79 protein-coding genes (1 of these 79 running past the window's edge) are annotated in these 115,343 nt (G+C 33.7%); 35 read left to right on the plus strand and 44 right to left on the minus strand.

The features are described from left to right. Positions 1–5 precede the first annotated feature (5 nt). The 9 genes from ABD077_RS06010 to ABD077_RS06050 form a co-directional block, all read right to left on the minus strand. Entirely contained in the window at positions 6–611 is a 606-nt protein-coding gene (locus ABD077_RS06010) for a hypothetical protein (protein WP_343911451.1), read from the minus strand. A 10-nt stretch (positions 612–621) separates the two neighbouring features. Further along, on the minus strand, positions 622–1,137 hold the full coding sequence (locus tag ABD077_RS06015) for a hypothetical protein (RefSeq protein WP_343911453.1): 516 nt from the start codon (positions 1,135–1,137) through the stop codon (positions 622–624). A 2-nt stretch (positions 1,138–1,139) separates the two neighbouring features. Next, entirely contained in the window at positions 1,140–1,985 is an 846-nt protein-coding gene (locus tag ABD077_RS06020) for a DUF4138 domain-containing protein (protein WP_343911455.1), read from the minus strand. A gap of 11 nt (positions 1,986–1,996) precedes the next feature. Then, a complete protein-coding gene (locus ABD077_RS06025) occupies positions 1,997–4,345 on the minus strand; it encodes a TraG family conjugative transposon ATPase (RefSeq protein ID WP_343911457.1) in 2,349 nt (782 codons plus the stop codon). 1 nt (position 4,346) lies between these two features. Beyond that, on the minus strand, positions 4,347–5,558 hold the full coding sequence (traM, locus tag ABD077_RS06030) for a conjugative transposon protein TraM (RefSeq protein ID WP_343911459.1): 1,212 nt from the start codon (positions 5,556–5,558) through the stop codon (positions 4,347–4,349). 36 nt (positions 5,559–5,594) lie between these two features. Next, positions 5,595–6,128 (minus strand): M23 family metallopeptidase, encoded by a 534-nt coding sequence (locus ABD077_RS06035; protein WP_343911460.1) that lies wholly within the window; start codon positions 6,126–6,128, stop codon positions 5,595–5,597. 34 nt (positions 6,129–6,162) lie between these two features. After that, the gene (locus ABD077_RS06040) at positions 6,163–8,139 is read right to left on the minus strand and encodes a TraM recognition domain-containing protein (RefSeq protein ID WP_343911461.1); all 1,977 of its coding nucleotides are present in this window, start codon (positions 8,137–8,139) and stop codon (positions 6,163–6,165) included. Between the two features lie 542 nt (positions 8,140–8,681). Further along, positions 8,682–9,836, minus strand: coding sequence for a hypothetical protein (locus tag ABD077_RS06045; protein WP_343911462.1), 1,155 nt, complete (start codon positions 9,834–9,836; stop codon positions 8,682–8,684). A 53-nt stretch (positions 9,837–9,889) separates the two neighbouring features. Next, positions 9,890–10,540, minus strand: coding sequence for a hypothetical protein (locus ABD077_RS06050; RefSeq protein ID WP_343911463.1), 651 nt, complete (start codon positions 10,538–10,540; stop codon positions 9,890–9,892). Positions 10,541–11,234: 694 nt separating this feature from the next. Between ABD077_RS06050 and ABD077_RS06055 the strand changes: the two genes are divergently transcribed. Both ABD077_RS06055 and ABD077_RS06060 read left to right on the plus strand, forming a co-directional pair. Next, a complete protein-coding gene (locus ABD077_RS06055) occupies positions 11,235–11,807 on the plus strand; it encodes a hypothetical protein (protein WP_343911464.1) in 573 nt (190 codons plus the stop codon). A 145-nt stretch (positions 11,808–11,952) separates the two neighbouring features. Then, a complete protein-coding gene (locus ABD077_RS06060; RefSeq protein ID WP_343911465.1) occupies positions 11,953–12,240 on the plus strand; it encodes a SemiSWEET family sugar transporter in 288 nt (95 codons plus the stop codon). 97 nt (positions 12,241–12,337) lie between these two features. Here ABD077_RS06060 and ABD077_RS06065 read toward each other — a convergent pair whose 3' ends face one another. Continuing rightward, the gene (locus tag ABD077_RS06065) at positions 12,338–13,153 is read right to left on the minus strand and encodes a mechanosensitive ion channel family protein (protein WP_343911466.1); all 816 of its coding nucleotides are present in this window, start codon (positions 13,151–13,153) and stop codon (positions 12,338–12,340) included. Between the two features lie 218 nt (positions 13,154–13,371). On the opposite strand from ABD077_RS06065, the gene ABD077_RS06070 reads away from it, so the two are divergent. From ABD077_RS06070 to ABD077_RS06085, 4 genes are all read left to right on the plus strand, one after another. Continuing rightward, positions 13,372–13,956 carry a HupE/UreJ family protein gene (locus tag ABD077_RS06070; RefSeq protein ID WP_343911467.1) on the plus strand — a complete coding sequence of 195 codons (585 nt, stop codon included), beginning with the start codon at positions 13,372–13,374 and terminating at the stop codon, positions 13,954–13,956. A gap of 85 nt (positions 13,957–14,041) precedes the next feature. After that, a complete protein-coding gene (locus ABD077_RS06075) occupies positions 14,042–14,473 on the plus strand; it encodes a deoxycytidylate deaminase (protein WP_299603922.1) in 432 nt (143 codons plus the stop codon). Then, a complete protein-coding gene (locus ABD077_RS06080; RefSeq protein WP_343911468.1) occupies positions 14,473–16,053 on the plus strand; it encodes a S41 family peptidase in 1,581 nt (526 codons plus the stop codon). The genes ABD077_RS06075 and ABD077_RS06080 overlap by 1 nt, the downstream gene beginning before the upstream one ends. Before the next feature lie 185 nt (positions 16,054–16,238). Beyond that, a complete protein-coding gene (locus tag ABD077_RS06085; RefSeq protein ID WP_299603916.1) occupies positions 16,239–16,553 on the plus strand; it encodes a hypothetical protein in 315 nt (104 codons plus the stop codon). A 7-nt stretch (positions 16,554–16,560) separates the two neighbouring features. On the opposite strand, the gene ABD077_RS06090 is transcribed toward ABD077_RS06085, so the two are convergent. Together ABD077_RS06090 and ABD077_RS06095 are read right to left on the minus strand one after the other, a co-directional pair. Continuing rightward, positions 16,561–16,761, minus strand: coding sequence for a hypothetical protein (locus ABD077_RS06090; protein WP_343911469.1), 201 nt, complete (start codon positions 16,759–16,761; stop codon positions 16,561–16,563). Then, positions 16,761–17,333 (minus strand): MarC family protein, encoded by a 573-nt coding sequence (locus tag ABD077_RS06095; RefSeq protein ID WP_343911470.1) that lies wholly within the window; start codon positions 17,331–17,333, stop codon positions 16,761–16,763. Before ABD077_RS06095 ends, ABD077_RS06090 begins: the two co-directional genes overlap by 1 nt. A 112-nt stretch (positions 17,334–17,445) precedes the next feature. Between ABD077_RS06095 and ABD077_RS06100 the strand changes: the two genes are divergently transcribed. The 3 genes from ABD077_RS06100 (at position 17,446) to ABD077_RS06110 (ending at position 21,641) form a co-directional block, all read left to right on the plus strand. Then, entirely contained in the window at positions 17,446–18,015 is a 570-nt protein-coding gene (locus tag ABD077_RS06100; RefSeq protein WP_343911471.1) for a DUF3109 family protein, read from the plus strand. Positions 18,016–18,096: 81 nt separating this feature from the next. Beyond that, complete coding sequence (locus tag ABD077_RS06105; protein WP_343911472.1) at positions 18,097–18,723, plus strand: hypothetical protein; 627 nt, start codon at positions 18,097–18,099, stop codon at positions 18,721–18,723. A gap of 179 nt (positions 18,724–18,902) precedes the next feature. Next, positions 18,903–21,641, plus strand: a complete 2,739-nt coding sequence (locus tag ABD077_RS06110; RefSeq protein ID WP_343911473.1) for a CHAT domain-containing protein — start codon at positions 18,903–18,905, stop codon at positions 21,639–21,641. A 2-nt stretch (positions 21,642–21,643) separates the two neighbouring features. On the opposite strand, the gene ABD077_RS06115 is transcribed toward ABD077_RS06110, so the two are convergent. Together ABD077_RS06115 and ABD077_RS06120 are read right to left on the minus strand one after the other, a co-directional pair. Next, on the minus strand, positions 21,644–22,378 hold the full coding sequence (locus tag ABD077_RS06115; RefSeq protein ID WP_343911474.1) for a hypothetical protein: 735 nt from the start codon (positions 22,376–22,378) through the stop codon (positions 21,644–21,646). Next, a complete protein-coding gene (locus ABD077_RS06120; RefSeq protein WP_343911475.1) occupies positions 22,379–22,921 on the minus strand; it encodes an RNA polymerase sigma factor in 543 nt (180 codons plus the stop codon). 242 nt (positions 22,922–23,163) lie between these two features. Between ABD077_RS06120 and ABD077_RS06125 the strand changes: the two genes are divergently transcribed. The 8 genes from ABD077_RS06125 to ABD077_RS06160 all read left to right on the plus strand — a co-directional run bounded on the left by ABD077_RS06125 (position 23,164) and on the right by ABD077_RS06160 (position 35,263). Next, on the plus strand, positions 23,164–24,516 hold the full coding sequence (locus ABD077_RS06125; protein WP_343911476.1) for an OmpA family protein: 1,353 nt from the start codon (positions 23,164–23,166) through the stop codon (positions 24,514–24,516). A 70-nt stretch (positions 24,517–24,586) separates the two neighbouring features. Continuing rightward, positions 24,587–25,321, plus strand: a complete 735-nt coding sequence (locus ABD077_RS06130; protein ID WP_343911477.1) for a hypothetical protein — start codon at positions 24,587–24,589, stop codon at positions 25,319–25,321. Between the two features lie 434 nt (positions 25,322–25,755). Next, a complete protein-coding gene (locus tag ABD077_RS06135; protein WP_299894680.1) occupies positions 25,756–26,733 on the plus strand; it encodes a ribonucleotide-diphosphate reductase subunit beta in 978 nt (325 codons plus the stop codon). 313 nt (positions 26,734–27,046) lie between these two features. Next, positions 27,047–29,518, plus strand: a complete 2,472-nt coding sequence (locus tag ABD077_RS06140; protein WP_343911478.1) for a ribonucleoside-diphosphate reductase subunit alpha — start codon at positions 27,047–27,049, stop codon at positions 29,516–29,518. A gap of 204 nt (positions 29,519–29,722) precedes the next feature. Continuing rightward, positions 29,723–30,223: a zinc-ribbon domain-containing protein gene (locus ABD077_RS06145; protein WP_343911479.1), complete on the plus strand. Its 501-nt coding sequence runs from the start codon at positions 29,723–29,725 to the stop codon at positions 30,221–30,223. Between the two features lies 1 nt (position 30,224). Further along, entirely contained in the window at positions 30,225–30,980 is a 756-nt protein-coding gene (locus ABD077_RS06150; protein ID WP_343911480.1) for a CPBP family intramembrane glutamic endopeptidase, read from the plus strand. 7 nt (positions 30,981–30,987) lie between these two features. Beyond that, the gene (dgt, locus tag ABD077_RS06155) at positions 30,988–32,331 is read left to right on the plus strand and encodes a dGTP triphosphohydrolase (RefSeq protein WP_343911970.1); all 1,344 of its coding nucleotides are present in this window, start codon (positions 30,988–30,990) and stop codon (positions 32,329–32,331) included. 271 nt (positions 32,332–32,602) lie between these two features. Further along, a complete protein-coding gene (locus tag ABD077_RS06160) occupies positions 32,603–35,263 on the plus strand; it encodes a T9SS-dependent M36 family metallopeptidase (RefSeq protein WP_343911481.1) in 2,661 nt (886 codons plus the stop codon). A gap of 11 nt (positions 35,264–35,274) precedes the next feature. Here the strand turns inward: ABD077_RS06160 and ABD077_RS06165 are convergent, their stop codons facing one another. Further along, a complete protein-coding gene (locus tag ABD077_RS06165; protein WP_343911482.1) occupies positions 35,275–37,044 on the minus strand; it encodes a 1-deoxy-D-xylulose-5-phosphate synthase in 1,770 nt (589 codons plus the stop codon). A 131-nt stretch (positions 37,045–37,175) separates the two neighbouring features. On the opposite strand from ABD077_RS06165, the gene ABD077_RS06170 reads away from it, so the two are divergent. From ABD077_RS06170 to ABD077_RS06190, 5 genes are all read left to right on the plus strand, one after another. Then, on the plus strand, positions 37,176–37,625 hold the full coding sequence (locus ABD077_RS06170; protein WP_343911483.1) for a nucleoside deaminase: 450 nt from the start codon (positions 37,176–37,178) through the stop codon (positions 37,623–37,625). A gap of 105 nt (positions 37,626–37,730) precedes the next feature. Continuing rightward, complete coding sequence (locus tag ABD077_RS06175; RefSeq protein WP_343911484.1) at positions 37,731–39,650, plus strand: DUF294 nucleotidyltransferase-like domain-containing protein; 1,920 nt, start codon at positions 37,731–37,733, stop codon at positions 39,648–39,650. Beyond that, entirely contained in the window at positions 39,651–40,316 is a 666-nt protein-coding gene (locus ABD077_RS06180; RefSeq protein WP_343911485.1) for a 3'-5' exonuclease, read from the plus strand. 70 nt (positions 40,317–40,386) lie between these two features. Further along, positions 40,387–41,166: a peptidase associated/transthyretin-like domain-containing protein gene (locus tag ABD077_RS06185; protein WP_343911486.1), complete on the plus strand. Its 780-nt coding sequence runs from the start codon at positions 40,387–40,389 to the stop codon at positions 41,164–41,166. Further along, positions 41,144–41,974, plus strand: a complete 831-nt coding sequence (locus ABD077_RS06190; protein ID WP_343911487.1) for a peptidase associated/transthyretin-like domain-containing protein — start codon at positions 41,144–41,146, stop codon at positions 41,972–41,974. Before ABD077_RS06185 ends, ABD077_RS06190 begins: the two co-directional genes overlap by 23 nt. Positions 41,975–42,021: 47 nt before the next feature. Here ABD077_RS06190 and ABD077_RS06195 read toward each other — a convergent pair whose 3' ends face one another. Continuing rightward, on the minus strand, positions 42,022–42,219 hold the full coding sequence (locus ABD077_RS06195) for a cold-shock protein (protein WP_299603854.1): 198 nt from the start codon (positions 42,217–42,219) through the stop codon (positions 42,022–42,024). Positions 42,220–42,302: 83 nt separating this feature from the next. After that, positions 42,303–42,560 carry a hypothetical protein gene (locus ABD077_RS06200; RefSeq protein WP_343911488.1) on the minus strand — a complete coding sequence of 86 codons (258 nt, stop codon included), beginning with the start codon at positions 42,558–42,560 and terminating at the stop codon, positions 42,303–42,305. A 194-nt stretch (positions 42,561–42,754) separates the two neighbouring features. On the opposite strand from ABD077_RS06200, the gene ABD077_RS06205 reads away from it, so the two are divergent. Beyond that, positions 42,755–44,704 (plus strand): alpha-amylase family glycosyl hydrolase, encoded by a 1,950-nt coding sequence (locus ABD077_RS06205; RefSeq protein ID WP_343911489.1) that lies wholly within the window; start codon positions 42,755–42,757, stop codon positions 44,702–44,704. 52 nt (positions 44,705–44,756) lie between these two features. On the opposite strand, the gene ABD077_RS06210 is transcribed toward ABD077_RS06205, so the two are convergent. The 3 genes from ABD077_RS06210 to aspS all read right to left on the minus strand — a co-directional run bounded on the left by ABD077_RS06210 (position 44,757) and on the right by aspS (position 51,253). Continuing rightward, positions 44,757–46,544: a chloride channel protein gene (locus ABD077_RS06210; protein ID WP_343911490.1), complete on the minus strand. Its 1,788-nt coding sequence runs from the start codon at positions 46,542–46,544 to the stop codon at positions 44,757–44,759. Between the two features lie 175 nt (positions 46,545–46,719). After that, entirely contained in the window at positions 46,720–49,338 is a 2,619-nt protein-coding gene (locus ABD077_RS06215; RefSeq protein ID WP_343911491.1) for a T9SS-dependent M36 family metallopeptidase, read from the minus strand. 166 nt (positions 49,339–49,504) lie between these two features. Beyond that, a complete protein-coding gene (gene aspS / locus ABD077_RS06220; RefSeq protein ID WP_343911492.1) occupies positions 49,505–51,253 on the minus strand; it encodes an aspartate--tRNA ligase in 1,749 nt (582 codons plus the stop codon). Positions 51,254–51,498: 245 nt separating this feature from the next. Between aspS and ABD077_RS06225 the strand changes: the two genes are divergently transcribed. Both ABD077_RS06225 and ABD077_RS06230 read left to right on the plus strand, forming a co-directional pair. Beyond that, on the plus strand, positions 51,499–54,501 hold the full coding sequence (locus tag ABD077_RS06225) for a SusC/RagA family TonB-linked outer membrane protein (RefSeq protein WP_343911493.1): 3,003 nt from the start codon (positions 51,499–51,501) through the stop codon (positions 54,499–54,501). An 11-nt stretch (positions 54,502–54,512) separates the two neighbouring features. After that, entirely contained in the window at positions 54,513–55,901 is a 1,389-nt protein-coding gene (locus ABD077_RS06230; protein ID WP_343911494.1) for a RagB/SusD family nutrient uptake outer membrane protein, read from the plus strand. Positions 55,902–55,977: 76 nt separating this feature from the next. On the opposite strand, the gene ABD077_RS06235 is transcribed toward ABD077_RS06230, so the two are convergent. The 14 genes from ABD077_RS06235 to ABD077_RS06300 form a co-directional block, all read right to left on the minus strand. Next, positions 55,978–63,744 carry a T9SS type A sorting domain-containing protein gene (locus ABD077_RS06235; RefSeq protein WP_343911495.1) on the minus strand — a complete coding sequence of 2,589 codons (7,767 nt, stop codon included), beginning with the start codon at positions 63,742–63,744 and terminating at the stop codon, positions 55,978–55,980. Between the two features lie 5 nt (positions 63,745–63,749). Next, positions 63,750–65,813: a fibronectin type III domain-containing protein gene (locus ABD077_RS06240; RefSeq protein WP_343911496.1), complete on the minus strand. Its 2,064-nt coding sequence runs from the start codon at positions 65,811–65,813 to the stop codon at positions 63,750–63,752. Between the two features lie 106 nt (positions 65,814–65,919). Next, the gene (locus ABD077_RS06245; protein WP_343911497.1) at positions 65,920–70,701 is read right to left on the minus strand and encodes a hypothetical protein; all 4,782 of its coding nucleotides are present in this window, start codon (positions 70,699–70,701) and stop codon (positions 65,920–65,922) included. 546 nt (positions 70,702–71,247) lie between these two features. Next, positions 71,248–71,691 carry a hypothetical protein gene (locus tag ABD077_RS06250; RefSeq protein WP_343911498.1) on the minus strand — a complete coding sequence of 148 codons (444 nt, stop codon included), beginning with the start codon at positions 71,689–71,691 and terminating at the stop codon, positions 71,248–71,250. A 122-nt stretch (positions 71,692–71,813) separates the two neighbouring features. Further along, positions 71,814–72,290, minus strand: a complete 477-nt coding sequence (locus ABD077_RS06255) for a pentapeptide repeat-containing protein (RefSeq protein ID WP_343911499.1) — start codon at positions 72,288–72,290, stop codon at positions 71,814–71,816. Between the two features lie 11 nt (positions 72,291–72,301). Beyond that, entirely contained in the window at positions 72,302–73,192 is an 891-nt protein-coding gene (locus ABD077_RS06260) for a hypothetical protein (RefSeq protein ID WP_343911500.1), read from the minus strand. Then, positions 73,189–73,740: a hypothetical protein gene (locus ABD077_RS06265; protein ID WP_343911501.1), complete on the minus strand. Its 552-nt coding sequence runs from the start codon at positions 73,738–73,740 to the stop codon at positions 73,189–73,191. The genes ABD077_RS06260 and ABD077_RS06265 overlap by 4 nt, the downstream gene beginning before the upstream one ends. Further along, positions 73,737–79,283 carry a fibronectin type III domain-containing protein gene (locus ABD077_RS06270; RefSeq protein ID WP_343911502.1) on the minus strand — a complete coding sequence of 1,849 codons (5,547 nt, stop codon included), beginning with the start codon at positions 79,281–79,283 and terminating at the stop codon, positions 73,737–73,739. Before ABD077_RS06270 ends, ABD077_RS06265 begins: the two co-directional genes overlap by 4 nt. 23 nt (positions 79,284–79,306) lie before the next feature. After that, entirely contained in the window at positions 79,307–81,784 is a 2,478-nt protein-coding gene (locus ABD077_RS06275; protein ID WP_343911503.1) for a hypothetical protein, read from the minus strand. 293 nt (positions 81,785–82,077) lie between these two features. Then, the gene (locus tag ABD077_RS06280) at positions 82,078–85,626 is read right to left on the minus strand and encodes an efflux RND transporter permease subunit (protein WP_343911504.1); all 3,549 of its coding nucleotides are present in this window, start codon (positions 85,624–85,626) and stop codon (positions 82,078–82,080) included. Between the two features lie 6 nt (positions 85,627–85,632). Further along, positions 85,633–86,799 carry an efflux RND transporter periplasmic adaptor subunit gene (locus ABD077_RS06285; protein ID WP_343911505.1) on the minus strand — a complete coding sequence of 389 codons (1,167 nt, stop codon included), beginning with the start codon at positions 86,797–86,799 and terminating at the stop codon, positions 85,633–85,635. An 8-nt stretch (positions 86,800–86,807) separates the two neighbouring features. Continuing rightward, positions 86,808–88,229: a TolC family protein gene (locus tag ABD077_RS06290; RefSeq protein WP_343911506.1), complete on the minus strand. Its 1,422-nt coding sequence runs from the start codon at positions 88,227–88,229 to the stop codon at positions 86,808–86,810. A gap of 3 nt (positions 88,230–88,232) precedes the next feature. Then, a complete protein-coding gene (locus ABD077_RS06295) occupies positions 88,233–88,832 on the minus strand; it encodes a TetR/AcrR family transcriptional regulator (RefSeq protein ID WP_343911507.1) in 600 nt (199 codons plus the stop codon). Positions 88,833–89,039: 207 nt separating this feature from the next. Further along, positions 89,040–89,927: a hypothetical protein gene (locus ABD077_RS06300; RefSeq protein WP_343911508.1), complete on the minus strand. Its 888-nt coding sequence runs from the start codon at positions 89,925–89,927 to the stop codon at positions 89,040–89,042. 167 nt (positions 89,928–90,094) lie between these two features. Here ABD077_RS06300 and ABD077_RS06305 point away from each other — a divergent pair, with 167 nt between their 5' ends. After that, positions 90,095–91,069: a polyprenyl synthetase family protein gene (locus ABD077_RS06305; RefSeq protein ID WP_343911509.1), complete on the plus strand. Its 975-nt coding sequence runs from the start codon at positions 90,095–90,097 to the stop codon at positions 91,067–91,069. 98 nt (positions 91,070–91,167) lie between these two features. Here ABD077_RS06305 and ABD077_RS06310 read toward each other — a convergent pair whose 3' ends face one another. Next, the gene (locus ABD077_RS06310) at positions 91,168–91,512 is read right to left on the minus strand and encodes a hypothetical protein (RefSeq protein WP_343911510.1); all 345 of its coding nucleotides are present in this window, start codon (positions 91,510–91,512) and stop codon (positions 91,168–91,170) included. 156 nt (positions 91,513–91,668) lie between these two features. Here ABD077_RS06310 and ABD077_RS06315 point away from each other — a divergent pair, with 156 nt between their 5' ends. Further along, on the plus strand, positions 91,669–92,295 hold the full coding sequence (locus ABD077_RS06315) for a hypothetical protein (RefSeq protein ID WP_343911511.1): 627 nt from the start codon (positions 91,669–91,671) through the stop codon (positions 92,293–92,295). 9 nt (positions 92,296–92,304) lie between these two features. Here ABD077_RS06315 and ABD077_RS06320 read toward each other — a convergent pair whose 3' ends face one another. Continuing rightward, the gene (locus tag ABD077_RS06320) at positions 92,305–92,679 is read right to left on the minus strand and encodes a hypothetical protein (protein WP_343911512.1); all 375 of its coding nucleotides are present in this window, start codon (positions 92,677–92,679) and stop codon (positions 92,305–92,307) included. 141 nt (positions 92,680–92,820) lie between these two features. Then, on the minus strand, positions 92,821–93,342 hold the full coding sequence (locus tag ABD077_RS06325; RefSeq protein WP_343911513.1) for a hypothetical protein: 522 nt from the start codon (positions 93,340–93,342) through the stop codon (positions 92,821–92,823). A gap of 114 nt (positions 93,343–93,456) precedes the next feature. Between ABD077_RS06325 and ABD077_RS06330 the strand changes: the two genes are divergently transcribed. Beyond that, the gene (locus ABD077_RS06330; protein WP_343911514.1) at positions 93,457–96,243 is read left to right on the plus strand and encodes a 2-oxoglutarate dehydrogenase E1 component; all 2,787 of its coding nucleotides are present in this window, start codon (positions 93,457–93,459) and stop codon (positions 96,241–96,243) included. 61 nt (positions 96,244–96,304) lie between these two features. Then, positions 96,305–97,534, plus strand: coding sequence for a 2-oxoglutarate dehydrogenase complex dihydrolipoyllysine-residue succinyltransferase (odhB, locus tag ABD077_RS06335; RefSeq protein ID WP_343911515.1), 1,230 nt, complete (start codon positions 96,305–96,307; stop codon positions 97,532–97,534). A 91-nt stretch (positions 97,535–97,625) separates the two neighbouring features. On the opposite strand, the gene ABD077_RS06340 is transcribed toward odhB, so the two are convergent. The 4 genes from ABD077_RS06340 to ABD077_RS06355 form a co-directional block, all read right to left on the minus strand. Continuing rightward, positions 97,626–100,160 (minus strand): glycoside hydrolase family 9 protein, encoded by a 2,535-nt coding sequence (locus ABD077_RS06340; RefSeq protein ID WP_343911516.1) that lies wholly within the window; start codon positions 100,158–100,160, stop codon positions 97,626–97,628. A gap of 485 nt (positions 100,161–100,645) precedes the next feature. Further along, positions 100,646–101,593 carry a GYDIA family GHMP kinase gene (locus ABD077_RS06345; RefSeq protein ID WP_343911517.1) on the minus strand — a complete coding sequence of 316 codons (948 nt, stop codon included), beginning with the start codon at positions 101,591–101,593 and terminating at the stop codon, positions 100,646–100,648. A 109-nt stretch (positions 101,594–101,702) separates the two neighbouring features. Continuing rightward, a complete protein-coding gene (locus ABD077_RS06350) occupies positions 101,703–102,362 on the minus strand; it encodes an ATP-binding cassette domain-containing protein (RefSeq protein WP_343911518.1) in 660 nt (219 codons plus the stop codon). Positions 102,363–103,041: 679 nt separating this feature from the next. After that, positions 103,042–104,358: a hydroxymethylglutaryl-CoA reductase, degradative gene (locus ABD077_RS06355; RefSeq protein ID WP_343911519.1), complete on the minus strand. Its 1,317-nt coding sequence runs from the start codon at positions 104,356–104,358 to the stop codon at positions 103,042–103,044. 245 nt (positions 104,359–104,603) lie between these two features. Between ABD077_RS06355 and ABD077_RS06360 the strand changes: the two genes are divergently transcribed. From ABD077_RS06360 to ABD077_RS06385, 6 genes are all read left to right on the plus strand, one after another. Beyond that, complete coding sequence (locus ABD077_RS06360) at positions 104,604–106,775, plus strand: S9 family peptidase (RefSeq protein ID WP_343911520.1); 2,172 nt, start codon at positions 104,604–104,606, stop codon at positions 106,773–106,775. 46 nt (positions 106,776–106,821) lie between these two features. After that, positions 106,822–108,393, plus strand: a complete 1,572-nt coding sequence (locus tag ABD077_RS06365) for a peptide MFS transporter (protein WP_343911521.1) — start codon at positions 106,822–106,824, stop codon at positions 108,391–108,393. Between the two features lie 99 nt (positions 108,394–108,492). Continuing rightward, on the plus strand, positions 108,493–109,032 hold the full coding sequence (locus ABD077_RS06370; RefSeq protein WP_343911522.1) for a thioredoxin family protein: 540 nt from the start codon (positions 108,493–108,495) through the stop codon (positions 109,030–109,032). 175 nt (positions 109,033–109,207) lie between these two features. Next, the gene (locus ABD077_RS06375; protein WP_343911523.1) at positions 109,208–109,864 is read left to right on the plus strand and encodes a hypothetical protein; all 657 of its coding nucleotides are present in this window, start codon (positions 109,208–109,210) and stop codon (positions 109,862–109,864) included. Positions 109,865–110,150: 286 nt separating this feature from the next. After that, entirely contained in the window at positions 110,151–110,489 is a 339-nt protein-coding gene (locus tag ABD077_RS06380; RefSeq protein ID WP_299603778.1) for a hypothetical protein, read from the plus strand. Positions 110,490–110,732: 243 nt separating this feature from the next. Then, positions 110,733–112,028 (plus strand): serine hydrolase domain-containing protein, encoded by a 1,296-nt coding sequence (locus ABD077_RS06385; protein WP_343911524.1) that lies wholly within the window; start codon positions 110,733–110,735, stop codon positions 112,026–112,028. Between the two features lie 5 nt (positions 112,029–112,033). Here the strand turns inward: ABD077_RS06385 and ABD077_RS06390 are convergent, their stop codons facing one another. From ABD077_RS06390 to ABD077_RS06400, 3 genes are all read right to left on the minus strand, one after another. Beyond that, on the minus strand, positions 112,034–114,076 hold the full coding sequence (locus ABD077_RS06390) for a ComEC/Rec2 family competence protein (RefSeq protein ID WP_343911525.1): 2,043 nt from the start codon (positions 114,074–114,076) through the stop codon (positions 112,034–112,036). 128 nt (positions 114,077–114,204) lie between these two features. After that, complete coding sequence (locus ABD077_RS06395) at positions 114,205–114,762, minus strand: hypothetical protein (protein ID WP_343911526.1); 558 nt, start codon at positions 114,760–114,762, stop codon at positions 114,205–114,207. 91 nt (positions 114,763–114,853) lie between these two features. Then, positions 114,854–115,343, minus strand: the 3' portion of a protein-coding gene (locus ABD077_RS06400) for a C40 family peptidase (protein ID WP_343911527.1). Its footprint extends 26 nt past the window's final position; 490 of the gene's 516 nt are visible here — the last part of the coding sequence; its start codon lies off the right edge, out of view — the gene reads right to left on this strand; its stop codon occupies positions 114,854–114,856.

A 115,343-nucleotide genomic window follows, 5' to 3' on the forward strand; every position in this document is an offset into this window, starting at 1 on the left:
TTACCTTACATGGTAATTTGAATAAGTTTTAAGTATTTATATAATTCTAAAAACTCTTCATAGTTAAGAACTGAGATTCCTGCTGCAGATAGGAAAAGCGATTGTCTGGCATCTCTTCCATTTTTAGAAAATTCTCTGAGAAGTTTACTACGTAGGCGATAAATTTCTTGTCTTTTGGAGGATTTGATTTTTGAAGTACTTACATATTGTAGAGCAAGTAAAAGAGCAAGATCCATATTTGCTTCCTTCATATATTCTCTTTTTTCTTTGGTCATATATGGTAGAGAACTATTCGCTATCTCCGAAGTTCCTAGATTTAGTAATGATGTTCCCAAAGAACTAGCAATAAATTCATTCCGTTTGTCGAAAAGGGGGTTTCGTCGGTATTGTAAATTAAGTTGAGTTTGATGGCTTACTAAAGCTCTTGATAATTGGCTGTTAACAGCAGTTAATGTGGTATTTCTAATCCCTAGAATAGTAATCAAGCGTGATAATTTTGCTCTGGTTTGTGCATCGTTATTATTAATATGGGTATGAAGGTGAATAAATTGACCATACCCAACCTGAATACTAAAAAGTACGAGGATACATAATTGATAAATTATTTTCATGATTAGAATTTTAAGGATTATCGAACAAAAGCCGTGTATAAAAATTATCTTTTTCTACTTGTATTTTTAGAGTTTCTAGTTCTTTTAAAATGGTGTTCGTTATATGAATGTATTTTTCTGTGATCTGCTCCTGTACACCACGATTAACCTGATTTAAAGTGGGTGTGGTGGCTAGTAATAAGACCTTTTGATGTGCATTTCTTAAATAGTTATACTTGTTCTGACATTTACTTTTTTTAAAAGGATTTATATAACTGTTGCACATGGTGTTGTATTCAAAGTAATTGATATAGACCAGACTTGTGATCCCAGAATTAAATCGTACTCTCGAAGGTTTCTCTAGACCTGCTGTAGCTGCCGCTGCCGCAAAACCTAGATTGGTTGTTAAAGATTGTCGCTGTAAGTTTTGAACATTATTAGCCTCAAAGTGTCGGGAAATAAGACCGGGAATATCGAAATATGGTATCTGTGCAGAACTAAGATTGTAAGTGCATATAACCATTATAGATATGATTAGCTTTTTCATTATTAAATTACTTTAGGTTTTAATAGTTCTTCTCTGGAAATGTTCAGCGTTGCTGATCTTCCTCCATTCTCTTCAAAAATGTCAACAGATAGTTTTTCCTTTTCGTTGAGCATGAATTTGTCAAATAATAAGGTTACTTTTTTTTGACCTTCGCCAATGATTTCAAAATCATCTGTACAGATATTAATTGGCTGTATGACACGTTCCTGGTATAAATAGTCTTTGGTAAATCGTTTACGTAACTTGGTTCGAAACAAAAAATGGTCGATATCAAAGTCTATAGGAGATTCATTTTTTAGTTCAAGACGTAATCCGATTTTTTCTTTGATATAAAAAATTCCTGTAACACGAATCCTGATATCACCAGACTTTCCGTTTTTAATGCGTAGTTTGTTGTTGCTATGGCGATCCAGTTGTTTGCATATAGATTCGAAAATAGCAGATTCTTCTTTATCCTTGTTGGCTTCTTTTTTTACTACATCTACATAGGCTTTAGTTCTTTTTACTTTATAAGTTAGATTATTAGAAAACCTATTAAATCCTAGTACTATAGAATAGTAGCCCCCATCTTTAGTAATTACCGTTAGGTTGGATATTTGACTTCTTACATCTACTAATTCTTCTCCTATATGTTTTAGCCTAATCATTTGTTGTGTGGTATCTGCCACGAAATAAGGAGATCCAACATCTAGGTATTTAATTTTTTGGTCAAACAAAAGATGGGTAGTCTTTATATCCGATACTTCTAGCGTATCTTGTTCATATAATGGGACTAAATTTTTTTGACAGTATATAGTGTTGCAAGTCAGTAAGGTCAAGCCGACTATGAAAGTGATTTGTTTTTTCATTGATGTTTGTTTTAAAGTGTCTCTACAAATTCAGTTAATGCTAGTTCCATGTTTTTTTGATTATGATAGGTATCAAAAATGATCTTGTTTTCATCTGCATTCGAAGAATAACAGGCGTATCGCTCTGGTGATACACTCACTTTATATACATTAGAAACACTTCCAACTTTTATGAAAACTTCTCGTTTATCTGTGGAAAACAGTTTCTCTAAATCTGATTCACTAAATGAAAGATATTGAGCAAACTTATCTTTAGTAGCCATTTTCTTTTTATGTGATAAAAGAATCATCGTATCTGTATTGTTGATCATTGCTGGTCCTGCAGGTGTATCCAGAATATCCTCTACATCCTGAGTCGCAATAGCTACTTCCCCATAAAATTTCCGTACAGTTTTGTACAAATATTTGATAAACTGAGCCATTTCTCCTTTAGAAATGGGTTTCCAACATTCATCAATGAAAATGGATTTTTTTGCTTCAGGAATTTTTCTAATTTTACTCATAACTACATCAATACATAGCATAGTTACTAATGGGAATAATACAGGATGATCTTTGATATTGTCCATTTCAAAAACAATAAATCGTTCTTGTACCAGATCGATAGGAGTTTCGGAGTTGAGTATTCTATGATATTTCCCATCGTAGAAATCTCGTAAGGAGAGTTGAAAACTTATTTTATCAAAATACTTTTCCTCATTATCCATTACTTCATTTTTATCCACAAACTCATAGAATGAAGCCATGCAAGGATAAGTATCGTCTTCATGCTTAAATGTCTCATAATACGCGTCGAGATATAAACCGATTACTTGTTTTTCTTCTCTTCTAAAAGGATCTTCACCCTTCCATAAAAAGATGATAAGTGAGGTTAAGAATATCTTTTTGTCGTTATTAACTTCATCAATATGATTAAAATGAAATGGGTTGAATTCCAAAGGTACATCTGGATCGTAAGCGTAATATTGTCCTTTTACCAAATTGCACAGTTTTTTATAAGAATTACCAATATCAATCATTACAATATGATGTCCTTGCTCATAATACTGACTAGCAATATGATTGATCAAAAATGATTTACCCGTACCAGATGGACCAAAGATTAAACGATTTCTATTTACAATTAATCCTCTTTTTACAGGTTCTATCCATAGATCTAATCGCACAGGAGCTCCATTTTTGCGATCAGTGAGTAGTATTCCGTCCTTATTACCCTGATAATAACTTTCAAAATTGAGGAAGACTGGTGTTTGTTCGGAGATACCAATAAACTTGTATATCTCGGGAATTGTAGCACAGGCTCCAGGAACATTAGCCATAAAAAGATCTTTTAAAGAATGCTTTATTTGATAAGGGGTAATGGATAGTTCTTTAAATGCATTCTCTAGTTGATTTTTATGGTTTTCTAACTTATCCTCTTCGGTATCCCATAAAATGATATTAAAGTGCTGGTACACAAAACGCAATTCCTTTTCAATTACATTATTCACCAATTGATCAATCTGATCATAGGTAACCTCATTTTCTTTGGATAAAATGGCTAAACTTTTAAACTGATTTAGTTTTGTTTTAAGTTTTGAAAATACCTTTTCGGAATTATCAATAAAGATTACCTGATTATAAATATGATTGCATTCCAGACCGAGACAAACAGGTTGTATAAATGGAATCTGAAAATCGGTTCTCTGTGTAGAGAAATCTATATTTTTTTTGGTGGTTTCTATAGATAAGGGTAATTGATTGTAGGAAGTAATAGCGTACATTTCAGCGATTTTTTCGCCAACTTGTAAGCGTTTGTCAAAAAACAAATCTTTTAATGATTGCTGTCCTTCGGCAGATAATGAAATATACTTTCCAAGTATGTTTATGATTGTTTCAGAATCCAGAGAATTCACTTCAAAAAACTCTTCTTTTGCCAAAAATGAAATGCTTGTATTTACAACTTTTAGAAAGTCGTTAACCTCATCCATATATTTTTGATACAATTTTGTATTACTTGTTAGGCTAATTTTATTCTTAGAATCCTTGGTAATAAATAAATAGCATTCATGACTAAGAGTAGGTTTCTCATAAAAGAATTTGTTATCACTTCTAGAAAGCATTTGATCTCCTTGGGTTACTGCTTCTTTTATTTTATCAACGAAAAAATAATCTTGTTTTTGAATAATGGTATTCTCTGGAAGAGAACGAATGATTTTGTCAAATAACTGATTGATTCGGTTAATACTCTCTTTATCTAATGAATAAATTTGTGGTAGTTGTAGTTTGTAACCTACTGTGATATCCCCATTTTTTGAAATGATCAAGTCATTTTCTACTGCGTAAATAGGGAAAACCTTATGTAAAGATTCATTATTCATCTTATTTGGTGTTTATATTAAACCATAAATGATATTTCTTCGGCATAAAAACTCTTCGTTTGTCAAAGACTTCTTTACCAGCTTCTTTAGTAGCAGAGAGTATGGCAATATCTTTGGCTTCATCTAGATTTACTCCAGAATCATTATTGCCGAAAGTAGCTGCTTGAGTTCCTTTTTGATAGGCATAATTATAGACATCTTTAGCAACTTGTCCAGGCATTTTAGGCCATGTACGATTCCCAAGATGAATTCCTTCAACCCCATCGAAGTCAAAAAGACTAAAATCTAGGATATAAAGCTGATCTCTGTCCTTATAGCTATTGATATCAATTAATAAGCGATTTGTACCAAAGGATATTCTACCATATACGATCGCACCTTTAGGAATTAAAACTGCTGGATTCGTAAGACGGACTTCTTTTTTTGTTCTGATTGCGATTGTACTTCCTTGAACAAGAATTCCTTGATCGACAGTCTCAGCAGGGATAAGTCCTAAAACTTCATCCTTGTTGGAACCTGATCCAGCGCCATGGAAATAATTTTGTTGTTTGAATTTAGATTGAATTTGCCCAGCGATTTTTTCAGTAACATTTGTACTTATTTCTGTTATTTTTTCGGGTGTTAGTTGATTAACAGCAAGCCCTCCTATACCGGTTTGACGTTGTTGCGAAGCCTGAGTAATTTCGCTATAGGTTTCCATTAATTTTTGAATGTCTTCTATATCTGTATAATTTCCATTAGGTGAAGCCTGCTCCATGGACTGTGCCATTAACTGCTCTTGTAGCTCCATGAGTTGTTGTATTTCATCATTAACAGGTTCTGGACGAAATGAAGGGATAGACTTATTTCCGTTTCTAGATTGTTTTCTTCTTGTATTCTTTAAAATTTCGGGTAAATTTTCACCAGTTTCAGCTTCGTCTCCAATGATCAAAGATTCATCGATAATATGCTCTTCATGTTCTTTGGCAACATCCCCTAATCCTTTAACCACATCACTTCTTTCTATGTTGTCAAAAGACTCTCTTTCGTACTCTTCTATTTTTGATTTAGGTTTTATTTTTTGCTCATCTACTTTGGGAGTACTAATCGATAATTGATTTTTTCTTTTTTGTACTTGATCAGAGGGGAAGATGATTATTTTCAATAACACTGTTAAGAGTACTATGCAACCTACTCCAACAATAGCAACAATAGTTTTCTTTTTTTTGTCCATGGTTTATAAAATGTTTTGTGTGAAAGTTGATAGGTTTTATACTTTGTCTTTAGTTTGATTTTTTAGGATATATTTCCATATGGATACCGGATCAATTTTTTGATTGTTGATATGTATCTCATAGTGTAGATGAGGTCCAGTCGTCATTCCGGTATCTCCTACAAATCCAATAACTTGTCCTTGGGATACGATATCTCCTTTTTTGGCCAGATTTATCCATAAATGAGCGTACACAGTTTTTACAGATGATAAATGATGTATCGTAATACAGTTTCCGTATCCTTTTTTAAAGCAAGAGTTTTCTACAATCCCTGCAGCAGTGGCTAATACTGCAGTTCCTTTTGGTGCAACTAAATCAATTCCAGAATGCATTTTGGTTTCTAAGTGAATTGGATGTTTTCTGTAACCAAAAGGAGAAGATACTCTTCTGAAATCTTTCTTTTTTAAAGGAAAATAGGTTGGGATATTTTTGACAGATATTTTGGTTGTTTTTTTCTGGATTTCTTGAGCCTTGCATAAAAATCCAAAAGCAAATACCGCGAGTAGTGTATAGGTGAGTTTGATGTTCATGAGAGATGATTGAAGGTGTGATGTTTAAATGGTTTTAGGAATTCATTTCTTCCTTAATAAGATCATTTAGGTTGCTATTATCAGACTGTTCCGTTTGTGTTTCACTAAATTTTGATAATTCTTCATCAATTAGATTGTCTATCTCGGCTACAATTCGATTAAAATTGCCATCAAGTAATTTTTCAATATCATTGTCTTCTCCAATGGTTCTTGGAATTGTTTTTTTAACTTGGTCTTGGCGATTATCAACTTTTATTTTTCCTCTAAATATTTTTCGGGTAATTTCTTCACCAAAATTATCCGCTACAACACCTACGAATTCTCCTTGTGATAGTTGCGAAATAGTAGCGACTGGGATTGCGTATTCTAGATTTTCATTAATGGTATATGAAGTACTGCTCGTATCTACATTTACATTCTTCAGTTTTTGTTTCTTTTTACCAAAAATCTCCTGTAGTTTAGAGGCAGTTTCACTTCTTACAGATCCACTGAAAATGTTACCGACAATGTTGAATATCGTTGCGGCTACTTCATTCCCATAATCTCTTTTTAATTGCTCTAGATCCTGCATACCAATGGTAGTAGAAATTTTATTAGATCTCGCGGTAGCGATTAGATTATCTAATCCCATAAAATACATGGTAGGTAACTCATCAATAATGACAGAACAAGGTTGACGTTTCTGAGTATTAATCTCTTTCAGTAATTGTGTTGCAATAAGACCTAAAGCAGGTGAATTAGTAGTTTGAGTGGAAGGTGAATTTGCCAGTACCAAAATCGAAGGTTTTTCGGGGTCATTTATACTTAGAGATACATTAATTTCTGGATATATATTGTTTCCCATTACCCAAAAAAGTTCTTTTGTTGCAAGCTGTGATAGGGGAATTCTGGCAGAAGCAGTTTGGCCAGACAATTGTTCATAAGCTTGTTTTTCTAAAGCATCCGCAAAAGGGGTCATAAAAAACTTTAGTTCTGGATAAGAACCAAGAATTCTAAATACTTTTTCGTCTGAACAAGATGCCAAAGTTATTGCATGTGGTAGTGTGCAGTATTTTCCATTTTCATAAATCTTTAGGAAATAGATGCAGGAAGCGAAATAAGAGATTGCAGATTGAGCAAAAAAATCCTTTTTAGTTATCCATTCCTTATTTAAGTTATAAAGTACCGTTTGGGAAGCTTCTATTGCATCTGCAGCTTTACGTATGAGATCCGGACTGATAGGATTTACAAAACAAGATTTCTCAATGTCATCAAGTGAGATTACGTTAAACGTGGGTTCAATGTTAAATTGATTTTTGTAGTATTCATAGAAGGCATAGGTCTCTTTGGCTAGTGATGGGAATTTAAAATCATAAACCAACATAGAGAACTGCTTCTTAATATGTTGTCTTATATACTCTTCTATTACCGAATAAGACTTACCAGAACCTGGTGTACCAAGTACCATTGTAGCTCTAAAAGGATTAACTACATTAATATATCCGTTATCGGTTTTAAAATTCACCGAATATTTATTATTCATTACTCCTTTTTCCTGTTTAAAAACGAGGTTTTCATCATTAAACTCGTCTTTACTTCCGAAATAATTAAAATGTCTTCGGATCATAAATAAGGCCCAGATAAATCCGACTAGAGATACAGTCGTTACAATCAGGTGTGGAATTAAAGAAATAGGAAATTCAGCACTTAGAATAAATAGGAGAGCACCTATGATTAGTGTTATGTAATAATGCATATGCTGTGCATCTCCTTCTGGTTTTTTTTTCACATGAAACCCAAAAGAAGCAAAAGAAAAAATAGAAAGAACAATGCTTCGATTAAAAAAAGAGTGTTCGAAAATAGGAGCTTCTTTATATAGCTTATAAATAAGATTATTCAGATATTTAGATGATATTCCGTGTTTGGTAAAATCATCTAGATAATACGTATATATATCAACACCCAGAATACAAATACATAGCAGCATGGTAACTAATATGATCATATCTATAGAAAGTTTACTGTCCTTCATGTGTTATAGTTTTTTTCAAATTGAACTTTTATGAATCAATGTGTTATTGCTAATCATAACTGGGACAAACCTAGATAAAATCGCATGTGCATCTGGGATTTTGGGTGAGACAAAAGCGGGACACTTTTATTAAAAAATATGCTCTTAATATTCACTTTACACTTAGTTAATATGCCTTTTTTCGTTTTTAGAAAGGATATTATTGCTATGTATCTGTAATATCAGTTAATTACAAAACAGCAAGACGTACATCGAGATTAGAAATTTTAATTTTCTATAAAATCAAGGGGTTTTATTTTTTGGAATTACCATAAATATTATTTTAAAGTTTGAACGAAACAATATTTATAGTAGTATGGCTTGTGTATTATGTGCTTTGTTTTAGGTTTTGGCTTTCATTTGATTGTTTACTTTCCTATGCGAATTCAAACATTTTGAAACTTGGTATATAGCTTATAAAAGTTTTGAAGAATACTTTCAGGCACTATTATTTGTGTCTATTAGAATGCTAATTTAATCATGATCATTCAAGCAATGTAAAGTTATCCAAACTTGATTGGTTTGTGGCGTCTTCCAGGTTTGTAACCTTCTGGTTTCTTTTGTTTTTTATTGGTTGTTTTTTCACCACGATTAACATTAATAAACGACCTAATTTGTTCTTTAGTTAATAATAATGTTTCATTAATATTATTTTGCCTCGTTCCCATTCCTTGTTCTAATTCAAGCGGTGGCGGTGGCGGTAGTACACCATATTCTTTCATCTGCTGAATTGCTAGATGATTTTCGTGGTCGTTTCGTAAAGCTCCTATTTCATGGTCTAATTCTCTTTGCCTACTTTCTCGTTTAGTTCTTTCTTTAATCAATTCTTTTACTGATTTGGCTTGTCTTCTTGCTTTGCTTCTTGGTATGTAATCTCTTACTAGCCAATAGGATAAAGGGATTGCCACCACTAGCATACCGAAGATGCCCCCAAACGCGGCACCAATAGAAGCTGCAGTAATAACAGCCGCCGCAGTTGCTGACTCACCAGCGGTAAGAGCTCCGATTATGGTACCTACGCCCATACCGGTATTAAGCCCCAACCTACCAATATTAGAAGAGTGTTTTTTATCGCGATCTTTTCTTTTTTTATCAGCGTTATTAATAGCAGTTCTATCATCCCAGGGTTTTGGATTGTTTCTAAGCCGTTCTTGTAATAGCACTTTTAATTGATCATCACTTAAATTATGCTCTGCTATCAATTGAGCTTTTTTACTTTCCTTATCTTTAATGTCATTTTCATGTTTAGTAAGAGCCTCATTATCTTGAGGAATTACTCTTTCCTTTTGTTTTATTTCCTGGTCTAATGATCTTATGGATTCACTCAAATGTTCTCGATGTCTATCAACATTGATAGCATCTATTGTTTCCTCATCTGTGAGTGTTCTTTTTCGTAACGAACGAAAAACTTTTCCTGCTTTTGTAGTTTCCTGTTTATAAAATAACTGTCGTAATTCCTCTTTTGTTATAGTTTGCAACACCCGATCAACCCTATTTAATAAATTCCGATTATTAGCTATTCCAACCACATCATCGCCTTGCATTTCTGCAAGTTTAAAGTCATATTTATGAAGTTGGTTTAGATCTTCTCGAGTTATACTTCCTTCTGATTTTTCTATTAAAAGGTTATCAATTCCTAAGTTTTTTGGTAGCCACATGTATATGTTTTTTTAGGTATGAGTAATTTTTTAAAGTTTTGATTCTTGTTGTTTTAAATTCTGGGATTCTTTCCGGTTTTTAGACTGTTTTGCTTCAGTTTATTTTCGTTTAATGGTTTAGGCGTTTCATTCCTTTTTCCTTGTGGTAATTGTGTAAGCTGAGACAACATATCAGGGGCGAAGGTTTCTCCAATTTGTTGAAATTCATTAGACGATTTGTATACATTTTCTATAGCATTATCTGTAGCAGCTGTAAGAAATTTTGATGCTTCTTTCGATAGCGGTTGCGCCAAGAGGTTTTCCTTGATTAGTTTTTGTATCTCTTCTTTACTGAAACCTTGTTGGTGCTCTTCTATAAATTCTTTAGTGGCTTTATATGCATTTTCTAGTTTTTGGGACATCGATAGCTGATCTCTAGATGCTACAACTATTTCATTTATAAGATTTGCTTGATATGTATTTAGGTGTTCACTTTTTGTATGATCGGTGATTATTTTTTGGAGTGCTAACGGTGTAAGATCCTGATGTAATTGAGTGATTACATTGTCCTGAACAGATACTATAGTGTTAAGTAGCATAGTTGTGTATTGTTCTTGGTTATGTTGCAGGGCACGTTCAATTTCTTTTTGGTATCTGTTAGCAATAGATTCCAAGATCATATCACGAACTAATTCTAATTGTGCTAATGACTCTTTTCTTTCCATTGTAGTATCATTTTCTTTTTTCCATTCCTTATTTTTTGCCAGCCTCAGAAAGATTTAAATCACGAAGATTTTTTTATATTTTACAAGACTAAGGTAATTAGGTAGTTGTCCTTTCTAAGATGACAAATCAATAAGCGGTACGTTTTATGTAATATCTGGCAAGACCTTCTGTATTTTTAATAAACTCATAAGCACTAGGGTGTTTTTAGGCTGATCATCTTATAATCAAACCCATCTACTTTTGCACCTTCTTTCTCTTTTAATAGTAACATTGCCATAGGATCTCCTTTCTTTACAGATTTGTTAAACGCTCGAACTGATTTTGAATCATAAAATTTTAATGCATATTTTACTCAACATTTATACAATAATTTAGCTTTTTGAAGTAGTCTTACTGCTTTTATTAGGTCTTGTCTATTTTTAATGTCAATTCCGTATTTATGTTTTTTTAGGTTGTATTATAATTTATAACAAAGATGAATGCTTTGTTATAGTTAAAATAAGACAGTGTAATAAATGGTTGGATCGATGTGATTTTTGGATAATAGATAATCTGGAGAAAGTTTTATACCGACATAACCAACCACTTATTACTTAGATCTGCCGTTTATTACTTCTCATTAGTTTTTATGCCCGGTTACTTGCGAGATTAGCATGCTATAAATAAGAACTATGTAATTTAATACAATACAATATGGCATCAGATAACAATAGTTTAATAGATAATATCATAGATTTTAATCATAGATTACAAAACTCACTATTACAGTTACGAGCGAGAAATCCGTTCATAAATCAAAAAAAGTTTATGATGAATCAAATGGATAGATTCTTGAGAAGTACTGCGAATATAGAGATAAGGAATCAAGAAGATTTAAAAAGGGTTAAGCGCTACTTACAAAAAGCTTTGAACATGCGTCACAGTGCGGAAAGAATTATGGATATAGAGAATAAAAAACTGTTAAGAAGCAACACGGATTTAGAAAGAGGAAATGTTAGAAGAAAAGGCAAACCTTTTTTTGACAAAGAAGCTGAATTATCGATAAGAACAACACAATTACTAAATAAGATTAAGGAATATGAAAGTTCTCAGTCTATAGCTATAAATAATCCTAAATATCGTGGTGGGAAAAATATACCGCCAAACAACGCAGTAATTGGAGCTTTGATTAAATCTCCACAATATATGGCACGACAGAAGAAAAATGGGGCTCATAATAAAAATGGGAATAGTGGAGGAAAAGCATTAAAATCATTAAGATATTAAACAATTAGATAAAGATTTTAGAAAGAAAAAATAAGCATAAACATAAAAATAATAGAAGTAAAATTTTAAGCATCCTTTATTCAGTTAGCACTATGAATAAGCAGAATCATTAATAATACCAACCAACTCATAAAACCAATATTACATGAACCTACCTATTGTAGAATTACTTGGATTTATAGCAGCAGGCCTAAGTTCTTGCTCTTTTATACCACAGGTATACCGTGTATATAAAACAAAGTCTATGCAAAATATTTCTTGGTGTATGTTAGGCATAAGTATATTAGCTGGAACATTATGGTTAATATATGGCTTTTATCTAGAAAATTCTATTCTTATTGTATCCAGTGCTATTACATGTTCATTACACATCAGTCTTACATATTTTAAATTTAAGTTTAAGATGCGCCTACAGGAGTACCCAAAATATTAATATCATTATTTTTGTGATATCTCATGTTGGTTTCTAAAAAACAAGAAAGACTTCAGTAATGAAGTCTTTTTTAAGTTATACAAAGTTCTAATATACGCTAGTTTACGTTATGGATATGAACGTCTCGCTGTGGATAAGGTATTGAGATACCAGCAGCATCTAATGCATTTTTAGAATCTTCTAGAGCGCTAAAATATACATCCCAATAATCATCAACATTTGCAAAAGGTCTCACAACTAAATTAACTGCATTGTCTCCTAACTCGCTTACCGCTACCGTTGGAGCAGGATCTTTTAATACTTTAGGATTATCAGTTAGCGCTTTCATTACAACATCTTTTGCTTTTTTCATATCATCTCCATAACCGATTCCAATATTCAGATCAACTCTCAACTTACCTTGAGAGGTATAATTGATAATATTTCCATTAGATAAAGTTCCATTTGGAACAATAGCTTCTTTATTCTCTGGAGTAGATAATTTTGTAGTAAAAATTTCTATTTCCTTCACTACACCTAATACACCTTGTGCCTCTATTAAATCCCCAATCTTAAAAGGTTTGAAAATCATAATAAGTACACCACCTGCAAAATTTGCTAAAGAACCTTGTAAAGCTAATCCAACTGCTAAACCTGCCGCAGCGATAATAGCAGCAAAAGAGGTAGTTTCTACACCAACAGTTCCAAGAACAGCAAGGATTAATACAATTTTTAATATCCAACCTAGTAGATTGGCAAGGAATTTTTGCAAACTTTCGTCATAATTTCGGACGGACATTAGTTTAGTAATTCCTTTTATTAATTTTTTAATAATCCAGGAACCAATGATCCAAATAAGAATTGCACCAATAACTTTTGGTCCAAAATCTACAATAAAATCTAATCCTTTATCTATCCATTTTTGAATGTCCATGAGCCAATTTTTAAATTAATTATCTGTTATGTATTAAAATTAATAATTTAAAGTTTTTGTAGTGGTTATTTTCTACTAAGAATCCCAAATATTCGATAAAGGACAAATCAGTGCTTTAAAAGGCAAATAATCCTAATTTTTTTATAAGAGTTCCTACAATACTTCTAGATTATTCTTTTTAATCGTACATTACGCAACCTCAAAAAATAGTGAAATTTATGTCTGAGTTTATGTATTTTTTTAAAGCTGGTTTTTTCCATGTGTTGGATTGGGAAGCTTATGATCATATTCTGTTTTTCATTGTGCTTACAGTCGCATATAATTTCAATGATTGGAAACGAGTATTAACACTAGTTACTTTATTTACTTTAGGTCATACAGCTTCACTGTTTCTAGCCGCTTATGATATAGTTTCAGTAAATTCAAAACTAATAGAGTTTCTGATACCAATTACCATTTTTATTACTGCATTATTTAATGTGATTACAGCGAAAAATTCCACCAAACAAGATAAAATAGGTATCCTGTATGCAGTTACAGTTTTCTTTGGATTAATACATGGTTTAGGTTTTTCGAGGTATTTTGATTTGATCAGTACTATGGGCGAATACAAAGCACTTTCTATATTAGAATTCGCACTGGGTATCGAAATATCTCAAATAATAGTTGTAGTAATTGTTTTAGTACTTGGCTTTATTGTGCAAACCTTTTTTAGATTTTCTAAAAGAGATTGGATCTTAGTGATTTCGTCTATAGTAATCGGAATGGTAATTCCCATGATTATATCCAATAGAATATGGTAATTATTTATTAATTGGGGTTGTATTTGACACATAGTCATAATATATTCGTAGTTTATTAGATAGTAATACAATCCAATTTTTCTATATGCCCAAATCGAAACAATTAAAGTATGATAAAGCTTACCTAAGAATTGCCAGAGAATGGGGTAAACTGTCACATTGTGAAAGAAAAAAAGTTGGTGCGGTTATTGTAAAAGATAGAATGATCATTTCTGATGGGTTCAATGGAACACCCACCGGTTTTGAGAATCCATGTGAGGATGAAGAAGGATATACGAAGTGGTATGTGCTTCATGCAGAAGCAAATGCAATTTTAAAAGTTGCATCGTCAACACAATCTTGTAAAGGAGCAACTTTATATATTACATTATCTCCTTGTAAAGAGTGTAGTAAATTAATTCATCAGGCTGGAATTAAAAGAATCGTTTATCAGAATGGATATAAAGATAATTCAGGGCTTTTGTTTTTAGAAAAAGCTGGTGTGGAAATAGAACAGATAACTGACTTGGAAGATTAATGGGTTATTCAAAAAAATATTTACCATTATTTATTGGTTTGGCAATGGGAGTTGGAGTTTTTTTAGGTAGTAAACTCAACTTTAGTAACCCATCTGCTAAACTGTTTTCTTACAATGCCAAGAAGGAAAAATTAAATAGACTTATAGATTATATAGACTATGAGTATGTGGATGAAATTAATACAGATAGCATTGTAGATGTTACTGTTAATCGAATTTTAGAAAACTTAGATCCACATTCTGTATACATCCCGCCGGAAGAACTAGAGGGTATTACAGAGAGTATGCAGGGAGATTTCATAGGAATAGGTGTAAGTTATTATCCATTCAGAGACACTATTTCTGTTATTAATACGATCAAAGGTGGACCCAGCGAAAAATCCGGAATTTTAGCAGGTGATCGTATTCTTATGGCTGATCAAGATACTTTGTATGGTGAACGATTAAGAAGAGATCGACTAGCAGATAAACTTAAGGGAGAATTAAATAGCCAGGTACAACTAAAAGTATATCGTAGAGGTAAGGGTGTTTTTGATGTTGTGGTAAAAAGAGGAAGAGTTCCTTTGCAAAGTGTTGATGCTAGTTATATGCTACAAGAAAAAATGGGATACATTAAGGTAAACCGATTTGCAGAAACTACGTATACCGAGTTTAAAAGAGCATTAGATTCTTTACAAGATATGGGAGCAGAGGCTTTGGTAGTTGATCTTAGGGATAATGGAGGTGGATTTATTGCGCCAGCACTAAAAATGGCAGATGAGTTCTTAAAAGATGATGAGCTTATTATGTTTACTAAAAATAAAAAAGGAGCCATCGAAAATAATTATGCAACTAAGAACGGAAGTTTCGAAAAAGGAGATATCTATGTTCTGATAAATGAAAACTCTGCTTCTGCCAGTGAAATTTTTGCTGGAGCTATACAAGATAATGATAGAGGAACAATCGTAGGAAGAAGATCTTATGGAAAAGGACTTGTGCAAAGAGAAATGGCATTAGGTGATGGTAGTGCTATTAGATTAACTATTTCAAGATATTACACGCCTACAGGAAGATCCATTCAGAAGCCTTACAGTAATGGTAATAAAGAGTATTTTAATGAATATTTAGAAAGGTATAAAAACGGAGAATTACAAAATGCAGACAGCATTCAGGTGGCGGATTCTTTGAAATTTAAAACTCCAGGAGGTAAGACAGTTTATGGAGGTGGTGGTATAATACCAGATATATTTGTGAGTAAGGACACAACCAGAGTTGGTGAAACGTTAGATTATATGTTGCGTTCTGGTAGAATGGGGGGATATATATTTGAAGAATTAGATAAGAAAAGAGAATACTATAACCAATTAACAAAAGACCAGTTCAAAGAAGAAATCCAAATAGACAATGAGTTTGCCGAAGGATTTTTGGCATACACAAGAAGAAATGGCGTTGATTTAAAACTTAATAATTATAGAGAACAATTAAAAAAGTATCTAAAGGCAATTATGGCACAACAGTTATTTGGTACAAATGAATTCGAAAAAATTATTAACCAGGATGATAAAATGATTCAAAAGGTTTTATCCCTCTCACCGGAGTAATTATTTAGTTGTTCTCGTATTAAGGATAAATCTGATGCCCTAAAAAACTACTAAGTCGTTAAGAAAACTAATGTTTCAAAAGATAATACCTGCCCTTTTCTTAATGTTTTTGTTAATAAGCGTTGTAACTTTGGTAATATTAACATTTTAGTAGTATTTTTAATACAAAAAGCGATCCCCAAAATATGTCAGAATTATCAGAATACCTTCTTGCTATTGCGCTCTGTTCTCCCGTTTTCTTTTTTATTATTGCGGTAGGATTTAGATTGCTAGATAATAGCGCGTCTTTATTTCTGGACAATGAGATTTTAGTTGATTCCTCTTATGTTTCAGGCGATTTAATTAGAGAACATATAGAGAGCACAGAGGATACGAAACTAAAAAAGGCATTAAAAACTTCTTTGATCTTTAGAAAACTCCATAATTTCTTTATGATTCTTGCGGTGGTTTCGGTACCACCAGTAATTATTGCCTGTTTTTTAATTACTTTTATTGCGTAATCCTTATTTATCTTTTTCCATATTTCTGCTGAATGGTTCTAGAAACTAATAATATAAGTAATAGAACAATAACACATGCAGAAGCAATAATACTCATTAAAGCTGTTTTGCTATCTCCTAGTAACAGGTTGCTGAAATCTAAAACAGTAGCATTGTAGATGATCAAGGAAATACCAATTAGTATTAACGTATAAATAAAATATTTCATCAGAATAGACCTTTTATATTAGTAGCAAATAGTTTTACCGCTATAGCTAGCAAAATTACGCCAAATATCTTTCGAATCACATTAATTCCTTGCTTTCCTAATACTTTTTCAATTTTTCCAGAAGACTTTAATACTAGGTATACAAAAATAATATTGATCACTATTGCAATTACAATATTAACAGGTTGATATTCTGCTCTTAGTGATAGTATCGATGTCATAGTTCCTGCTCCTGCAATTAATGGAAACGCAAGAGGAACCACTGCAGCAGTTTCAGGTTCGTCATCTTTATATAATTGAATACCAAGTATCATTTCTAAGGCAAGAAAGAAAATAATAAAAGCACCCGCAACTGCAAACGAATTTACATCGATACCGATAAGATTCAGGATTTCTTTCCCTACAAAAAGAAACAAGATCATTAAAATAGCGGCAACAATAGAGGCTTTTTCACTTTGGATATGACCAACTTTCTTTCGTAAATCTATAATGATTGGGATACTGCCAATAATATCAATTACAGCAAATAATATCATGCTTGCTGTAAGTATTTCTTTTGGGTCAAAGTTCATTTTAATTAGTTTTTTGGTTCATACAAAGTTATACGTACTCTATATTATAAAAGTAGCATAAAAAGATTAATAATCGGTAAATTTTATATTTCATAAAAACTATCTTCGCAATATGTTTCAGTTAGGAAAAACCATAGTTTCAGAAGACATTATAGAAAAAGATTTTGTGTGTAATCTTTCTGCCTGCAAAGGAGCCTGTTGTATTGATGGAGAAGCAGGAGCACCACTAGATGAGGCAGAAACGCAGAAGCTTAAAGAAATATATCCTGTAGTAAAGCCATATTTAAGGCAAGAAGGTATTGAAGCAATCGAAAAACAAGGCACTTTTATCAAAACGGAAAATGGAGAATTAGAAACTCCATTAATAAATGGTGCTGATTGTGCCTATGTAATTTTTGATAAAAAAGGTACTGCTCTATGTGCTATTGAAGAAGCTTATAATCAAGGAGAAATAGATTGGAAAAAACCAATATCCTGTCATTTATATCCAATTAGAGTACAAGATTATACCGAATTTTCAGCAGTGAATTACCATAAATGGGAGATTTGCGATGATGCTTGCACCTTAGGTAAAGAACTACAAGTGCCAATATACAAATTTGTAAAACAGGCGTTGATACGCAAATTTGGAGAGGATTGGTATATGGAGTTGGAAAAGGTTGCAGAAGGACTGAAAAAATAAATTTCATTATTTTTAGGGTTGTTAATGTTTACCTAATAAGGAAAAGGAATACTAACATTAAAACCAAAACAATAATTTTTTATGAAAACAATTCAAGTATGTATTGCTATGATTATGCTCGCTGCTGTTCCGTTTGGCTGTAGCGATGATGATTTAGAAACGGAAGTTATCGATGAAATAGCAAAAGGAGAGACTGTTTTAGAATTACAGTTTGAAGATTATTCACTAAGTGTAGAGGAAACTAGACTTAATCAAAGAAGAGTAGAGCTTCTCATTATTTTAGAAAATGACCCTCAAAATGATAACGCGCTTGGTGAACTAGAAAGTGTAAACAATAGATTAGGCTTTATTGAGGAGCGTAGTAACGTGATCGAAGAAAGACTGGTAGGATTTGGTCTTGGCCCTATTCCTCCACTTCCGCCTTGTTTCGATCCTGGACCAGACAATAATTGTCCTATACCTCTTAACAGTGTAGTTACGATTGCAGTAGAACAAAACCTTAATAGTTTTGGTCTTCAAATTATTGATCCTCAAAGTGAAGAAGTTTTATTTGCTTTAGAAGAGTTTGAAGCTAGTGAATTAAATGAAAATTTATTAGAAAGCCCATTTAATGTAGAAGGAATACAGTTTCCTGAGGAGTTTCTAGTAGTTGTAAAGAAAGTTGAGGGAGACCTTGATTTATCATACAATTTTTATGGCACTTTATAGCGGATAAATTAATTTCACTATAAATTATTAAATTAGCCTTTGTTCATACAAAGGCTTTTTTTATGAAATATATACTGCTAATAATTTATTGTTTTTTTTCAAGTTTTTTGTTTTCTCAACAGAATAGTTCAAAAGATTCAGTGTTGACTAATAAAATTGAAACCCTTAATCAAAAAGCAATGAGTTTTTTGTATAGGGATTCTGATAGTACACGCTTTTATTTAAAGAGAAGCTATAATTTATCGAATCAAGATATTAATGGTTTAGATAATAAGTTAGGGGTACTTAGTTTGTTAATTAATTCGGATGGTTTTCATTTTGATTTAAAAAATCTAAAGAATGATATTAATACGATGGATTCCATTATGGTTTATGATCCTTTAATTGATTCATTGGTTTCAAAAAATGATTACCTTAAATTCCTAAATACTAATAAAGGAAATTATCATTTCAAATTGAATAATTTACCAAAAGCAAAGGGGTATTTTAATGAACTACTTGATGTTTTTTATACAAATGACGATAATTTATCTGCTTTTGATGTTCAAACAAAAATTAATATACAAGAATATCTTGCTTCAATTTATAGGAGGGAAGGGAAAAATAATTTAGCGGAAGAATATTACAATAGAATAATTGGTGATATTGAGAAATACAAAATTCAAGGATGGAAAAAGAATCTTGTAGGTACTAAATATAGACTCTCTCAAGTATTGATGGCACAAAAAAAATATGCGGAAGCTAAAAAGATTCAGTTAGAATCATTGGATTTTTATGAAAAAATGGAAGACCAGACCAGAGCAATAAATTCAATGAAGGCGGTTTATCAAATATTAATAAAAAATTATTTAGAACAGGATAGTGTTAAGGCAGCTTTGGGTTATATCAATAAAAGTAAAAAGCTTTATGAAGTAGAAGGTGTTCTTAGTAATAAATTAGAAATACTTAAGGGAGATGCTTTTTTGAAAAATGGAGAATACAACGCTGCGGAAGAATCATATAACAAAGCTTTAGTGGTAGTTAAAAAATATATAGATGCTGAAAAGCATCCGGATATTGCAGATCTTTATCAAAAGCTTGCAAATTTAGAAGTTACAAAGGATAACCCTTCTAAAGCTTTAGAATATTATCAAGAATCTTTGATGCAATTAGCTCCTGATTTTACAAATAAAGACATTAGAGTTAATCCTGATCCAAAAAAAGTACTATCCAAATTAGAGTTGGTTAAAGTGCTAAAAGAAAAGTTGAAAGCACTTCAATTACTATTCAAAAAAAGTAATAATACTAAAGATCTCGAAATAGCTTTTACCACGTCTAATGATATTATCAAAACGTTAGATCTGTTAAAACCAGAATTCGAAAGCAAAGTCGATAAACAATTCCTAATTACAGAAATGTATCCTGCTTTTCATAGTATGGTAGAGATCGCTTTTGATTTGTATGCTACTACAAATGAATTGAAATATATAGATGCAGCATTTTATTTCTCAGAAAAAAGTAAAAGTGTTATTCTGTTGGAAGCAACTAGAAGTACTCAAGCAAGCTCTTTTGGAGGTGTGCCCGAAGAAATCATTGATAAGGAGCAACAATTCAGAGCAAATATTATTCATTTAGAAAAGAAATTCTTTAATCAAAGATCGGATATTGCTGTTTTCGATTCTTTATTTCAACTAAAAAATAAGTATTATAACTTTATCTCTGATATGGAGCAAAAGTACCCAAAATACTATGATTTAAAATATAATGCTGATGTAGTAAATTTGGAAGATATATCGACGGGTCTGCTCCAAAATAAAGCATTAATCAGTTATGTTGCGACGAGTACAAACTTGTATGTGATCACTTTAGAAAATCAACGCAAATACTTTTATAAGGTGCCTTTAGAGAAGAAGGATCGAGAGACGATAACACATTTTTATTCTTTGTTGTCTAATCTAAATGTTAAGGAGCTACCCGATATTTATGCCGAAGGCTATGAAGTGTATAAAAGAATTTTAATGAAGCCTTTGGAAAAAATTGAATCTAAAGAATTATTAATTATCCCTGATGACATTTTGACTTACCTTCCGTTTGAAGCATTAACAACTTCGAATAATGCTGCAGATTATCTGATTAAGGAGTATCAAATTTCGTATACAAATTCTGCTACCTTACTTAGGGAACAACAAAATACATCAAAAAGTGAGTACAATAATTTAGTGGCATATGCACCTAGTTTTGAAAAAATAGGCAACACTATTTCTCAGGACAGACCTAATTTCGGGCCATTGTTATATAATGTAGATGAAGTAACACAGATTACTAATTTTTTTAATGGAAAAGCTATAATTGGTAATGAAGCGTCTTTGGCTTCTTTTTCAGAGAATTCTGAGACTTATAGTATGCTTCATTTTGCTACTCATGCAGCTACTAACGATGAATATCCTGATTATTCTTATTTAGCATTTGCTAATGATGATAGTGGTGAAAATGGGTTGTTGTATGTGAAGGATTTGTACGGATATAATATCAATGCAGATTTAGTAGCGCTAAGTGCTTGTCAAACAGGGTTAGGAAAATTGGAGAAAGGAGAAGGGATGTTAAGTTTAGCAAGAGGTTTTAGCTATGCTGGCGCTAAATCATTAGTAAATACTTTATGGAAAATTAATGATCAAACCACTGCAGATCTAATGCATGATTTCTATAAAAATCTGAATAAATCATTACCAAAAGATCAAGCTTTAAGAGAGGCAAAGCTAACGTATCTTAAAAATGCTGACGATGATTTATTAATGCATCCGTATTATTGGTCAGGATTTATGATATCTGGTGATACCGCTCCTTTGGAAAGTAGTAGTTCTCTTTTATGGTGGTTATTACTGCTTTTTATTCCTATTGTTTTAGTGGTTATAAAGAAAATAAAAAGCAGTAATACCTAAGATTATTTCAATTGATCTAATAGTTTTTGCACATCACCTTTTTTAAAGGTTCCATTGGCAGATAAGTCTTCTAATAATTGAATAGCTTTTTCCTTTTGATTTTCTTTCAGGTAAGCCAGCGATAAATACCACTTACCTCTTTCTATTAATTCATCCTTTAAAGCAATGTGTTGTTCTAATAAAGGTATTGCTTCAGAAGTTTGATCAATAGCTAATAAAGCGTTAGCTTGGTATAATAAGAAATAAGGTTTTTGGGTGGTCTCGTATAACTTTCCAAATTGTTCTGCCGATACTGCGTATTCTTTATTCTCGTATGAAGAAAAAGCTGCAATTTCTTCATTATCATCTGCTATTCCTCTTACAATAGGAGTTACTACATTTTTGTAAGGCTCAAAATTAGAAGCATATAGATCATTAGTGCTAACACCAAAAGGATCTAATAAAGAAATAACTCCTAGAGAAATTATTAATAATATCGATGCAGCTACTAATAGTTTTTTGTAATTAAATAGTGGTACTACCTTGGTGTCGTTAGCGGCAATTTTAGCTTCAAAATTGGCCATTTGTTTTCTCAAATCATCTCTGTCTTCTGCACCAGCTACACTTTTCAAATTTGATAGTAGATCCAGATCTTCTTTAAATGAGATATCATTGGTAAGCAGGTCGTCGAACTGCTCTTTTTCCGCAGGAGTCAGTTCTGAATGTAGAAATTTGTCTATTAACTCTTCTCGTTCCATTTAAGCGGGGGTTTTAATTAATTCTTTAAGGGATTTTATACAACGAGATTTCTGGCTTTTTACTACATTTTTGTTTTCGTAGCCTAAACTTTCGGTAATCTCGTCAATCGTTAGTCCCCGATAATAGAATAAGGTTAACATTTCTTGACAACGTTTTCCTAAATTTTTAAAATGTTGTCGTAATAATCGCTGTTCTGGACTCAATTCAGGTTCCTCAAAAAAGTCGTGATCTTCAGATGTTTCTTTAAATTCCACGCTACTTTCATAGGAAATAGTTTTTTTCTGTTTCTTGAGTTGATCATAGATCATATACTTTCCGATACTAAATAAATAAGTCTTAATAGAGCTCTTAATAGCATCTAGTTTTCCATTGATTGCATGTTCTCGTAAGGCGATAAAAGCTTCTTGATATATATCTATAAGTACATCGTGATCCAGATCATACTTTTTTGCAAACTGCAAAAAAGCATTTCTATACTCGTTATAGATTTTTTCTAATGCTTGATTATGCCCTTTTTTTAGTGTTAAGAGTTCTTCCTTCATACTTGGTCACCTGACTATAGGGTAATAGGTTCATCTTATTTTCCAAAGATAAAGTTAACCTTTTTTATAAAAAGGATACAAAGAGATAAAACCAAACAACATAATTATGAAATGAGCATAAACAAAATTAATTTTTTGCTTACTACCGAAATAATTAAATTTTTTATGCGAAAGCATAGCGGTTGATCTAAGCGAAAGATTTTTATTTAACTCATTTCTAGTAAAATAAAAATTTTTAATAGATGAAAACTACAAAGCAAATAATCGGAATAGCGGTATTGTTTATTTTAATGATAATACCGCAACATGTAGAAGCTCAGTTTTGGAAGAAAGTAGCAAAAACTGCTGAAAAAGCCGCAGAAAAGACCATATTAAAAAAGACAGAGGAAAAAGTTTCCAAAAAGACAGGTAAAACAATTGATGATACTGTCGACGGAAAACCTAAAAGCAAAAAGAAGAAAAAAAGTAAGAAAACTAAAAAAAGTAATGACGCCGTAATTTCTTCTGATACAGTAAATGAAACGGAGGAATTGGAAAATGGAAAACCTGCTTTTGCCGCGTATTCCAAATTTGACTTTGTCGCTGGAGAGAATATTTTAGCTTACGAAGATTTTAGTCAGGATGAAATTGGAGATTTGCCTGCAAGGTGGAACTCTTCTAACTCTGCAGAGGTAGTTACTTTAAATAATACCGAAGGTAGATTCATTCAAATAGGAACGGGAAAAGGGTCTTATGTTCCTGAATTTATCGAAGAGTTTCCAGATAATTTTACATTGGAATATGATGTTGTATTCGATTTTGATGTGGCGCAATACACATATCAAAGAGATTTAATGGTTGTTTTTTCTGATTTAAAAAATCCCGGATATAGCTTGCAGGATGGAACGCCTGGAGATAACGGTTTCTCATTTGCTATACGAGGTGGCATCAGCGGTGGTGGAGGAATTGATATCTATAAATATAACAAAGACAGAAACCTAGATCTTCGTTCTAAAAAAGGAATTGAGCTTTTTGATAAAGATAATAGAGGAAGAGGAGAAAAAATACACGTATCTATCTGGAAACAAAAACAAAGAATGCGTATTTATATTAATGAGCAAAAAGTATTCGACATACCTAGAGCTTTTGAAAAAAACACTATTGTAAAAAATCTAAAATTCTTCTCAGAAATATCAGAAGAAAATACATTCTATTATTTAGGGAATATAAGATATGCGGTTGGAAAACCTGATATGCGAAACAAACTGATAACCGAAGGAAAACTGGTGACATATGGAATTACTTTCGACACTGGAAAAGCTAGTATGAAATCCGAATCTTACGGTACTATCAAAAAGATAGCAGGTGTGCTTACTGAAAATCCATCAGTTAACGTGTTAATTACTGGCCACACGGATAAAGACGGTGATGATGCTTTTAATCAAAAACTATCTGAAGAAAGAGCAGTTTCAGTTAAGAAGACTTTAGTGAGTGAGTTTGGTATTGACTCCTCTAGGCTAAAAACTGAAGGAAAAGGGGAGAGTGATCCGGTTGATAATGGTGATGCTCCAGAAGCAAAAGCAAAGAATAGAAGAGTTGAATTCAAAAAAATATAAAAACAATGTTTACCTCTTTGTCTTTAACGACACTAATGAAAAAACTTGATAATAATTAAAAATGAAAACAATGAACACAAAATTTAAAAGTATAGGTACGATGATTATGATAGCACTAGCATTAGTGTTTCAATCTTGCGGTAATGATGATGATGGTTTAGTAATTGAAAATGAAAACCAGCTCGAGAATCTTCAGGAACGTTTTGGGCAATATGAAGAATCTATCGGTAATATAGAAGCTCCAGATGCAATGGAAGGATATGCACAAGACAATGTGTATGCATCTAACGCTGTATGGACTATCGCATCACTACAAGTACAGGCATTAACGTATTCTTCAATTTTTCTAAGCATTCCAACTGATGCCGAGCAGCAAAGTGTAGTTGGTAAAAACGGAAGTATGGCAGATACTTGGGTTTGGAGTGCAGGTGGTGTTACGCTTTATTATACAGTAACATCAGATGCTGCTTTTGATTATTTTACATATGATATAGAAGAAGGAGGAGTGCGAAGAACTTTTTATGAAGGTAGAATTAGTAAAGATGGTAATTTCTATGAAGTAAGATTTAACGGTGAAGACGGAAGCTTTATCCTAATGACATATAGAAAAACGGGTAGTGTGATCACTTTCACGATCGAAGATCATAATAATGATAAAATAGAAATGATTTATAATGAAACAGATAGGTCAGGATCAATTAAGGCTTTCGAAGCAGGAGTATTAACAGAAAGTTTTGTTTGGTCAGGTGACGGAACAGGAGTGTATACGAATCATGTTACAGGAGAAACATTCTCTTGGCCATAAGATGTAAATATAAAAATCACCCTTTGGAAAAATCATACTCGTTAATTCAGGTATGATTTTTCTTTTTATTCCATTTTTTTATTAAAAATAAAATTTTTCTTGTCACTTATTAACGTGTGGTTTTGCCGTAAAATAGGGGTTTTTTTTAGTTTTGTTTTTGAAGACAAAAAACTGCGTCAGCAACTGAAAAATAAGTGTTTTTTAAGGTTACTAACAGTGTTGTTTATATCTTTTTTTGTTAATTTAATTATTTGTAAATCAGTGTTTTAGCTGGTTTCTGGTGAATTTTGATTTTTATTGCTTAATTCCCTTCGTGTTGAAAACTTTGTTGAAAACGTTTGCCAAATTTTTGTGAAACATTTGGAGCATTTTTTGATCTTTGTTAGTCCGTAACGGAAACAAAAAAAATAGATAACTAGCTTAAAGAAAAAAAGATGAATGCAGTAGAGCCAATTTTACAAGAAAACAAGGATAGATTTGTTATTTTTCCTATCAAACATCATGACATTTGGGATTGGTATAAAAAATCAGAGGCTAGTTTCTGGACTGCAGAAGAAATTGACCTACATCAGGATATTACAGATTGGAGTACAAAATTGACAAATGATGAAAGATATTTTATCAAACATATTTTAGCATTTTTTGCTGCTTCAGATGGAATCGTAAATGAGAATTTAGCTGAAAATTTCGTAAATGAAGTTCAATATAGTGAGGCAAAGTTCTTTTATGGATTTCAAATTATGATGGAGAATATTCACTCTGAGACCTATTCTTTGTTAATTGACACCTATGTAAAAGACGAAAAAGAAAAAGATATCTTATTTAAGGCAATTGAAAACTTTCCTGCGATTAAGAAAAAAGCGGATTGGGCGTTAAAATGGATCGATTCTGATTCTTTTGCAGAAAGGTTAATTGCATTTGCAGCAGTAGAAGGGATTTTCTTCTCAGGTGCTTTCTGTTCTATTTTCTGGTTAAAAAAACGTGGTCTGATGCCAGGTCTTACATTTTCTAACGAGTTGATATCAAGAGATGAAGGTGTGCATTGTGATTTTGCAGTACACTTACATAACAATCACCTGATTAATAAAGTGCCAAAGGAAAGAATTCGTGAAATAATTGTTGATGCACTTAATATCGAAAGAGAATTTATCACAGAATCTCTTCCAGTAAGTTTAATAGGAATGAATGCAAATCTAATGACACAATATCTAGAGTTTGTTACGGATAGATTGTTGTTAGAGTTGAATTGTGAAAAAGAATATGGAACTGCAAATCCATTTGATTTTATGGATATGATCTCATTACAAGGAAAAACTAATTTCTTTGAAAAGAGAGTATCGGAATATCAGAAAGCTGGAGTTCTTAATAAAGATACCGAGGATAATAAGATAAGTTTTGATGCCGATTTTTAATCTCTAAAAGTCACTTCAGAATAATAATATATTCATTCTGAGCTAATTAATATAGGAAATCTATAAAAGTAATCGATTAGCTCAGTTTGATTAAGCTTTCTAAAAGCTTGCCAAAACAAAAAAAGGCGAAAGTCAATAATTGTATTTTACTTGTATAAATTCTCTGATTTGTATAATGCAGAGGTTTCTTTTTAGTATCTGATTTCGGGGGAGATCACGCAATTAATTATGACTTTCAGTAATGAAGAGGAATATAAACACAAATTAATATCGTAGTTCTTCAAAAGAAGAATTTTATAAAAACCAAAAACGTATGTATGTAGTAAAAAGAGACGGTCACAAGGAGCCAATTATGTTCGACAAAATTACCGCAAGGGTAAGAAAGCTGTGTTATGGGTTAAATTCACTAGTTGATCCAGTAAAAGTTGCCATGAGGGTTATTGAAGGGTTATACGATGGAGTAACTACAAGCGAGCTGGATAACCTTGCAGCAGAAATTGCAGCTACTATGACGATCGCACACCCTGATTATGCCAAACTTGCAGCGAGGATATCAGTCTCTAATTTACATAAAAACACTAAAAAGACCTTCTCTGAAGTAGTGAAGGATTTATATGAGTATGTAAATCCTAGAACAGAGAAGAAAGCACCATTGATCTCTGATGAGGTGTATGAGGTAATCATGGCTAATAAAGAAAAGTTAGACTCTACGATTATCTACAACAGAGATTTTGGATACGATTATTTTGGTTTTAAAACATTAGAACGTTCATATTTACTTAAGTTAAATGGTAAAATAGCAGAGCGTCCACAGCATATGTTAATGAGAGTTTCTATAGGAATTCATCTAAATGATCTAGATGCAGCTATAGAAACGTATGAATTAATGTCGAAAAAATATTTTACACACGCGACACCTACGTTATTTAATTCTGGTACTCCAAAACCTCAAATGTCTTCTTGTTTCTTATTAGCGACCAAAGAAGATAGTATCGATGGTATTTATGATACTTTAAAGCAAACGGCAAAGATTTCACAATCTGCGGGAGGAATAGGATTATCTATACACAATGTTAGAGCTACAGGATCTTATATAGCAGGTACTAATGGTACGTCTAATGGTATTGTGCCGATGTTACGTGTATTTAACGATACAGCACGTTATGTAGATCAAGGAGGAGGAAAACGAAAAGGTTCTTTTGCGATTTACGTAGAACCGTGGCATGCTGATATTTTTGACTTTTTAGATCTGAAGAAGAATCATGGTAAAGAAGAAATGCGTGCTCGTGATTTGTTCTATGCAATGTGGATTCCAGATTTATTTATGAAACGTGTACAGGAAGATGCAGAATGGACATTAATGTGTCCTAACGAATGTCCTGGTTTATTCGATATGCATAGTGAAGAATTCGAAGAAACCTATGTGCGTTATGAAGCAGAAGGAAAAGGACGTAGAACGATTAAAGCACGTGAGTTATGGGAGAAAATCCTAGAATCACAGATTGAAACTGGTACTCCTTATATGTTGTATAAAGATGCAGCAAATAGAAAATCAAATCAGCAGAACCTTGGTACGATTCGTTCGTCCAACTTATGTACAGAGATTTTAGAGTATACAAGTCCGGATGAAGTAGCGGTATGTAATCTAGCTTCTATTGCATTGCCAATGTTTGTGAAAAATGGTGAGTTTGATCATGAAGAGCTTTTCAGAATCACAAAACGTGTTACTAAAAACTTAAATAAAGTAATCGACAGGAATTACTATCCCGTAAAAGAAGCTGAAAATTCTAATATGCGTCACCGTCCGATTGGATTAGGAGTACAAGGATTAGCAGATACTTTTATTCAGTTAAGAATGCCGTTTACTAGTGATGAGGCTAAAAAGTTAAATCAAGAGATTTTTGAAACTTTATATTTTGCTGCTGTAACTGCTTCTATGGAAGAGGCAACTGCAGATGGACCTTACCAAACATATGAAGGATCTCCGATCTCTAAAGGAGAATTTCAGCATAATTTATGGGGGATCAAAGATGAAGAATTAAGTGGTCGTTGGGACTGGGCTACACTTCGTAAAGAAGTATTAGAGCACGGAGTTCGTAACTCATTATTAGTCGCGCCAATGCCTACAGCATCTACTTCTCAGATTTTAGGAAATAATGAAGCTTTTGAGCCATACACAAGTAATATTTATACAAGACGTGTATTGTCTGGAGAGTTTATCGTTGTAAACAAACATCTTTTAGAAGATCTTGTAAAACTGAATTTATGGAGTGATGATCTTAAGGATGCAATTATGAGGGCTAATGGATCTATCCAGAATATAGATATCATCCCTCAAGATCTTAAAGAGTTATATAAAACAGTGTGGGAGTTGAGTATGAAGGATATTATCGATATGTCTCGCCACAGAGGATACTTTATAGATCAATCTCAATCGTTAAACTTATTTATGGAAGGTGCAACGATGGCTAAGCTTACTTCAATGCATTTCTACGCTTGGAAAAGTGGATTGAAAACAGGAATGTATTATTTAAGAACGAAGTCTGCGGTTGATGCGATTAAGTTTACATTAAAAACTGAAAAGAAAGAACAACCGCAAGCAGAAAAAGTAGCAGTGGCTGCTGCACAGGTTATGGAAGCACAAGCCACTCCTAAGACAGAACCACAAGCGGAACAAGTACAAGTTTCTGCAGAAGGAACTTCATTAACTCCTGAAGAATTGAGAGCGTTAATAGCGCAATCTAAAGAAGCTGAAGGAGATGACTGTTTAATGTGTGGGTCTTAATTAAGACCATTTATATAGGGCAAGAAAGGGAAGCATTTAGCTTCCCTTTTTTATGCAATAAAAACAACAAAAATTAGATTTTAAGGGTAACAAATAAGATGTTTTCGATACTTAGATGTGTAAAGGATTAAAAAAAACCGTTTATATCTTATAAAAGCGCTTTTTTAGTATCTTTAGAATCCCTGATCTAATAGTACCTATAGTATGGAAGAGATAACTATCCAACTCCCACATTGCTCTCAGTGCAATGAAGAAATGCTTGACAATGCCAAGTTTTGTACCTATTGCGGTTTTCCCGAAAATGGAGACGACAATGAAAAGGCAAAGTTTCACGCCCAAAGAGTTCTGAAAAAAAGCCAAATCAGAGAAGATCGTAAAAAAATTAGTTCTGCGAGAAATACATTGTATTGGATGGCAGGTATTTTCTTTGTTTCAGGATTGATTTTGTTTATGAATCTGGGAGATATTGCCGTTCTTATAGCTGGTGCTATTCTTGCTATTATCTATTTGGTCCTTGCATATTGGTCTCAGAAAAAACCGTTTGCAGCAATCTTGTCTGGATTACTATTATATCTCATGGTAATCGTTGTAAACATTATTGATGAGCCTTCTCGTATATTTGAAGGAATTTTGCTAAAAATCATAATTCTTAGTTTTTTGATAAAAGGAATGTATTCTGCATCACAAAGTGTAAAAGAACAATAATATGAATATGATTTGTAGAAATTGTGGTGCTTCATTAGAAAACGCGGTTAATTTTTGTCCTAACTGTGGAACCCCTATTAAAAAGAAAATTTCCGGAAAAGTAAAAAGAGAACATCTTAATCTGGTCATTGCATTTTACATTGTTATGTTGGTGTTTTTAATGATGAATTATTTTTTGTTTAATGAAGAAGGTTCATTACTTAAGGAGATCGCTACAGAAAGCATTTTTGCTTTGATTATTGTAGGTTTTACGTTCTTTGATTTTAAGAATATCATGAAATTGTATCGATTTCCTAAAATTAAACCACTTTATCTTTTGGGATATCTTGCGATACCATTTGCTTCTGCATTTATAGTATATTATCTAGTAGAGTATATCAATACAGAAGTATTTGAGGAGCATTACAATTACTATTTTACATATGTCGATTATCCAAATCCAATGTTTTGGGCTATTCTTTTTGTAGCCGTTTTTCCACCAATTTTTGAAGAACTTGGATTTAGGGGTTTTTTATATAATCAATTGAAGAAAATCACCAATACGAGAGTCACTATTATTCTAACAGCTTTTATTTTTGCTCTGGTACATTTTTCGGTAATCTCATTGTTATGGATCTTTCCATTTGGGTTATTATTAGGATATTTACGGCACAGATATAATACTTTATGGATAGGAATGATAATTCATTTTATACATAACTTCATAGTGTTATATTTGGACTATTATTATTTTGATAGCAAATTGCTAGAATTTTGAAAGTATGATGAACTGGGAACAGCTTCTTTCTTTGAAAAGACAAGGGGATACGAATAAAAGATTACGAAAAGAACAAGACGAAACTCGATTAGGGTTTGAAGTAGATTATGACAGGATTATATTTTCTTCTGCTTTTAGAAGTTTACAAGATAAAACACAGGTAATTCCTTTGTCTAAAACCAGTTTTGTACATACACGTTTGACTCATAGCTTAGAAGTTTCGGTTGTAGGTCGTTCGCTAGGTCGTGTTGTAGGTAAAAAAGTCTTAGAAAAACATCCACATCTGGCTACAATTCATGGATATCAGTTTAATGATTTCGGAGCTATTGTAGCTGCGGCCTCCTTGTCACATGATATTGGAAATCCACCCTTTGGACACTCCGGAGAAAAAGCAATAGGAGAGTATTTTGCTACTGGAAAAGGGAAGAAGTATAAAGAATTTTTAACCCCCAAACAATATCAAGATCTTATTGATTTTGAAGGAAATGCGAATGGTTTTAAAATTCTAACAGAGTCCAGAAAAGGAATAGAAGGTGGTTTGCGATTATCATATGCTACTTTAGGAGCTTTTATGAAATATCCAAAAGCATCTTTGCCTAAAAAACCAACTCCTCATATAGCGCATAAGAAGTTTGGATATTTTCAGAATGAAAGTGCATTTTTCAAAGAAGTCGCCGAAGAAGTTGGTTTAATTCCTCAACAAATTGGAGATGAAATAACCTATAGTCGACATCCGTTGACATTTTTAGTAGAAGCAGCAGATGATATTTGTTATACTATTATTGATTTTGAAGATGGAATTAATTTGGGACTCATACAAGAAGAGTACGCGTTGGAGTATCTCATTAAATTGGTAAAAGACTCGATAAATACAGCTAAATACAACAGTCTGTCTACTACTGCAGATCGATTAAGTTATTTGAGAGCACTTGCCATAAATACATTAATTCAAGAAGCAGCAAATACATTTATTACATACGAAGAGGATATTTTATCTGGTAATTTTGATACAGCACTTATCGATAAGAGTAAGTACCAAGCACAAATAGATGATATTATCAAAATCAGTGTTGCCAATATATACCAGAGTACAGAAGTGGTTGAAAAAGAAATCGCTGGATATGAAATTTTGGCGACTTTATTAGATCGGTATTGTACAGCAACCAATAATTATAATAATCAAGAGGCTTCTAATTATGATAAATTAATCTTGAAAGCAGAAGGAAGTAATTTTGATTATTCTCATGAAGATCTATACACTAGACTGATTAGCATAAGTAATTATGTCGCAAGTCTTACGGATGGAAATGCGTTGTTAAAGTTTCAGAAAATCAGAGGTTTACAAGTTTAGATAAACGCTCTAAAGAAGAGTAATAGTTTAACGAAAAAAAGAGATGAAATCTCTCTTGATGTATCGTTAAAGTAGTTTTTTAAATCATTTTTTTGAAAGTTTTATCAAATAATTCCGACAACATTGTTTGGGTGTTACATTGCTTAGATTTGGTAAGTTTTAGGGTAAATAAGAGAGTATAGAAATCTAATTTTAACATTTAAGGTTTCTTTTTTTTACTATTTTACACCTCTGAAAATTAAAGATAGTCACTTTTTTAAATAATTTTAAAATGAAAAAATACTACGTAAGTATTCTATTTTTTGTTATGATTTTTCATTCTGTTGGTATGAATGGACAGTCTTCAAATCTTCAATTAATTAAGGATTATTTAATAGAAGAAGGGATGTCCCCCAACGATATTTTGGGATTACAAATACAGAGAGAATCTTTTTCTAAAAGCTTAGATGCTTCCAATGTATATGTCATTCAACAATATAATGAGATTCCAATTTACAATGCTATAGGTAGTTTTGTTTTAAAAAATGGTAAAGTAGTATCTTCTAACCAGAAATTTTATAAGAATCTTTCCCAAATAGTAACTACAACACGACCTTCAATTTTAGCCGAAGATGCTGTACAATACGTGGCTTCTGATGCAGGAATTAATGCTTCTATTAATTTGAAAACAGTTCAGAAGAAAGGAAATCAAACAGTAGTTTTTTATGATGAAAATGTTTCTGAAGAGCAAATACCTGTTCGGCCTATGTACGTTTGGAAAGATGAGACATTAATACTTACTTGGGATGTTAGTATTTATACTCTAGATGGGAAGCATTGGTATAGTACCAGAGTAAATGCATTAAATGGAGAAGTAGTTGATAAAACTGATTGGATGACAGAATGTTCATTTGATCATTCTCATGTTAAAGAGAAATCTTCGGCGGTAATACATAAGAATTCTTTTGGAGTTCATGCCGGAGAATATGATTTTTTTATGGACGGAACGTATAATGTTTATCCTATTCCTGCTATAGAAAGTCCTAATCATGGTAATAGAGTCTTGGTGTCTAATCCAGCAGATGCTACAGCATCTCCTTTTGGTTGGCATGATACTGATGGTGCAAATGGTGCAGAATTTACGACCACTAGAGGTAATAATGTAATTGCATCTGAAGATGTAAATGCTAATAATGGAATTGGAAACTTGGCTGATGGTGGATCTAATTTAGTATTTGATTTTCCTTTTGATCCTGATGCTTTGGTAGAAAATTTTGAAGATGCTTCAATAACAAACCTGTTTTATGGGAATAATGTTGCCCATGACGTTTGGTATCACTATGGTTTTGACGAAACTGCGGGGAACTTTCAATTTAATAATTATGGAAGAGGAGGATCGGACGGTGATGAAGTTTTTGCAGATGCTCAAGATGGTTCTGGTTTTAATAATGCTAATTTTGGAACACCACCTGATGGTTTTAACCCAAGAATGCAAATGTTCTTATGGAACCCACAAGCAGATCCATCTGTTAATACTTTTGTTGTGAACGGAGGAACGTTAGGAGGATCATATACTACTGTTGATAATTCTTTTAATCCAGGGCATGTAGATGCTCCCGAATTTCCAAGTGGATTAACGGCTAATTTAGCACTTGCAATTGATGATGACAGTTCGGCAGATGCCAATGATGCTTGCTCTAATATAATAAATGCCGCTGATCTTAATGGAAGAGTTGCAGTAGTAAGACGTGGTTCTTGTAATTTTGATGATAAAGTAGCTAGATGTCAGGCTGCAGGTGCTGTTGCTGTGGTAGTTGTAAATAATGTTGCAGGAGATCCTATAGCGATGGGAGGAGATGATGGCAGTATTACTATTCCTGCAGTAATGATTGGTAGAGATGATGGAGAAGCGTTGATAGCTGAAATGAGTTCAACAACAATTAATGTTACTATATCAGATGTAGGAAGAAACTTTTTTGCAGAAGATAGTAGTTTTGATAATGGAATTGTAATTCATGAATATGGACATGGAATTTCCACTCGATTAACTGGAGGAGCTAATAACTCTGGATGTTTAACTTCTTGCGCGCTAAGAGATATTGATGGTAATTGTATCCAGTTTACTGAACAAATGGGTGAAGGATGGTCAGATTGGTTTGCACTGATGATGACTATTGAGTCTGGAGATACTGGCGAAGATAGCAGAGGAATTGGTACATATGCTGCAGGACAACCAACGACAGGTGGAGGAATTAGACCATTTCCATATAGTACTAATATGAGTATTAATCCGGTAACCTATGCTGATACTAATAATGAAACAAATTTTTCTGCACCTCACGGAGTAGGATCTGTATGGGCATCAATGATTTGGGATTTGGCTTGGGCTCTTATAGAGAGAGATGGTTTTGACCCGGATTTATATAACGGGACAGGAGGAAATAATTTAGCAATGCAGTTGATTATAGATGGATTAAAACTACAATCTTGTAACCCGGGTTTTGTTGATGGTCGTGATGCTATACTTATGGCAGACGAAGTTGCAAATTCTGGAGCAAATGCCTGTTTAATATGGGAAGTGTTTGCAAGACGTGGGCTTGGTTGGAGTGCCTCACAAGGTAATTCTCTTGATAGAACAGATCAGACAGAGGCATTTGATATTCCGCCAACATCAGAAGTATCTTGTCTATTAAATGTAGAAGATTTTGAAGATAGTATCTTCAGAATAACACCAAATCCTTCTAATGGAAGTTTTGTAATTAATGTTTCCAGAGCTTTTGGAGGCAGTAATGTGAGTATTATTGATCTAAATGGGAGAGTTGTGTATAATAAAGAAATTCAACTCGATAATTCTTATAATATCAATGCCGAAAATTTAAGAGAAGGGATTTATCTATTACAGATCGAAACTAAAGAAGGAAATAGATTTACTACTAAAATAGCAATCCAGTAAATGATATATAGTTAAAGAAGTCTTAGAATTGTCTCCTTTATTTTTGAAGAAGAAATACCACAGATGTCCTGTAATTCTTCTGTTGTTCCATGATGGATAAAATTATCTGGGATTCCTAGGGTATATATTTTATTTCCAAGTTTATTTTCATTCACAAAAGAGATTATAGAATGTCCGAAACCACCTTTGATAACACCATCTTCTACTGTAATAATTATTTTATGTTTTTGTAATATTTCCTTTAAGAGTTCTTTGTCTAATGGTTTGATAAAGCAAAAATGATAGTGACTTACTTTTGCTGAAAGTGTATCTAAAGTATCAGATACATTGCTTCCAATTGTCCCAGTAGATAGTATTGCTATATCAGAATCCATTTCTAAAAGACATTTTGCTTTACCGATTGGAACCTCTGTCATATCTTTTTTCCAATCTAAAATCCTACCTCTACCTCTTGGATATCTTATGGAGATTGGATTATCTAATCTCAAAGAAGCGGTGTATAGTAAATTTCGTAGTTCAATTTCATCTAATGGAGCAGCAACTATCATGTTTGGGATACAATTCGTGTAAGCAATGTCAAAAACACCATGATGAGTAGCACCATCTGCTCCCACTAATCCTGCTCGATCAATACAAAAGACTACAGGTAGATTTTGTAAGGCCACATCATGTATTAGTTGATCATAAGCACGTTGAAGAAAAGTAGAATATATGGTGCAAAATGGTATTAATCCTTGGGTAGCCATTCCCGCAGCTAAAGTAACAGCATGTTGTTCCGCAATACCAACATCAAATGCTCTGTCTGGCATTTCTTCCATCATATATTTTAGAGAGCTACCAGTAGGCATAGCAGGAGTAATCCCGATAATATCTTTGTTTTTTCTTGCTAACTCTAAAATAGTATGGCCAAATACATCTTGAAATTTTGGAGGTTCTTGAGTATCTTTTTTAGGAACTAACTCTCCAGTAGCAGCATCAAATTTTCCAGGGGCGTGGTACTTTACCTGATTTTCTTCGGCTTGTTTTAACCCTTTACCTTTAGTGGTAATAATATGCAATAATTTAGGGCCTTTTTTATTTTTTAGGTTTTCTAAAGTTTTAAGTAAACCGGGTAAGTCATGACCATCAACAGGACCAAAATAAGAGAAGTTAAGTGCTTCGATAATATTGTCTGTTTTGGGTTTGTATCCTACTTTGGCTTTGGTTAAATATTCTTTTAAAGCACCGACGCTTGGATCAATTCCTATAGAATTATCATTAAGAATTACTAACATGTTTGCATCGGTAACACCAGCATGATTAAGACCTTCAAATGCCATTCCGCTAGCGATAGAAGCATCTCCAATTACCGCAATATGTTGTTTGGTGATGTTTCCTTTTAATTTAGAAGCAATGGCCATTCCTAAAACGGCGGAAATAGAAGTGGAGGAATGTCCTACTCCGAAAGTATCGTATTCACTTTCGCTGCGTTTAGGAAATCCACTAATACCATGTAATTGTCGATTGGTATGAAATAGATCTTTTCTTCCTGTAAGAATCTTATGAGGATATGCCTGATGTCCTACATCCCAAACCAATAGATCGTTTGGAGTATCAAAAATGTAGTGCAACGCAATAGTCAATTCTATAACGCCTAAACTAGCTCCCAAATGACCTTCTTTGGTCGCTACGATATTAATAACAAAATTGCGTAATTCTTGCGCTAATATTGGTAATTGATCAAGAGAAAGTTTTCTGAGATCTTGCGGGTATTTTATACGAGAAAGTAATTTTTCTTTCATGAAGCAAAAGTACTATTTTGAAATGAGCTGGAGTATCAATTTAAAATTAGATATATAAGTTTGGTAGAATATTGATTTCAATGAAATAAGAATAATTATATTTATTAGTTTTACTTGAAATTGAAATTATTATGTTTGATCCCTATGATGATTCTCATTTTATGAGAAAAGCACTGCAGGAAGCTGAAATGGCTTATGATAAAGGAGAAATACCTATTGGAGCGGTAGTAGTAGTAGCCGATAGGGTTATTGCTAGAGCCCATAACCTCACAGAACTTTTAAATGATGTTACAGCACATGCGGAAATGCAAGCTATTACTGCTGCTGCCAATTTTTTAGGAGGGAAATACCTTAAAGAGTGTACTCTGTATGTAACGATAGAGCCTTGTCAGATGTGTGCTGGTGCTCTGTATTGGAGCCAAATTGGTAAATTAGTATATGGAGCCAGAGATGAACAAAGAGGTTTTATTACTATGGGAACTAAACTTCATCCAAAAACTAAAATGGTAGGAGGTGTTTTGGCAGAAGAATGTAGCGAAATACTTAAGCGCTTTTTTGTGGAGAAACGAAACCTAAATTGATCTAAATATTGCCGTGATATTGTGAATTTAGTAATAAGGGAATAATGAGAGGTTTACTTTCTTTAATCGTTGGTCTATTATTCAATACATACTAAAATTAAAGGTGTGAAAAATACAATTGCAGAGCGAATTCAGGATTTTTTAAAACAGTTCCCACCTTTTAGTTTGCTTTCTAAAGAAGAATTGTTGTTTGTTTCTAGCCAAATTAGAGTATTGTATTTGGAAAAAGGAGCTTATGTGTTTAGGCAAGATGAGCAATGTCATGATGAGTTCTACATTGTTAGAGAAGGAGCAATAGGGTTATATAGAACTACAGGAAATATTCAAAACTTCGTGGATATTTGTGATTCTGGAGATCTCTTTGGATTGCGTATTATGATTATCAAAAAGAATTATCGAATGGCTGCTTTGGCTAACGAAGAGTCCATCGTATATGCAATTCCTTCTTCAGTTTTTAAACCTTTTATTGATGAAAATAAAGAAGTAAATAATTTTTTATTAGAGACTTTTGCTACGCATGCTAGAAACTATTTTACAGAAACCGAAAAGGGAAAAAAAATAGACAATACTATTACTATCGAGCCAGCTAGTGACCTGTCTACGTTACGCACTATTTCTTATCGCAAGAAGCCTCTTATATGCACTTCTGACGCTATTGTAAAAGATATTGCTATAGAAATGAATGCTAAAAAATCCGATGCGATCGTTGTTGTTGATGATCAAAAGTATCCAATCGGAATTATTACGGATAGTGATCTTAGAGCTAAAGTGGCTACTGGATTAATATCAACCGAATCTCATGTTACTGAGGTAATGACAACACCCGTAAAAGCGTACTCTAAAAAAATAACAGTTGCAGAAGCACAAATAGCTTTAATTAAAAACAACATAAGTCACCTTTGTATTACAAAAGATGGCACGCGCAACTCTAAAACTGTTGGTGTTTTTTCTAATCATGATTTGTTAGTATCCTTTGGAAATAATCCTTCAGTTTTAATAAAGGAAATCAAAAGGGTAAAAAAAATCCAGCGGTTACGATATATCAGAAAACAAGTAGAAAGGTTACTAACTACCTATTTAGAGCAAGATATTCCTACAATGCATATCTTAAATCTTATTTCAGAAATAAATGACGCCTTAGTAGTTCGAACGATTGATTTGTCTTTACAAGAGATGGATTCATCACCTCCTGTATTATTTAGTTTTTTAGTAATAGGAAGCCAAGGACGAAGAGAGCAATTATTAATTACGGATCAGGATAATGCTATTGTATTTGAAGATGTTGAGGAAATAAGGTATACAGAAACTCAAAATTATTTTTTAGAGTTAGCAAGAAGAATTACTAAGAATTTACATACGATTGGTTTTGAATATTGTCCAGCAGAGATGATGGCTAGTAACCCAAGATGGTGCATGTCGGTATCTGAATGGGAGAAACAGTTTAGAGATTGGATGACAACTCCGACTGAAGAAAGCACTTTACTGTCGTCTATATTTTTTGATTTTCAGGCTGTATATGGTGATACTGATATGGTAAATCAATTATCAGATGTCGTATTTGATGGCGTGAACAAGAGTAAAAGATTTCTCGGGTTATTAGGTGTTAGCGCATTACAAAAACCATCTCCTTTAGGCTTTTTTAAACAATTTTTAGTGGAACAAAATGGAGAACATAAAGATACTTTCGATATCAAAATAAGGGCGATGATGGTACTAATTGATGGTGCACGAATTTTAGCATTATATCATAATTTAAAAGGAATTAATAATACATTACTGCGTTATGAGAAACTTGCAGCATTAGAACCAAATAATAAAGAGCTTTTCGAAAGTTGTGCAAAAGCTTTTAGGGTATTATTAAAGTTTAGGGCAAGGCAAGGGTTGATGCACAAAGATTCAGGGAGATATATTCAATTAAATACACTTAGCAAAAATGATAAATTGAAACTTAAAAGGTGCTTTAGACCCATTAGAGACATACAAGAAGTGCTTAGAGTTCGTTTTCAATTAAAAACATATATGTAAATGAATTTTTGGTTTTCAAATAAGGATAAAAAGAATTCCCCTGAGTTTTGGGTGGAGTATCTTAATTATTTCGAAAACCAGACTAGTAAAAAGAAGGTAGAAGAGACTAGGTTTGTTGCCTTTGATACAGAGACTACAGGTTTTGATTATAAAAATGATAGAGTTCTATCCATTGGGGCTGTGGCAATTCAGAGTATGAGTATTGATGTGTCTGATCAACTCGAATTATATCTAGAACAGGATGTTTTTAATTCTGAAACGGTGGAAATTCATGGAATTCGAAAAAATCACGAGTATATAAGAGTACATGAAAGCGATGCTATTGAGATGTTTTTGGGATTTATCCAAGATGCTGTATTAATTGCGCATCATGCAGACTTTGATAGAAGGATGATCAATAGTGCGCTTCAAAGACAAGGTTTAGGGACATTGAAAAATAGGTTTTTGGATACAGGAGTGCTATTTAGAAAGACCAAACATCTAATTTATAGTAGAGAGAGAAAATATAATCATTATACGCTTGATGAATTATGTGATGATTTAAAAATTTCCAAAAGTGATCGGCATACAGCTGCTGGTGATGCTTTTATTACCGCACTAGCCTTTTTGAAAATTATTTCGAAACTGAAAATTAAACCAACAGATGTTACTTCTTTACTTTTTTAGTACCAAAAAAATCCAAATCTTGTTGCAACCGTAGTTATTGTTTTTCGTCTTTTTGGTAGAATCAATCAAAATGAAAAAAGAACTTTATGTTGTGTTTTCTTTACTAGGTCTTGTCGGTTATGCACAAGAAAAAGATGTCTTGCATGGGAAAATATTGACAGATACTTTGCAACCGCAATCTATAAATATTATCAATCTTACTAAAGGATTAGGTACAATTAATGATGATGTTGGCTATTTTCAAATAAAAGCAGAAGAAGGAGATACCATTGTTTTTTCTTCTGTTCAACATTATCAAAAAACACATATAGTTACCAAAAAGGATCTGAAGAAAGCAAATCTTGCAATACTATTGGTAACCAAGGTGAATGAGTTAGATGAGGTGATAGTTTCTCAATATGATCTGTCTGGAGAAGTAAAAGAGGATATCAAGAAAATAGAAACATATGAGGATAACCTTCCTATGTTTAATGCAAAAGTTTTAGATGAAACTCCTTTTATCAAGGAGATGGGAGTAAAAACGGTAAAGAATAGAGTGATTGTTGATGAGATGGATGCTACACCAGTAAACCTAATAGCGGTAGGTAGAATGGTAGCGAGTCTGTTTAAGAAAAAGGATAAAACAAATCATGGTAATACGAGAATCCGGAAGATAACGGATTTTTATCAGGCAACTTTTATTGTTGAAGAATTAGAAATACCAGCAACAGAATTGTATAATTTTCTGGATTATATAAACGAACAGGCTGAAACAAAGAAGATATTAAAAACAGGAGACGAGCTTAGGGTTCTAGAACATTTGATACAGCAGAGCAAAATCTTCAATGATGAAAATCAGAAGAGAAAGTAATAATGGAAAACTAGTATTATTATTTCTAATGAAAAGATATACAAGTGTTCTGTTGTCACTAATTTCGTTCTTAAGCTTTGGTCAACAAAATTCATGGTTAAAGGGTCAGGTTATAGTTAATGCATTAGAATTAGAAGCGATAAATATTGTAAACCTTACCAAAGAAATAGGAACCATAAGTAGTAAGTCTGGCTACTTTGAGATTCCTGCTGATCTTGGAGATATTGTCGTTTTCTCTTCAGTTCAGTATAAACTAAAGAAATTTCAAATAACAGAAGAACAATTATTATCAGATAACTACAAAGTTTTTCTAGAACCGGAAGTGAATACATTAGATGAAGTTCATATATCTCAATATTCTTTAACTGGTGATATTAAGAAAGACCTAGAGGATATTCCGACTTACGAAAAAAACCTTCCTTTTTGGAATGCAGAACAACTTAAGCAAATGGGTGTGGCTAGACCCAATGATGCGCAATCACCAGTAGAAAACACGGTGCTAAAATCTGGGAATGAAGGTGCTGGAGTTTCCATTGATCTTATGGGGTTTGTTCAGGCGGTTTCCGGTATTTTTCAGAAAAAAAGTAAAGAAGATACCCCAGAAATTAGACTACATCAATATTACAAAGAAGAGTTTTTTATAAAAGAACTAAAGATTCCAGAAACAGAGTTTTATAATTTTATGGATTTTTTGGATCAGGAGACAGAGATACAAACAATACTGAGTACAAGAGATGGATTAAAAATATTAGAGTATCTGATGTTCCAAAGCAAAGTATTTAGAGATAAATATAACATACAAAAATAAAAAAAGACGCTATTTATAGCGTCTTTTGTAACCTTTCGAATATATCTTTATCCATGAATTACGCGAACCTGCGCCGCAATAATTCCTTTTCTTCCTTCTTGTTCTTGGTATTCTACTTTGTCACCTTCATTGAGAGCTTCACCATTTAATCCTGAAGCATGCACGAAAATGTCTTTTCCGGTTTCATCGTTGGTAATAAATCCGTAACCTTTAGATTCATTAAAAAATTTTACTGTTCCTTCCATTGTAATAAGATAATATTATGAATTCTAAAGGTAGCTTTTAATATAATAACAGTTGTTATTAAAATGTAAATATTTGCATAATTTTAGTTTTTGTCAGTTTTTTCTTCTTTAGTAAAATCCTTCATTTTCTGAAGGTTTTCTTCGGTCAACATATAATCCTTTACCTTTTTATCTTTCCATCTATGGTATATGAACAAAGGCATTAGAATAAAAGAAGCTACAAGGATACCAATACCAACCCATTTATCTCCGGTAAGGTGATCTCCGGTGTTTTTATAGTAATAACCTACCGATACAAGAATAACCACTGCTATGAACAATATTCTTATTACATATTTCATAATTGAATTGAGTTTTACAATGAATTTTGGACAATTTATTAACAATCAAAGGTTTTCGTAAAAAAGAGATCTAATAGTTCTGTAAAAGATCCGTTTTGATACAATCAAAAGTTTTTTGAACAGTATGGTTCTAAAACATGACAAATAAAACTTATACGTAAATCAAACACAAACAAAAACTAAAAATTCACACAATGAAAAAGAAGTTACTAATTGCAGTAACCTTTATGCTTTGTTTATCAAAGGTAGGTTACACACAATCAGATAAGAATTTACCATTCGTTTGGGAGAATGCAACAGTATATTTTGTCCTTACAGATCGTTTTGAGAATGGAGATACATCTAATGATATTTCTTACGGGAGGCCTCAGGATGGTCCGGCACTAAGAAATTATGAAGGAGGAGATTTGCAAGGGCTTATTAATAAGATTGAGGAAGGATATTTTGATGACCTTGGAGTAAATGCTATTTGGATTACTCCACCAGTGGAAAATATCTATGGATCGGTACCAGGCGCAGGATATGGTTTTCATGGATATTGGACAAAAGACTGGACAAACATCGATGCTAATTTGGGAACGAATGAGCTTTTCGGAACATTTGTAGACATAGCACATGAACATGGTATTCGAGTATTAATGGATGTTGTTCTTAATCATGTAGGACCAGATACTAGCACCGATCAAAATCAATCTTGGCCAGATGAGTGGGTTCGTAGAGATCCTAATTGTAATTTTCAAGGTCCAGGAGGAACAATTCCTTGTGAATTGGTAGATAATTTACCAGATATTAGAACTGATTCTAATGATAATGTTAGTCTGCCAAATTGGTTGTTAGAAAAGTGGAGTCAGGAAGGAAGAAGAGATAGTGAAGAAAATGAATTGAATGATTTTTTTAACAGAACAGGTAAGTCCAGATCACCAAGAAGTTATATCATAAAATGGTTAACGGATTATGTAAGAAAATATGGTGTAGATGGATTTAGGGTGGATACAGTAAAGCATGTAGAGGAAGCTGTTTGGAAAGAACTAGAAGAAGAAGGAATTATCGCTTTGAGAGAATGGAAGACAAATAATCCAACTAAGAAACTGGATGATTTAGATTTCTGGATGACTGGTGAGGTGTTTAACTATAATGCACCAAGCATGGGAAGAACTTTTACGGGAGATGGATTTAATGTAGATTATTATAATAATGGATTTGCTAATTTGATTAATTTCGAATTTCGATTTAATGCAGAAGAGGGTTTAGAAAGTATTTTTAGTCGTTATGATAATTTGTTGCAAAATCAGCTAGGACAAGGAAAAAGTGCCATGAACTTTTTGACGAATCATGATACAGAAGAAGTTTTTGACCGAAATCGTCAAAAAACATTCGAAGCTGGAACAAAATTATTACTTACTCCTGGACCTGCCCAAATTTATTATGGAGATGAAACAGCAAGAACACTCACACCTGGCGGAGGAGCTACTGGAGATGCTACTCTTAGATCCAATATGAATTTTAGTGATTTAAGCAATCCAAATTCTATTCCTTCCTTAACACTGCTTCATTATCAGAAAATAGGAAGATTTAGAAGAGAGCATGTTTCTGTTGGAGCTGGGAAACATACTAAATTACAGGATACACCATATACTTTTAAAAGAGAATATGATCAGAATGGTATAGACGATAAAGCATTAGTATATACAGGTAATGATAATGATTTTGTAGGAGCATTAGATGTTTTTGGTATGTGGTCTGATGGTACGGAATTACAAGATTATTTTTCTGGTAGTTTAGCTATAGTGTCGAATGGAACGGTAACTTTTGGGACTTCTTTTGGATTAGTGTTAATAGGAGAACCAACGTCTCAAACTTTAAGTGTAGATGAAATAGATATTCCTAATGGCAATTTTGCGAAAGCTTGGCCTAATCCTTTTACAAATTCATTACAAGTAACATTATCTAAGACCAATCTTTCTGCAGATGATATACATATAGAAATGTATGATCTTACTGGTAAGAAGGTGTTAGAAAATAAGAAGATAAAAATTCAGGATAGTAGTTTTAGCATTAATGCACCTCATCTAATGAATGGGATGTATTTGATGAAAATAGAATTTAATGATAGAACTCAGGTAGTTCAATTAATAAAAAAGTAGTTTGAATTGCTAAGTGTATAAAAACCTGTTGAATTTAGTTTCAGCAGGTTTTTTATCGTGTAAAATGAATAAGCTTTCTTCTGTAAGCAGTTAGTAGTTTTGATTTTGAAATAAAACCAAAATATTTTCCATCTTTTATCACAGGAAGATTCCATGCTCCTGTATCTTGAAATTTGCGCATCGCTTTTTTAGCATCATCACTTTCATAAATAATGGAAGTTTCTACTTGTATCATTAACATTTCTACTGTTGTTTTATGATATAAAGAAACATCGAACATAATGTCTCTAATATTGTCTAAAGTTACAATGCCTAGTAAGGTGTTAGATTCGTCAATTACAGGAAATAGGTTTCGGTTTGATTTGGCTACAGCCTCACTTAGCAATTGTTTTAGGGTATAATGCGGTGGTACCGATATAAAATTAGTTTCTATACAATCATCTAATTTCATAAGCGTTAAAACCGTTTGATCTTTATCATGGGTGAGCAAAAGTCCTCGTTCTGCAAGAGATCTGGTATAGATATTATGTTCAATGCTGTTTTTGGAAATGATAAATGATATAGACGTTGTGATCATTAAAGGCACAAACAATTCATAGCTGGTAGTAATTTCAGCAATTAAAAATATAGATGTTAAAGGAGCGTGTAATACCCCTGCGATTAATCCTGCCATTCCTAATAAAGTGAAATTTGCTTCCGAGACCTGAAATCCTATTCCAATGTTATTAATGATTTTAGCAACTACATTCCCCAGAGCGCTTCCCATTACTAATGTTGGAATAATAATACCACCAGATCCTCCAGCTCCAAAAGTAGCAGTCATTGCAATCGCTTTAAAAATTGTAATTCCTGTGAGTAAAGCTATAATCATCCAGATATTATTAGTCATATTATCAAAAGGAGTATTTCCTATCGCTGCCAAATGATTTCCATTCAAAAGATCATTAATAAAACCTAATCCCTCTCCATAGAGTGGAGGTATAAAATATAGCATCACTCCAATAGCAAATCCTCCAATAAGCAATCGATGAATTTTTTTTGGAAAACGATCGAAAAAGGATAATATCCCAAAATACATTTTAGTAAAGTATATAGATGCAATAGCGGTACCAACTCCAAGAATTACATAAAAAGGCGTATCGTAGATATCAAATTTTTCTAGTACTTGAAATCGGAACAATACTTCATCTCCAAGAAAAAAATAAGATGTTATGATAGAAGATACTGAAGCAAATAATAAGGGAAGCAAGGAGGTGAGCGTTAAATCCAGACTAAATATTTCTACAGCAAACACTAAACCTGCTAGAGGAGATTTGAAAACTGCAGATATGGCTCCTGCGGCTGCACACCCAATTAATAAAAATCTGGTTTTTGTATCTAATTTAAAAACTCGGCTTATACTAGAACTTAATGTAGATCCTGATCCTACAGCAGGCCCCAGAAGACCTACGGATCCTCCAAATCCTACCGTTATTGGAGCTAAAAGCAGCGGAAGATAACCGCTTACAGGTCTTATTTTACCATCTTTTTTAGAAAGAGCATATAAGATTAGTGGAATCGCTGATTTGATATCTTTTTTAAAGATAAACTTTGTAATAACATACACTATCAATAATCCGATTACAGGTATGATAAAATAAAAAGATGTCTGCCAGGATATAATATCACTCTCCAACACTACTTGGATCAAATGTGTAATGTTTTTAAGAAGTAGCGATATTAAACCAGCACAAAAACCTACTAGTATACTTAGGACTAAGACAAAGTTTTTGGTAGAAATATGGCGATATCTCCATATTAAAAACTTTAGCAGTATAGATTTTTTGGTGGAGCTACTCATATAAGCACAAATCTTAGGTTAATTACAAGATAATGAAAACATATGAAAGCCAAAAAGAAGAGATTACAATAAAAAATATACCCTGTTATAATAGATTTAATGGATTCATCGAATCTGGATTGTCAAAAAAATGTTCATCATTTTGTTAATTGAATATTTAAGAATCTTATAAGAGTTATTGAATGATTATTTTAGATACAGATGTTGTAGATCCGTCTTTCGCCTCAATTCTTAATAGATATATGCCAGATTTTAAGTTTGTGGTAACTCTGTATATGTCTTTTAAAAGTGTATCCTCATTAAATACTTGTCTGCCATTTATATCAAATATTGAGATAGAACTATTTCCTATTTCCTTAGATAATTTAATATCGAATATACCATTGGAAGGATTAGGTGTTATTCTGAATAAATTCGAATTAAATTCATTTACATTTAAAGTTGTACAATTTATTTGTGAAGTAGGAGGAAGGTCGAAAGCTTCTACCTGATCAAATCTGCTTTGAGAAGACCCCTGATCGGCACTATAGCCAACTCCTCTTCGAGCAAAAACCTGCCAAATTAAACATTTATTAGCTTCACTATTCGGTAATAAATCTGCTGCGGCTAATATACCATCTCTTCCATCTACAAAACCAGGACTACAAGCCTGAAGTTTAAGCCCATCCATTACTAGTTGCATTGCCAAGTTATTTCCTCCTGTACCGTTATAGAGATCAGAATCATAACCATCTCTATCTATAAATGTCCAAGTCATGTCCCAGAGGATAGAAGCCCAAATTGAGCCTATTCCATGAGGTCTGGAATAATTTGTATCGTCACTTACGTCGGCGTAAGTAACAGGATTTATAGACATATCTGTACTGTACGGATTTGGACGATTTCCTGGACCATCAATAGGTTGTCCATTGGCAAAAGTAGCTCTTCCACGGGCATCAGACCCTTTGTCACCTGGTTTAATTGTCATTACAATACCGAACCAATCAGACCAGCCTTCTCCCATTTGTTCGTCATTATCTAAACAACTTGCGGATCTAGGTCCTCCAGTTAGTCTATTGGAAATACCATGCCCATATTCATGGACAACAATACTGTTATCAAAACTAGAATCAGCTCCAACAATCCAATTTAAAGGATCTGTTTTTGCTAAGGTAGCATTTACTGATGGTTGATTTTCTATTTGTGAAATTATTGCTTCACCATCTACTTGATTTATCCCAACGGCGGGGATCTCTATTGGATCTACACCCCGTATATCAAAATCACCATCAACATTATTAACGATTATGATTGCTATAGCTCCTGATTCTTGGCATCTTTCAATTTTGCTAAAAAAACTACATTCACCTCTTCTAACAACTGCAATTTTTCCGTTCATATTACTTGAATTCACTAAATCTGAACAAGCATCATTTGGGTCAGGATCGCTAATATTGTCTATAGCTAAAATTAAGTCTGCTGTTATGTTATCTGGTAATGTTGGTATTTCCGGCGTTCCAAAAATAAAAAAGCCTTCAGTTACTCCAAATTCCCCTAGTATAGATGAGTTGTTTATAGCAAGTTTTACTCTAGGTTGCATGGGATTGTATAAATGCATTTGCATTCTAGGACTTGCTCCGTCTGGAGGCGTTCCAAAACTTGCATTATTAAATCTTGTTCCATCCTGTGCATAGGCGAATACTTGATCATTACCATCTCCTCCTTTACCATAATTATTTACCTGAAAGTTTCCTGAAGCTTCATCAAAGCCATAATGATACCATATATCGTGCGCTACATTATTAGTGTAGAATAAATTGGTAATAGAAGCATTTTGATATTCTCCAATAGAAGCATTTTGGTCATAAGGAAAATCAAATACCAGATTTTCACCTCCATTAGCTCTATTTCCTGGAGAATCTAGTCCTGCCAGATCTTCTGATGCAAGAACATTATTACCTTCAGTGGTGGTAAATTCCGCTCCTTCTATACCATCTGTGTCATGCCACCCAAAGGGAGATGCAATCGGGTCTTCTTGTCCTGATATTAGTTCTCTATTCCCATGATTAGGACTTTCAATACCAGGTAGTGGCAATACATTGTATGTTGGTGACATCGCTAGAGCATTGCTCGATGATTTTTGTTCCAATGGCGAAGGTGTCATTAGTAATGACGATGTTGATTTAGAATTATGAGAATCAAAAGAGCAATGTAGTATCCAGTCATCTTGGCTAAGAAGCTCTCCATTCGTTGCATTTATTCGAACACTATACCAATGTTCAGCATCCTTAGTTAATACACTGAGATCCCAAGAAAGAATTAATTTTTCATCAACTACTTGGTATACCAATTTTGCAGGAATTTCCTCTTCAGAAATGTTAGTTTTCAAAAATGTAGTTTTATTTGAAGTTTTCTCTGAAATCATTTGTAGACTCTCTATAGGGGCTATTTTAAGATGAGTTACAGAACTCCTTAAGGCATCTTCTGCGGATAATACAGGAGATATTATATTGACTTTTGAAGCAATATTATGAATGAAGGAACCTTTAAAAGAAACTATTTTTCCACTCTTTATTGCTATACTTCCTACTGCGTTGTGTATGGGGATACCATTATATTGTTGAATAACATATAAAGTTGATGCCTGCATACTTTTTGAAAAAGACTTAGATTCAATAGTGAGATTTTCTATATCTTCATTATTAAAACCAGAGTCAATAAGGTACTTTTTGATTAAATCGAGATCCTGAGATTGTGCAGAAATTAAATTAATTCCAAAAAGGAAAGGTAAAAAGAAACAAAAAAGTCGTTTCATGATAACATTACTTGAATTGATGATTTACTCGCTTTTTAAATTGAAAGAAAACCGTAATTAATTATTTATTTTAAGGCATAATAAGGTCATCTAACTTATATATGTTTCATAAGCAGACAAAATGTTACCCTAAAATCTTGGATTTTTTTAGATTTAATTTTAAAAGTTATAAATCTAATTTGATATTGAGTTCTTTGAGTTGCTCTTGATCAATATTGGCTGGAGCATCTATCATTACATCTCTACCACTATTGTTTTTAGGGAAAGCAATAAAATCCCTAATGGTTTCTTGTCCTCCTAGTATGGCTACTAATCGATCAAATCCAAAGGCAATTCCACCATGTGGAGGAGCTCCATATTGAAACGCATCCATTAAAAATCCAAATTGTTCTTTGGCTTCTTCTGGAGTGAATCCTAAATGATCAAACATAAGAGCCTGTGTTTCTTTATCATGTATACGTATAGAACCTCCACCTATTTCATTTCCATTTAATACCAAATCATAAGCATTTGCTCTTACATCTCCTGGTTTAGAATCTAATAGAGGAATATCTTCTGGTTTAGGTGAAGTAAACGGATGATGCATCGCATGATAACGTTCTGTTTCTTCGTCCCATTCTAAGAGAGGAAAATCGACTACCCATAATGGAGCGAACTCTTCGGGGTTTCTCAATCCTAATCGTTCTGCCAATTCCATTCTAAGAGCACTTAGTTGACTTCTTACTTTATTTGCATTTCCAGATAATACACAAATAAGATCACCAGCTTTGGCGCCTGTAGTTTCTGCCCATTTTTTTAAATCTTCCTGATCATAAAATTTATCTACAGAAGATTTAAAACTTCCATCTTCATTACATTTTACATATACCATTCCTAGTGCACCTACTTGCGGACGTTTTACCCAATCAATTAGTTTGTCAATCTCTTTTCTGGTGTAGGAAGCACCACCAGGAACTGCAATACCCACTACTAATTCGGCGTCATTAAATACTTTGAATTCCTTATGTTGAGCTACTTCGTTAAGCTCTCCGAATTTCATTCCGAAACGAATGTCAGGTTTATCATTACCATAGGTTCGCATAGCCTCATCATAGGTCATTCTAGGGAAATCACTGATGTCCTGACCTTTGATATCTTTTATTAAATGACGTGTAAGTCCTTCAAATATGTTAAGAATGTCTTCTTGTTCTACAAATGCCATTTCACAATCGATCTGTGTAAATTCCGGCTGTCTATCTGCTCTAAGATCTTCATCTCTAAAACACTTTACAATCTGAAAGTATTTATCCATTCCACCCACCATCAATAATTGTTTAAATGTCTGCGGTGATTGGGGTAAAGCGTAAAACTGTCCTTCATTCATACGAGAAGGCACCACAAAATCTCTAGCTCCTTCCGGAGTAGATTTAATAAGATATGGTGTTTCTACTTCAACAAAATCTTGGTCAGAAAGATAATTGCGAACTTTCATCGCTACTTTGTGTCTAAATAGTAAGCTATTTTTAACAGGGTTGCGTCTTATATCCAGATATCTGTACTTCATACGAATATCTTCTCCACCATCAGTTTCATTTTCAATAGTGAAAGGTGGAACCAAAGCTTCATTCAAAATCTGTAATTCTTTGACCAAAATTTCGATATCACCAGTGGCTATATTCGGATTTTTAGATTCTCGTTCAATCACGGTTCCTTTAACCTGAATAACAAATTCGCGACCTAGAGTTTTAGCATTTTCCATTACATCCAAAGATGTACGTTGCTCATCAAAAATAAGTTGAGTAATACCATAACGATCTCTTAGGTCTACCCATATCATAAATCCTTTATCTCTGGTCTTTTGTACCCAACCTGAAAGAGTAACTTCTTTGTTAATATCTGAGTTGCGTAATTCACCGCAAGAATGACTTCTGTACATAGCTATTTGTTAAGGCTGCAAAAATAAGAAGTTTAAGACGAAAAATATCTAGTTTTTATAAAAATGAGGATGGAAGCTAAAAATTATCTGACAGTAATTCAATATGCGGATTTAACATATTTTTTTTGTGGTTTTACTGTATAACTAATTGATTGTCAATATCTTTTTAACTAACACGCGTTAGTTTTAACATTTTTTTATAAGAATGTTTTAATAGTTTTAACCGAACTTATAAACAAATCATTATGAAAAAACATTCACTAAGTAGCAAGGGGCTTTTGCTATTCTTGTTTTTTTTTCCGGTCGTTCTGTTTGCACAGGAAACGATAACTGGAAAAATAGTTAACGAAAGTACTGGGGAAGGAGTACCTTTCATCAATATCGTAGAAGATGGAACCAATAATGGAACTGCCAGTGATATTGATGGTAATTTTTCACTTACCGTTAACAACCTTCCTGTAAAACTAAAAGTATTTGCACTTGGATTTACTACCAAAGTGGTTTCAGTAGAAAGTACTGGATCGATTACTATTCAGGTTGCTGAAGCTTTAGAAGCGTTAGATGAAATCGTTGTAACGGGTCTTGGGTCTTCGATAAAAAGGGCTAATCTGGCTAATGCAGTTTCTACCGTGTCTTCGGAAGAATTGGTAGGTAATACAGGGCAAACCACGGTAGATGGTGCGTTGTATGGTAAGGTAACAGGTGTAAATATAACAGCATCTTCTGGTGCGCCAGGAGGTGGTACGGCATTAAGATTAAGAGGTATATCATCTATAAATGGAAATAATCAACCTTTATTTATAGTAGATGGAGTATACATTAATAATGTTGAGATACCTTCAGGTTTGCGTTTTGCATCAGGAGCAAATAGAGGAAATGAAGAAAATGCAGGAAATAGATTAGCAGATATCGATCCAAATGATATAGAAAATATCGAAATTCTTAAAGGAGCGTCTGCAGCTGCCATTTATGGAACTAGAGCAAATGCCGGAGTTGTAATTATAACAACGAAAAAAGGAAAAGGGGGGAAAACTAGAATTAAATTTAGTCAAGATACAGGTGTCAATGTAATACAAAAACGTTTAGGGTTACGACCTTGGACAGCAACTAGTGTTTTTGATGCTTTTTTTACTCCTAATCCCGATGATCCCGAAGCTGAAGCTAGATCAAGAGCTGCAGCAGAGGCGGAAGTAGCTGCTTTTAATAACGCTATTCAAAATGGAGGTTTAATTGATTATGAAGATGAGATTTATGGAAATGTTGGATTTATTTCTGAAACAAAATTAAGTGCCAGTGGAGGTAATGACAAAACCAGGTTTTACATTGGAGGATCCTATCGTGATGAAGAAGGAATTATTCAAAAGACTGGATTCGATAGATTTTCGATTAGAAGTAATATAGACCATAAAATATCAGATATTTTTGATATTTCGTTGTCTTCAAATTATGTAAGAAGTAATTCGAGTAGAAGTTTTACTGGAAATGAAAATGAAGGAGGATTGAGTTTTGGATACACGCTTGCTTTTACAAGACCTTGGCGTAATTTGTTCCCGGATGCTGATGGAAATTACCCGAATAATCCAAATTATCCTGGGAACCCAATTTTTGTTAGAGATCAAGCCAAAAATGAGGATTCCAATAATAGATTTATTCAAGGATTAAAATTTACCACCAAATTATTGACTACCGAGAAGAATAGAGTAAAATTTGTAGTGAATGGAGGAGTAGATTATTTAGCAAATGAAACTTATGTATATGTACCGGAAACCCATCAAGCACAGGTTGGTAATCAAGAAGGTTTCGTGGCTGAAGGGAGAAATAATTTCACTCAATTTAATATGCTTGCTTTTGGAGTTTGGGATCATACAGCATTGGATGGTGATTTAGGACTGACAACTCAGGGAGGTGTAAGTTATTTAGAACAACGAGCAAACCTTGTGAATAGTAGAGGTTCTAATTTATTTGGTGGTCAAACTAGTGTAGATCAATCGGTAAATCAAGTTATTGATCAAGATAGATCTAACCAAAAAGACTTTGGATATTTTGCTCAGGTTGAAGGTAATTATAAAGATCAAATTATTGCTACTCTTGGATATCGTTTGGACAAATCAACGTTAAATGGTGATCAAAATAAATTATATGGATTTCCAAAAGCTTCTTTGGCGGTCAATATTGCAAACTTTGATTTTTGGAATGTAGAGGCAATAAATCAATTAAAGTTGAGAAGTGCGTATGGGGAGACAGGTTCTTCTGCAGCGTTTGGTTCTATATACACAAGGTTAAACCCAAGTAATATTGGAGGTAATGGTGGTCTTACCGTCGGAACAAGAGGAGATTCAGATATTGAACCTGAGACCTCTGCAGAATTTGAAGTAGGTATGGATCTTGGATTATTAGATAGCAGGATTTCTTTTGAAGCATCTTACTACAATAGAAAGGTCAGTGATTTAATTTTATCAAGAAATGTTCCGTCATCTTCTGGTTTTACCACTGAGACTACAAACCTTGCTGATTTAGTTAACCAAGGATTAGAATTAGCGATCAGAGGAGATGTTTATAGAAGTGATAATTTTTATTGGAATACAGGAGTACAATTTTATTTTAATAGATCTGAGGTTACTCGTTTAGATGTACCTGCTTTTGCTCAACCAGGAGCTGGTTTTGGTACTGGACTTGGAACTTTTTTCATAGAAGAAGGACAGCCAGTTACGCAAATTGTGGGTAATATTGACCCAGATGGAGATGGACCAATAGAAGCAAGTTTACAACAAGTAGGTAATGTAGAGCCAGATTTTCAAATGGCCTTTAATAATCAGCTTACTTTATTCAAAAATATAGATGTGTCATTTTTATTGCAATGGAAACAAGGAGGAGATAACCTTAATTTATCAAGATTTCTTACCGATTTAGGACAGACTTCACCAGATTTAGAAACTCCAGCAGGTCAGGCCAGATTAGCAACACCTGCTAATGCACAACGTTTTATCGAGGATGCTACTTATGTGAGATTAAGGGAAGCTGCAATATACTACAGATTTTCACCAGAAGTAATCAATGGGTTGTTTGGTGACGTAGTAGAAGGATTAAAACTAGGAATTTCTGGTAGAAATATATTCACAATTACTGATTACAGTAGTTATGATCCTGAGGTTTCTGTGAATGGAGGTGCAGGTTTATCGAGTGGTATCGAAGTAACGCCATTCCCTAGTTCTCAACAATTTTACTTTCACCTAAATGTTAATTTTTAAAGTAACAAATAATGAATAATAGAATAATAAAAATAAAATATCATTTGATACTGGTTTTACTTTTTATGGTAGCAGTATCATGTTCTTTTGATGAGGATATAGATCCAAATGGTCCCAGTCTTGGAGGTGTTGAGAATAATGCTTCCTTAAGACAGTTGAATGAATTGGTGATTGGAATTCAGGCAACATCAAGAGATGGGCATGGAATAGAAACAACTGCTAGTGGTACTTTGGCAAGAGAATTATACTTGTTTGATGCTGATCCTAGAAATACTGGGGATTTACTAGGTAAGAATGGAATACAACTGGATAACAACTCTTTTTATAGTACAGCTCAATTTGCAGGGAGTTACCGTTGTATTAAAAATGCGAATGTACTTTTAGGAGCATTGGATAATACTCAGGTAATAGAAGAAGCAGATAAGAATGGCTACAGAGGTTTTGCTAAAACATATATCGCTTATGAATTAATTCAAGTTCTTAAATCCTATGGAAGTGCGAGAATTGATGTTGCTGATCCTGATAACCTAGGACCAGTATTAGATTTTGATGCAGCCCTAGCAGAAATAAGAAGTTTACTGGATGAAGCTGAAAATGATCTAAGTGGATTTGGGATGTTAGATCAATTTTTATTTCCTGTTTCTGGATTTTCTGACTTGATCGACGATTCGGATGAAATGGGAGAAGATGTTCGAGACAATGAAAATGAAATTACAATAGAAGAATTCGTATTGTTTAATAGAGCAGTTGCTGCACTTGCTGCGGTTTATGCCGGTGATGGAAATGTTGCGCTTGCAGAATTGTCAAATTCTTATTTCGATTTAAACGGAAGTTTAACAACAGGACCAAAATATGTTTTTGGTTTAGGAGCAGGGGATCAGCCTAATGGTGTTTTTCGTTCACCTTCTGCCTCGGCTGAAGAACCTAATAATGCAGATCAAATTATTGTTCATGACAGTTGGATTAATGATGCTGAAGCTGGAGATTCTAGAGTAGCTTCAAAAGCAGCAATGAGACCGGCACCAAGTGCTCAAGATGGTCTTAATGGAACTCATGAAACAAGGTTGTATGCATCAAACGTTACTGCTATAGATATCCTTAGAAATGAAGAGCTTATACTTCTGTATGCAGAAGCTAGCATTCTAGCAAATAATTTACAAGATGCAGAAGATGCATTAAATGTAATTCGTAATTCTGCTAGTTTAGCTAATTATTCAGGAGCTCAAAGCGTAGCAGATCTTACAACAGAAATGCTAAATCAAAGAAGATATTCTTTATGGTGTGAAAACCACAGAATGTTCGATTTAAGGCGATATAATTTATCAAACACACTACCAATTGATAGAGCAGGAGATCAAGTATTTAATATTTTTCCAATTCCATTATCGGAAAACTTATAATATTTAAGTTCTTTTGATATATAGATAATAAAAACGCCGCAGAAATGCGGCGTTTTATATATAATTTTGATATTGTCTACTCGACTACAATTTTTCGTATATAACTCTTTTCAGGTGTTTCCAGTAACACAAAATAAATTCCAGATGGTATGGCACCTTCTAGATTGAAAGGAATGCTATATGCTGTTTGTTGTTCGTCTGTATGTTCGTAAATCAAATTATTATTGGCAATACCAAATAGTTTAATAGCTATAGGTGTTTCTTTATCAAAAGATAATTCTATGGTAAAGTTACCTCTTGTAGGATTTGGATACATGACATATTGTTGTAATCCATCCTGATTTTCCGAATCTCTATCAAATACTGATTCTCTTATTACTACTGTTTTGGTAAAAAACGTTTCGCAGTCTTCAATGGTAGTTTTCAAAATGATATCGTACTCACCTTCTTCGGTAAACATAATTTCTGCATATTGATCTGTGATATCAATTTGTTCTGCAGTTTCAGGAAGTATCCATTCTAAAGTATCCGGAATAGGATTACTAACATCTACAATAATAAAGCTTTCATTCACAAATAAATCTGTAGAGACTAAGAATTCAGCAGATATCTCATCTTCTAGAGCAATAATTTCTATAGTATCTGTACTAACGCATCCGAGTGAGGTAGTAACAGAAACGGTATACGTTCCACTTTCAGATAGTGTTACTTCTGAGGAATTAGCTGCAAATCCATTGTCTCCTGTCCAGGAATATGTTGCTCCAGAATCCAAAATAACAGCATCAATCGTATAAGATTGTCCTAGACATAATGTTTTGTCAGGCCCTAGATCAATAATCAATTCTTCTGGATCCATAAGTTCAAAATCTTGAATGATAGAACATCCTTTACTATCGAAAATCTCTACCGAATATAATCCAGCTGAGAGTCCTGTTAGGTCTTCGGTGTTGGATCCGTTATCCCAAAAATAGGTATATGGCGGAGTTCCACCATTTGGAGTTATATCAATGGTTCCATCATTACCTTCAAAACAAGTTGGATTGGTACTAGTAAATGTAGTGTTTAGCATTTCAGGAGGAACTAATGTAATATTTTCCTGAGTGCTACATCCTTGGCTATCTCTTACGATAAGTATATATGTTCCTGGTAGTACATCTGTTATGTTTGGAGTATTCTGATTTACATTTGTCCAAAAATAGGTGTAAGGTGCAGTTCCTCCGATGACAGTGCTCTCTATCGTCCAATCAAATCCATCTCCACACAAAATAAAATCAGCAGATAAGCTAAGTGTTAATTCGTCAGGTTCAGAAACTAGTACGTCGTCACTTTGAACCATATTGGATTGCGAATCAGTAATAATTACATAATACGATCCTGCTGGAATATCTGATAATAGTTGGTCTGTGCCTACTATATTAGAATTGCCGTTTTCAAACCATTGATAATTATAAGGACCAATTCCTCCCGTAGGAACAGCTCTTAGACTTGCTCCATTATCTCCTTTACATAAAACAATATTTACAATTTCTACAGTTACTAATAACTCATCTGGTTGCGTTAATATATAAGTTTCAGAAGTTTGACATCCTAATGAGTCAGTAATCGTTATGGTGTATGTTCCCGCTCCTATATTGGTAATTGTATTACTTGTCTCGGTAAGCACACCGTTAGCGTCTGACCATTCGAATGTGTATGGAGGTGTTCCTCCAATAATTGTAGTCGTTATACTTCCATTGGTTAGACCAAAACCAGTTGGGTTATTAGGTGCTACATTGCTTATTAAAAGCTCATCTGGTTGATTGATAACTATGGATAAGGTTCCAATAGTACCATTATCTTCATAAAAACAACTATTTCCATCTTGTAATTGTACTTGGTAAGTTCCATCAACAAGATTTTCAATTTGAGTAGTTGTTCCATTATCAAAAGAAATCCAATCGCTATACACACCATTTATTAATCGATATCTATAAGAATAGCTGTTGTTTCCTCCAGATGCAGTGATGGTAATACTTCCATCTGAGCCTCCAAAACAATCTGGCGTATCACCGATAAGATTTCCAGTTACTGGAAGAGGTTCAGATACATTAAATACAGCGCTTTGTTCACTAACTCCTTCTGCATTACTTACGATAATATAATAAGAACCAGCAGGAATTCCGTTTAGTATATTATTATTTCCTATTTCTGTATTATTGGAGGCGTTAAACCATTGATAGGTATTTCCTCCAATACCACCGGTAGTAATAACTTCTAATATTCCATCACTTCCTCCAAAACAACTAATGGCTTGTATTTGAGTGATCTCTACTAGCAATTCTCCTGGATTGGCAAGATTATATGTCTCTGCAATGGTACAGCCATCATTATCGGTAACTAAGATATTGTACACACCTTCTGATTGATTGGATAATGTACTGGAAATAGCATTTGTATTGGACTCTAATTGCACTATAGTACCGGTGTTATCGGACCATTGATAGGTAAAAGGAGGAACGCCGCCAGTAATAGTAATTGAGATACTACCATCGTTAGTTCCCATTCCAGAAGGTCTTATGATAGCAGTATTTACGATCTCATAGACTACAGGTTGTCCAACATTGATTATTCTACTGTCTTCAGAACAAGTATTTTCGTCAGTAACAGTAACTTCATAGGCTCCTTCAGGAATTCCATTCAAAATATTGGTAGATGACCCAAGAGTATTCCATCGATACGAATAAGCACCAGTTCCACCTGCAACGGTGATTTCAATACTTCCGTCACTACCATTATAACAACTAACATCGGTTACTGCAATATTCGTTATTTCTAATACATCAGGTTGTGTTAAGTTTACACTAGGTACTTCTGTTTGGTTTAAATTTGCATCCGTAACGATCACTCTGTATTGACCTGTTGGGATTGGTCCTGTATTGCTAGCTGTGCTGATGAGATTATCAGCACTATCAAACCACTGATAGGAATAAGGAGTGACTCCACCTGTTACGATAGCAAATAATTCTCCATTTTCACCAAAACAAGGAATAGCAGTATCATCTGTTGTTACCAAAAGAGGATCAGGTTCTCCTACGACATATTCGATGGGGCCAAGCATACAGTTATTAGCATCTGTAAGGGTTAGGAAATAGCTTCCAGCTGCTACATTGTTTAATATGTTGCTATTAGTTCCAATAGAAGTATTCGTAGTATCCGTCCAGTTATAGGTATAAGCCGGAGTTCCACCATTTGCTACAACTTCTATACTTCCATTGCTGAGTCCATTCCCAGAGGCCCCCGTAATAGTAAAATCAGTAATATTTAATCCTACTGGAGGTTCTGTAATTGTAATGCTAAGTGTAGTTTCACAAAGATTTGCATCTCTAATGGTAAGATCATAAGTACCTATACTAAGTCCTGAAATATCTTCAGTATTAGCTCCATTACTCCAGAAAAAGCTATATGCTCCAGTACCACCAGTAACCGTTACATCAATACTTGCATCATTTCCACCATTACAAGAAACATTTTCAGGAGTATAGGATGCTTCTAATAAAGGAGGGTTGACTATTATCGTAGTTTCTGAAGTTCGATTTCCATTTGCATCTACGATTTGAACAATATAGGTTCCTTCTCCTAAATTGGTAATCGCATTAGTAATGGATAGATCATTGGTAGGATCTAGTGTATTGTACCATCTATAATTATAAGGGGTCACACCACCAGCTACTGTGGCTGTTAAGGATACAGAAGTATCTCCAAAACATTGCAAAGGATTATCCAATTGTATATTGGTAATTTCTAAAAGATCTGGTTCATCTACAAAATAATCTTTGATTAGTATACAATCGTTACCATCCATGATGGTAACTTCATACGTTTCTGAAGCTAGATTCTCGATACGACTAGTATTTCCTATGACAGTAGTATTTCCTTGTATACGCCATTCATATCTATAAGGACTTTCACCTCCAGAAACCGTAATGTCGATACTTCCATCACCCGTTTGAAAACCAGAAAGCTCTGAGACAGTTTCATTTGTAATTTCTAAGGGTGCTGAAGGCTGAGGTATATTAATGGTAGTAGATGAAAGGACGCAATCATTAGCATCCGTTACAACTACTGAATAATCGCCAGTGAGGAGTCCTGAAATGTCTTCTGTAGTTTCTCCGTTAGACCAGAGATATCTATAAGGAGTGGTGCCACCAGAAACAGTAATATCGATGGCACCCGTTGCATCACCGAAACACTTTATCTCGGTTTCTGCAACACTTATCCCTAAGGGATTCGGTTCGCCTACATAAAACTCATCAAAAGTCATTGCTCCATTAGGATCGCTTATCTCTACTCGGTAATTTCCTTCGTCTACTCCTATTAATAATGCTGTAGTATCTGATAAAGGATCGAAAATACCAGAGCCTACAGAAGTCTCTTTAAACCAATTATAGGTATATGGAGTGTCTCCTCCAGATACCGTTGCGAATAGACGCGCATTATCATCACCATTACATTTTAGATTGGTATTTAGTGTTTCATAAGCAATCGTTACTAGTAATTCATCAAGTTCTGTAACGGTAAAAGCTCGGATTGCCTCGCAACCACTGTTATCAGAAGTGCTGCCAAAACGATTATCCCGTACAGTAACTGTGTAGGTTCCGGCAAATAAATTAGAAAGATCTTTGTCGGAACTCGAAAATCCATTCGGACCGGCCCAGCTGTAGGTATATCCACCATTTCCGCCTGTTGGATTGATGGTAATGGCTCCTGTATTTTGACCAAAAATAGTCACATGAGTTTCTGTTCCAGAAATGCTGATCGGATTGGTAGGTCCAGGAACCGTTTCGGTAAATACAGAAGATTGACAGTCATTAGTATCCTTTACAATAATGTCATAGGTTCCTGCTGGTAGTCCTGTAAAAGTATTGGAAGGTTGATAAGAAATACCATTATCGATAGAGTATTCTAAAGCACCGGTACCACCTGTTGCATTGATACTTAGTATTCCATCATTACCACCAAAACAATTAACATCAGTTACGCCAATGTTGTTTATAATAATTTCTGGTTTACCTTCTAAATTAAATGTAGCTGAACGGTTAGAAATACTATTATTATCGGTAACTTCTACTTGATAAAAACCTACTGATAAATTGGTAGCCACTTCATTAAACTGACCAATTGAAACAAATACATTGGACGCATTTCTTCTAAACCATTGATAACTATACCCAGTAATCGGGTTTGGAACTCCACCTGTTGCACCTGCTCGCAAAGCTCCAGTAGAATTAGAACCGGAAGAGCACAAAATTTCTATTTCTTCTGTAATAGAGGCTATTAGTGGTGCTGGTTCCTCAATTGAAATAGCTAAAATCTGATCACTACAACCTGTTACATTTTCCGTAACCGTTACATTGTATATTCCATCGGACAAACCAGTAATATCTTGGGTGGTTCTACTAAATCCTGGGTCACCGTTTTTGGACCACAAATAAGTATATGTCCCATTACTACCACCGCTTACTTCTATATTAATACTACCATCTGCGGCACCGTTTGCACTTGGATTTTGTACTCCTCCTACTGGAATACTTGCAGTAACAGCCGTTGGTGGTTCAATGATCTCTACAAAATATTCTATAGCTGGGTTTACAGGTAAACATCCTAAAGCGTCTTCTAACTCCAACGTATATAGTCCAGCAGGAATATTACTTAGATCTTCTTGGTTATATACCGTTCCAGAATCCGAAGTCCATCTTACTACAGAATAAGCTCCTGTATTTCCACCAGAAATTGTTAGATCTATACTTCCTGTTGAGTCTCCCCGGCAAACTACATCTGTTTTATTAGTACTAAATGAGAAAACAGGAGGTACCGTGATTTCAAGATCTGTACTGATGGTGATGCCAGTTCCATTATTATCCGTTGCAGTTACTCTGTACATGCCTGCAGATAAATTGGATCTTTGAAAATTAACTCCATCACCTAATGTTTGAGGAGCTCCTTGAGAGATATATTGATTGGATGCATTTCTTAAAAACAATTCATAGCTATAGTTTGCTATCCCACCGATTGCTCGTACGGTAATTGTTCCATTGTCGTTAGAAGAGTCATTATCACCACAGGTTACATTACTCGAACTTTCGGTTGTGAATTGAAATAATGGAGGTTGAGTTATGGTAAAACTTCTAGAAGTACTACAGCCTTCTGGGTTATCTGTAACGGTAAGGGTATACGTACCTGCAGGTCGACCTGATATGTTTTGTTGACTAGATGAAAATCCGTTGGGTCCTGTCCAGCTATAGGTAAGCGGTGGAGTGGTTCCTCCTGAAACATTAGGAGAAATACTTCCATTTGTTCCTCCAAAGACAGTTACGTTTGTAACAGGAGAAGGAGTACTTTCTATAGTTATGGCTGTAGCAGGGTTAATAGTAACGGATGGTTGATTATTTCCTTCAGCAGTTCCAATACATTCATTACCATCCCTTACTCGAACGGTATAGGTTCCATTAGTTCTGGAAATAGTTACATTATTACCAGAGAAAGATGTCCAAGCACCTCCAGATATGCTATATTCGTAAGATCCTGCTCCGCCTGATACACCACTGATAAGAATAGCTCCATTATTACTAGTTCCTTGACCCGATACACATGAAATATTGCGAGAAGAAACACTGTACGTAACAGGAGTCGGTGTTCCTATATTAAAAATTAAAGGTTGATCTGCTGGAGGTTCTAGTGTTCCTACGGGGTTCAATTGGTATTGGACTCTATATTGACCAGCTTCTAAATCGTTCCAAGTATAGAAGAATCGACCACTAACCTCTTGAATATCGCTAGGAAATACATCTCTGTTTATTTGAGGTCTCGAAGGATTGATACCAAACAAATTAAAATCAAGCTTTTCTCCCGCATCTATTGTTCTGTCTAATTCTAAGGTAAACGATCCACCACCAAGACCATCAGAGCAATCAGTTTCATCTGTTGAAATACCAAGAATTTCAGGAGATTGTATTGTCGATATACTAAAAATATATGTGTCTAAGATTTCAGTTTTCTCTCTTATTACGGTATTCCCAGGAGGTAAAAATGTAGCAGTTCCTACTCGAAAAAATTCACTTGATCCAGTTCCGTACAACATAAAACGTAGGATCACATTATCACCCAAACTAATCGTCTCAGGAATAACATTGTCAAATTCTTCAACTGTAAGATCCAACGGAAATCTACTTCGATAGGTAGCATTGGTTAGTTCTTGAAAAGGAGCTCCAGCAATAGAATATTCCCAGTAACCATCTTCAATATCCTGACCGGGCATTTCGAATAGTTTCTGTGTTAAGGACCTGGTGTTTGATGTCCCATTTTCTCCTGGCCTTTCTACAAAGGGTAATAGCCAAACCTTTTGATATGATCTCACCGAACTATAAGTAACTCGATCAGCATTTGTTGAATTTGCATTTCCATACTCAACCATATCATATAAATCAATATTTCGGTTAGCGGTAAATCGTGGAGTACGACAGGCATTAGGACCAGTATTAAATCTGCAATTATCAACAAGAACTAGAAAGTTTTCTCCCTCATCATCCCTACTTATACTCTCATTAAATTCGAGGCTTAATGTGTTATTGGAATTAAAAATATCTGTTTTACCATTACTACTTGCTATTACATTAACGGAGCTTGTGATACTAGAACGAGAATTAACATCAAAATTTCTTATTTGATCAGGAGGTCCACCATACCCAGAAATCTGAATCATTATTCTGTGATCAAATGTCATACGATACAACATTTGATTTGGATCTTGACCATAAGAGGATAAAAAGAATAATCCCAAAAATATACTTAGTATTAATTTCCTCATAACAATTAATATTCTACGGTTATTGTACTATACTTAGAGTATGTACCATCATAAAAAACAGCCCTGATAATGTATTTGTATGAAGAGTTAATGGTTAAGCCTGTGTCGCTAAACCTTTTTGTTCCGGCAGGAAGCACTCGATACAACGAAGATGGTTGCTCATTAACAGCTCTGAATAACTCAAAACTCGAGACCTCTGCTTCTTTATATCGCCAACTTAGTAAAATGGTTTTGTCATAGGTGTTGACATTTCCATAAAACCCTTTTACTGCCGGTTTTAATGTAGTTTTTGGAATTAATACAGAAACTGGAGGCGATGGTTGAGATTCTAAGCCACTGATATCTCTCGCCAAAATAGTGTAACTGTAATAGTTCCCTTCTTCTACTTGTTTGTCTGCAAAAGTAGTTGTTTTGTTTTTATTAGTACTGTGTATAAACTGCCAGTTACTTTCGTCCTTTGCTTTTCTGTAGATATAGTGTGCTTCTACATCGTCACTAGAGCTATTAGCCCATTCTAGGTTCACTTTGCCATTAACAATTTTATAGGAGGTAAATACTGGGGATGTTGGTGGAATTACATCAGGTTTTACCAATTCTAGTACTTCAGAAAATTCAGACATATTATATCGCTTGTCCACAGCCATAATTTGATAATACACTTTGTTGTTCAAGCTTTCCACTTTTACAGTATCTATATACGTATTAGAACTATGCGGAGATTTAGTTACCTGTGAGTATTCTTCATTTTCAAGATTTCCACGATAGATTCTGTATCCTAACAAGTCTTCTTCTTTGTTTGCAGTCCATTCTAAAGAAACGATACCAGTACTGTCTACAACTCCTTTAAGCCCAATGGGTTTTTCTGGAGGAATGGAATCGATGGGTTGCACCAGCATCGAAAAAGAATCTCGTTGATCATTATTTTTCCCAATTGCTGTAATTTTAAAATAATTAGAAGCTCTTAGTTTGTCATAACTTATTTTTCGAGCGGTAGGTGGAATATTCGTAACAACTGGTTTATAAGCTCCACGATCTGTATCTGATCTTTTTAAAGTAAATCCCGTTATGGCATCATTTCCTTCTTCTGGGAATTTCCAAGTAAGTTCCACTTCATCTTCAGATTTGATATGTTTTGTTTTTAAATGCGGTACATATTTTAGTACTTCCTTTCCTTCACCTTCTACTATGATAGAGGCAGGACCTATTTCTCCAAAAGAAGAAACTCCTTTAATTCTATATTGATAATTGGTGTTATTAGCAATGGAGTCTATATATACTGTTCGGGCAGTTTCTTTTTCGTCTCTGTTGATAGCAGCATAAGGTAAATCTCCTAGTTTTTTGAAGGTACTACCATCTTCAGATCTTTCGATGATGTAACTGTTATAGGTGTTTTTTAGCAATTTGGAGTCCCAACTTAATAAAGTAGCACCATCCTGAAAAATACCCACAAAATCCACCGGTTCTGGGAGTGGCTCATAGTCAATGATTCCAGTATACACACCACCTTCTTTGGTGGCTAGTTCTGTTTCGGGAATATTAGCAATTACTTTATACAGATATTTTTCATTGGGTTTTATAGCTGTATCTACATATCCTAATCCTGCTTTTTTTGCAATCTCAAAATCCTGGTCCGCTGCATATAATCCAAAAGCAAAACGTTGTTGTTGCTCTTCGGCTTTATTAATAATAGAAGCAAAACCTCCACCACCTTCTACCACAAAACTTTCTCCATATAAGGCTTGTGCCATAATAGCACCGTTATCACTAGTTTCGGCAATAGTTTCCCATTCCATCATTGGTGCAGGAATGAAGTTTTGACCAATGATCAACTTTTCGGGATCGGCTAAGGTTTTTCTATCTCTAGAAATGGTATAGCGTTCTAAGGTATATCCATATCTGTTTGCTTTTCGCCATGAAACCGGAGTGTTTAGGGTCCATCGCAATAAGATTCGATCTTCTTGTGCTCTCGCAATAACTCTTACTTCTGGAATCACCTCTGTTGATTGTGCAAAAGAGAGTTTTGGTGTAATCAGAAGTAAAAGTATTGTTATGATTAATTTTTGATTCATTTTTATGTTTTTCAACTTTTTGTCTTGATCTGGACTTCGACAGGCTCAGTCTGACATTTTGTTTCTAGTTTTTTATCTTTTTTATTACTCGTAGCCTTTCAAAGGTCTAGTTTGGGTTTACATATGTAAAATTGGCTGAGGTTCCGTTAATTCCACCAGGTAATACATATCTATAAGTACTATTGTAGTTTCCTGGTTTTATATATGGGAATATGCCATTTATGATATAATGATATTGTTCTATCTCGTTTTGATATGATGATGGATTTCCTAGATAAGCATTCACCACTTTATATTGAATATCTATAAAGTCTGCTTTATAATAGATCGGCAAATTATACGTGTGTGGTAATCTTTCTCGCAGATAACCACTATTTACCTCATTTTCTAAATAGGTTTGATACCATGTCAATTGATCCATTCCTTTTTTAGGAGGTAATCCTAATTCATTGATATCTCGATCTACAGTAAATTGAGGTTTAATCGGATAATTTTTATAGATTAAAGGATAGATCTCATTTTGGTAATAAGAATCATCTAGTTTAGCTTCTACCTGAATTAAAGGTTTGTTTTCAGAATATGTACTACCTACTAATTCTGTAAGGTCAAAAGCTTCTCCATCTGCCACGACCGCTTTTAGTTTATGCACATCGGCATAAATAATTTCTCGCAAAGAAGAAGTAAGGTTTTTATTTTCTACTTTTTCTCTAAAGGTATCGTGTGCACTTGTGGTAAATTCATACGATAACATTTCAATCGTATCAGGATTTGTAGCAAGTCCTTCGATACTTACATTTCTGACTTCTAACGTATTTTCTCCATCTCCCGTTGTGGTATAATTCTCAGTAGTATTACTTGATGCAGCACCTGGAGGAAGCGTGAGTAGTTTTATCATTAGCGTTTTGGAGTTTTCTATTTGTGGCATTGGAATATTCACCATTTTTTCGCCAGCATTATAGGAAACAGAACTTTCTACTGCCATATCATACTCATCCGAAAAATAAGCACGTTGCGACCATCCTTCATCTAAACTAAACAGATAGGATTGCCCTCTTTTTAACTTTATATAGGCTTTATTGTATTCTTTAGGGAAGAAATATTGTTGTCCAATCACTGGATAGCTGTATACAATATTCTCTAGCGGAATATAGTCTGGTGCAGTACCTGTTACAAAAGAAATCGTTTCTTCTTCTTTCAGTACTTCTCCATTATACGTAGCAGGTACCCATTCTTTGTTTACTTTTTGTTCGAAAGTAACCGACACATGAAGACTCATGGGAGTTTCTGGTGGTAAGATTTCGTCAGAAGTAAAACTTAACAGCTCATTGGTGTTATTAAGTTTTGCATCACCAGAAATAATCTTTCCAGTATCATCTTTGATCCAAAAATCATCTAGTTTAAAGCGATAATAATTTACATTAAAGTCATCATCTTCTACAGGAATTTCACTTCCAATTTGCATATTAAAGGCTACTTGAGGCACTGCGAAGACATCAACTTCATTTGTTTTATCTCTTGGAGAGATGCCTCCAATAATTTTGATATCTGCTAGGGGAGATCCTCCACTAATGACTTCACATTCTTCTCCGAACTGTAACTCGAATCTAAAACGTCCTTTTACCAAACCACCTAATAGGTTATAATATCCGCCAATATATCCTCTAAACCAAACCGGATTAGGAAGTTTAGCTTGCATTAATGTGGCTGCTCCAGCTTCGATAATTGGAATCTTTTTTCTTTTTCCAAAAAGCTTGAAACTGATTCCTAAGGATCCTTGCAGATACACATAACTCTGTCCGTTGGCGTACCATCCGTTAATTCCGATCTGGCCACTTCCTTTACAAGCAGTATCTCCATAATCCTTGACCATAATGTCAAATCCAAATCCTGCATTGAATCGGGCATAGAACATTAAAAATGTCATATCTCCTGTATCAAAATCAAGACTTGCACCAAATGCGACACCACGTCCTGCTTCTAATGCATTTTCATCACGCATATAATCCAATACTTCTGCATCTAAGCCAAGGATTTCTGCTACTTGAGGCGGCGGTGGAGGAGAAGGAGGCATGTAGTCTCCCATCATAAAATAACTTTTAGATGTCAGTGCTACGCTACCGACTCCAATTTTAATACCTACAGGATCGGAAGGAGTTCCGATATGAATATACCATTCTCCTGGTCCAAAATGAATCACTGCCCAGGCAGCTCTTCCGCCAGGACCAATTCCTTTGAAAACGCCTCCAAGGACATCTATATAGAGTTCAAAAGTACCATGGAAGGTATCCGCCTGAAAATCCATCTCAATCGCCATGTATGCATTTAACCCTTTTTGGCCAGTCATAACTGCAGGATAAATGGCTTTAGAGGCTTCTATCAGATCCGTTTCTTTTAATTGATTTTCGACAGCATCGGGCATTTGGGATTCATTCTCTACAATACCACCAAAATTTTCGGTGATCTCATCTCCTGCATCATCAAAACCTGGTATTTGTAGCATATGAGCTTCTCCATAAAGGCTTACTCGATTAATTCCTCCTCTACTATTAAATGCTACTTCAAAGCCAAAACCACCATTAACTAGGCTGTCGCCATTGGCTATAGAAAATAGCATCATGGCCTTTACCGTAAGTCCCGATTCACGGTCAGGAACATAATTAACTCCTGAAGAACCGATACCAATAGTAGAACTAAATCTATCTTTTCTCATGCGATAGGAAGCACCACCACCAAATCCGGTAATGGCAAATACGGGAGGAATTATGATATTTAAGCCTTCGACCAGTCCATCTACGTACCAATATCTAAAATCTGTTTTTCCAAAAGTTGCACTAATCGTAACTGCGATACCACCACTAAATTCGGCCTTGACCATGCCCGCAAAACCATTTCCATAAACAGGATCATCTTCTCTAAACTCTACAAAGCCTTCTATCTTAAATCCAATATCAGCTTTGATCTCAACTCTACGGAGTTTAATTCTTTTAAATTTCCATTTTTCAAAACCATCTCCTTGTTTTAGATCTCCTTCTATAGATAAGCTTCCTGCTCCCGAAAAGCCACCATCTCCAGATCCCATAAGGTTGATAGAAATGGTGAAATCTAAGGCCGCAATATCATCTTCTGCTCGGATACCAATTTCGGATATGGTTACTGGGAATTTCCCAAAACTTACCTCACCTGTATATCCTGCATGGCCAATTGATATAATTGGACTTACAGTTTGTAATTGAAAGTCCCGAAAAGTAATCCCCTGAAAATCCGCCGTAGCGGTGGCAGATGAATCTCCGCTGTTAGATCCTTTGATGGCCATATTACCATGTAGAACAGCTTTGGGTCTAAATTTACCCTCAGTAAGCTTTAGTTCTACAAAACTATTACTCGTAAGCGTGGCTTTGGCTTTAAATACATTGAAGGCAATACTTTCTTCCGGACTTGCATTAAGAATATATTCTTCGTTCAGTGGGTCAATTACTGCATTGTATACCAGTACTGTGGCGCCAGATTCATAATCAATATTGCTTAATCTACTTTGTTCATTACCATCATCATCGATATATTTTTCTGTTTGCGTGCCCGAAACAGTTTCTGTAGTTACAGGTAATACCAAAGCACCACCAAAGCCTGCACCCGATAAACTACCGGCCACAAAATTAAGCTGTAATCGGTCTACAGAAATTTGCCATCCGTCTGCGTTTCCTTGATTGATAGGTAATACGTTTTCTGCTTCAAAATTTCCAGATACTCCATTGTTATCAATCAGCAGTTTTTCTGCTCCAAAACTTATCCGTTCATTACTACCTTTTCTTTGGAACTGCTCTGGTAATACTACGGTTACCGATTGTACATATACGCCACGCCATAAATCTTCTTCTCCCGCAATCAGATACGTTTCCTTATAATCTTTGGGCCATTGCATACCAGAAGAATTTCTAAGATCACTAAAATCAAAAATGGCAGTATTCAGTTCGAAAATGGTATTTTTTAGAGAAGGCACCTGGAATCTGGGCATATTAATCTCTACCAAAATATCATTCCAATCGCTTGCCACTAACTCAAAGCTAGTGGTTACTTTTTTTAGTCTATTGGTACCTGGAATAGGAGTATTATCTACCTTGTTATTGGCATTAACTGGTAATAATTTATTTCTGGAAAATTCTACATCTACGGCTAATCCTAATTCTTTGAAACCGTCGCAATCTATGGTAACGTATGTTTTTTTGTCTAAATCTCCTGTTTTGAGATCAAATCCTCCTTTGAGGATCATCATAACCTCTTTTCCTTGGAATGGGATACCTACATCACCCAATAATACCAAATCTGCATCGCCAAACAATCCACCTTTGTGCGAAAGTTTTACACCACTGGCTCCAAAAAATAACTCACGACGTTTACCTGTATCATCTACTTGTGGTAACATGAGTCGTACAAATACTTCTAGCTCAGAATAATCTTTCCCAATTTTAATCTGACTTACACCCATGATGAAATCAGAATTACCTACTTTTTTCTTGATTCCGATGGGTAAGGTTACAGGTTGCTGACCGGTTAAGTATTCTTTTAGCGATTCCAAAAACTTATCACCTTCGATAAGCTCATCGATCACAGCTTCTGCTTTGCCGTGAAGATTATTTACGATGGTATCACTTTCGAAACGTTCATATAATTCGTTCTGCCAAAAATCTTGTCCTTCAGAACTTTTTACGAGCGTTTGTATATCTTTTTCGATTTTGATATCCAAATCTGCAAAAGAACGACTCATCATCATGGCTGGCAAAGGCGCAGCCACTTCTTTTGAAGTAGTTTTTTTATCCTCACCGTCTTCCGTACTTGCCTGGGCAGGAACTACGAAGAGTAGTAATAACAATAGTAGGTAATATTGCTTCATATTTTGGGTTTTATATTTTTTATTGTCTCGCTAAGCATGTCGAGGCGCATCTAACCTTTTTGAGTTGAAAAAGGACTTCGACAGGCTCAGTCTGACATTTTATCTTTTATTTTTAACATCCCCCTAGCCCCCTTCTATGGGGGAACAGAGTTATAGGATTAATTTTTTATTTTCCATGGTATTACCCTTAGGGCTAAGGGGAGTACCTCTTTCTGTACTATTTCGAAGTATTATTTTAATACTTCTAAGCATCGTTTTTAGGGTTGCTAACCCATTTGATAACCATTATTTGGTTTATTTTAATGCTTGCTAGGCATATTTTCATACTTCTTCTATTATTATGTGCGGCTTTTAGGCCATTTGTTACCATCACTAAGCTGTATTTTACTCTTTTACACTAGTTTTGTAACGCTTCGAACGAATGTTGTAAGGGCTTTCTCCTATTACGTTTATGGTTCGAAGGGTTGGTTTGTTTTTTAATTAGTTTCTATTTTATTCTTGCTGTCATGACTAGAGGTTCGTGTTAGCGGGCTTTGCACAGCTGGGTTAACTATCAAATACTTGTATATAAAAAGATTTATCTTTAATGAGACAATCGTCAAGAATCAATAATAATTTATTATAAATAACTATTTTATTGTCAATTAATGGTAATTTTAAACCTTTACCTCCTATAGATATTATCTCTCCTAACACAACTACTAATTTTCTTGGGTTATTCCTCAAAAATTTTTCTAAACCATTTCGACTTAAACCTGTTGGAAGAATATTTTTTTCAGAGATTAGATTTAATAACAATTCTTTGAGTCTTTCCCTAAATCTAATAACTTGATGTAAAGTTAAAACTGTAACATCTTGATTAAAATCTATATTAATTAATTCATTAATTTCTTCAAAGAATATAGTATAATCTGCTAAACTTAAATAGTTAGTTTTGTCAACTAAATCATCAATTATTTTTTGACTTGAAAATATTATAACTTTAGGCATTATTTTAAGAAAATTAAATGAACTTCATCCAAATTATTAATATTAAAATCTTTTGAAAACTGAACTCTGTTAAATCCTTTCTCTTTTGCAAATTTACCTATCATAGTTTCCAAACTGACTTATTATTCTAATACAATACTATTATTAAATGTGTCTGAAGAATATGTTAAGCCATTTATATTCGAAGAAATGAATTTGCAATTATTTAGTTTATTCGTAGAAAGATCAAATTTAGAAAAACAGCATAGTACAAAACTTACTCGTAAAAATTCTGAATCTATAATTTCTGAATTTTCAAAATTTGTTTTGTAAAATAGAACATCTTTTAAAGTAATATTGAAAAATCCAAAATCTATTGAATCAAATAAACAATCTTTAAAAACACAATTTTCAAAATTGGAATTATCAAAATAGACAGTTTTAAATCTTACTCTTTTAAAAGTACATTTCTCAAATACTGAATTTCTCAATCCGAGATTAACGAAATCAATATCATCAAAAAAGTATTCACTTATTTTAAACGAATCAATATTTTTTTTATTCCCGTTTTTATACTCTCGTAAAAAAATGTCTAATTCTTTATTTGAAATACTATTCATAATTTTTTACTTTATAAATTAACATTTACTTCTACAATTCGGTTTAATTGTTCTTGAGATAAGCCACTTTGATTTAACCAATTTCTTAAATCAGATAACTGATTTTCATTGATATACGTGCAGTCTAATAAAATTTGTTTAAATTTTATATCTCCAGAATTAGGGTCAATAAACTTTCCAGGAGGATGGACTACTCCATCTATAGTTTTTGATGTTGTCAACTCCTTTTTAATTGCACTTCCTATGGAATTAACGTTAAAATATTCACCAGGAGGAGTTTTAACATCCCAAGGAATTCTATTCTTATCATAAAATTCTATTCCTTTAGGACCTCTTTCAATATTTGATAATATATTTTGACTTTCTGCTTCTAATCCAGTCATTGCTTCCTTTCTAGTTGATGCTTTAATATTATACCCTTGGTCTGGGTCTTTAGCTAAGTCATTAAATCGATTTTCATTAATTAGGTATTTTAACGGGATATTTGAATTATCATCATTAGAAAAGGAATTAAATAGTATCGATTTATCTCCAGCTTTTTTAACTTTTCCATTTACAGTTAAAAAATCTTCAAAATTCTCTTCAATGTTATTAATCTTCCATAGACTATAACCCCCAGCGTTTTTAATTTCATCAGCTAATTGATCAACAGTATTGGGATTTGTTGCTAAATTATCTGAAATATTCTCTAAAGCGGCTTTGCTAACTCTTATTGCTTTTTCTTCATTAGCTAGGCTTAAAACTCTGTATGCATTAAAACCTTCATTCGTATTTAAGATTGTCTTAAATTCATCTGATGAATTGTCCAGGTCATCTGCTAAATTTGTAAAAGGACATTGACCGTATCCTAATTGAAGAAGAATAAAACCAATAAGGAGTAATATATATTTAAGTTGTCTCATGATTGGATGTCTTTAAAGTTCATAGATTCAAAATCATAATATCCTTTGCTTTTATTTGAGTCTTTAAGATTTAGATAGGATATAAGTAGCTTCTGGTTATATTCCATATCTTCTAATTGAAATTGATTTACTGGAAATAGTATACTTTGAACCCTTTTGTTTATCAGGTTTACAATCTGTACGGAACGCTGGCATAAAATAAATAGCTTATCCTCAATAAAAATGTTTTTTAAGAAACCATTATTTTTTCCAGTTGCTACATCAGAAATCTCAAAGTAGTTATCTTCATTTGGTTCGTAAATAAGAGGGTTTTTCTCTAAAGGAAGAAAAATGTGATTTCCATCTTTTGATTCTAAACAGAAGTTGTTCAAATTGCCAAATAATCCGCCATATTTATAATTCATATGCTGATTTTCTACCAGAGTATTATTTATTAAAAACTGATATTTCCAATGGAAGCGACCGTAATTAGGTTCATCATATTCTGTAGCAATTAATACTATGTCATTGTGTTTGCTGGAAAAAGTATGTGATATATCTAGTCTCATTTACAAGTCGGTGTTTCTATATTATGTTTTCTAAATAATTTGAAAGCTTCAATAAGTTTATCCAGTTTTGATGGATTAGCTTCTTTGAAAAGTTTAAGAGTATCATCAGATTTATTAATGTAATCTACTAAATCATCGGCTAATTCTTTTGGAAGATTATTAACTACTTCCTGTAATTCTGTAACGACACCAGTACCTTCTATTATACATTTTCGCCAAGTTTTGTCAGGAGCAATCTGTTCAATACTAATATTTTCGAAAGAGTTAGCATCCATTTTATGAAATGGGATACTAGCTTTTACTTGTTTTCCAGAAATTGACGCTGGTGTCTTGAACCATGGAGCAACCTCTCCAGTTGTTAGATTAATAGCTTCTGATACTTTATCAGATAAATCAAACTTGAAGTAGTAAGTGCCTGGAGTTAAATTATCTGCTAGCATCCTTGAGTCATAAGTGAAATATATTTCATCAACATCACCAGTCTCTTTTGCAATTTTTTCAATTGGAGAAACATATGATCCTCCAAGACTGGGATTGCTAGATGCCTGAAATCTATCAAATGATTCTCCTATATATTCTTTTGCAGGTTTAATTTCATCAATACTTCTAAATCCATCCATTGGAGGCCATATAACACCATTCCAATTATTAATATCATTTGCTTTAAATAGATCAAATAATTCATCAAAGTTCTCTTGTTCGAATAGATCTAATGCTGTTTTTTCTAGAGAAGGGTTATCAGGGAAAAAGTTTTTAAAAGCTATCTTCACTTCTTCAAGATCAAAACCTCTAGCAACAATGTTTTTATAATCCGATAAATTAGCTATCAACAATAATTTAGCTCTCGCTCTTCTTGCTTTTAATGCTAAGTCTGTAGAATTGCTAACTTTTCCTTCTGCTTCGATTTGTCTCAACCAACCTTTAGCTTCTTCAATTTTGTTTGCACCGATTTCGGCAATTTCATCTGGTGTTACTTTATCATCTAAAAGTCTATCTAAAAAATTATTTACTTGATCTTTAGAAGGAAGAGGTTTTGTGTTTTGTTTAGCTTTAGTAAATAATGTTTTAAGGTTTTTAACACCATCACTAAGTTCTCCAATTGCAATTACAGCAGTTAAAACGTTTAAAGATTCTAATACGGCTTTTGCATTCGGACTGAGATTTTCAGAAGATGACGTTAATGTTAAATTGACTCCAGATCCAACCATATCAGCAATGATATATGCTTTTCGTAAAGCGGATGGAGCTTTTGATAATGCTCCATAGCCAGTAGCCAAACTTGCAACGTCTATAGTAGCTTCAATACCGTCGATAATATTTTTAGTGTCTCCTACATTATTTGCATAATAAGCAATTATAGCAGGAGATAAAACTGGAGTTTTATTATAGTCACTAAGCATACTTAGTGAAGATTTGTTTACAAACCAAATAGGAGCAAAAGGATCTACATCTAAGGGATCTGTTGTAGGTAATTCTGTTAAGTTACAAGAAAAACTGTTTTGTATTGTAATAGTGACCGAATCATCAGATTTCCAGTTTGTTGTAGTGTCAGGATTACATGTTAAATATGGAAATGAAGAACTTAAAGAAGCAATTTCAAATACTCCATCCCAGAAACTTCTATGATAAAAATTAATGTTATAGTTAATAAACTCTTCGTCTGTATAATCTAATGCTTGACGCTTAAAAGTATCAGATTTTAAAGCTAGAGTAGAAATTGTTTTAATAAATTCCCGATAGTTATCTTCGGTTAACCAAGTATGATCATTGTCTATTTTATAGACTAATCTTTTAAGAATAAATTTGTCTTCCTGTACTTTTGATTTTCCTTTAAGCTTCTCAAATAAGTTTTCAATGTCACTATCTTTTGTGAATTTAAGAAGGCGAATAATCTCTATTTCAGTATTGTCATTTGTAACGACATTCCAATTTGTTAAAATACTTAAAGCAGTAATTTTATCATCTATACTAATTTCTTTTAGCTCGTTATCTGATAGGTTTCTTACACAATTTATTACTTGATTTAGTGGAGTAGTACTAGTGATATTAGACAGTGTTTCTAAACAATTAGAAAATTTACCCCTAACCTTATTAATAATATCTAGGTAAATACTTATAATATCATCGGTATCTACAGATTGTTCCATAAGAACGGAATATGCTTTTTCGGAAGTGTAAATACTATTCTTTAAAGCAGATATATCGGTTGTCGATTTAAGCTCTTTATATGAGTTTGATACTAATTCTGGATAACTATTGTTTAGAAAAGCGAGTTTGGAAACTATAAAATATTTGCTATTCCAAGCAATATCCTTACCAAGAAAATGTTGGACTAGGCTTTGATTTAGTTTAAATGATGGATCATATGGAGTTGGTTCGCTATATGAGTATTTTTTTTCTAATAATCGGTTTTCGGTTAAAGTTAACTTTTGAAACTTTTCATATGTATTAGACTTTAGTATATTAACTTGTTCATTTTCATTAAAAGTTAAATCTGTAGCGCTTACTTTTAATAATTTTCTAGAGTTGCCATCAGGAACTAGCGTGATTATTGAATTGTAAAAATTATCTTTACCCGTTTGATCATAATTTTTAAATCCTTTATATGTAAAGCCAAAACTTTCAATATTTAAATCTCCTTCAGGAAGATTTTTTTCAATTAATGCGGAATATGTTTTGCCACCTAATTTAAAGGATTGTAATGCTCCAGTTGGATATATTATGTATGGATTTAACTTATCTATTCCTGTAACAAAACTTAAATTTTTTGCTTCTTTAGGTAATGTTATAAAATTACCATTCACTGTGAGGAAAGTAAATGTTCCATCTGAATTAGCAAATTCTTTAGGAATTTTAGAAACTATTGTATTCTCCCCATCCTCATCACCTTGGAACCAGTAGATCTGAATGCCTGGAGCATGCATTTTTTCCCAGTCCATATGAGATAAGCGCACTCCAGTACCATAATCCATCAATAAGTCTGTTGTTCCGGTAGTATTGTATTTTTTAAATGGATGTTCTAATCCAAAGACTCCATGTCCTAATTCATGAGCCGCAGTTCGGCCTTTATCATCACCAGTAAAGACAAAACCAAATTGTCGTTTTAGAGGCATAAACCCTTCTGTACCCGAATCAGAAGGTGGAATATCAGTAACAAATAAATAATAGGTGTCTCGTTGATATCCTGGTAATGTTTTAAACTGGCTAATCCATGTTTTTTCACCTTCGGTATATTGTGATAGTAAACTGCTATCACCTACATCCAAGGTGGTATCTGATACCGTTAATGGCGAGGCAGAGGTAACATTAAATTGAACGCCTGCTGGGTTGTAAATTTTATTGATACGTTCACCAATACCAGATAAACTTGCGCCATTAACCGAGATTAATTTTACATTGATCGTGGCTACATCCTGATTTGCTAGATGCCATAAATTTGCTGCTCCCGCTACTTTGTACTTATCCGTAGAATCTTTAGGTCTAACCGTAGCGATGATTTGTTGTTTGGCAAAATCAAAAGCTTTTTTAAGGGATAGGGTTGCGGTTGTACTATCGCGATCCCAGGTGGCTTGTACTTTGGTTCCTTCTTTGGTTTTAAAAATAATATCCGAAGCACTGTGATCGTTTGTGCTAATGGCTACTTCTGCAGTTACAAAATCTGTAGGATGATCTGGTAATGCAGCGATTGCTTTATACGGGATGTTGTATTCTCCACCGCCAGATATCGGTACTTTGTCATATTCATTGGCAATGGAACCACCAGCATTTTCCGGTACGGTATCGAAGCTATAAAATCCGTTAGTATTGTTAAAGGTAACCGTAATCCCGGCTGCCGTAATTTCATTAACACCACCACTGGATACTCCATCGGTGTTTCCTGAATTAGCAGGACCTCCTTCTGCTTGCTCTCCTTTAGATACATCGCCATCTGCATCTACATGCCACTCTTCTCCGGTATTGTCTACAAATATGATGTCATTACCACCATCAAATGTATCTGGTATTGGGCCATCTGAAGTAATAATGATAATATCTCCATTTTCATCAATTTCAATATTTGTAATATCTACATCTACATCGATCACCTGAACATCACCATCATCGCCAAGAATTGTATCTATGATAACGTCACCATCTACAATACTACCCCAGTTTGGGTCATAGGTAGTAACTACAAAACCATCTACCAGTTTCATCTCGGTATTGATTTTGATATTTTCGAATTTTACAGGAATACGTACTGTTGCCAACCAAGGTGTACTGATATACCCTTCTCCGGTAAAAGAAGTGGATCCTGATACTTCTTTCACATATACAGGAAAATCGCCCGCAGTAAATACATCGTTTACAAAAAGTTCGGTGAGTAGTTCCTGATTCGATAGATCCACAGGATCTGGTTGTATACCACAAGAAGCATAATCTGCTAGTTCTTCGCTAAGTGTTCTAAAGGTGTCTACTGGAGATTCTCCAAAACTATTCTGAGTACAGTTCCCAACAACCCTATATTCATAAACGGTGTCTGCTTTAAATTCATCGATGGTTACATAATCTCTTGGAGTAGTTTTGCTATACCATCTGTCACTACCGGCTTCTCGATATTTTATCGTATAATCTAAATGATCCGGATGTCCAATCCAACTAATAGTAGCATTGGTCATACTTACATCTTGCACCTGAATATTACTTGGTAATTCGCAATTAGCTTGGTAATCGAACCAGAAGATTTCACTATTTCCGTTATTATTAAATACCGAAACTTCTTCGCCATTATTGGTAGCAAATGCTCGCACGCGCCAAGCATATCTTTTACCCGCTAATAACAAAGGCTGAACAGGGCCGTACAACAAGGAAGTATTGGTTGTAACTTCTTGGTATAATGGTGGTGATGCTACAAAAATAGCTTGCGGATCTATATAAGGATCCCAAACTTCTACAAGACTAAATTCGTACGAAACATTCGGTACATTGATATGTCTTGGTGTCCATTGAAAAATAATATTCGTAGGGTTTTGCTCACTTATTTTAGCTTGGTTATCAGGTTTATTCAAAAACGGGGGATCGTTATTGATCAGAAAAATAGTGGCGCAATTTTTTGATGACAATCGATTTCCAGTAAAAGCATCAAATACTTCAAAACAAAACCTATACGATCCATCCGGTAGTGGACTGTTATATTGTACTGAGGATATCCCTTGTAAGTTTTGTTGTTCGAAATAAGGTGCTAATTCTGATATCGTTAGGTTTAAAGGAATACCTCCATCTAAGATTAAAGTGGGTGCTCCGATAACTACTGGGGCACTAATGGCGTTGATTCCATTGCCTTCTATAGCCACTGCTAACCGAACTTCTCTGCTGGATGCCGTTACATCACTTAATACTAGTTGAACTCTTAGAGGACTATTGGTAATTCCAGAATTAGCATATCCAGACAGATTGGTAGGATATGGAGGAATGGCTTGTGGAGTAATACGAACAGGAAAAGTTTGCGCCAAGGCAACCTTTAGCTGTAATAGTGCTATTAGTATAAATAATAGTTTCTTCATAAGCGTTTTGGGGTAATTATCAACTAGTTATCCGAACTGCGATATAGCTCGTCGAAATAGATGATAATTTGCTCCTCTAAATATATGTTAATTTTTTCTAAATCTTTTTTCTCGGAATACATCCTAAATGTAGCTTCCTGAGTGCGTTCTTTTATGTTTTTAATATGGTCACTATTAGCGATTACCTTATTACCTTTTAATAATTGATCTACTTCTATTCTAAGGAATAGATATGCTTCAAACTTTTCTCCTTCTACCTCATATTTGGTATAGATCTTCATGTATTCGAATTGTGCTTCTTCTGAAGCTGCATTTCTTTCTGCCTCGGAGAGTGTGTGTAATGGATGATTTTCTAATTCAAATTTCGCTTTAGCATATACATCCTTCATTTGCTGATCCTTATTTACCAGTTCTTTGCGTAAACTGGATAATGTAGATCGCAATATGTTCTGATATACTGGGATATAATCTTTGCGTACATAAATACTATCCAGAAAATCAATTGCTAAATTTTTGAAATCTTCATCCAATACTGCTTTTTGCTTGAGTTCTACTAATTCATTTTGTAATTTAGATACTCCAAAAGCTTCTTTTTTATCGAAATATTCTTGGTTTGAAATGGTTTCTATTTGATCAGCAACCTTATTGGCATTACCTTCATAAATAATACCTCGATAACGGAATCGATAGTAATTTTGCTTGTCAAGCTTTTCTTCTAGTTGCTGTAGCGTGTCTTTTGATTTTTTAGTATTCTTTTTATCATTTGAAGAATTAGGATCTCTTTTTCTGAATCGTAAATCAGGTTTTTTAACATCAAATGAATAACTATATCCAAGGGTAACCGTAAAATCATTAGCACTGGCTGTTGAAGTATTATTTCTAAACAAGGCTAGTGCATTTAAATTCAGATTATGTTTTTCTTTATATACATAACCAGTATTGGCTCTAAAGTTTGTGACGTTCCCTTGCGAAGTTCCGTTGGCTAAACTTTGATTATAAGAAGCGGAAAATCCTGTTCTTAGTTTCTTGTCAAAAAACTGTTTATTAATGGATAATGTTGGGCCATAGGTTAGGGCATCGTTTTCTTCAATAACATTGTAAGCAGCATTTACAGCACCGTTTATAGTTAATGCATTTTCGGGATATGCTATGGAATAGTTGGCTCCTAGATTATAAAAGTCTGTTTGATTATTCGTTTCATCTGCGGTGCCTTGTTCATCTTTAGTGGTCTGATATGTAAGATTTAAACCGATATTTTGTTGTTTCCGCTTGCTTTGTGAAAGGATGTATCCAAGATTCAAAGAAGCGTTTTGCGATACCTGCTTAAAGTCTAAGGTATCAAGAGTTTCTACAGGGTCCACTTCGTTAATAATATCAAAGGCTGTTCTAATATTGGTAAAGGATTGAAAATTAGAATAAGAAGCAGCAATGTTAAATCGGTCAGATGCTTTGATATTCGTATTTAGTGCTGCTACAACCCTATTGGATTGAGATTCTTTTTCATTTTTGAGATCATCTCTTTGTAAACCAGCATTTAAGGCAAGTGATACACGTCCGTTAAATAACTCTTGTGTTGCGTTTGCAGTGATGTTTTCTAAGTCATTATTAAAGAAATATGCCCCGAAGGTTCTGTATTGAGGATCAATTCGTTCATAACCGATACCAAGACTACCTTTTCCAAAAGAATAAGTAATATCCGCATTAAAAGCAGTATAATAGTCAGTAGAGGCTTTTTCGTTAATAAAGAAACCTAGTGGATTGCTGTTTGCATCTGTTTCGTCATCGTTTAGATTTTCGGTAACGGCACTTTGTGCTACTTCTAGATTAAAGTTTAACCCTTTGGTAATCTCAACTGAAGAGGCTAGGCTGATTACTAAGTTTTCTTTAGGATCAATATTAAGATTATCGGGTATCGGAATTTCTAAAGAAGAAGCTTCATCTTTTGCTTTGAAAAAAATCAAACCGATATTAAATCTATTGAAATCATATGAGGTTTTTAATCCATATCCCATTCTTTTGTATGCGGGTATTGCTTCGGGTACTTCAGAATTGTATTCGGTTGCTTTTAAAAACCTACCGTATAAAGCACTAATTTTAAACGGACCATTTGGGGTAAGATCTGTTCCAAAACCTGTAAATTGATGTCCACTCACTGTATATGGGGAAAAAGTCATGGCAACATCTCCAATATGTGTTGCTACCCATTTATATGAAGGATGAATGCTAAGTCTGTTAATTTTAAAGGGTGTACTATAAGCAAAATCCTGATTTGTATATGAAAATGATAAAGGGATGTTGTAAATACCACTTATGTTAAAATTTAAATTACCATTAAGAAAGTAAGTAAAAGGTTCTCTGTTGGCAGTGCCATTATAGTACACAGAATTAGCAGAAATTCCCCCATTAATCTTGACTAAAGGAGCTTTTCCAATTTGACCAAGGTCTTGGCCAAGAAGGGGAGAAGTGAGTAAAACCAGTAAATAAAGTAATCTTTTATTCAATATGGGGCTTGATTTGGGGTTGGCGAATTTAAGTTTTTTTTAACATTTAACAAAGGGAAAATTCTAACTTTCAGAACTTTAACAGAATATGTAATCTTATTCTTACTTATCCTTTTGTTTTTGAGCTATTTTTCCGACTTTCCTATAAGTAAGTGTCTTTATGGAGGTTAATGTTACCATGAAAAACAATATTTTTTTTATTGCTCTAAAAAATCTTGTGGTTATTATTGAATTATGGGCATAAAAAAACGCCACATTTCTGTGGCGTTTTTTTGGTACAATTAAGATGTGAATTAAGTAGCTGATGGTATCGGCATTTCGCCACTTTCATCACTTTCTAATTCTTCTTTTTCTTCCTCATTAAGTATTGGTGTAGCACTTCTTTTTCTACTGAACCAAACTTTTACCTTGTGTACTATAAAGAATAAACATGGTACAATGATCAGTGTTAGGAAGGTTGCTATGATTAATCCATAGATTACTGCCCAGGCAAGAGGTCCCCAGAAAATCACATTATCACCACCAATATAAATTTTAGGATCAAAATTCGCGAATAAGGAGAAGAAATCTATATTAAATCCAACTGCTAATGGAATCAGACCTAATACGGTTGTAATAGCAGTAAGAATTACGGGTCTTAGACGTGCTCTTCCTCCTTTTACGATTAGTTTCATTACCTCATCATTATCAAGATGTTCGTTTTCTGGAATATTGAGTTCTACCTTTTTACGATCAATTAACAATTGCGTATAATCCAATAATACCACACCATTATTTACTACAATTCCTGCGAGTGATATGATTCCCATCATGGTCATCATAATTACGAATGCAGCACCAGTGATCAGAATTCCACCAAATACTCCAATAAAGCTTAAGAAGATGGCAATCATGATAATAGTAGGTTTAGAAATAGAACTAAACTGGAAAATAAGGATTAACATAATAAGTCCTAATCCCGCAAAAAAGGCTCCCATTAAAAACTCCATTTGCTTATTTTGCTCTTCGATCTGACCCGTATAATTGATTTTAACACTGTTTGGTTTATCTTTAAAACTAGCCATCTCAGTTTCTATTTGTGCTACAATAGCACCTGCGTCGGTATAACCGGGTTGTAATCCAGAATATACCGTAACCACTCTTTTGGTATCTCGATGCTTGATCGCACTAAATGAAGAAGTATTCTTTTTGGAAGCTACCGCAGAAACTGGAATCTCTTTCAATCGTCCTGTAGCTTGATCTCTAAACGTGATATTCTGATTGAATAATGCACTAGTATTGTAGCGGTCATTTTTATCAAAACGCACATAGATGTCGTAATCTTCTCCATCTTTTTTGTACACTCCAGCTTTCTCACCAAAAATAGAACGACGTAATTGGTTTCCAACTTGTCCAGCTGCTACACCTAATTCACCTGCCTTTTGTCTATCAACAGCTACCTGCATTGCAGGTTTTCCTTTATTAACATCAATTTTTAGTTCTTCGATACCAGGAATATTCTTTTCATTGATGAAGTTTCTCATACGTTCTGCAACGTTTATTAATTCATCATAATCTTTTCCTTCGATTTCGATATTTATAGGATATCCAGCTGGCGGACCTACGGCATCTTTTTCTACAGAAATGGCAACACCCGGATAGATTCCTTTCAATGCTTTTTGTACTTTGAATCGTAATTCTTCAGAGTCTTTTCCTTTTCTGAATTTAAACTCTCTCATAGCGGCAATGATCTTACCACGATGAGGCATTTCTGCACTACTACCACCATCTGTTTGTGGATTTCCTGCTCCTTCACCTACCTGTGATACGGCAGCTTCTACCAAGAAGTTGTGATCTTCGCCTTCGATATATTCTTCATCATTAATAATAGCGTATACACGATTTTCAATTTCCTTGGTGATTTTATTCGTTTTTTCGATATCCGTTCCTTGGGGATATTCGATATATACTATAATTTGATTTGGTGTATTATCTGGGAAGAATTCTACCTTGGTTCTCTGACTTCCAACCGAAGCACCAAATGCTCCAAATACCACAAATAATAATAGGAATGTTCCGAAGACAAATGCATAGGTTCTCCATCCTCTTAAGGCAAAAGATAGAAAACGTTGGTAGGTATTTTCTAACCAAGTTAAAATCCTTGTTTGGAAAAAAGTGGCCATTCTTTTTAAAAGATACTTATAGATCCAGAACATGATCGCGGTAAAGATCATTAAGGTTCCTAGTCCTCTTGCTGGTCCACCAACAATCATGATAAATATTCCAAATCCACCAAGAATCAAACTTAAACGAATTAGTTGTTTTAAAGTCAACTCTCTTTCACCTATATCCATAAACTTAGAAACAAGCATAGAATTGAAAAATATTGCCACGAAAAGAGAGGATCCTAATACCACAGATAGCGTTATCGGGAAATAAATCATAAACTGTCCCATAACACCAGGCCACATACCAAGTGGTACGAATGCTGCCACTGTGGTTAATGTAGAAACAATTATAGGGAAGGCGATTTCACCAATTCCTTTTTTGGCAGCTTCAATACGAGACATACCTTCTTCTTCCATCAAACGATATACGTTTTCTACTACTACAATACCGTTATCTACCAGCATTCCTAATCCCATGATCAGGGCAAAAAGAATCATTGTGTTCATAGTATATCCTAATAAGGATAGTACCATAAAGGATATAAACATAGACATCGGTATGGCAAAACCAACGAATAATGCATTTCTAAATCCTAAGAAAAACATCAAAACCCCTACTACTAGGATAATCCCGAAAATGATATTGTTTACCAGATCATCCACTTGATTAATGGTTTTAGTAGATTGGTCATTAGCAATACTGATATTTAAATCAGTAGGGAATACATTTTCCTGCGCATCAGCCACAATCACTCTTATTTGATCAGCAGCTTCTACCATGTTTTTCCCAGAGCGTTTTTTAACCTCTAGCATTACTACATTATCACCAAACTCTCTAGCATAAGTGGTTTTGTCTTCCTCTTTAAAAGTAACTTTGGCAATATCTCTAAGATAAACAGCTCCATCCTGAGATTTTACCACAAAATTGTCTAGTTCTGAAGGTTGATCTATTTCACCAAGAATTCTGATAGTTCTTCGCTGTCCACTGCTAATCATATTACCTGCAGACATCGTAATATTACCATTTCTAATCGTATTCAAGACATCATCAAAGCTTACCTTTGCCGCCATCATTTTATAGATATCTACAGCTACTTCTACTTCTTTTTCCTGAGCTCCTCGTATATCTACTCCTTTGATCTCTTTTAGATCTTCAATCTCATCCTCTAGATATTCTCCAAACTGTTTTAACTTATCAACTGGATAATCTCCAGTAATGTTAATGTTCATAATTGGAGTTTCCTCTGAGATACTTAAGTCGAAAACATTTGGTTCTACCTTAGCTCCATTAAAGGTTGGCCAATCTTCATTAGATTTTTCAGAGTCTACTTCGTCTTTTACCTTTTGTTTAGCTTCCGCAACCGTAAATTTTTCTTCAAATTCTACGGTGATGATTCCGTAATCCTCCTGCGAAGTGGATACGATTTCTACTACACCTCCAAGGTTCTTTAGCTTATCTTCTAGCGGATCGACAATTAATCGCTCTATATCTTCTGAGGTATTTCCCGGATATGGAACGCTAATGTATATTTTAGTTTCATTAATTTCTGGGAAATTCTCTCTTGGCATCGAGAAATATGCCGATAACCCAAGAACGAAGAAAATCGCCATCATCACATAGATGGTTGTTGGGTTGTCGATGGCCCAAGACGATAATCTAAATTCTTTATCTACTTTTTTCTTATTTACTTCCATAAGATGTTAGTTTATAATTTCTACTTTCTGACCATCCTTAACACTTCTTGCTCCTTCACTAATGATATCATCACCATTCGTGATCCCTTCAAGAATTTCGATATAATCTCCTTGAGTTTTTCCTGTTTTTACGATGGTACGTTTTGCTTCGGCGATGTTTTTTGCATCTTTTCCAGAAGTTACATAAGCATACTGATCTCCCTCTGCATTTTCTGAGATAATACTTTGTGGAATTAAAATCGCTTTTTCGCTCGTATAATCGTTGATCTGAACTTTGGCAGTCAGATTAGGTTTGATAATCCCGTCTTTATTAGGAACTGCTACTTCTACTGTAAACGAACGGTTATTTGGATTGATGTAGTTTCCTACCTGACGAATTTTTGTATCGATTGTTTTTCCTAAAACTGGAAAATATACTTTCGTTTCTTTTCCTTTCACAATACTAGAAATATAACTTTCTGGAACTTCTACCTCTATATACATGTCGTCTAGGTTAACAATACGGATCAATTGTGATTGTCCTGGAGCAACCACACTTCCTTGCTCAGTAATTACATCATCTACAATTCCAGAGAATGGAGCAGTTACGGTAGCTTTTGCTAATTGGCGTTTCATTTGGTCAACACCATTCTTCGAAGACTCATAGTTTGTTTTGGCTTGAAGGTACTGAATCTCGGAACCTATTTTTTGCTCCCATAACTTTTTCTGACGTTCATAGGTTGTTTTAGCTAATTCTGCTTGCACTTCCATTTGTGCTACTTGTTGACTAAGACCTCCATCATCAATTCTTGCAAGAACCTGACCTTTGGAAACTCTTTGTCCTTCTTTAACTAAAACTCTAACCAGTGTTCCTGCAGCTTCTGGATATAGTACAATGTTCTTTTTAGTTTCTACACTTCCTTGTAACTCTAAATAGTGGTTAAATAAAGTGTCTTTGGCAGTAATGGTAGTTACTAAAGGTAATTTTTTGATGCTATCCAGAGATGCAATAGCTTCATCTAGCTGCTTTAGTTTGTTGGCAATTTCCTGCTGTTCTGTTACGATCTCGCTTCTCTTTGCTCTAATCGCAGTTAAATCTCCGTCTTCGATAACTTTTTCTATAGACGTTCCATCTTTTTGTCCGCAAGAGGCAAGAAGAAGGGATACTGAGAATATGATAAGTATTTTTTTCATGAGTATGTCTAGTTATTTGGTGTATTAAGTATTGTTTCTAGTTTGGCTTTGTTGTTTATAATGGTAAGCATCGCTTGTAGTACTTCTTGTTGTACACTGTATAATTGTAATTGTGCTTGCCTTAATTCAAAACTCGAAGCCAATCCTTCGGTATATTTGATTTGATTTTTATTTTCTATTCTTTCAGCTAAAGAAAGATTCTGTTTTGATGTTTCATACGTTTCTAAAGAAAGCTGATAATCGCTTACTGTAGAATTGTACTGAAGTTGGATTTGTTGTTGTGCTTCAATAAAAGAGGTATTTGCTTGCTCAAAAGCAATTCTTGCTCTTTGTGTTTTAGCACTTCTTCCTAAGGAACTGAAAATTGGAATGTTTAGGCTAACTCCCAAAATAGAAGATTGAAACCAGCGCTGGTCATTTTCTAAAAATGTAAAAGAATCGCTATTCGCTTGTGTGCCATAGTTTACAAATGCCGATAATGTTGGTAAAGCTTTACTTTTTTCTAGTTTAAGTTCTAATCTTCTTTGTTCAGTTAACAGATATCCTAATCGGTAATCGATATTGTTTTCAATAACAAATGGTTTTAAACCAACAGAATTGTCTATGTTTTTAGTTGTTAGACTATCCAAACTATCAGACAATACGGTATTAGAATCTACATCTACTCCGATGGTAAGATTAAACATTTGCAAAGCTATTTTTGCTAGCCTTTCTGCATTGTTCAACTGATTTGTAATTTGTAATAAGGTAATCTGCAGTTGTTCTACATCCTCTTCTTCGGCTAGACCGTTTTCAAATACCTTTTTTCTTTCTTCATAGTTCTTTTCTAAAGCAGCTTTGTTATTCTGAAGAATCTTTACACTTTCATCCGATACCAAGACACTTCCGTAAGCGTTGATCACACTTTCACGAACATTAAGTTGCGTTTTTTCTTGTGAATCATTGCTGTATTGTAAAAAGCTTTTAGCAGCTTCTAGACCTACAAGGTAAGACCCATCAAAAAGTAATTGCGATAAGGTGGCACTAGCAGTAAGTTGTTGTTTGGTTCCAAATACTACTGGAATGAAACCTTCCAGAGGATCTGGAGAACCATTAGCGGTTAAATCAAAAAATTCTTCTACAGTATTAATGGTACTTTCTCTATTGTCAAAAGCAGAGGCTGGTAATAAAGAAACCGGTTGTTTTAATTGATTTTGGTAATCAATAGCCGCGTTTATTTGTGGTAAACCGGTGGCGGTTGTTTCCCATTTCTGTTTAAGTGCTTTAGCTACATCACGTCTGGCGTTGATAGATTGATAACTATTTTCCAAAGCAAATTCTATAGCTTCATCTAAGCTAAATGAATATTGAGAAGAAGCAGGAGTCTGCTGTGCAAAAGAAAATGTTATGAATAAGCTAAAGAAACATAAGGACCAAAGGTTGTTTCTCATAATTTATGGTTGTTTTAATAGATTGTTTAAAATTTTTAAGCCTTTTTCTGTGGCAATACCACGTACGTGGTATTCTAAGTAATCAGTCATTAGTTTAGCAACTGGAAACGTGTGAATTGGGAACATCTCTTGATCTTTGATACCGGTCATTCCCATAAAATAGAGTCTGGAAATTGTTTCAACATCAATATTATCTCTAAAAACTCCAGTTCGTATTCCTCTTTCTAAATTGTCGATTACACATTCCTGCATCGTATCAAATTGTCGAACTTTAAGGCTGCTATGAATTTTTGGATAGTATTTCTGAAGTTGATATTGAGGAGATGTTTTTTCACCTTTTAAATGGTGCATTACAAAAGCCTTGATAGCATATAGTTCCTCAATCGGTTCTTTATTTTCTTCTAAAATAGCATCGATTCCATCGCTAACCGTGCAGAACAAATGATCGGTTGTGGCTTCAACTAACTTTGTTTTATTCTGAAAATGCGCATAGATAGTTTTCTTAGAAATTCCCATTTCCGAAGCAAGATCATCCATTGTAACACTCTTAAAACCTAGGTTTAAGAACATGTCATTCGCTTTTTCTATTATTTTTTCCTTCATATGGGGTTTACTTAATTACTGTGCAAATGTACGTGAGGAAACTTTAAAAACATTAAAAGTTTCCTAAGTTTCACAATTTTTTAACACTGATCTAACATGAATCGTCATTTTAGAGGGCCGAACTGTTGTTATTTTTGTTTTTTTTAAGTACAACGAAAAAGGCTGTCCAAATTGGACAGCCTTTTTAACAAGATCTTAGTTCTTAAATTAATTATAAAGCTTTTTTCGGAATCTAGTATAAGCTCTAAAACTTCCTGTAGAAGATTGGTCGCGTACTACGCGTAATCGTCTTCCGTATCTTCTTTCAGGACTAAAAGGAGGCCAGCTTGGATCTACAATATGCACAGTCCAGTAACTGGAATTCCATATACCATTTTCAAGCTCTACTTCTTTTCTTAGCTGCCATGAATTAATATATCGATAGAATTTTACGGTAGTTTGTCCGCAAATAACATTTGTCCAGGTAAAAGCTTCATTTAATTTTCTCCAGTTTCCTCCAAATACCGATTGTCTTGTATTATTGGTCCAGGTTTGTGAGTCACAGAATTCTATAAAATCAGGATTTGAATTCAAGGGAACTTGACAACGCTGACTTCTAAAAGTGTTTTCAGATTCATTATAACAACTACTGCTTTTTTCAAAGATTTCTTCGTAGTTATTATCTAAGATTTCTACCTTTTCGAAAGAAGAGTCCATAATTCTTCCGGATGCTTTGAAGGCATCGTAACCAGCTGCTTTGGCTAATGCTTCAGGAATCGCTACATCTTGGTCTGTGAGTTCTATAAATAATTCGAAAGGAGAATGATTTTCCATTTCTATCATCAGTTCTTCGTTTTTTAAAAGGTCATAATCATATAATTTAATAAGTTGAAATATTTCATATTCATTATCATTTTCGTCGCCAATTTCAAAAAGTGTGACATCCAATCCATTTTTCTGTATATGAGCTATTTCTCTCGATTTTGGAAGTATATTGTCATTAAATTCTCCAACCGAATCCTGAACCGAACTGTATTCTGACTGTGGTTTCTCACAAGAATACGTAATAATCATTGTGAGCATTAGCGCTAAAGTTTTAAAAGTGATTTTTTTCATGTGTAAAAGGTTTATATGATTTGCAGCAAAGCTATTTTGAGTATAATTTTTGGATGTCCGAAAACTTTTACATTCAAAATATTAGGACATATTTTGTGTGCACAGGATCTCATTTTCAAGGATTGTTTTTTTATTTTTTGTCATACCTTAGCACAAAAATTCATTCAGTGCATACCATTTCAGATTACCAAGAATATTTTATAGATTATTTATCAGAGAATACTACACAAAAAGAACCTAAGAATCTCTATGAGCCTATTTCTTATATACTAACACTTGGAGGCAAAAGACTCAGACCTGTTTTAGTATTGATGAGTTGCGAAATTTTTGGTGGTTCATATAAAAAGGCTTTAGATGCAGCTTTGGCAATAGAGGTTTTTCATAACTTCTCTTTAGTGCATGATGATATCATGGATGATGCTCCGCTGAGAAGGGGAAAAGAAACCGTTCATGAAAAATGGGATGTAAATACAGGAATTCTTTCAGGAGATGCGATGTTGATCAATGCATATCAACTTTTTGAAAATTATGAAGGAGATATTTTTAGACAGTTAGCGCAGTTGTTTTCAAAAACAGCAATTGAAGTTTGTGAAGGACAGCAGTATGATATTGATTTCGAAACACGTGATGACGTTACTATTCCTGAGTATTTAACAATGATTGAATATAAGACAGCAGTTTTGGTGGCAGCAGCCATGAAAATGGGAGCGATCATAGCTGAGGCTTCTGATAATTGTAGATCATCTGTTTATGATTTTGGACGATTATTAGGAATTGCATTTCAATTGCAAGATGATTATCTGGATGCTTTTGGAGATCCAAGTACTTTTGGAAAACAAGTAGGAGGAGATATTATTGAAAATAAGAAAACCTTTTTGTATCTGAAAGCGATAGAAAATGGGGATGATAGTTTAAAGAAGCAATTAGAAGGTTTGTTTTCTTTGCATCCAGAAAACCCTTCAGAAAAGATTCAAACAGTTAAAGGCATTTTTGAAACAACTGGTGCTAAAGAAAGTACAAGACAGGAAATTGAGAAATATACCAAAATGGCTTTTGATGTATTAGAAGGTTTGTCAATTTCAGATGACAAAAAGAAAGTTTTGGAGACTTTTGGTAAACAGTTAATGAATAGAACTGTATAAATAGAAAGACCTGATCAGAAAATCAGGTCCACGCTTGGTTTGAGGCAAAAAAACACTGCGTAATAAGGTTAATAAAATTGTAATAGGTATATGTTTTATTAACTCCTTTTATTTTTAGTAATCTTGATCGAGTGAAAAGTAAAATCAGAATTTGCGGTGAAGTTTTCTCCAGTTTTTACATTCATAAACTTCCACTGATATCCTTTTTCTGTTTCTTGCACATCAGATCTAGCTATAGAGGATATAGGAACACCAAGATAGTTTTGGATAATAGTATTGATTTTTGTGTTTATTTCTCCACTAACATTATTTTGTGATGATGCTTGGGTAGTTATGTTCTGAGAAGTAGTTACTTTTACTTCTTTAGTTTTTAATGTTTCTTTAGAACCTGAACAGCTTACTGCTGCGAATCCTAAGAAAACAATAAGTAGTTTTGCTTTCATAATGAGTTTGTTTCTTGTACAAATGTATTATTAAACCGTATTTTTTTTATGGTTTAAGTGTATATAAAAAATGAAAAATTAGATGATTTGTTGGATTTATCGATGAAGTGCAAATGCTACAGAGTATAAAAAGAAGTAATTGTTAATTGTATTAAAATGAAGATGTTTACTGGGCTTTTATTTATAGTAATTATCCATGTCGGTTATGGTCAAGATAAATTTGATAAGGTTAATGATCGTTATGAATTTTTTTTAGAAAGAATTAATGTAAAGGATACCTTGTTAAAGAATAGAACAAAATATTATAAATGTGGGGAGGATATATCTGGCAGAATTGAATATTATTATGAGAAGGATGAGTTAAAATTGATGATGCATATATACAAGCAAGGTTTTGGAAATAATTCGTTTTTGGAGAATTATTTTATTCAAAACGATTCATTGCGGCTTAAAACAGTAATATCAGAAGAGATTTTTTTTAATACACTCTATAAAGAGAGTAGTCAAGGAGTGTCTTCTACTAGTGTTGAAAAAGTTGTCGAAATTACTGAACAACGAATGCTTTTTAAAGAAGATGATGTTCCAGCTTGTATTGAAAGAAGGCATGGAGCAATACTTTCAGAGTGGGATCAAGGATATTTTGACTCCTTAGCATTTGATAAAGGAGCTTGCATTGAAAATAAGGAAGATATCTTATATAAATATCGTTTACTTAGAAAAGCAGAAAAAAAGCTAGAGAGTTATTCGAATAGAAATCCCAAATGTATTTTTCATATTTGGTAAAAGGAGTATCTAAAAGTCCGAAACCTGTGTGTCTTCTTTTTTGTTATTCTTTTCTATTTTGACAGTATTAAATTTTAGATCCGAAAATCCTTTAAAGCTACTTCCATTTCTAACATTTAAAAATTTCCAGTAATAACCATTATCTGTTTTAGTTATTGGAGATATAGCTATTGAAGAAATGGAAATACCAAGATGACTTTCGATAATCGTATTTATTTTCTTCTGAATTTTTGGATCGTTTACTTCTCCTGCTCTGGTTGTTTTGTCTTTTTTAACAAAATAGGGATTGTTATTAGGATCGAAATTAGAGGTGGCTACTTTTTTGTTGCTAGAACAAGACGATAGTGCTATTGCTGCTAATAGCGTTAGAGCTAAGTTTTTCATGATGTTTTTGGGGTCTTAATGTTTTAATTATCATAAAATTACTAAAAGAAAAGCAGATTTGGTCTCATAAGCTCTAATATTAGATGACAAGTAATTTTTCTAGATAAACTACCAAGTTTTTATCTTAAATAAAGGGAATTTTTAAAAGAATACTCTCACAAATGGAGCGTAAGCGCTTGCATAGATACTTTTGTTTTCGTCATATAAAACATCATATCTGAGTCCAACACTTACAAAACCAATCCTATATCCTGCACCTATAAAAAGAGCTGGATACCAATAGTTATCACTAAAATCTTCTCCATCAATTTCGAAATTCCTGCTTACACCCATTTGTTCAAATTCCGCGGAGAGCTGTAATTCAGGAAAAGGGTTGTATAGTGTAATAAGACTTGCGCCATAATTTGTAGCAGTAAAATTTCGAGAATCCGTATAACCGAAGTTGAGTCCAAACCCTGCACTGAACTGATTATTAAAATCATACACTGCAGAAGGTGCTAAAATACCATTAAACGTATCATCGGTAAAACCAATACCAATATTTCCACCAATTCTAACTTTGGACCAAAAATTATTATCCTGAGCATAACATTCTTGTAAGGAAAGGAAAATTGATAATACTAATACGGAAATTTTGATTTTATGAATAAGAATTAGTTTCATTGTTAAAATTGTAAAAAAATGTTACAATAAATATATATAATTCGATACTCATTATACTGTAATTGTTGTATTTTTGTGATGTTTTATAATAAAAAGACGGTTGAATACTTACATATGGATAAATATTCATTTTTGAATGCGGCTAATACCGCATTTTTTGCAGACTTATATGATCAATATCTGCAAAGCCCAGATAGCGTAGAGCCAAGCTGGAGAGCATTTTTTCAGGGATTTGATTTTGGTATGGAAAGTGCCGATGGTGCCGGAGAAACAATTTATATCGAAAAAGAATCCGGTGATACTGTTGCAGTTCCAGAAAATGTTCAAAAAGAGTTTCAGGTAATTAGATTAATCGATGGCTACAGAACAAGAGGTCATCTTTTTACCAAAACGAACCCAGTTAGAGAGCGCAGAAAATACACACCTACATTAGCATTAGAAAATTTTGGTTTAAGTCAAGCTGATCTCAATACTACCTTTAACGCAGGTGAGATAATTGGTATCGGACCGAACACTTTGAGTAATATCATTGTTCATTTAGAACAAATATATTGTGATGCAATAGGAATCGAGTATATGTATATTCGTAATCCTGAAGAACGTGCTTGGATACAAAGTCGTGTAAATTTTAATACCAACAGAACAAAGTTTACTAACGATCAGAAAAAGCATATTCTTAAGAAACTTAATCAGGCTGTTTCGTTTGAAAGTTTCTTGCATACCAAGTACGTTGGTCAGAAACGATTTTCACTAGAAGGAGGAGAGTCTTTAATCCCTGCATTAGATGCCTTGGTTGAAAAAGCAGCTGATATGGGAGTTAAAGAGTTTGTGATGGGAATGGCACATAGAGGTCGTTTGAGTACACTTACCAATATTTTCGGAAAAAGCCCAAAAGATATCTTTAGTGAGTTTGATGGTAAGGATTATGAAGAAGCGATCTTTGATGGTGATGTGAAATATCACTTAGGATGGACCTCTAAGAGAGAAACAGATTCAGGGAAAGCTATCAACATGAATATAGCACCAAATCCATCCCACCTAGAAACTGTAGGTTCTGTGGTAGAAGGAATCACAAGAGCAAAACAAGATAGACATTATAAAGAAGATATATCTCAGGTATTACCAATTGTAGTGCATGGAGATGCCGCTATTGCAGGGCAAGGTTTGGTATACGAAATTGTTCAAATGGCGCAATTAGACGGATACAAGACTGGTGGTACAATCCATATTGTAGTAAATAATCAAATTGGTTTTACTACCAATTATTTAGATGCGCGTTCTTCTACATATTGTACAGATGTAGGTAAAGTTACACTTTCTCCAGTACTTCATGTAAATTCAGATGATGCCGAAGCAGTAGTTCATGCAACTAATTTTGCTTTAGATTTTAGAATGAATTTTGGGCGTGATGTATTTATCGATTTATTAGGATATCGAAAATATGGTCATAATGAAGGAGATGAACCACGTTTTACACAACCTAAGTTGTATAAAGCAATTGCTAAGCATAAAAACCCAAGAGATATTTATGCAGCAAAATTAATCGCGGATGGTATTATAACCAATGACTATGTAGCGGAATTAGAAAAGGAGTATAAAGCATCACTGGAAGAAGAGTTAGAAGATTCTCGTAAGCAGGATAAAACCATTATCACGCCGTTCATGCAAGATGAATGGGCAGGTTTCACTAGAGTTCAGGAAGATGAGATGATGGAAAATGTGGATACTACGTATTCTAAAGAGAGTCTCACCGAAATCGCGGAAGTAATTACAAAACTACCATCAGATAAAAAGTTCCTTCGAAAAATTGATAAAATTATAAAGGATAGAAATAAGCGCTTTTTTGAAACAGATGAGTTAGATTGGGCGATGGGAGAACTATTAGCATATGGATCTTTATTAAAAGAAGGATATGATGTGCGTATGAGTGGACAAGATGTAGAAAGAGGAACCTTCTCTCATAGACATGCTGTTATAAAAGTGGAAGATAGCGAAGAAGAGGTACTATTATTAAATAACCTGAAAGGTGATCAAGGAGATTTTTATATCTATAACTCATTTTTATCAGAGTATGGAGTAGTAGGATTTGATTACGGTTATGCAATGGCAAGTCCTAAGTCTTTGACTATCTGGGAAGCTCAATTTGGAGATTTTAGTAATGGTGCTCAAATCATGATAGATCAGTACATTTCTTCTGCTGAGGATAAATGGAAACTTCAAAATGGTTTGGTGATGTTATTACCTCATGGTTATGAGGGGCAAGGAGCAGAGCATTCTTCTGCTAGAATGGAACGTTATCTACAATTATGTGCTAAGGATAATATGTTTGTTGCAGATGTTACTACACCAGCTAATTTGTTTCATTTGTTGAGAAGACAAATGAAAGCTGATTATCGTAAGCCTTTGATTATTTTTACTCCTAAAAGTTTGTTACGTCATCCTAAGGTAGTTTCTTCTATCGATGATTTGGCAAATGGAAGTTTTCAAACGGTTATTGATGATGCAGATGCTAAAGAAAAAGACACGAAAACACTAGTATTCTGTACTGGTAAATTCTATTATGATCTTTTAGAGCAAAAGGAAAAGTTAGAAAGAAATGATGTAGCTTTAGTTCGAATAGAACAATTATTCCCACTTCCGGTGAACGAAATGGATGCTTTAATTAAGAAGTATAGTAAAGCAAAAGATGTTGTTTGGGCTCAGGAAGAACCACGTAATATGGGAGCATTAAGTCATATTTTAATGCATTTTGATGGAGCAACTTCATTTAGATTTGCAAGTAGAAGACCGTATGGAGCTCCAGCGGCTGGAAGCGCAACAAGATCTAAAAGAAGGCATCAGGAAGTGATTGATTTTGTATTTGATAAAACAAAAGACAATCAAAGAAGAAAAAAGAAATAGTAAGGTAAAGTAAAAATCGAAAATTTTTCGCTCACGCGATATAAAGTATAAACTTAGAATTATGGCTTTAGAAATGAAAGTCCCTTCTCCGGGAGAATCCATTACAGAAGTAGAAATTGCTCAATGGCTTGTAGAAAACGGTGATTATGTAGAAAAGGATCAAGCTATTGCCGAAGTAGATAGTGATAAAGCAACATTAGAATTACCTGCGGAAGCTAGCGGTATTATCACCTTAAAGGCAGAAGAAGGTGATGCAGTAGCAGTTGGTGAGGTTGTATGTCTTATAGATACGGATGCTGCCAAACCAGAAGGAGGTGCATCTGCATCTTCTGAAGCTCCTAAAGTAGAAGAGAAAAAAGAAGAATCTGCACCAGTAAAAGCAGAAACACCAGCTCCTCAGAAAACAACTACGTACGCTACAGGTACTGCTTCTCCGGCAGCTAAAAAAGTATTAGCAGAAAAAGGTATTGATGCTTCTCAGGTAAAAGGTACTGGTAGAGATGGTCGTGTTACAAAAGCAGATGCTGTTGATGCTAAACCTTCTATGGGAACTCCAGGTTTAGGAAGTAGAGGAGAGTCTAGAAAAAAATTATCTATGTTACGAAGAAAGGTAGCAGAGAGATTAGTTTCTGTAAAGAACGAAACTGCGATGCTTACTACTTTTAATGAAGTAGATATGCAGCCAATTTTTGATTTAAGAAAAGAATATAAAGAAACCTTTAAGGCTAAGCATGGAGTAAGTCTTGGATTTATGTCATTCTTTACGTTAGCTTGTGTAAGAGCATTAAAGATGTATCCAGCGGTAAATTCTATGATTGATGGTAAAGAAATGCTTTCTTTCGACTTTCAGGATATAAGTATTGCTGTGTCAGGACCAAAAGGATTAATGGTTCCTGTAATTAGAAATGCAGAAAATTTAAGTTTCAGAGGTGTAGAGTCAGAAGTGAAAAGATTAGCTATTCGCGCTAGAGAAGGACAAATTACTGTAGATGAAATGACAGGAGGAACCTTTACAATCACAAATGGTGGAGTATTCGGAAGTATGTTGTCAACTCCAATAATTAATCCTCCTCAGAGTGCTATTTTAGGGATGCATAATATTGTAGAACGCCCAATTGTAAGAGATGGTCAAATTGTTGTTGCTCCTATTATGTATGTAGCTTTATCTTATGATCACAGAATAATTGATGGTAAAGAATCTGTAGGGTTCTTAGTAGCAGTGAAAGAAGCGTTAGAAAATCCAGTAGAGTTATTAATGGATAATAATATTGGTAGAGCATTAGAGCTTTAGAAAAAATATCTTATAGAAATGAAAAACCACTACTTACTAAAATGTAGTGGTTTTTTATTTTTAATAAAATTCGGATAACCCGATTATTAATCTATTGTTTGATTAATTTAGAAGTATAGTTTTGCCCTTCTGCAATTACCTTAACTAGATACAAGCCAGAGGTTACACCACTAATATCTATATTGGCGATTGTTTTGTCTATTTTGCGAGATAGTATTTTCTTTCCTTGTACCGAATATAATTCTACTTTAGAAATAGTGGTAGATAAGGAAGATTGAATGTTTAAAACATTGCTTGTTGGATTAGGGAAAATCTTAAACGCATTTTTGATTTGCTCGTTTTCATCTATAGATAGTGTATTTGATTCTCTTTGATAAAAATCTAACGCATGCATTGCATACACTAACGGAGCATTCCAATTGATAGTGATTTCATTGGTAGAATAAGAACACCAGTGATCTACATATTTAGACGCTGGAAAGTTAGTAGGAAAACTAACACCAGAACCAGAGCAATCTCCAGTATCTGGATTATTTTCGTTTTGTGGTCCACCAACAATCATTCCTGGTACTGGTGCGGAAACACCATCGGCATCAGAAATTCTGTGATGAGGTTCGAATACTTGCTTGTCTCCGAATCCTGTAACATAAGAGAATCCTGTTCCATTTCTTCCAAAAATATAATCCATCGCCGTGTAAGCAGCATCTAAATAGGATTCGTCGTTTGTAAGTTCGTATGCTCTAATTAGTAGAAAAAGCTGGTTTCCAACAGCACCATTACTACCCCATGAGTAATCATTGCCTTCCATGGTAATTTTCATTGCAGACGAATTAACACGATCTCTTAGTTCATTGGCAGTTCCTAACAAAGTATTGTTGGCCTGTGTAACATTTATAGATCCGGTTAAACTGGTTGCATGGTGTGCTATAGAAATAAGTGCTAAAGGATCACTATAAGGCCAACTGGGTGTTCCTCCTCCAATAGAGCTTACATTAATATCATCCTTATAAGTGTTTTCTCCAGTCGTAATAAATAATTCTACGGCTGCCCACTGAAATTCATCAGTTACATTCGTATCTCCATATTCTCCGGTTTGAATATCCGAAACTGGACCTCCGCCTCCTTGACTATAATAAACAGTAGGATTTGCTTTTGCCCAAGTGTAGGCGTCTTTAGCAGCATTCTCTAATTGAGTGCTAAACCCAGGACGTACGCTTTCGTAATCGGCAAATATTCTGGATGCTACCGCTGTTACTGCTGCAAAATTTAATGCGGCTGCGGTAGATTTCTGAACTACATATCGCTGTAAATTGTAATCCGCAGGCATAATTCTTCCAGAAAAAGATTTTGCTGTTAACTTATGATAGACTCCTCCATCAAAAGGATCTTGCATGGTTAACATCCAATCTAAGTTCCATAAGACTTCATCCAAAATATCAGGAAGATCACCACCTTGTTCAGGGATGTTATATTGTAAGTTTTCCCATTCTGTTTTATAGTGTTCGAAAGCAGCTAATAAGGTATAAGTGCTTATTCCGCTATTTACAATATATTTATTATAATCTCCAGCGTCATACCATCCTTTTGGAGAGGATATGATAAAGTTTTCAGGCCTACCAGAAGAAACTGCTGATGAATGTATTCTTACTTGTGTGTCAGGTGTTCCTGCTGGTCTGGCATATACGCCAGCATGAGTAGCCTCTAAAGCAGTAGACGATCGATTGTAATAATAGTATTTAAAAGCTTCTTCTCTTAGTTCGGCATATCCATCATTACTGACCTTAAAAGAAATCTCCTCCTGATCAACTTGAAAACGATAAGTTCCCTCAGCATCTACTCCAGAAATATCAACATTGGCAATATGTTCTCCTGAATCACTCCATAGAGAGGATGGTCCTGTAGTTCCTGATAATACAATATTATCATTACTGTCTAAAACTGTATAAGCCTGATTACTAAAGCTACTTTGCGCTGCAATACTAATAGTCTTATTCCTTCCTGTTAGATATCCTACTTGATTATAACGAACATCAAAGGTAGAAGGAGGAGGAATAGCTTCTAAAGGTTCTCCAAAAGAAATCCAATCTATTGTAATCGTACCGTTGTACTGACCTCCATTGGTTCCTGGATTTACAAAAAATTGTACAAATCGAATTTTAGAAGAATCTACAGGACATGGTGCTGTAGCTTGCGTACAAGAAGACCCTCCATAGCCTCCATCTTGCAAGCTAGAGGAATAATCAAGTTCATAAATTGTAGAAGTACCATCTATTCTAACGGATTGCGGACTAAAGTTGGTTACAAAATCATCTTCATCTTGTATATCTACTCTGAAATCGGGATTAGAAGTTCCTGAAACTTTTATAAAAAGCTTATTGTTACCAGAAGCATCTACCGATATATCTGTTCCGGAATTGTGCAAAGTATACACGATAGGATCAAAATCCCCAGCGGTACCATCTCCTTGTATAACCAGATTTCCTCCAGATAAAGATGAGGAATAAGAACTAGAAGACTCTACAGAGAGTATTCCTTCATCAAAGTCATCGCTATAGACGACTTGGGCATTAACTTGAAAAACTACCAGTAATAAAATTAAGGTAGCAAATAAATTTCTTTTTTTCATCGGGACAATTTTTAATTTCGAGCTACAATTTTATTTCCAAAAATAGATTATAGCCCATTTTAACGATTTGTGGCGAGCGAAAATTAAATCATAAATAAATCGATCAAAAAATGAAATCTGAAAATCAACGAAAACTTACTTAAGATTTTAAGTAAAAAATTGATTTATATTCTTTTTTTATTTTTTAATTAATGACGATTTATTTAGTGAGCATTTTAAGCTCATTTTGAATATTATGTTTAAGAACCAAATTTAAAGAAGGAATGTGTTACTGCTTTAATAATTATATCTTAACATTTTATGTACATTGTCTTTTTTGCAGAGATAACAGGTTAAAACACGCTGAGTAAGCGCGTTTTTGTAGGGTTTTCAAATAAAATAGTATGAGTTTGAAAAGTATAGATTTAAAGATATTTTATATAATTAATATCTCTTTTAAACAGATAAATCCAACGAGGTATATCCTTTTATTTCTATACAAAAGCCTATAAAATCATTTCTGTATATGGAATAATCGTTTGATAACCTTTGTTTTCAAAATATTTCATGTCATTTGTACTTCCTGTAGCTAGTACAAAATCACCACCCCAGCCACCTAAACTTTTTACACTTCCTGAATAATCTGAAAATAAATTAGTTTTTACAGCAGGAGTCTTAATAATTTTTGAGATGATATCTTCATGTAAATCTACTAATACATTAAATTCTTCTAAAGAATCACAGCCAACTATTTTGTGAGTGATTTCTGTGATGGAAGTTGCAGCTTTATCAAAATCTTTAAGAGGTAATGATTGATAGTGTTTGATGGATTGTTTACTGTCTTGTTTTTTGTTTAAATAGATAAAAAATAAAGAGTCTTTGAAAATAGGGTTAAAGTCTATTTCCTTTACAAGAGGTTTTCCTTCTTTACGGGTGTATAGTATAGGACTATTATGTTTGGCACTGGCAATATCATAACCACTACCTCCAAAACTTTTATTGAGTAATGTATAAGCATCTACATCAGCCCATTGAGCAATATTGTTTATAAGTGTGGAAGAAGAACCTAGTCCCCATTGTCTATTAAATTCTAATTTCGTTTCTATACCATATCCTTTAGGATCGGATAAAAATTTTGGATTTAATTCCTGAGCTACTTTTAAAATTTTGAAAAGTGTTTCAGAAATACCTAATCCTTCCTCGTCATGTATCATTGAAGTAGAAGAACTTTCTGTAGAATAAGAATCTTGTAAAGGCAGTGGTATGGTAGTTTCAAACCATTTTAAGTTGTCATTGTCAATACTTTTCCAGGTGATTTGTTCGATCTTATTTTCAGTTACCTCTAGCCATTGCCCTTTTTTGGTTGGTAATGCTAATGCTGGAATACCATCAAGTACTAAATATTCTGAAGTTAAGAGTAGTTTACCGTGACTATAAAATTTGTTTTTCGACATATATGATAGATTAGTCAAAAACAAATGTACTTTTTTAAGTGCTTTTATAAAATTAGGTAAGAAATAAATTAGAAATTGATCGATCAGAGAATTTGGTTCCAATACCTAATTAAGTTGGGAGATAGTTTACGTATCCATAATCTACTAATTGAGAAGATTCTTTTATGGGAATCGATGTATTGTCTTTTATCAAATATAGCTCATTGGATACAGTAAGAATCTGGCGATACATGTGATCGGTGATAATGATGATTTTATGTGCTTTTTCTTTTTTAATAAGTTCGATAAATTTTTCGACATATAAAGGAGTAATGTTAGAAAAAGGCTCGTCTAACAATACAATGTCACCTGAACTCATGAGCATAAGGTAGGTTTCAATTATTCTTTTTTCACCTCCTGATAGATCATATATATGAGGGTTTTTATATTTCCGAAAAGTTTCGAATTCAGACACAAAATTTTCCCAAGTAAGATCGAATAGTCTAAATACCCTTTTTAGAGGTATATTTTTGGGTATGGTATCAATTTGAGATAAATATTTTACTTTTTTGGATAAGTATAAGGGTTTGCTTTGGTGTTTTCCATCAATCCGGATTAACTTATTTTGCGGTTTTAAATGCCCAAAAACAATTTTTAATAAACTACTTTTTCCACATCCATTTCTTCCTAATATTCCCGTTACTTTTCCTTTTTCTGCCTTTATGTAAATACCGTTCAGAATAAACTTATCCCCGTAGGATAATTCTATATTGTCAATTTCCAAAATCATGAAATAAAGTATTGAAATGCATAAAATGTGATTGCAGAAATTATACAATCAAAAAGAAATCCAACCAGAAAAAGATGCATGTGATGCAGGCCAAGGTTTTCATAAAAGAAGAAACGATCTGTATATGAAACCTCCATGTTGGTATAAGAAACAAACTTGTGCCATACTTTTAATCCCAAAAAGTACAGTAGTTTAATGAGGATAATAAAAGAAAGATTTGTGTTGTTATCTCTAAATAATAGCAATAACGTAGCAATTGTAAGCACTACAAACTGCTTTCTGTAAAAATATAGTAAGAGATATAATTTGGTGGGCATAACTAAAAACCTTGAAGGTAATGCTTAAGACTTAATTATTGTTGGGAATGAGCTATTACCAAGATACTTCCTGTAGTAAGGACGAAGGTTTTATTTAGTTATGACAGTTTTCTGAAATTATTGACCACAAAAAGAACTTTTATGTTTTTCTTTTTAAGCTAATATCTATGTTAAAAGTTATTTCTCTTTATTAGTATTCGCATATAAAAAAGCCAACGATACTAAGATTCCTGATACCATTGAAGAAATAGCAGTTTGTAAAAAAGATAAACGATTAAAATAGAAGTATTCTATAGCAATATGAATGCAAAAAGTAATGGTGGCTATTAGGATTAAATTTTTTAAGAAGAAACGGGTTTTCATTATTTTCTCAGCTTTTCGATTTGTTCTACCACTTTACTATGACTTACTGTATTAGTTTTGAAGTATGCTATCAACGATTCCTTTTCCGAGGGTGTTGCCTCAAACTGATTTAGAATGTTCATCAAATGCATTTTCATATGACCTTGCTGAATTCCAGTTGTAATCAAGGAATTGATCGCTCCAAAGTTTTGTGCTAATCCCGCTACTGCGGTAATTTTCATCAATTGTTTGGCATCTGGTTTTCCTAATAAGTTTAATGCTAGTTTTACCAAAGGATGCAAAGAAGTTAACCCTCCAACGGTACCTAAGGCTAATGGTATTTGTATCGAAAATTGAAAAATATCATTTTCAATTTTGGCATCGGTAAGGCTTGTGTATTTACCATTTCTAGAAGCATAAGCATGTGCTCCTGCTTCAATAGCTCTAAAATCGTTTCCAGTGGCAAGTACTACGGCGTCGATTCCGTTCATAATACCTTTATTATGAGTTACCGCTCTGTAGGGTTCTATTTTGGCAATCTCTACAGCTCGTACAAATTTTTGCGCATACGCTTTAGGAGATAATCCCTCTACATTAGGTAGGTTTTCTATTGGGCAAGAAACAAAAGCTTTTACAATACATTCTGGGACATAATTAGATAGTATGCTCATGATGATTTCAATATCCTTTTCATCATCTGAAAATTTATCATAAGAATCGGCAGCATTGGTTAGAAAATCGGCAAACTGCTCTAAGCAAGAGTTTATAAAATTAGCACCCATTGCATCTGCAGTTCCAAAAGAGCAATGAAGTTGATAGTAATTTTCGATTTCATCAGTTTTGTCTCTTAGCTCAATATCAATAATCCCTCCACCTCTTTTTTCCATGTTTTTGGTAATATGAGAAGCAGATGAAATAAGATCAGATTTTATGGTTTCAAAGAATGATTTTAATGTAGTATTATCTCCTTTAAAGGTGAAATGTACTTGCCCGACTTTAGTCGTAGATAATACTTCTGCTTTAAAGCCACCTCGACTTTGCCAAAATTTAGCAGCTTTGCTAGCTGCAGCTACAACAGAACTTTCTTCAATTGCCATTGGAATGGTAAAACGTTCTCCGTTGATTAAAAAATTTGGAGCCACAGAAAATGGTAAGTAGTAGTTCGATATGGTGTTTTCAGTAAACTCATCGTGTAATTGCTGAAGCTTTTCGTCAGAGTTCCAGTACGTTTTAAGTATTTCGATAGTTTTTTGATCATTATTAAAATGATGTTCTACCAACCAGTTTATTTTGTCTGATTTAGAAAGCTTTGAAAAGCCGGAAACTACAGGAGCCATATTGAATTTTTACGATCTGGCGTCAAAGATACTATTCTGTTTGGTTTCAATCGATTTTTTAGAATTCTTATGCGTTTTTTATAATTGTTCTAAGCTGAAATATATTTTCAATTCCCTTAGATTCATTGATGATATGCTAATAATTATTCGATTATCGAATGCTGTTTTATTGTATTTAACGTCAATTGTTGTATTTTTCACGGATTTTTTAGTATTCTTGACGTTAACAAATTTTACAAAAAAGTATGAAGATTACCCAGTTGTTTTTAGGATTCCTATTATGTGTCAGTTTTACAACTGTTGCCCAAAATAAAGCATTTACACTAGAAGAAATATGGGGAGGTGCCTTTAGAACAGAACGATTACAATCGCTACACTCTATGAATAATGGAAAAGAATATTCGGTGTTAGAAAGTAATAGCGAAACTAAAAGTACTTCTATTGAAGTTTATGATTATGCGACAGGAGAGAAAGCGAATACAATTATCAAATCTTCTAATATTGATGATCTTCAGTTTTTTCAGAATTATGAATTTAGTAAAGACGAAAAAAGAATATTATTGGCTACTGAATTAGAACAAATTTATCGCCGTTCTTCGAGAGGGATTTATCATATTTTTGATGTTCCTTCAAACAGTAGTTTCAAAATAAGTGATAAAAAAATACAATCTCCTGCTTTGTCTCCTGATGGAAACAAGTTGGCATATGTGTTGGATAACAATATTTATGTTTTAAATTTTGTAACAGGAGAAGAGATCCAGCTTACAGATGATGGAAAGAAAAATGAAATCATCAATGGTATTACTGATTGGGTTTATGAAGAAGAATTTGCTTTCGTAAGAGCTTTTGATTGGAGTGCGGATAGCAATAAAGTTGCCTTTATACGATTTGATGAAAAGGAAGTTCCAGAATTTTCGATGGATGTGTACGGTACTGCCTTATACCAAAAACAAGATGTTTTTAAATATCCGAAAGCTGGAGAAAAGAATGCGAAAGTTTCTTTGCATATAGCTGATTTAGGAACTATGTCTTTGGATAAGATTAACCTCGGAGATTACAAAGATTTCTATATACCAAGAATTAAATGGTCTGCCAATCCAGATATTTTGAGTGTTCAAGTTTTAAATAGACATCAAAATAATCTGGATTTAATTTTTGTAGATGCCAAAACAAAAACACCAAAAGTGGTTTTAAATGAAAAGGATGAGGCATATATCGATATTACCGACAATCTTACGTTTTTAGAAGATAATAGTTTTATTTGGACAAGTGAGAAAGATGGATATAACCATATCTATCATTATAAAGAAACTGGAGAGCTAATTAATCAAGTAACAACTGGTTCATGGGAAGTTACCGATTACTATGGTTATGACGCAGCGAATAAGACCATTTTTTATCAAAGTGTAGAGAATAAAAATATCAACAGAGATATTTATTCTATTGGATTAGACGGTAAAAATAAGAAGAGACTGAGTAAGAAGGAAGGAACAAACGATGCAGATTTTAGTGCAGACTTTAGCCAGTACATTAATTACTTTTCTAATTCGGAAACACCTTTCGAATTTACATTAAACAATGCCACTACTGGTGATGTAATTCGTGAGATTAAAAATAATCAAGGACTAAAAGATAAACTTGCTCAGTACGATGTGAGACCAAAAGAATTCTCTACGATAGAAATCAATGGAGAAACATTGAATATGTGGACCATTAAGCCAAAGGATTTTGATCCCAAAAAGAAATATCCTGTTCTGATGTATCAATATTCTGGACCAGGATCACAATCAGTGAGCAATGTTTGGAATAGAAGTAATGATTACTGGTATATGATGTTAGCGCAACAAGGATATATGATTGTTTGTGTAGATGGAAGAGGAACTGGATTAAAAGGTGCAAAATTTAAGAAGGTTACTCAGAATGATTTAGGGAATTTAGAAGTACAAGATCAAATTGCTGTTGCTAAACAGTTGGGAGCATTGCCTTATGTAGACGCTTCTAGGATTGGTATCTGGGGATGGAGCTATGGTGGTTTTATGTCTAGTAACTGTTTGTTTAAAGCTCCGGATACATTTAAAATGGCTATTGCTGTCGCTCCCGTGACTAGTTGGAGATTTTATGATACAATCTATACGGAACGATATTTGATGACTCCACAGGAGAATGCGAAAGGGTATGATGATAACTCTCCTATTAATTTTGTAGATGGGTTAAAAGGTAAATTTTTATTAGTACATGGTAGTGCAGATGATAATGTTCATGTGCAAAATACCATGCGTTTGATAGAAGCATTAGTGCAAAAAAATAAAGATTTTGAATGGGCAATATACCCAGATAAGAATCATGGTATCTATGGAGGTAACACAAGATTACATCTATACAATAAAATGACCAATTTTATTAAAACGAACTTATAATAACTAAACAACTTATAAATTTTAATTTTCAATCACTCTTAATTATATGGATTTTACACTTATTTTATTGATCGTAGCTTGGGCCTTTTGCTTAGTATGGGTTCCAATGACAATAGTTGCTAATCGTAAATCGCATCCAAAGGCACTATTTGTATTATTTTTTGCTGAAATGTGGGAGCGTTTTTCCTATTATGGAATGCGAGCTTTACTTACACTGTATATGGCAAAAGTGATGTTTAAAGCTCTTGGAGATGGAGCAGATCTAAAAGCGGTAGCGGTTTATGGTTCGTATACAGCGTTAGTGTACTTATTTCCTGTTATTGGAGGATTAATTGCAGATAAATATTTTGGTTTTAGAAGAGCGATTATTTTCGGTGGTGTATTGATGATGTTAGGACATTTTGCTTTAGCAATGGAAGGTTTAGTGTTTGAAGGTAATGAGCTTTTATTTTATTTGTCGCTATCTCTTATTATTGTCGGGAATGGATATTTTAAACCAAATGTGTCTAGTTTTCTAGGAGAATTCTATGAGGAGGAAAAATATAAACTGCAAAAGGATGGTGCTTATAATATTTTTTATATGGGAATCAATGTGGGAGCTTTTCTATCAGCGCTAACATGTGGTTATTTAGGAGAAAAAGTTGGATGGCATTATGGTTTCGGATTAGCTGGTGTAGGAATGTTTTTCGGATTGATGACATTTTATATGAATAGAAATGTTTTTGGAGAAAGAGGAGTCGTTAAGGAAGCTGGTGTTAAAAAGGTGTTTTCTGGAATTTCATTGAATGTTGTGATCCTTATTGCTACTGTAGTATTTGTACCATTAACTGCATCATTATTAAGTTTTAATGAAGTTTTGGAAATTATACTTTTAGTTGCGGGTATTGGTATTCTGGCAGGTTTAATTATATATGGCGCAATTAGTAAAGAAAGAGTGGAAGGGACTCGACTTTGGGTTGTAGTTGTGCTTGCAGCTTTTAATATATTCTTTTGGGCGCTTTTTGAACAAGCGGGTGGTTCCTTAACCCTATTTACAGATAAAAATGTGGATAGAGTTCTTTTTGGTAGTGAAATACCGGCATCTGCTTTTCAATCTTTGAATGCATTTTTTATTATAACTCTAGCTACAGCATTTACATGGATGTGGAGTAAACTAAGGAAGCGTAATCTAGAGCCATCAACACCTATGAAATTTGTTTTAGGACTAGTTCAATTAGCTATAGGTTTTGGAGTAATTGTACTTGGGGCTAATATGTTTTCAACTGATGGTCTTGTTCCTATGATATTTATTGTTTTAATGTACTTTTTTCATACAACTGGTGAACTTAGTTTATCACCTGTTGGATTATCGATGGTAAGTAAATTATCTCCAGCCAAGATTGTTGGATTTGTAATGGGAGTTTGGTTTGTTTCATTTGCTCTAGCTAACAAGTTGGCAGGAAAAATTGGAGAGTGGGCAGCAAGCGAAAAACTACCAGAAAATGCTCAATTACAGGATACTTTAGATATTTATTCAACTACATACCTAAATTGGGGTGTTTATGTAGTACTTGGTGCCGCTGCGATCCTATTATTATTAGTGCCATTATTAAGAAAATGGATGGGAGGAATTCATTAAACACTAAAATACTACTTTACCCGTTACCCAAAACGGGTAAAGTTTTTAATAAGGAATAGTTTTTGTTCCGACTAATATGTAAAACCAAATTTTAATCATATGAAAAACCTACTTCTTCTAATTGGATGTATATTCATTTTTTCTGTCCAAGCACAGGAAATTAAATGGATGTCAATGAATGAGGCACTAGAAGCACAGAAGCAAACTCCAAAGAAAATCTTTATGGATGTATATACCGATTGGTGTGGCCCTTGTAAGTTGCTGGATAAAAAGACTTTTCATAATAAAGATGTGGTGGATTATGTAAACGCTAACTACTATGCAGTTAAGTTTAACGGCGAAGGAACTGAAGAAATCAGATACAACGATTTTACCTATACCAATCCTAATCACAATCCAAATAGAAAAGGTAGAAATAGTCAGCATTTCTTTGCAAATGCACTAAAGATTAGTGGATATCCAAGTATTGTGTTTTTTGATGAAAAAGGCAATTTAATAGCACCAGTTGTTGGTTATAAAACTCCAAAACAGTTAGAGATCTATCTAAAAATGATTCACAATGATGACTATAAAAGCCTAACAAGTGCAGATGCATGGCAAAAATATGAACAATCATTTGTAAGTACCTTTAGCAACTAAAGTAAATCAAATATACCATATAGAATTGACCCTTTTGTCTAGTAGGCAAGAGGGTTTTTTTATAATTGTTTGATTTATTGGGTGATATAAAGTTTGGTTGCGATTATTAGAATTTATATGGTAACAAAACGAATAAGTTTGACACTAATTAATAATAATTTCAAATACGTAAAGAATGAAAAAAAACTTATTCAGTTTAATAGCTGTTTTTGCCTTTTTTAATCTTGGCTTTGCCCAAGAAGTAAATCTAATAGGAAGACTAAACGGGAGTATTGGGTTTAATTATGATTCTGTTGACTATAATGGAGGGAGCTTGGCCTACAGTCCTGGGGGAGGAATGGGGTTAGAAGTTGGTGCAGAATATCATATGTTCAAGGGACTATATGGTTATGGAACGCTAGGATTTCAATATAATTTAGCTCTTCAGCTACAAAGTGGAACAGAAGGCTCTAATAAGAGTTCAGTAACTTTTAATCGTACATTTTTTACTTTTGGAGTTCATAAACTTTTTAAATTATCAGAAAATACTTTACACGGTTTAGTGATTGGTGCTGGTGGAAACTATAGCCTTCCTGGTAAATTAAAGATTACCCAAAATGATGTTTCTGGAGATCCAATTGAGTATAAACCAGGTCTTGGTTTTCACTTGGATGCCAGACTTCGATTAAAATTGTCGGATAAGTTTTTTCTAGAACCTGGAATTAGGTATAGACAGCTAGAACTCGATGTTAAGTCGTTTGGTAACAATAGTACAGATATTTTACCTCCTTATTTAAGAGAACTAAATACTTCAGGAATAGAAATTTCAGTTTCAGTTATCAAGAAATTATAGATAAAATATAAATCTTACAAGAAGCCCTGTTACCACTTTGGAATAGGGCTTTTTTTTTGTTGAAAAAGGCTTGTCCTTACAAACTTTAGGGGAAAACAATTATTGGAATTATTCCAAATTTTGTATCTTTGTATTGGAATTATTCCAAATTATAGAGATTCGTTAAACTTCATTAAAAGAATCTTAAAAACACAATTTGTGGAGTGTATTTTGCATGTATTACAGAAATATACTTAAAATTCAAATATGCATAACATCAATACCTATTAAACAATAATAGTACTATATGAGTGGTATTAAGTATGAAATACAAAATAGAAAGCTTAGGTCTTATAAGCATACGTTTGATTATAACTTTTGTAAGCAAAAGTATAATGAGTATGCTCGTATGGATTTGGATAAGTTTAAAGCATGTTTGAAGAAACCAGAGAAAATAGGAGAGATAGGACATCTATGTAGTTTCATTTTATGGGTAAAAAACAAAGAACAGGATGAGTACCGAGATTGCCTTGGTGATTATGGATTAATTCATCTCCTTTTCCATTGTTTGGAAAATAAACATAATATAGAAGTCCATGCGGAGTATATTCATATGCTTTTCAAAGAAGATATTAAACTAGTTTGACGAATTTTTGAATACTTTTTCTAAAAAAGAAAGTATTATCCTACAAATAGGTTGGTAAAATTTGTTTTATGTCATTAAAAAATGTTAAAAAACACAAAAAATGGTATTTCAACGATGATATTTGCATATAATCGTTATATTTGAGCGAATTTAAAATATTTAATAAACCAAATCGTTACTAGAATTATTGAAATCATCCCCATTTTCTTGATTTTGATATTCTTAACTTGAGCTTAACCTATTATGAAAAAACGTTTCATCATTGCCCCCTCAATGTTGTTGTTAATAGCATTACTTTTTCCCCTTGTTTCTGCCAATAAAATAGAAACTCCAAAATTACCTACACCAGTGCAGCCGAAGTTAGCTTCAGTTGACTTTTTCAAAAACCCAATTTCAGATAAGCAAAAGGAGCTACTAGCTACAGCTGTAGAGCAATATTTTAATAAGGCATTGCAGCAAAATAAAATTATCGGAGCAGGAGTAAGTATTGTAAAATGTGATTCTGTAATCTATCTAGAAGGTTTCGGAAAGAAAAATGCTTCTTTAAATGACAAAGTAGATCCAGAAACGATTTTTAGAATAGGTTCTGTTTCCAAGGGATTTGCAGGAGTTTTGTCTGGAATATATGTGGAAGAAGGTTTATTAAATTGGGATGATAAGGTACATGATTATGTGTCTAATTTTGAATTGGCAAATAAAAAATGGTCGGATAGCGTAACCTTGTCTCATATCTTATCACATTCTTCTGGTTTACCATATCATAGTTTTACAAATTTGGTGGAGGATGGAATAGATTTGAGTACGATTGCTGGTCAATTTAGAAGCATTCGTACTATTGATAAGCCAGGAAAGATTTATAGTTATCAGAATGCTGTATTCGCTCTAAGCGGTTCTATGATCGAAAAGATAAGTGGCAAGTCTTATGGAGATGCTATTGCAGAAAAGATTTTTGATCCTTTACAAATGAATAGTGCATCTACGGATTACCACTCGTTGCAGACAGCTACTAATGTGGCGATGCCCCATAGAAAGTATGGTAGACGTTGGAGATCTTTAAAATTGAATAAAAAATATTATAATGCAATACCTGCAGGAGGAGTGAATGCTAGTGTTACCGATATGGCAAAGTGGATGCGTTTCTTGCTGGGTCATAATCCAGGTGTAATGAGTACTCAAGGTTTAAAAAATGTATTCAATCCAGTTATAAACCTTCCAGGAAAGAGTAAGTACTATCAGAAATGGAAAGGACATACCGAGTCGCAATATGCTCACGGATGGCGTATCCATGATTTTAAAGATAAGAAAACGGGAGAATCTACTCGTATGATTCATCATGGTGGTCATGTGAATAGCTACAGAAGTGAGATCGCTTTATTTCCTCAAGAAGACCTGGGAATAACAATTCTTTTTAATAGTCCAACGAAACTAGCAAGAACAGTAATTCCAGATCTTCATAAAATTATAAAGAAAGTAATGGAAATGCCTGTAGACGAATTATTAGCGACAACCAATATTTCAGACAATAAAAACGAAATTTAATTTAGTTATTTTAGTATATATGCTCCCTTTTTGTCAGTACGATGAAAAGGGATTTTTTGTTTTAAACAAGTGCTTTCCCATCGGTCGAGATAACTCCTATAATTACTGCCATCGGCAATAATCTGCTCAGGCTGTATTTGTTCTATTACTTTATCTAAATGAATTTTTGGTGAATTGATTAATAAAATGATATCTGCTTTAAAGTTGGGTAAATCATATATTCCATTCTCATCAATAATAAAAATACGTTTGTCTTTATAGGTATAGATATTATGAAGTATTTGGGGAGGCGAGAGTTCGAAGTTATTAGCCACCACGTGGCCTCTGATTAGAAAATCTATGGTTGTATCTGTAATAGAATCTTTAGAAAATATTTTTAGTTGCTGATTTTCAGACACTCCTATGATTGTATTTCTTGGGTTATGAAAAACAATAAGTTCTTCTACTTTATGAGATATTTTTTTTTCATAAACTAATACAGACAAAAATAGTGCTATTACAACAGATAGCGCGAATAGTCTTTTGATATGATAGTTCCTTAAAGTTTGTATAAATACGATTGTCAAAAGATATCCTGAGACAAGTATTTTAGAGGAAAAAGAGATGTCTTTTATGATAAATGCTTTTTGTGCAGCTACCCAATGAATGATGGTGTTTATGAAATCTATAAGGTTCCCATAGGTCATAACGATCCAATCGGTCAGTAAATGGATCTTTGCTAATAAGATCACTAAGATCCCTAAACCAAGAACAATACCCAAAATAGGAATGATAATAAGGTTTGATATAATGAATAGTAGTGGGAATTGATGAAAATAGAATAATAATAAGGGTAGTAAACCTATTTGTGCTGTAATAGTAACAGTTAAAGTTTCCCATAAAATCTTATCAATGTAAAATCTAGGCTTGTATATTTTTACAAGATGAGGTTGCATCCATATTATAGAAAAAACGGCTACGTAACTTAATTGAAACCCAACCGAAAATATGAGTAATGGGTCTAAGATTACTAATATAAATATTGATATTATCAAAGCATTATAAATACTGGTTTTAGAACGAAAGTACGTGCCAATGGTTATAAAGGAAAACATCGTTGCTGCTCTAAGTATAGATGGTGATAAACCTGCGATTATTGCAAAACTCCATAAGGCGATAATAGTAAGAACTATTTTAAGTTCTCGACTTCTTTTAAAGATGTAATCCAAAGGTTTAAGTAAAAAGTTTAAGAGTATTAGTAATATTCCGATATGCAATCCTGATACTGCTAGTATATGTGTAGCTCCGGCGTTTTGATAATCTTTAAAAGTATCTATATCAATGTCTTGTTTTTGTCCTAGAATAAGTGCATTTATAATTGCTAATTGTTTTCCTGTAAAAGTATAATTGCTTAGATTTTTAAAAATGTCGGCTCTAATGATATCTGCCAAACGATAAAGGCTAAAGTTAGTTTTATCGGTAAGAATTAGATTTTTAAAGTCAATAGTAGTTTGGTAATACACATATTCGTAGCCCATATAAGAAGCATAGTTAAATTGGTTAGGGTTAAGGGGTTTTGGTATTGGTTTAAGCAATGCATATGTGAGATACGATGTGCCAGTAATTAACTTAGTTTTTAGACTTTTGTTTGGTAGCTTAAGTAGTACATCTCCTGTAACCTTATTGTTTTCTAATGAAGTAAGACTGATGATATATTTGTCATAAAAAGATGTTGATTTCAGCCTTTTTTTTACTGAAAACTCAAATGTGACATGTGGTTCGGAGTTATTCAACCGATTTGTAAAGTGAAACGGATCATTTTTTGGATGATATAATTCTACTAATGTTGTACCAAAAAAGAAGAATGTAATTATAACTAAACCACTAAAGTGAATAGTACTACGAAATATTCTATTGGCGTACCACCAAGAAATAGTTAAACCAGTTATACTTGCAGTTTGAAGTATAATAGCTATTCTAAGCGATATGGAAATATAGTATCCTAAGATAATTCCAAGAACCAAGGAAATGGTTAAAATTACAAAAGGAACATTAAGTAACTTTTTCACTACTAACAGATTAATGTATAGGTATTATGAGCCTATAATTAATCGTGTGTTGAAAACAGTAGTTGTTACCTGTTAGTACCTATTTTGTTCATCAAATAGGTGTCAAATTCTAAAATTTATAATGTAAGTTATTTTCTGATTCGATTTCTTCGTCTGGTAGTTCCTGAAAGTTCAGCTTTTTTATCTTTGATAGTTACTTTTCCAGTATCTATTTTAACAGTGTAGTCTGGGTGAGGTCCGTGCGGATCCACATCTAGTAAGATGTGGAGGCTAGAATTAGCTGTTGGGCCAAAGTTATACGTTTCCTGATAACCTTCGTGGGTTAAAGCGTCAATTCTTTTACCATCATGGCGAATAATCATTTCATATTCTCCTCCGATCCCACTTTCTTTGTCTAAACGTAAAAATTTTCTGCTATATGGTTTCATACCAACCAAACTTCCGAAATATCTAGATTTAGGTGTATGAAACCAATTTTTAAATCTGGGAGCTTCTTCCCAAATATAACCTTTGTTATCTCTGAATTTATTACCCATGTAGTGTGTTAGAGAAGTAATTTCTTTTTTTACATTAAAAAGATTTCTATTTAGATGGTAATAGATGAATTGATCTTCATCATATTCCTGTCCATTTACTTTAGCATCAATAACTTTTTTTACTTCTAGAGGATCTAATGAGTATTCCATTGGTTTAATGAGTTTTAGTATACTAATTTATAATAAATTAGGGGAATTTAGAAAGAAGGAAATAAAAAATAAATAAAATAAAGTGAAAAAGCTATAAGATCCTTCTAACTCCAGCAAAACAATTATTCCAATAACGTTCGTCTAAACTCGATATTGTAACTCCTTTAGAGGTTGAAGCATGAATGAACTGTATTTGTTTTCCTGTTTTTACTACCAACCCTACATGATTAATGCTACTTTTGTTTTTATTGGTTTTAAAAAACAATAGATCTCCAATTGCTACATTTTTCAAGGATACTTTAATGCCTTGCGTAGCCATAGCTCTAGAAGTTCTTGGGAGTACAACTTCTTCTTTCTTAAAAGAAGTGTATACCAATCCAGAACAGTCCATGCCTCTTTTGGTGGTGCCCCCATATTTATATCTTGTACCTTCAAAAGTCTTTGCATAGTCAATTATGCTTTTTATTTTTTTGCTATTGGCATTAGCTCGAGTACTTTTTTTAGAAGTCTTCGTGGATTTTCTCGAAACGGCACTTCTCTTTTTAGCACCTCCACAGGAAGAGAGCGTAATACTTAGTACA

The organism is Aquimarina litoralis (assembly GCF_039523995.1).
Lineage (GTDB): Bacteria > Bacteroidota > Bacteroidia > Flavobacteriales > Flavobacteriaceae > Aquimarina > Aquimarina litoralis.

Excerpts from the sequence above, each read along its gene's own strand:
- ABD077_RS06235 (WP_343911495.1), bottom strand. The coding sequence starts at position 63,744 with ATGAGGAAATTAATACTAAGTATATTTTTGGGATTATTCTTTTTATCC.
- ABD077_RS06310 (WP_343911510.1), bottom strand. The coding sequence starts at position 91,512 with ATGAAAGCAAAACTACTTATTGTTTTCTTAGGATTCGCAGCAGTAAGC.
- ABD077_RS06375 (WP_343911523.1), top strand. The coding sequence starts at position 109,208 with ATGAAAAAAAACTTATTCAGTTTAATAGCTGTTTTTGCCTTTTTTAAT.
- ABD077_RS06300 (WP_343911508.1), bottom strand. The coding sequence starts at position 89,927 with ATGAAAAAAATCACTTTTAAAACTTTAGCGCTAATGCTCACAATGATT.
- ABD077_RS06065 (WP_343911466.1), bottom strand. The coding sequence starts at position 13,153 with ATGGACATTCAAAAATGGATAGATAAAGGATTAGATTTTATTGTAGAT.
- ABD077_RS06025 (WP_343911457.1), bottom strand. The coding sequence starts at position 4,345 with ATGAATAATGAATCTTTACATAAGGTTTTCCCTATTTACGCAGTAGAA.
- ABD077_RS06280 (WP_343911504.1), bottom strand. The coding sequence starts at position 85,626 with ATGGAAGTAAATAAGAAAAAAGTAGATAAAGAATTTAGATTATCGTCT.
- ABD077_RS06210 (WP_343911490.1), bottom strand. The coding sequence starts at position 46,544 with ATGAGTAGCTCCACCAAAAAATCTATACTGCTAAAGTTTTTAATATGG.
- ABD077_RS06085 (WP_299603916.1), top strand. The coding sequence starts at position 16,239 with ATGTCAGAATTATCAGAATACCTTCTTGCTATTGCGCTCTGTTCTCCC.
- ABD077_RS06095 (WP_343911470.1), bottom strand. The coding sequence starts at position 17,333 with ATGAACTTTGACCCAAAAGAAATACTTACAGCAAGCATGATATTATTT.
- ABD077_RS06105 (WP_343911472.1), top strand. The coding sequence starts at position 18,097 with ATGAAAACAATTCAAGTATGTATTGCTATGATTATGCTCGCTGCTGTT.
- ABD077_RS06385 (WP_343911524.1), top strand. The coding sequence starts at position 110,733 with ATGAAAAAACGTTTCATCATTGCCCCCTCAATGTTGTTGTTAATAGCA.
- ABD077_RS06125 (WP_343911476.1), top strand. The coding sequence starts at position 23,164 with ATGAAAACTACAAAGCAAATAATCGGAATAGCGGTATTGTTTATTTTA.
- ABD077_RS06370 (WP_343911522.1), top strand. The coding sequence starts at position 108,493 with ATGAAAAACCTACTTCTTCTAATTGGATGTATATTCATTTTTTCTGTC.
- ABD077_RS06045 (WP_343911462.1), bottom strand. The coding sequence starts at position 9,836 with ATGTGGCTACCAAAAAACTTAGGAATTGATAACCTTTTAATAGAAAAA.
- ABD077_RS06330 (WP_343911514.1), top strand. The coding sequence starts at position 93,457 with ATGGATAAATATTCATTTTTGAATGCGGCTAATACCGCATTTTTTGCA.
- ABD077_RS06350 (WP_343911518.1), bottom strand. The coding sequence starts at position 102,362 with ATGATTTTGGAAATTGACAATATAGAATTATCCTACGGGGATAAGTTT.
- ABD077_RS06150 (WP_343911480.1), top strand. The coding sequence starts at position 30,225 with ATGAATATGATTTGTAGAAATTGTGGTGCTTCATTAGAAAACGCGGTT.
- ABD077_RS06270 (WP_343911502.1), bottom strand. The coding sequence starts at position 79,283 with ATGAAGAAACTATTATTTATACTAATAGCACTATTACAGCTAAAGGTT.
- ABD077_RS06080 (WP_343911468.1), top strand. The coding sequence starts at position 14,473 with ATGGGTTATTCAAAAAAATATTTACCATTATTTATTGGTTTGGCAATG.
- ABD077_RS06165 (WP_343911482.1), bottom strand. The coding sequence starts at position 37,044 with ATGAAAGAAAAATTACTTTCTCGTATAAAATACCCGCAAGATCTCAGA.
- ABD077_RS06355 (WP_343911519.1), bottom strand. The coding sequence starts at position 104,358 with ATGGCTCCTGTAGTTTCCGGCTTTTCAAAGCTTTCTAAATCAGACAAA.
- ABD077_RS06325 (WP_343911513.1), bottom strand. The coding sequence starts at position 93,342 with ATGAAACTAATTCTTATTCATAAAATCAAAATTTCCGTATTAGTATTA.
- traM (WP_343911459.1), bottom strand. The coding sequence starts at position 5,558 with ATGGACAAAAAAAAGAAAACTATTGTTGCTATTGTTGGAGTAGGTTGC.
- ABD077_RS06110 (WP_343911473.1), top strand. The coding sequence starts at position 18,903 with ATGAGTTTTTTGTATAGGGATTCTGATAGTACACGCTTTTATTTAAAG.
- ABD077_RS06380 (WP_299603778.1), top strand. The coding sequence starts at position 110,151 with ATGAGTGGTATTAAGTATGAAATACAAAATAGAAAGCTTAGGTCTTAT.
- ABD077_RS06090 (WP_343911469.1), bottom strand. The coding sequence starts at position 16,761 with ATGAAATATTTTATTTATACGTTAATACTAATTGGTATTTCCTTGATC.
- ABD077_RS06205 (WP_343911489.1), top strand. The coding sequence starts at position 42,755 with ATGAAAAAGAAGTTACTAATTGCAGTAACCTTTATGCTTTGTTTATCA.
- ABD077_RS06130 (WP_343911477.1), top strand. The coding sequence starts at position 24,587 with ATGAACACAAAATTTAAAAGTATAGGTACGATGATTATGATAGCACTA.
- ABD077_RS06255 (WP_343911499.1), bottom strand. The coding sequence starts at position 72,290 with ATGAATAGTATTTCAAATAAAGAATTAGACATTTTTTTACGAGAGTAT.
- ABD077_RS06200 (WP_343911488.1), bottom strand. The coding sequence starts at position 42,560 with ATGAAATATGTAATAAGAATATTGTTCATAGCAGTGGTTATTCTTGTA.
- ABD077_RS06075 (WP_299603922.1), top strand. The coding sequence starts at position 14,042 with ATGCCCAAATCGAAACAATTAAAGTATGATAAAGCTTACCTAAGAATT.
- ABD077_RS06190 (WP_343911487.1), top strand. The coding sequence starts at position 41,144 with ATGAAAATCAGAAGAGAAAGTAATAATGGAAAACTAGTATTATTATTT.
- ABD077_RS06290 (WP_343911506.1), bottom strand. The coding sequence starts at position 88,229 with ATGAGAAACAACCTTTGGTCCTTATGTTTCTTTAGCTTATTCATAACA.
- ABD077_RS06265 (WP_343911501.1), bottom strand. The coding sequence starts at position 73,740 with ATGAGACTAGATATATCACATACTTTTTCCAGCAAACACAATGACATA.
- ABD077_RS06315 (WP_343911511.1), top strand. The coding sequence starts at position 91,669 with ATGAAGATGTTTACTGGGCTTTTATTTATAGTAATTATCCATGTCGGT.
- ABD077_RS06195 (WP_299603854.1), bottom strand. The coding sequence starts at position 42,219 with ATGGAAGGAACAGTAAAATTTTTTAATGAATCTAAAGGTTACGGATTT.
- ABD077_RS06100 (WP_343911471.1), top strand. The coding sequence starts at position 17,446 with ATGTTTCAGTTAGGAAAAACCATAGTTTCAGAAGACATTATAGAAAAA.
- ABD077_RS06060 (WP_343911465.1), top strand. The coding sequence starts at position 11,953 with ATGAACCTACCTATTGTAGAATTACTTGGATTTATAGCAGCAGGCCTA.
- ABD077_RS06120 (WP_343911475.1), bottom strand. The coding sequence starts at position 22,921 with ATGAAGGAAGAACTCTTAACACTAAAAAAAGGGCATAATCAAGCATTA.
- dgt (WP_343911970.1), top strand. The coding sequence starts at position 30,988 with ATGAACTGGGAACAGCTTCTTTCTTTGAAAAGACAAGGGGATACGAAT.
- ABD077_RS06070 (WP_343911467.1), top strand. The coding sequence starts at position 13,372 with ATGTCTGAGTTTATGTATTTTTTTAAAGCTGGTTTTTTCCATGTGTTG.
- ABD077_RS06135 (WP_299894680.1), top strand. The coding sequence starts at position 25,756 with ATGAATGCAGTAGAGCCAATTTTACAAGAAAACAAGGATAGATTTGTT.
- ABD077_RS06145 (WP_343911479.1), top strand. The coding sequence starts at position 29,723 with ATGGAAGAGATAACTATCCAACTCCCACATTGCTCTCAGTGCAATGAA.
- ABD077_RS06360 (WP_343911520.1), top strand. The coding sequence starts at position 104,604 with ATGAAGATTACCCAGTTGTTTTTAGGATTCCTATTATGTGTCAGTTTT.
- ABD077_RS06180 (WP_343911485.1), top strand. The coding sequence starts at position 39,651 with ATGAATTTTTGGTTTTCAAATAAGGATAAAAAGAATTCCCCTGAGTTT.
- ABD077_RS06040 (WP_343911461.1), bottom strand. The coding sequence starts at position 8,139 with ATGAAGGACAGTAAACTTTCTATAGATATGATCATATTAGTTACCATG.
- ABD077_RS06020 (WP_343911455.1), bottom strand. The coding sequence starts at position 1,985 with ATGAAAAAACAAATCACTTTCATAGTCGGCTTGACCTTACTGACTTGC.
- ABD077_RS06050 (WP_343911463.1), bottom strand. The coding sequence starts at position 10,540 with ATGGAAAGAAAAGAGTCATTAGCACAATTAGAATTAGTTCGTGATATG.
- ABD077_RS06035 (WP_343911460.1), bottom strand. The coding sequence starts at position 6,128 with ATGAACATCAAACTCACCTATACACTACTCGCGGTATTTGCTTTTGGA.
- aspS (WP_343911492.1), bottom strand. The coding sequence starts at position 51,253 with ATGTACAGAAGTCATTCTTGCGGTGAATTACGCAACTCAGATATTAAC.
- ABD077_RS06115 (WP_343911474.1), bottom strand. The coding sequence starts at position 22,378 with ATGGAACGAGAAGAGTTAATAGACAAATTTCTACATTCAGAACTGACT.
- ABD077_RS06055 (WP_343911464.1), top strand. The coding sequence starts at position 11,235 with ATGGCATCAGATAACAATAGTTTAATAGATAATATCATAGATTTTAAT.
- ABD077_RS06160 (WP_343911481.1), top strand. The coding sequence starts at position 32,603 with ATGAAAAAATACTACGTAAGTATTCTATTTTTTGTTATGATTTTTCAT.
- ABD077_RS06245 (WP_343911497.1), bottom strand. The coding sequence starts at position 70,701 with ATGAAGCAATATTACCTACTATTGTTATTACTACTCTTCGTAGTTCCT.
- ABD077_RS06225 (WP_343911493.1), top strand. The coding sequence starts at position 51,499 with ATGAAAAAACATTCACTAAGTAGCAAGGGGCTTTTGCTATTCTTGTTT.
- ABD077_RS06365 (WP_343911521.1), top strand. The coding sequence starts at position 106,822 with ATGGATTTTACACTTATTTTATTGATCGTAGCTTGGGCCTTTTGCTTA.
- ABD077_RS06395 (WP_343911526.1), bottom strand. The coding sequence starts at position 114,762 with ATGGAATACTCATTAGATCCTCTAGAAGTAAAAAAAGTTATTGATGCT.
- ABD077_RS06340 (WP_343911516.1), bottom strand. The coding sequence starts at position 100,160 with ATGAAAAAAAGAAATTTATTTGCTACCTTAATTTTATTACTGGTAGTT.
- ABD077_RS06345 (WP_343911517.1), bottom strand. The coding sequence starts at position 101,593 with ATGTCGAAAAACAAATTTTATAGTCACGGTAAACTACTCTTAACTTCA.
- ABD077_RS06015 (WP_343911453.1), bottom strand. The coding sequence starts at position 1,137 with ATGAAAAAGCTAATCATATCTATAATGGTTATATGCACTTACAATCTT.
- ABD077_RS06140 (WP_343911478.1), top strand. The coding sequence starts at position 27,047 with ATGTATGTAGTAAAAAGAGACGGTCACAAGGAGCCAATTATGTTCGAC.
- ABD077_RS06170 (WP_343911483.1), top strand. The coding sequence starts at position 37,176 with ATGTTTGATCCCTATGATGATTCTCATTTTATGAGAAAAGCACTGCAG.
- ABD077_RS06215 (WP_343911491.1), bottom strand. The coding sequence starts at position 49,338 with ATGAAACGACTTTTTTGTTTCTTTTTACCTTTCCTTTTTGGAATTAAT.
- ABD077_RS06230 (WP_343911494.1), top strand. The coding sequence starts at position 54,513 with ATGAATAATAGAATAATAAAAATAAAATATCATTTGATACTGGTTTTA.
- ABD077_RS06295 (WP_343911507.1), bottom strand. The coding sequence starts at position 88,832 with ATGAAGGAAAAAATAATAGAAAAAGCGAATGACATGTTCTTAAACCTA.
- ABD077_RS06185 (WP_343911486.1), top strand. The coding sequence starts at position 40,387 with ATGAAAAAAGAACTTTATGTTGTGTTTTCTTTACTAGGTCTTGTCGGT.
- ABD077_RS06285 (WP_343911505.1), bottom strand. The coding sequence starts at position 86,799 with ATGAAAAAAATACTTATCATATTCTCAGTATCCCTTCTTCTTGCCTCT.
- ABD077_RS06240 (WP_343911496.1), bottom strand. The coding sequence starts at position 65,813 with ATGAATCAAAAATTAATCATAACAATACTTTTACTTCTGATTACACCA.
- ABD077_RS06010 (WP_343911451.1), bottom strand. The coding sequence starts at position 611 with ATGAAAATAATTTATCAATTATGTATCCTCGTACTTTTTAGTATTCAG.
- ABD077_RS06250 (WP_343911498.1), bottom strand. The coding sequence starts at position 71,691 with ATGCCTAAAGTTATAATATTTTCAAGTCAAAAAATAATTGATGATTTA.
- ABD077_RS06260 (WP_343911500.1), bottom strand. The coding sequence starts at position 73,192 with ATGAGACAACTTAAATATATATTACTCCTTATTGGTTTTATTCTTCTT.
- odhB (WP_343911515.1), top strand. The coding sequence starts at position 96,305 with ATGGCTTTAGAAATGAAAGTCCCTTCTCCGGGAGAATCCATTACAGAA.
- ABD077_RS06320 (WP_343911512.1), bottom strand. The coding sequence starts at position 92,679 with ATGAAAAACTTAGCTCTAACGCTATTAGCAGCAATAGCACTATCGTCT.